This window comes from Halorussus vallis, assembly GCF_024138165.1.
Lineage (GTDB): Archaea > Halobacteriota > Halobacteria > Halobacteriales > Haladaptataceae > Halorussus > Halorussus vallis.
In genome coordinates, this window is the sequence record NZ_CP100000.1 from 2,999,808 (window position 1) to 3,107,162 (window position 107,355).

118 protein-coding genes (2 of these 118 running past the window's edge) are annotated in these 107,355 nt (G+C 67.9%); 57 read left to right on the forward strand and 61 right to left on the reverse strand.

Translation table 11 applies throughout. The annotated features are described in order from the left end of the window. Positions 1-311: the 5' portion of an AI-2E family transporter gene (locus NGM07_RS15170; protein ID WP_253513053.1), read on the reverse strand. It extends 709 nt beyond the left edge of the window; the window shows 311 of its 1,020 coding nt (coding positions 1-311); its start codon is at positions 309-311; its stop codon lies off the left edge, out of view. Positions 312-454: 143 nt separating this feature from the next. After that, positions 455-1,207 carry an Lrp/AsnC family transcriptional regulator gene (locus NGM07_RS15175; protein WP_253513054.1) on the reverse strand — a complete coding sequence of 251 codons (753 nt, stop codon included), beginning with the start codon at positions 1,205-1,207 and terminating at the stop codon, positions 455-457. Positions 1,208-1,404: 197 nt separating this feature from the next. Here NGM07_RS15175 and NGM07_RS15180 point away from each other — a divergent pair, with 197 nt between their 5' ends. Further along, positions 1,405-1,656 carry an HVO_0649 family zinc finger protein gene (locus tag NGM07_RS15180; RefSeq protein WP_253513056.1) on the forward strand — a complete coding sequence of 84 codons (252 nt, stop codon included), beginning with the start codon at positions 1,405-1,407 and terminating at the stop codon, positions 1,654-1,656. 25 nt (positions 1,657-1,681) lie between these two features. Here NGM07_RS15180 and NGM07_RS15185 read toward each other — a convergent pair whose 3' ends face one another. Beyond that, positions 1,682-2,080: a hypothetical protein gene (locus tag NGM07_RS15185; RefSeq protein WP_253513058.1), complete on the reverse strand. Its 399-nt coding sequence runs from the start codon at positions 2,078-2,080 to the stop codon at positions 1,682-1,684. Between the two features lie 83 nt (positions 2,081-2,163). Between NGM07_RS15185 and NGM07_RS15190 the strand changes: the two genes are divergently transcribed. From NGM07_RS15190 to NGM07_RS15210, 5 genes are all read left to right on the forward strand, one after another. Next, positions 2,164-2,847 carry a potassium channel family protein gene (locus tag NGM07_RS15190; protein ID WP_253513060.1) on the forward strand — a complete coding sequence of 228 codons (684 nt, stop codon included), beginning with the start codon at positions 2,164-2,166 and terminating at the stop codon, positions 2,845-2,847. Between the two features lie 137 nt (positions 2,848-2,984). Next, positions 2,985-5,930 carry an excinuclease ABC subunit UvrA gene (uvrA, locus tag NGM07_RS15195; protein WP_253513062.1) on the forward strand — a complete coding sequence of 982 codons (2,946 nt, stop codon included), beginning with the start codon at positions 2,985-2,987 and terminating at the stop codon, positions 5,928-5,930. Between the two features lie 190 nt (positions 5,931-6,120). Continuing rightward, positions 6,121-6,693 carry a DUF7344 domain-containing protein gene (locus tag NGM07_RS15200; RefSeq protein WP_253513063.1) on the forward strand — a complete coding sequence of 191 codons (573 nt, stop codon included), beginning with the start codon at positions 6,121-6,123 and terminating at the stop codon, positions 6,691-6,693. A 192-nt stretch (positions 6,694-6,885) separates the two neighbouring features. After that, on the forward strand, positions 6,886-7,977 hold the full coding sequence (locus NGM07_RS15205; protein WP_253513065.1) for a geranylgeranyl reductase family protein: 1,092 nt from the start codon (positions 6,886-6,888) through the stop codon (positions 7,975-7,977). 119 nt (positions 7,978-8,096) lie between these two features. Continuing rightward, positions 8,097-8,405 (forward strand): hypothetical protein, encoded by a 309-nt coding sequence (locus NGM07_RS15210; protein WP_253513067.1) that lies wholly within the window; start codon positions 8,097-8,099, stop codon positions 8,403-8,405. 15 nt (positions 8,406-8,420) lie between these two features. On the opposite strand, the gene NGM07_RS15215 is transcribed toward NGM07_RS15210, so the two are convergent. After that, positions 8,421-9,161, reverse strand: coding sequence for an SDR family NAD(P)-dependent oxidoreductase (locus NGM07_RS15215; RefSeq protein WP_253513069.1), 741 nt, complete (start codon positions 9,159-9,161; stop codon positions 8,421-8,423). Positions 9,162-9,266: 105 nt separating this feature from the next. On the opposite strand from NGM07_RS15215, the gene NGM07_RS15220 reads away from it, so the two are divergent. From NGM07_RS15220 to NGM07_RS15235, 4 genes are all read left to right on the forward strand, one after another. Further along, complete coding sequence (locus NGM07_RS15220; RefSeq protein WP_253513070.1) at positions 9,267-9,716, forward strand: universal stress protein; 450 nt, start codon at positions 9,267-9,269, stop codon at positions 9,714-9,716. 140 nt (positions 9,717-9,856) lie between these two features. Then, positions 9,857-10,834 carry an ROK family protein gene (locus NGM07_RS15225; protein ID WP_253513072.1) on the forward strand — a complete coding sequence of 326 codons (978 nt, stop codon included), beginning with the start codon at positions 9,857-9,859 and terminating at the stop codon, positions 10,832-10,834. Between the two features lie 123 nt (positions 10,835-10,957). Further along, on the forward strand, positions 10,958-12,436 hold the full coding sequence (locus tag NGM07_RS15230) for an LVIVD repeat-containing protein (RefSeq protein ID WP_253513074.1): 1,479 nt from the start codon (positions 10,958-10,960) through the stop codon (positions 12,434-12,436). A 394-nt stretch (positions 12,437-12,830) separates the two neighbouring features. Continuing rightward, on the forward strand, positions 12,831-13,193 hold the full coding sequence (locus NGM07_RS15235; protein ID WP_253513076.1) for a NifU family protein: 363 nt from the start codon (positions 12,831-12,833) through the stop codon (positions 13,191-13,193). 443 nt (positions 13,194-13,636) lie between these two features. Here NGM07_RS15235 and NGM07_RS15240 read toward each other — a convergent pair whose 3' ends face one another. The 3 genes from NGM07_RS15240 to NGM07_RS15250 form a co-directional block, all read right to left on the reverse strand. Next, positions 13,637-15,073, reverse strand: a complete 1,437-nt coding sequence (locus NGM07_RS15240; RefSeq protein WP_253513078.1) for a ribonuclease FAU-1 family protein — start codon at positions 15,071-15,073, stop codon at positions 13,637-13,639. Continuing rightward, a complete protein-coding gene (locus NGM07_RS15245) occupies positions 15,070-15,444 on the reverse strand; it encodes a DUF7532 family protein (RefSeq protein ID WP_253513080.1) in 375 nt (124 codons plus the stop codon). The genes NGM07_RS15240 and NGM07_RS15245 overlap by 4 nt, the downstream gene beginning before the upstream one ends. Before the next feature lie 158 nt (positions 15,445-15,602). Further along, positions 15,603-15,785 (reverse strand): hypothetical protein, encoded by a 183-nt coding sequence (locus NGM07_RS15250; protein ID WP_253513082.1) that lies wholly within the window; start codon positions 15,783-15,785, stop codon positions 15,603-15,605. 135 nt (positions 15,786-15,920) lie between these two features. On the opposite strand from NGM07_RS15250, the gene NGM07_RS15255 reads away from it, so the two are divergent. Beyond that, complete coding sequence (locus NGM07_RS15255; protein WP_253513084.1) at positions 15,921-17,087, forward strand: PrsW family intramembrane metalloprotease; 1,167 nt, start codon at positions 15,921-15,923, stop codon at positions 17,085-17,087. Positions 17,088-17,149: 62 nt separating this feature from the next. Here NGM07_RS15255 and NGM07_RS15260 read toward each other — a convergent pair whose 3' ends face one another. Further along, positions 17,150-17,752 carry a riboflavin synthase gene (locus NGM07_RS15260; protein ID WP_253513086.1) on the reverse strand — a complete coding sequence of 201 codons (603 nt, stop codon included), beginning with the start codon at positions 17,750-17,752 and terminating at the stop codon, positions 17,150-17,152. 124 nt (positions 17,753-17,876) lie between these two features. On the opposite strand from NGM07_RS15260, the gene NGM07_RS15265 reads away from it, so the two are divergent. Further along, positions 17,877-18,122, forward strand: coding sequence for a DUF7533 family protein (locus NGM07_RS15265; RefSeq protein WP_253513088.1), 246 nt, complete (start codon positions 17,877-17,879; stop codon positions 18,120-18,122). Positions 18,123-18,176: 54 nt separating this feature from the next. Here NGM07_RS15265 and NGM07_RS15270 read toward each other — a convergent pair whose 3' ends face one another. From NGM07_RS15270 to NGM07_RS15280, 3 genes are all read right to left on the reverse strand, one after another. After that, positions 18,177-18,899 (reverse strand): hypothetical protein, encoded by a 723-nt coding sequence (locus NGM07_RS15270; protein WP_368410305.1) that lies wholly within the window; start codon positions 18,897-18,899, stop codon positions 18,177-18,179. Positions 18,900-19,124: 225 nt separating this feature from the next. Continuing rightward, positions 19,125-20,963, reverse strand: a complete 1,839-nt coding sequence (locus tag NGM07_RS15275) for a UvrD-helicase domain-containing protein (protein ID WP_253513092.1) — start codon at positions 20,961-20,963, stop codon at positions 19,125-19,127. A gap of 154 nt (positions 20,964-21,117) precedes the next feature. Continuing rightward, positions 21,118-21,279 carry a DUF7563 family protein gene (locus tag NGM07_RS15280; RefSeq protein ID WP_253513094.1) on the reverse strand — a complete coding sequence of 54 codons (162 nt, stop codon included), beginning with the start codon at positions 21,277-21,279 and terminating at the stop codon, positions 21,118-21,120. Positions 21,280-21,584: 305 nt separating this feature from the next. Here NGM07_RS15280 and NGM07_RS15285 point away from each other — a divergent pair, with 305 nt between their 5' ends. After that, the gene (locus NGM07_RS15285) at positions 21,585-22,538 is read left to right on the forward strand and encodes a DMT family transporter (protein ID WP_253513096.1); all 954 of its coding nucleotides are present in this window, start codon (positions 21,585-21,587) and stop codon (positions 22,536-22,538) included. Positions 22,539-22,556: 18 nt separating this feature from the next. Here the strand turns inward: NGM07_RS15285 and NGM07_RS15290 are convergent, their stop codons facing one another. Together NGM07_RS15290 and NGM07_RS15295 are read right to left on the reverse strand one after the other, a co-directional pair. Then, positions 22,557-22,739 (reverse strand): HVO_0416 family zinc finger protein, encoded by a 183-nt coding sequence (locus tag NGM07_RS15290; protein WP_253513098.1) that lies wholly within the window; start codon positions 22,737-22,739, stop codon positions 22,557-22,559. 271 nt (positions 22,740-23,010) lie between these two features. After that, positions 23,011-23,724 (reverse strand): YqjF family protein, encoded by a 714-nt coding sequence (locus NGM07_RS15295; protein ID WP_253513100.1) that lies wholly within the window; start codon positions 23,722-23,724, stop codon positions 23,011-23,013. A 136-nt stretch (positions 23,725-23,860) separates the two neighbouring features. On the opposite strand from NGM07_RS15295, the gene NGM07_RS15300 reads away from it, so the two are divergent. After that, positions 23,861-24,292, forward strand: coding sequence for an RDD family protein (locus NGM07_RS15300; protein WP_253513101.1), 432 nt, complete (start codon positions 23,861-23,863; stop codon positions 24,290-24,292). Positions 24,293-24,333: 41 nt separating this feature from the next. Here NGM07_RS15300 and NGM07_RS15305 read toward each other — a convergent pair whose 3' ends face one another. Continuing rightward, positions 24,334-25,584 carry an outer membrane protein assembly factor BamB family protein gene (locus NGM07_RS15305; protein WP_253513103.1) on the reverse strand — a complete coding sequence of 417 codons (1,251 nt, stop codon included), beginning with the start codon at positions 25,582-25,584 and terminating at the stop codon, positions 24,334-24,336. A gap of 347 nt (positions 25,585-25,931) precedes the next feature. After that, positions 25,932-27,416: a carboxypeptidase M32 gene (locus tag NGM07_RS15310; protein WP_253513105.1), complete on the reverse strand. Its 1,485-nt coding sequence runs from the start codon at positions 27,414-27,416 to the stop codon at positions 25,932-25,934. Between the two features lie 117 nt (positions 27,417-27,533). Here NGM07_RS15310 and NGM07_RS15315 point away from each other — a divergent pair, with 117 nt between their 5' ends. Next, on the forward strand, positions 27,534-28,070 hold the full coding sequence (locus NGM07_RS15315; RefSeq protein ID WP_253513107.1) for a preprotein translocase subunit SecD family protein: 537 nt from the start codon (positions 27,534-27,536) through the stop codon (positions 28,068-28,070). A 107-nt stretch (positions 28,071-28,177) separates the two neighbouring features. On the opposite strand, the gene NGM07_RS15320 is transcribed toward NGM07_RS15315, so the two are convergent. The 4 genes from NGM07_RS15320 to NGM07_RS15335 all read right to left on the reverse strand — a co-directional run bounded on the left by NGM07_RS15320 (position 28,178) and on the right by NGM07_RS15335 (position 33,331). Beyond that, entirely contained in the window at positions 28,178-29,377 is a 1,200-nt protein-coding gene (locus NGM07_RS15320) for a glycoside hydrolase 5 family protein (RefSeq protein WP_253513109.1), read from the reverse strand. A gap of 175 nt (positions 29,378-29,552) precedes the next feature. Beyond that, on the reverse strand, positions 29,553-31,085 hold the full coding sequence (locus NGM07_RS15325; RefSeq protein WP_253513111.1) for a carboxypeptidase M32: 1,533 nt from the start codon (positions 31,083-31,085) through the stop codon (positions 29,553-29,555). 141 nt (positions 31,086-31,226) lie between these two features. Then, positions 31,227-32,441, reverse strand: a complete 1,215-nt coding sequence (locus tag NGM07_RS15330; protein WP_253513113.1) for a M20 family metallopeptidase — start codon at positions 32,439-32,441, stop codon at positions 31,227-31,229. Between the two features lie 632 nt (positions 32,442-33,073). Further along, the gene (locus NGM07_RS15335) at positions 33,074-33,331 is read right to left on the reverse strand and encodes a DUF7553 family protein (RefSeq protein WP_253513115.1); all 258 of its coding nucleotides are present in this window, start codon (positions 33,329-33,331) and stop codon (positions 33,074-33,076) included. A gap of 176 nt (positions 33,332-33,507) precedes the next feature. On the opposite strand from NGM07_RS15335, the gene NGM07_RS15340 reads away from it, so the two are divergent. Both NGM07_RS15340 and NGM07_RS15345 read left to right on the forward strand, forming a co-directional pair. Then, positions 33,508-34,560, forward strand: coding sequence for a pentapeptide repeat-containing protein (locus tag NGM07_RS15340; RefSeq protein WP_253513117.1), 1,053 nt, complete (start codon positions 33,508-33,510; stop codon positions 34,558-34,560). A 128-nt stretch (positions 34,561-34,688) separates the two neighbouring features. After that, positions 34,689-34,901 (forward strand): ester cyclase, encoded by a 213-nt coding sequence (locus NGM07_RS15345; RefSeq protein ID WP_253513119.1) that lies wholly within the window; start codon positions 34,689-34,691, stop codon positions 34,899-34,901. On the opposite strand, the gene NGM07_RS15350 is transcribed toward NGM07_RS15345, so the two are convergent. The 3 genes from NGM07_RS15350 to NGM07_RS15360 are packed head-to-tail and all read right to left on the reverse strand — an operon-like array spanning position 34,894 to position 36,595. After that, the gene (locus NGM07_RS15350) at positions 34,894-35,259 is read right to left on the reverse strand and encodes a hypothetical protein (RefSeq protein WP_253513120.1); all 366 of its coding nucleotides are present in this window, start codon (positions 35,257-35,259) and stop codon (positions 34,894-34,896) included. The genes NGM07_RS15345 and NGM07_RS15350 overlap by 8 nt on opposite strands. Before the next feature lie 47 nt (positions 35,260-35,306). Further along, positions 35,307-36,002, reverse strand: coding sequence for a DUF2238 domain-containing protein (locus NGM07_RS15355; RefSeq protein ID WP_253513122.1), 696 nt, complete (start codon positions 36,000-36,002; stop codon positions 35,307-35,309). Further along, positions 35,999-36,595 (reverse strand): hypothetical protein, encoded by a 597-nt coding sequence (locus tag NGM07_RS15360; protein ID WP_253513124.1) that lies wholly within the window; start codon positions 36,593-36,595, stop codon positions 35,999-36,001. Before NGM07_RS15360 ends, NGM07_RS15355 begins: the two co-directional genes overlap by 4 nt. Before the next feature lie 543 nt (positions 36,596-37,138). Here NGM07_RS15360 and NGM07_RS15365 point away from each other — a divergent pair. Continuing rightward, entirely contained in the window at positions 37,139-38,989 is a 1,851-nt protein-coding gene (locus NGM07_RS15365; protein ID WP_253513126.1) for a PINc/VapC family ATPase, read from the forward strand. Between the two features lie 27 nt (positions 38,990-39,016). Here NGM07_RS15365 and NGM07_RS15370 read toward each other — a convergent pair whose 3' ends face one another. Next, on the reverse strand, positions 39,017-39,988 hold the full coding sequence (locus NGM07_RS15370) for an ABC transporter permease (protein WP_253513127.1): 972 nt from the start codon (positions 39,986-39,988) through the stop codon (positions 39,017-39,019). A gap of 135 nt (positions 39,989-40,123) precedes the next feature. On the opposite strand from NGM07_RS15370, the gene NGM07_RS15375 reads away from it, so the two are divergent. The 3 genes from NGM07_RS15375 to NGM07_RS15385 are packed head-to-tail and all read left to right on the forward strand — an operon-like array spanning position 40,124 to position 43,784. Continuing rightward, the gene (locus tag NGM07_RS15375; protein WP_253513129.1) at positions 40,124-41,323 is read left to right on the forward strand and encodes an ABC transporter permease; all 1,200 of its coding nucleotides are present in this window, start codon (positions 40,124-40,126) and stop codon (positions 41,321-41,323) included. Continuing rightward, positions 41,320-42,420 carry an ABC transporter ATP-binding protein gene (locus NGM07_RS15380; protein WP_368410307.1) on the forward strand — a complete coding sequence of 367 codons (1,101 nt, stop codon included), beginning with the start codon at positions 41,320-41,322 and terminating at the stop codon, positions 42,418-42,420. Before NGM07_RS15375 ends, NGM07_RS15380 begins: the two co-directional genes overlap by 4 nt. Continuing rightward, positions 42,417-43,784 (forward strand): ABC transporter ATP-binding protein, encoded by a 1,368-nt coding sequence (locus tag NGM07_RS15385; RefSeq protein WP_253513133.1) that lies wholly within the window; start codon positions 42,417-42,419, stop codon positions 43,782-43,784. Before NGM07_RS15380 ends, NGM07_RS15385 begins: the two co-directional genes overlap by 4 nt. Before the next feature lie 192 nt (positions 43,785-43,976). Here NGM07_RS15385 and NGM07_RS15390 read toward each other — a convergent pair whose 3' ends face one another. Then, positions 43,977-44,255: a MarR family transcriptional regulator gene (locus NGM07_RS15390; protein ID WP_253520217.1), complete on the reverse strand. Its 279-nt coding sequence runs from the start codon at positions 44,253-44,255 to the stop codon at positions 43,977-43,979. Positions 44,256-44,823: 568 nt separating this feature from the next. Here NGM07_RS15390 and NGM07_RS15395 point away from each other — a divergent pair. The 4 genes from NGM07_RS15395 (at position 44,824) to NGM07_RS15410 (ending at position 49,713) form a co-directional block, all read left to right on the forward strand. Then, positions 44,824-45,132 carry an EMC6-like membrane protein gene (locus NGM07_RS15395; protein WP_253513134.1) on the forward strand — a complete coding sequence of 103 codons (309 nt, stop codon included), beginning with the start codon at positions 44,824-44,826 and terminating at the stop codon, positions 45,130-45,132. A 2-nt stretch (positions 45,133-45,134) separates the two neighbouring features. After that, a complete protein-coding gene (locus NGM07_RS15400) occupies positions 45,135-46,949 on the forward strand; it encodes a ribosome biogenesis/translation initiation ATPase RLI (protein ID WP_253513136.1) in 1,815 nt (604 codons plus the stop codon). A gap of 230 nt (positions 46,950-47,179) precedes the next feature. Next, positions 47,180-48,310, forward strand: coding sequence for a PGF-CTERM sorting domain-containing protein (locus NGM07_RS15405; RefSeq protein ID WP_253513138.1), 1,131 nt, complete (start codon positions 47,180-47,182; stop codon positions 48,308-48,310). Between the two features lie 104 nt (positions 48,311-48,414). Further along, the gene (locus tag NGM07_RS15410; RefSeq protein ID WP_253513140.1) at positions 48,415-49,713 is read left to right on the forward strand and encodes a hypothetical protein; all 1,299 of its coding nucleotides are present in this window, start codon (positions 48,415-48,417) and stop codon (positions 49,711-49,713) included. Positions 49,714-49,795: 82 nt separating this feature from the next. On the opposite strand, the gene NGM07_RS15415 is transcribed toward NGM07_RS15410, so the two are convergent. Beyond that, the gene (locus tag NGM07_RS15415) at positions 49,796-50,317 is read right to left on the reverse strand and encodes an archaemetzincin family Zn-dependent metalloprotease (protein ID WP_253513142.1); all 522 of its coding nucleotides are present in this window, start codon (positions 50,315-50,317) and stop codon (positions 49,796-49,798) included. Between the two features lie 39 nt (positions 50,318-50,356). Between NGM07_RS15415 and NGM07_RS15420 the strand changes: the two genes are divergently transcribed. Continuing rightward, the gene (locus NGM07_RS15420) at positions 50,357-50,746 is read left to right on the forward strand and encodes a UPF0146 family protein (RefSeq protein WP_253513144.1); all 390 of its coding nucleotides are present in this window, start codon (positions 50,357-50,359) and stop codon (positions 50,744-50,746) included. 24 nt (positions 50,747-50,770) lie between these two features. Here NGM07_RS15420 and NGM07_RS15425 read toward each other — a convergent pair whose 3' ends face one another. Continuing rightward, positions 50,771-50,959, reverse strand: a complete 189-nt coding sequence (locus tag NGM07_RS15425) for a hypothetical protein (RefSeq protein ID WP_253513146.1) — start codon at positions 50,957-50,959, stop codon at positions 50,771-50,773. 61 nt (positions 50,960-51,020) lie between these two features. Next, positions 51,021-51,659, reverse strand: coding sequence for a class I SAM-dependent methyltransferase (locus tag NGM07_RS15430; protein ID WP_253513148.1), 639 nt, complete (start codon positions 51,657-51,659; stop codon positions 51,021-51,023). Between the two features lie 142 nt (positions 51,660-51,801). Between NGM07_RS15430 and NGM07_RS15435 the strand changes: the two genes are divergently transcribed. Beyond that, positions 51,802-52,590 carry a formate/nitrite transporter family protein gene (locus tag NGM07_RS15435; RefSeq protein ID WP_253513150.1) on the forward strand — a complete coding sequence of 263 codons (789 nt, stop codon included), beginning with the start codon at positions 51,802-51,804 and terminating at the stop codon, positions 52,588-52,590. Positions 52,591-52,610: 20 nt separating this feature from the next. Here the strand turns inward: NGM07_RS15435 and NGM07_RS15440 are convergent, their stop codons facing one another. Further along, complete coding sequence (locus NGM07_RS15440) at positions 52,611-53,249, reverse strand: class I SAM-dependent methyltransferase (RefSeq protein WP_253513152.1); 639 nt, start codon at positions 53,247-53,249, stop codon at positions 52,611-52,613. Positions 53,250-53,344: 95 nt separating this feature from the next. Here NGM07_RS15440 and NGM07_RS15445 point away from each other — a divergent pair, with 95 nt between their 5' ends. The 8 genes from NGM07_RS15445 (at position 53,345) to NGM07_RS15480 (ending at position 58,634) form a co-directional block, all read left to right on the forward strand. After that, entirely contained in the window at positions 53,345-54,238 is an 894-nt protein-coding gene (locus NGM07_RS15445) for a TIGR01548 family HAD-type hydrolase (RefSeq protein WP_253513154.1), read from the forward strand. Between the two features lie 61 nt (positions 54,239-54,299). Further along, a complete protein-coding gene (locus NGM07_RS15450; RefSeq protein WP_253513156.1) occupies positions 54,300-54,656 on the forward strand; it encodes a DUF7344 domain-containing protein in 357 nt (118 codons plus the stop codon). Positions 54,657-54,722: 66 nt separating this feature from the next. Continuing rightward, entirely contained in the window at positions 54,723-55,088 is a 366-nt protein-coding gene (locus NGM07_RS15455; protein WP_253513158.1) for a hypothetical protein, read from the forward strand. Beyond that, positions 55,085-55,480 carry a hypothetical protein gene (locus NGM07_RS15460; RefSeq protein WP_253513160.1) on the forward strand — a complete coding sequence of 132 codons (396 nt, stop codon included), beginning with the start codon at positions 55,085-55,087 and terminating at the stop codon, positions 55,478-55,480. Before NGM07_RS15455 ends, NGM07_RS15460 begins: the two co-directional genes overlap by 4 nt. Before the next feature lie 454 nt (positions 55,481-55,934). Beyond that, entirely contained in the window at positions 55,935-56,603 is a 669-nt protein-coding gene (gene npdG / locus NGM07_RS15465) for an NADPH-dependent F420 reductase (RefSeq protein WP_253513161.1), read from the forward strand. A gap of 110 nt (positions 56,604-56,713) precedes the next feature. After that, positions 56,714-57,079, forward strand: coding sequence for a DUF5518 domain-containing protein (locus NGM07_RS15470; protein ID WP_253513163.1), 366 nt, complete (start codon positions 56,714-56,716; stop codon positions 57,077-57,079). 86 nt (positions 57,080-57,165) lie between these two features. Next, positions 57,166-58,314 carry a M48 family metalloprotease gene (locus tag NGM07_RS15475; RefSeq protein WP_253513164.1) on the forward strand — a complete coding sequence of 383 codons (1,149 nt, stop codon included), beginning with the start codon at positions 57,166-57,168 and terminating at the stop codon, positions 58,312-58,314. A gap of 5 nt (positions 58,315-58,319) precedes the next feature. Then, the gene (locus NGM07_RS15480) at positions 58,320-58,634 is read left to right on the forward strand and encodes an ASCH domain-containing protein (protein WP_253513166.1); all 315 of its coding nucleotides are present in this window, start codon (positions 58,320-58,322) and stop codon (positions 58,632-58,634) included. Between the two features lie 547 nt (positions 58,635-59,181). Here the strand turns inward: NGM07_RS15480 and hisE are convergent. From hisE to NGM07_RS15505, 5 genes are all read right to left on the reverse strand, one after another. Further along, on the reverse strand, positions 59,182-59,520 hold the full coding sequence (gene hisE / locus NGM07_RS15485) for a phosphoribosyl-ATP diphosphatase (protein ID WP_253513168.1): 339 nt from the start codon (positions 59,518-59,520) through the stop codon (positions 59,182-59,184). After that, complete coding sequence (locus NGM07_RS15490) at positions 59,517-59,969, reverse strand: bifunctional nuclease family protein (protein WP_253513170.1); 453 nt, start codon at positions 59,967-59,969, stop codon at positions 59,517-59,519. The genes hisE and NGM07_RS15490 overlap by 4 nt, the downstream gene beginning before the upstream one ends. A gap of 69 nt (positions 59,970-60,038) precedes the next feature. Then, positions 60,039-60,665, reverse strand: coding sequence for a pyridoxal 5'-phosphate synthase glutaminase subunit PdxT (gene pdxT, locus NGM07_RS15495; RefSeq protein ID WP_253513172.1), 627 nt, complete (start codon positions 60,663-60,665; stop codon positions 60,039-60,041). Between the two features lie 106 nt (positions 60,666-60,771). After that, entirely contained in the window at positions 60,772-61,377 is a 606-nt protein-coding gene (locus NGM07_RS15500; protein WP_253513174.1) for a hypothetical protein, read from the reverse strand. A gap of 170 nt (positions 61,378-61,547) precedes the next feature. Next, entirely contained in the window at positions 61,548-61,709 is a 162-nt protein-coding gene (locus NGM07_RS15505) for a preprotein translocase subunit Sec61beta (protein WP_253513175.1), read from the reverse strand. Positions 61,710-61,855: 146 nt separating this feature from the next. On the opposite strand from NGM07_RS15505, the gene trxA reads away from it, so the two are divergent. Both trxA and NGM07_RS15515 read left to right on the forward strand, forming a co-directional pair. Next, a complete protein-coding gene (trxA, locus tag NGM07_RS25540) occupies positions 61,856-62,122 on the forward strand; it encodes a thioredoxin (protein WP_253513177.1) in 267 nt (88 codons plus the stop codon). Between the two features lie 104 nt (positions 62,123-62,226). Beyond that, the gene (locus NGM07_RS15515; RefSeq protein ID WP_253513178.1) at positions 62,227-62,664 is read left to right on the forward strand and encodes a hypothetical protein; all 438 of its coding nucleotides are present in this window, start codon (positions 62,227-62,229) and stop codon (positions 62,662-62,664) included. A 57-nt stretch (positions 62,665-62,721) separates the two neighbouring features. On the opposite strand, the gene NGM07_RS15520 is transcribed toward NGM07_RS15515, so the two are convergent. Beyond that, positions 62,722-63,741 (reverse strand): AIR synthase family protein, encoded by a 1,020-nt coding sequence (locus tag NGM07_RS15520; RefSeq protein ID WP_253513180.1) that lies wholly within the window; start codon positions 63,739-63,741, stop codon positions 62,722-62,724. A 185-nt stretch (positions 63,742-63,926) separates the two neighbouring features. On the opposite strand from NGM07_RS15520, the gene NGM07_RS15525 reads away from it, so the two are divergent. Then, on the forward strand, positions 63,927-64,325 hold the full coding sequence (locus NGM07_RS15525; RefSeq protein ID WP_253513182.1) for a winged helix-turn-helix transcriptional regulator: 399 nt from the start codon (positions 63,927-63,929) through the stop codon (positions 64,323-64,325). Between the two features lie 109 nt (positions 64,326-64,434). On the opposite strand, the gene NGM07_RS15530 is transcribed toward NGM07_RS15525, so the two are convergent. Further along, on the reverse strand, positions 64,435-64,878 hold the full coding sequence (locus NGM07_RS15530; RefSeq protein WP_253513183.1) for a DUF6653 family protein: 444 nt from the start codon (positions 64,876-64,878) through the stop codon (positions 64,435-64,437). Between the two features lie 467 nt (positions 64,879-65,345). On the opposite strand from NGM07_RS15530, the gene NGM07_RS15535 reads away from it, so the two are divergent. After that, entirely contained in the window at positions 65,346-65,867 is a 522-nt protein-coding gene (locus NGM07_RS15535) for a DUF6735 family protein (protein WP_253513185.1), read from the forward strand. Between the two features lie 93 nt (positions 65,868-65,960). After that, the gene (nucS, locus tag NGM07_RS15540; protein WP_256523973.1) at positions 65,961-66,695 is read left to right on the forward strand and encodes an endonuclease NucS; all 735 of its coding nucleotides are present in this window, start codon (positions 65,961-65,963) and stop codon (positions 66,693-66,695) included. A gap of 4 nt (positions 66,696-66,699) precedes the next feature. Here the strand turns inward: nucS and NGM07_RS15545 are convergent, their stop codons facing one another. After that, entirely contained in the window at positions 66,700-66,936 is a 237-nt protein-coding gene (locus NGM07_RS15545) for a hypothetical protein (protein ID WP_253513187.1), read from the reverse strand. Between the two features lie 69 nt (positions 66,937-67,005). Further along, positions 67,006-67,572, reverse strand: a complete 567-nt coding sequence (locus NGM07_RS15550) for a DUF8102 family protein (protein WP_253513189.1) — start codon at positions 67,570-67,572, stop codon at positions 67,006-67,008. Between the two features lie 120 nt (positions 67,573-67,692). Between NGM07_RS15550 and NGM07_RS15555 the strand changes: the two genes are divergently transcribed. Further along, entirely contained in the window at positions 67,693-68,490 is a 798-nt protein-coding gene (locus NGM07_RS15555) for a DNA polymerase sliding clamp (protein WP_253513191.1), read from the forward strand. Between the two features lie 73 nt (positions 68,491-68,563). Here NGM07_RS15555 and mutS read toward each other — a convergent pair whose 3' ends face one another. Beyond that, complete coding sequence (gene mutS, locus NGM07_RS15560) at positions 68,564-71,236, reverse strand: DNA mismatch repair protein MutS (protein ID WP_253513193.1); 2,673 nt, start codon at positions 71,234-71,236, stop codon at positions 68,564-68,566. Between the two features lie 208 nt (positions 71,237-71,444). Between mutS and NGM07_RS15565 the strand changes: the two genes are divergently transcribed. Together NGM07_RS15565 and NGM07_RS15570 are read left to right on the forward strand one after the other, a co-directional pair. Further along, positions 71,445-71,627 carry a hypothetical protein gene (locus NGM07_RS15565; RefSeq protein ID WP_253513195.1) on the forward strand — a complete coding sequence of 61 codons (183 nt, stop codon included), beginning with the start codon at positions 71,445-71,447 and terminating at the stop codon, positions 71,625-71,627. A gap of 67 nt (positions 71,628-71,694) precedes the next feature. After that, positions 71,695-72,081, forward strand: coding sequence for a thioredoxin family protein (locus NGM07_RS15570; protein ID WP_253513196.1), 387 nt, complete (start codon positions 71,695-71,697; stop codon positions 72,079-72,081). A 145-nt stretch (positions 72,082-72,226) separates the two neighbouring features. On the opposite strand, the gene NGM07_RS15575 is transcribed toward NGM07_RS15570, so the two are convergent. The 4 genes from NGM07_RS15575 to NGM07_RS15590 form a co-directional block, all read right to left on the reverse strand. Continuing rightward, positions 72,227-72,871, reverse strand: a complete 645-nt coding sequence (locus tag NGM07_RS15575; RefSeq protein WP_253513198.1) for a nitroreductase/quinone reductase family protein — start codon at positions 72,869-72,871, stop codon at positions 72,227-72,229. A gap of 59 nt (positions 72,872-72,930) precedes the next feature. Beyond that, positions 72,931-73,311: a HalOD1 output domain-containing protein gene (locus NGM07_RS15580; protein WP_253513200.1), complete on the reverse strand. Its 381-nt coding sequence runs from the start codon at positions 73,309-73,311 to the stop codon at positions 72,931-72,933. After that, positions 73,304-73,768 carry a DUF7344 domain-containing protein gene (locus NGM07_RS15585; protein WP_253513202.1) on the reverse strand — a complete coding sequence of 155 codons (465 nt, stop codon included), beginning with the start codon at positions 73,766-73,768 and terminating at the stop codon, positions 73,304-73,306. Before NGM07_RS15585 ends, NGM07_RS15580 begins: the two co-directional genes overlap by 8 nt. Positions 73,769-73,927: 159 nt before the next feature. Further along, entirely contained in the window at positions 73,928-74,560 is a 633-nt protein-coding gene (locus tag NGM07_RS15590) for a DsbA family oxidoreductase (RefSeq protein WP_253513204.1), read from the reverse strand. Between the two features lie 270 nt (positions 74,561-74,830). Between NGM07_RS15590 and gfo6 the strand changes: the two genes are divergently transcribed. Continuing rightward, positions 74,831-75,916, forward strand: a complete 1,086-nt coding sequence (gfo6, locus tag NGM07_RS15595; protein WP_253513206.1) for a D-xylose 1-dehydrogenase Gfo6 — start codon at positions 74,831-74,833, stop codon at positions 75,914-75,916. Between the two features lie 10 nt (positions 75,917-75,926). Here the strand turns inward: gfo6 and ubaA are convergent, their stop codons facing one another. Beyond that, positions 75,927-76,742 carry an SAMP-activating enzyme E1 gene (gene ubaA / locus NGM07_RS15600; RefSeq protein WP_253513208.1) on the reverse strand — a complete coding sequence of 272 codons (816 nt, stop codon included), beginning with the start codon at positions 76,740-76,742 and terminating at the stop codon, positions 75,927-75,929. Positions 76,743-77,134: 392 nt separating this feature from the next. Between ubaA and NGM07_RS15605 the strand changes: the two genes are divergently transcribed. Then, a complete protein-coding gene (locus tag NGM07_RS15605) occupies positions 77,135-77,983 on the forward strand; it encodes a CPBP family intramembrane glutamic endopeptidase (protein WP_253513210.1) in 849 nt (282 codons plus the stop codon). Positions 77,984-78,014: 31 nt separating this feature from the next. Here the strand turns inward: NGM07_RS15605 and NGM07_RS15610 are convergent, their stop codons facing one another. Both NGM07_RS15610 and NGM07_RS15615 read right to left on the reverse strand, forming a co-directional pair. Beyond that, a complete protein-coding gene (locus NGM07_RS15610; protein ID WP_253513212.1) occupies positions 78,015-78,386 on the reverse strand; it encodes a DUF7522 family protein in 372 nt (123 codons plus the stop codon). 177 nt (positions 78,387-78,563) lie between these two features. Continuing rightward, complete coding sequence (locus NGM07_RS15615; protein ID WP_253513214.1) at positions 78,564-79,154, reverse strand: 50S ribosomal protein L15e; 591 nt, start codon at positions 79,152-79,154, stop codon at positions 78,564-78,566. 594 nt (positions 79,155-79,748) lie between these two features. Here NGM07_RS15615 and NGM07_RS15620 point away from each other — a divergent pair. Further along, positions 79,749-79,895 (forward strand): DUF1328 family protein, encoded by a 147-nt coding sequence (locus NGM07_RS15620; protein WP_368410308.1) that lies wholly within the window; start codon positions 79,749-79,751, stop codon positions 79,893-79,895. Here the strand turns inward: NGM07_RS15620 and NGM07_RS15625 are convergent. Beyond that, positions 79,881-80,798 carry a serine/threonine-protein kinase RIO2 gene (locus tag NGM07_RS15625; protein ID WP_253513218.1) on the reverse strand — a complete coding sequence of 306 codons (918 nt, stop codon included), beginning with the start codon at positions 80,796-80,798 and terminating at the stop codon, positions 79,881-79,883. The genes NGM07_RS15620 and NGM07_RS15625 overlap by 15 nt on opposite strands. Before the next feature lie 400 nt (positions 80,799-81,198). Between NGM07_RS15625 and NGM07_RS15630 the strand changes: the two genes are divergently transcribed. The 3 genes from NGM07_RS15630 to NGM07_RS15640 all read left to right on the forward strand — a co-directional run bounded on the left by NGM07_RS15630 (position 81,199) and on the right by NGM07_RS15640 (position 87,506). Then, positions 81,199-82,137: an NAD(P)/FAD-dependent oxidoreductase gene (locus tag NGM07_RS15630; protein WP_253513220.1), complete on the forward strand. Its 939-nt coding sequence runs from the start codon at positions 81,199-81,201 to the stop codon at positions 82,135-82,137. Positions 82,138-82,275: 138 nt separating this feature from the next. Continuing rightward, positions 82,276-85,494, forward strand: coding sequence for a PAS domain S-box protein (locus tag NGM07_RS15635; RefSeq protein WP_253513222.1), 3,219 nt, complete (start codon positions 82,276-82,278; stop codon positions 85,492-85,494). Positions 85,495-85,673: 179 nt separating this feature from the next. After that, positions 85,674-87,506 carry an ABC transporter substrate-binding protein gene (locus NGM07_RS15640; protein ID WP_253513224.1) on the forward strand — a complete coding sequence of 611 codons (1,833 nt, stop codon included), beginning with the start codon at positions 85,674-85,676 and terminating at the stop codon, positions 87,504-87,506. 627 nt (positions 87,507-88,133) lie between these two features. Here the strand turns inward: NGM07_RS15640 and NGM07_RS15645 are convergent. Together NGM07_RS15645 and NGM07_RS15650 are read right to left on the reverse strand one after the other, a co-directional pair. Beyond that, positions 88,134-89,081, reverse strand: a complete 948-nt coding sequence (locus tag NGM07_RS15645; RefSeq protein ID WP_253513226.1) for a DMT family transporter — start codon at positions 89,079-89,081, stop codon at positions 88,134-88,136. A gap of 99 nt (positions 89,082-89,180) precedes the next feature. After that, complete coding sequence (locus NGM07_RS15650) at positions 89,181-89,648, reverse strand: YbhB/YbcL family Raf kinase inhibitor-like protein (RefSeq protein WP_253513228.1); 468 nt, start codon at positions 89,646-89,648, stop codon at positions 89,181-89,183. Positions 89,649-90,220: 572 nt separating this feature from the next. On the opposite strand from NGM07_RS15650, the gene NGM07_RS15655 reads away from it, so the two are divergent. Then, complete coding sequence (locus NGM07_RS15655) at positions 90,221-91,036, forward strand: lipoate--protein ligase family protein (protein ID WP_253513229.1); 816 nt, start codon at positions 90,221-90,223, stop codon at positions 91,034-91,036. Between the two features lie 41 nt (positions 91,037-91,077). On the opposite strand, the gene NGM07_RS15660 is transcribed toward NGM07_RS15655, so the two are convergent. After that, a complete protein-coding gene (locus NGM07_RS15660; protein ID WP_253513231.1) occupies positions 91,078-91,569 on the reverse strand; it encodes a cupin domain-containing protein in 492 nt (163 codons plus the stop codon). 162 nt (positions 91,570-91,731) lie between these two features. Here NGM07_RS15660 and NGM07_RS15665 point away from each other — a divergent pair, with 162 nt between their 5' ends. After that, complete coding sequence (locus NGM07_RS15665; RefSeq protein ID WP_253513233.1) at positions 91,732-92,559, forward strand: deoxyribonuclease IV; 828 nt, start codon at positions 91,732-91,734, stop codon at positions 92,557-92,559. A 176-nt stretch (positions 92,560-92,735) separates the two neighbouring features. Here NGM07_RS15665 and NGM07_RS15670 read toward each other — a convergent pair whose 3' ends face one another. Beyond that, positions 92,736-93,491 (reverse strand): SRPBCC family protein, encoded by a 756-nt coding sequence (locus tag NGM07_RS15670; RefSeq protein WP_253513235.1) that lies wholly within the window; start codon positions 93,489-93,491, stop codon positions 92,736-92,738. A gap of 152 nt (positions 93,492-93,643) precedes the next feature. Between NGM07_RS15670 and NGM07_RS15675 the strand changes: the two genes are divergently transcribed. Further along, on the forward strand, positions 93,644-93,823 hold the full coding sequence (locus NGM07_RS15675; protein ID WP_253513236.1) for a hypothetical protein: 180 nt from the start codon (positions 93,644-93,646) through the stop codon (positions 93,821-93,823). A gap of 7 nt (positions 93,824-93,830) precedes the next feature. Here NGM07_RS15675 and NGM07_RS15680 read toward each other — a convergent pair whose 3' ends face one another. Next, positions 93,831-94,175, reverse strand: coding sequence for an AzlD domain-containing protein (locus NGM07_RS15680; RefSeq protein ID WP_253513238.1), 345 nt, complete (start codon positions 94,173-94,175; stop codon positions 93,831-93,833). Further along, a complete protein-coding gene (locus NGM07_RS15685; protein WP_253513239.1) occupies positions 94,176-94,892 on the reverse strand; it encodes an AzlC family ABC transporter permease in 717 nt (238 codons plus the stop codon). Between the two features lie 110 nt (positions 94,893-95,002). On the opposite strand from NGM07_RS15685, the gene NGM07_RS15690 reads away from it, so the two are divergent. Together NGM07_RS15690 and NGM07_RS15695 are read left to right on the forward strand one after the other, a co-directional pair. Continuing rightward, the gene (locus NGM07_RS15690) at positions 95,003-95,803 is read left to right on the forward strand and encodes a class I SAM-dependent methyltransferase (protein ID WP_253513241.1); all 801 of its coding nucleotides are present in this window, start codon (positions 95,003-95,005) and stop codon (positions 95,801-95,803) included. 36 nt (positions 95,804-95,839) lie between these two features. After that, a complete protein-coding gene (locus NGM07_RS15695; protein WP_253513243.1) occupies positions 95,840-96,931 on the forward strand; it encodes an aminopeptidase in 1,092 nt (363 codons plus the stop codon). A gap of 428 nt (positions 96,932-97,359) precedes the next feature. Here NGM07_RS15695 and NGM07_RS15700 read toward each other — a convergent pair whose 3' ends face one another. Together NGM07_RS15700 and NGM07_RS15705 are read right to left on the reverse strand one after the other, a co-directional pair. Next, the gene (locus tag NGM07_RS15700; RefSeq protein ID WP_253520220.1) at positions 97,360-98,004 is read right to left on the reverse strand and encodes a DUF7095 family protein; all 645 of its coding nucleotides are present in this window, start codon (positions 98,002-98,004) and stop codon (positions 97,360-97,362) included. 64 nt (positions 98,005-98,068) lie between these two features. Beyond that, positions 98,069-99,211: an MBL fold metallo-hydrolase gene (locus tag NGM07_RS15705; RefSeq protein WP_253513245.1), complete on the reverse strand. Its 1,143-nt coding sequence runs from the start codon at positions 99,209-99,211 to the stop codon at positions 98,069-98,071. A gap of 222 nt (positions 99,212-99,433) precedes the next feature. Here NGM07_RS15705 and NGM07_RS15710 point away from each other — a divergent pair, with 222 nt between their 5' ends. Next, positions 99,434-99,829 (forward strand): helix-turn-helix domain-containing protein, encoded by a 396-nt coding sequence (locus NGM07_RS15710; protein ID WP_253513247.1) that lies wholly within the window; start codon positions 99,434-99,436, stop codon positions 99,827-99,829. 84 nt (positions 99,830-99,913) lie between these two features. Here the strand turns inward: NGM07_RS15710 and NGM07_RS15715 are convergent, their stop codons facing one another. Further along, positions 99,914-101,038, reverse strand: a complete 1,125-nt coding sequence (locus NGM07_RS15715) for a glycosyltransferase family 4 protein (protein WP_253513249.1) — start codon at positions 101,036-101,038, stop codon at positions 99,914-99,916. 6 nt (positions 101,039-101,044) lie between these two features. Continuing rightward, positions 101,045-101,422 carry a 6-pyruvoyl trahydropterin synthase family protein gene (locus NGM07_RS15720; protein ID WP_253513251.1) on the reverse strand — a complete coding sequence of 126 codons (378 nt, stop codon included), beginning with the start codon at positions 101,420-101,422 and terminating at the stop codon, positions 101,045-101,047. A gap of 102 nt (positions 101,423-101,524) precedes the next feature. Between NGM07_RS15720 and NGM07_RS15725 the strand changes: the two genes are divergently transcribed. Next, on the forward strand, positions 101,525-102,355 hold the full coding sequence (locus tag NGM07_RS15725; protein WP_253513253.1) for a class I SAM-dependent methyltransferase: 831 nt from the start codon (positions 101,525-101,527) through the stop codon (positions 102,353-102,355). 37 nt (positions 102,356-102,392) lie between these two features. Here the strand turns inward: NGM07_RS15725 and NGM07_RS15730 are convergent, their stop codons facing one another. After that, positions 102,393-103,412, reverse strand: a complete 1,020-nt coding sequence (locus tag NGM07_RS15730) for a zinc-binding dehydrogenase (protein ID WP_253513255.1) — start codon at positions 103,410-103,412, stop codon at positions 102,393-102,395. Between the two features lie 201 nt (positions 103,413-103,613). Then, the gene (locus NGM07_RS15735) at positions 103,614-103,811 is read right to left on the reverse strand and encodes a DUF8027 family protein (protein ID WP_253513256.1); all 198 of its coding nucleotides are present in this window, start codon (positions 103,809-103,811) and stop codon (positions 103,614-103,616) included. Between the two features lie 263 nt (positions 103,812-104,074). On the opposite strand from NGM07_RS15735, the gene ncsA reads away from it, so the two are divergent. After that, positions 104,075-105,085, forward strand: a complete 1,011-nt coding sequence (gene ncsA / locus NGM07_RS15740) for a tRNA 2-thiolation protein NcsA (protein ID WP_253513258.1) — start codon at positions 104,075-104,077, stop codon at positions 105,083-105,085. 74 nt (positions 105,086-105,159) lie between these two features. On the opposite strand, the gene ftsZ is transcribed toward ncsA, so the two are convergent. The 3 genes from ftsZ to NGM07_RS15755 form a co-directional block, all read right to left on the reverse strand. After that, entirely contained in the window at positions 105,160-106,398 is a 1,239-nt protein-coding gene (ftsZ, locus tag NGM07_RS15745) for a cell division protein FtsZ (RefSeq protein ID WP_253513260.1), read from the reverse strand. 3 nt (positions 106,399-106,401) lie between these two features. Continuing rightward, on the reverse strand, positions 106,402-106,581 hold the full coding sequence (gene cdrS, locus NGM07_RS15750) for a transcriptional regulator CdrS (protein ID WP_253513262.1): 180 nt from the start codon (positions 106,579-106,581) through the stop codon (positions 106,402-106,404). Between the two features lie 184 nt (positions 106,582-106,765). Then, a protein-coding gene (locus tag NGM07_RS15755) for a double zinc ribbon domain-containing protein (protein WP_253513264.1) crosses the window boundary here: on the reverse strand, positions 106,766-107,355 show its 3' portion. It continues 109 nt past the right edge of the window; only the last 590 of its 699 coding nucleotides appear in the window; the start codon falls outside the window, past its right edge; its stop codon occupies positions 106,766-106,768.

Below are 107,355 nucleotides of genomic sequence, written 5' to 3' on the forward strand. Positions count from 1 at the left end.
CGGCGCAGCGACTCCAGCTCCGCGCCGAGTTCGTCGACTTCGAGGCTCTCTATCGCGGCGAGCGCCTGCGTGACTACCACCCGGAGCAGCAGCGCCAGCGGCAGCACGAACAGGACCGTGGCCGCGACCATCAGGAACACGGCCGACTTCCGTCGGCCGATTCGCGGCGCGAGCCGACGCTGGGCGGGGTAGAGCGCGTACGCGATCAGCACCGCGAGCGCGACGTAGGTGAAGAAGGGCCGGACGACGAGCCACGACACGAACAGCGCGACCCCCACGAGGACGGCGAGAAACGCCCGCTCGTCGTTCATGGCGACTGGTACGACGACTGGGCGGAAAAGCGGTACGGCGGAAAGTGACGGGCCGGAGGGTGGCGAATCGGAAAGGCGGGTCGGCGGGACGCGGCCGGCCGCGTCCCGCCGACCTACCCTGGCCGCGGTTCACCGAGTACGGTTCACTCGGGCGCGCCGGTTTCGAAGGCGGTGACGGTCGCATCCGACAGCGCCTCCGGCGAGAACAGGGTGATGACGTCGCCCGCCTCGACGAGCGTGTCGCCCTTCGGCGTGAGTATCTCGTCGCCGCGCTCGATGCTGATGACCAGCGTCTCGTCGTCGAGGATGCCCGAGTCGTTGGCCTCCTTGAGGGTCTTGCCGGTGATGGCGGCCTCCTCGGAGACGGTGAACTCGATGACCTCCGCGCCGCCCGCGAGGCTCTGGACGTCGGCCAGCGACGGGCGCGGCCGGTCTTTGTCGGGGCTGAACGGATGGTAGGGGTGGAACAGTTCGTCCCGGACGATGTCCTCGCGTTCGAGTTCCAGACCGCGGCTCGACAGCTCCTGGGTGACCCGCGTGATGTCGTCGGTGTCGGTTCCGACCGCCGTGACGATGACGTTCTCGCGGCCGGACATCAGTTCCCGGACGTTCACCACGCCCGAAATCTCGAGTACCTCCTGGGCGAGTCGGTGGCGGTCTGCCACCGGCGCGGTGCAGGTGAACTGGTTGACGACGCGGCTGTCGGTCTGCTCGTAGTCGATGTCGGCGTGGTACCCCTCGATGATGCCCTCCTCCTCCATCTGGCGGATTCGGTGCCGAATCGTGGCCGGGGTGACGTCGACCTCCTCGGCGATGGTCGGGGCCGTCGTGTTCCGCGCGTCGGCGACGAGATGATACAGAATTCGCTTGTCGATCTCGTCGATGCGATAGCTCATACTCGGCTCTTAGCTCGGTATTCATAAAAATCCAGGCAGTCGGGACCGCACGTCGTCCCCGAGAAATCGCCCGACGCCCACCGATATAGTCAGTAAAACGATTGGATTTTCGAAAGGGGAAAATCGTCTGGGGTAGATTCACTATACGTAAATATATAGCGGCATATTTATAATCTCCCGCGAATTCACGTGTTGATATGTCGCACGACGACGGCGGTTCGACCCCGTTCGAGCGGTTGACCTCGCACTTCGACGACGAGGACCTAGTCTGTCCCGACTGCGGGTACGAAGACGAGGGCGGCCACTGGAAGGCGGCGACGAGCGGCGACCACGTCCTGTATCGCCACCTCTGTCCGAGCTGCGGCACCGTCAGAAAGCGGACCTTCGAACTCGACGCCGACGTCCCGGAGCGGTCGAGCGACGGACGGTCGAGAAACGACGCGAAGTGACAGACGCGAAGTGATCGCCTCTCGGTCAGCTCTCGGAAGCCTCGCCGCCGGCGTCGTTCGTGTACACGCGGCCGAGAAACTCCCAGTGAAGCGACGACGAATCCACCCCGTCGAAGAGCGGCCGAATCCACACTTCGTGGAGGTACGGGCCGTGGGGACACTCCGGACAGCCCTCTGCGCACGGCTGGCGCTTGACGACCTCGGTGAAGCCGTCGCGTTCGCGTATCTCGACGATCTCCTCGCCCGGGCGCGCCTCGACCAATTCGGCCGGCGTCGGGGGCGACGGGAGCGACGACCGGGCGTAGTCGGCGACGGCTTCGAGCTGGGACGCGTCGAGTTCGTCGAGTCGGTCGGCGAGGTCGGCCGGAAGATTTGGCGGGCGAGTCCCGGCCGACCGGTCCGCGTCGTCGAAGTCGGTCGGCATGCCCGTCCTTTTGTCCCCGAACCACATATGATTTCGGATTCGAAAATACTATACTTGAATGCGTTTTCCATGCCTACATAGGTATGTATCTCATCATCGTCGGCGCGGGTGACATCGGTTCGCAGCTCCTCGAACTCACGACCCGGGAGCAACACGACGTCGTCGTCATCGAGCGCGACGAAACCGTGGCCGGCCAGACGGCCCGGGAGTTCGACTGCATGGTGTTGAACGCCGACGCGACGACGATGGACACGCTCGAAGAGGCCGGCGCTCGCCGCGCCGACGCCATCATCAGCACCACCGACTCCGACGCGACCAACGTGATGGTGATGTTGCTGGCCCAGGAACTGGAGATTCCCTCGCAGGTGTCGGTCGTCCACGACCCCGAACACATGGGCCTGTTCCGGCAACTGGGCGTCAACGTCTTGGAAAACCCCGAGAGCCTCATCGCCGAGTACCTCTACCGGGCGGTCCAGCGGCCCTCCATCAAGGACTTCATGCACCTCGCCGACGGCGCCGAGATATTCGAGATAACGGTCGCCGAGTCGGGGACGGTCGCGGGCCGGACGCTCGCGACCGCCAACGAAGAGGGCGTGCTCCCGGACGACGTGCTCGTCGTCGCCATCGAACGCGACCGGTCGGTGTTGCTCCCGCAGGGCGACACGGCCATCGAAGCCGGCGACCTCGTGACGCTGTTCTCCAAGCGCGGGTTCGCCCCCGACATCATCGAGGTGTTCGCCGGCGAACAAGTGGCGGCCGAGGCCTGAGTTCGGTCGCCGGGGGACGCCGGCGTCCCCCGGCGACCGGCATCCCGTCCGGCGTGCTGTGAGGCGCCCTTCACTTTCACTTCGGTTTCGGACCGAACCGACAGCGTTTCACACCCCAGGTCCCTACCACCGTCAGAATGAGCAAGGACTACATCGACGTCCGGGGGGCCGAAGAACACAATCTGAAGGACCTCGACATCTCCATCCCACGCGAGCAGTTCAACGTGGTGACGGGGCTGTCGGGGTCGGGGAAGTCCTCGCTCGCGTTCGACACCGTCTACGCCGAAGGCCAGCGCCGCTACATCGAGAGCCTGTCGGCCTACGCCCGCAACTTCCTCGGGCAGATGGACAAGCCGAAGGTCGAGAACGTCGAGGGCCTCTCGCCGGCCATCTCCATCGACCAGAAGAACGCGGCCAACAACCCCCGTTCGACGGTCGGTACCGTCACCGAACTCCACGACTACTTCCGCCTGCTGTACGCGCGCATCGGGACGCCCCACTGTCCCGAGTGCGGCCAGGAGGTCGGCGAGCAGAGCGCCCAGAACATGGTTCGCCGGGTGCTCGAACTCCCGGAGGGTACCCGGGCGAAGATCGCCGCGCCGGTCGTGCGCGACCAGAAGGGCGCGTTCGAGGACCTCTTCGACGACCTCGTCTCCGACGGCTACGGCCGGGTCGAGGTCGACGGCGAGGAGTTCGACCTCACGATGGACCGCCCCGAACTCGACAAGAACTACGACCACGACGTCGACGTCATCGTCGACCGGGTGAAGGTTTCGCCCGAGGCCCGCTCGCGCATCACCGACAGCGTCGAGACGGCTTTGGAGGAGGCCGACGGCGCGCTGAAGGTGATCCTGCCCGACCCGCCCGCCGACGCCGACATCGGCGGCGCGACCGCGCGTTCGACCGGCGACCTCGCCGGCGAGGACGACGACCGCCTCGTGGTGGAGTTCTCCGAGGACCTCGCCTGCACCCACTGTGGTATCGACTTCCGGGAGATAGAAACCCGGAGTTTCTCGTTCAACAGTCCCCACGGCGCCTGCCCGGAGTGTGAGGGTATCGGCGAAACCAAGGAGGTCGACGAGGACCTCGTGGTCGTCGACGAGAGCAAGCCGCTCAAGCACGTCTTCGAGCCCTGGAGCTACAACCGCACGTACTACCAGCGCCAGATAGACAACGTGGCGGACCACTTCGGCGTCAGCGTCGACACGCCGTTCGAGGACCTCGACGACGACGTCAAGGAGGCGTTCGTCTGGGGCACCGACAAGAAAGTGCACTTCGAGTGGCGGACCCGCAACGGCATCCGCGAGAAGGACGAGCGCTTCGAGGGCGTCGTCCCGAACCTCGAACGGCGCTACCTCGAAACCGACTCCGACAGCACCCGCGAGCACATCGAGGACTTCATGGCGGTGACCGAGTGTCCGGTCTGCGAGGGCACCCGGCTGAACGCCCAGAGCCGGTCGGTGTACGTCGACGGCACCTCCATCGCCGAGGTCAACGAACTGTCCATCGGCGACGCCCTGGAGCACTTCGAGGGACTTGAGGCGACGCTGAACGAGCGCGAAACCCACATCGCCGAGGAGATTTTCAAGGAGATTCGCGCCAGGCTGGGCTTCATGAAGGAAGTGGGCCTGGAGTACCTCACCCTCGACCGCGAGGCGTCGACGCTCTCGGGCGGCGAGAGCCAGCGCATCCGACTCGCCACGCAGATCGGGTCGGGCCTCGTCGGCGTGCTCTACGTGCTCGACGAACCGTCCATCGGCCTCCACCAGCGCGACAACGACCGCCTGCTCAACACGCTCAAGGAACTCCGCGACCTGGGGAACACGCTCCTCGTGGTAGAACACGACGAGGAGACGATGCGGCAGGCCGACAACGTCATCGACATGGGTCCCGGGCCGGGCAAGCGCGGCGGCGAGGTCGTCGTCCAGGGGACCACCGAGGAGATAAAGGACTGCGAGGAGTCGCTGACGGGCGACTACCTCGCGGGTCGCAAGGAGATTCCCGTCCCCGAGGAGCGCCGCGACAGCGACGAGCACATCACCGTGAAGGGCGCCCGCCAGCACAACCTGAATGACCTCGACGTCGACATCCCGGTCGGCCAGTTCACCGCCATCACGGGCGTCTCGGGGTCGGGCAAGTCGACCCTGATGCACGACGTGCTCTACAAGGGACTCGCCCGGGAGATGAACGACAACACCAGCGTCGACCCCGGCGACCACGATTCCATCGAGGGCATCGAGAACGTCGAGAAGGTCAGGCTCATCGACCAGTCGCCCATCGGCCGCACCCCGCGGTCGAACCCCGCGACCTACACCGGCGTCTTCGACTACATCCGCGAACTGTTCGCCGAGACCAAACTCGCCAAACAGCGGGGCTACGAGCGGGGTCGGTTCTCGTTCAACGTCAAGGGCGGTCGCTGCGAGGAGTGCGGCGGGCAGGGCACCGTGAAGATCGAGATGAACTTCCTCTCGGACGTCTACGTCCCCTGCGAAGAGTGCGGCGGGGCGCGCTACAACGACGAGACGCTGGACGTGACCTACAAGGACGCGACCATCGCCGACGTGCTCGACATGTCGGTCGAGGAAGCCTACGACTTCTTCGAGCACGACCAGCGCATCGCCCGCCGGCTGAAACTCCTGAAGGACGTCGGCCTCGACTACATGAACCTCGGCCAGCCCTCCACGACGCTGTCGGGCGGGGAGGCCCAGCGGGTGAAACTCGCCGAGGAACTCGGCAAGAAGGACACCGGCGACACGCTCTACCTGCTCGACGAACCGACGACCGGCCTCCACAGCGCCGACGAGCGAAAGCTCATCGAGGTGCTCCAGCGGCTCACCGACCAGGGCAACACCGTCGTCGTCATCGAACACGAACTCGACCTCGTGAAGAACGCCGACAACGTCCTCGACCTCGGACCCGAAGGCGGCGAGAACGGCGGCGAGGTCGTCGCTCAGGGTACGCCTGAGGAGGTCGCCCGCAACGAGGAGTCCCACACGGGACGGTACCTCCGCGACATGCTCCCGGCGGTCGACCTCGAGGGGCCGCGAGCCGACAGGAAGGTCGCGCCGGCGACGGACGATTAAAATTCCGAGCTTTTCGCCGGTCGGAATTCTAGTACGTTCGGACTAACTCCGGTAATTGTTCCATTACCTCAAATAATTGTAGAATTCATTACAATTGTCGCCGGCTAAGTACTGGATAACAAAGTGTGGTCCGGGAGAAATTGGCTTACCGTGTCGAGACGGGTGGCGGCGGCGTTAGAACGACAAGTGATTGAGCGATTTCGGTAGTATGAGCTCGGCTGACAACACACCGGAGCAGGAAACACTGTCCGAAGATCTAATCTTCGACGTGCTTAAAAACCGGCGACGACGGTACACGCTGCATTACCTCAAGCAGCAGGACCGGCCGGTCGAGCTGAGCGAACTCGCAGAGCAGGTGGCGGCGTGGGAGAACGACACGACGGTGGAGGGGCTGTCGGCCAACGAGCGCAAATCGGTCTACACCTCGTTGTACCAGACGCACCTTCCGAAGCTCGCCGATGCGGGAATCGTCGAGTACAACCAGAATCGGGGGGTCGTCGAGCTTTCGGGAAACGCGGCCCAGCTCGAGGGGTACTTACGTCCGCAGAACGATTTTCCGTGGATACGGTACTACCTCGCGTTGGCGGTCGTGAGTGCGGTTCTCGTGCTCGGAGACTTCCTCGACCTACCGCCGTTTACGGCGATTCCGGACGAAATCTGGGGCGTCCTCATCGTGGCGGCCTTCGCGCTCTCCGCGCTTGCGCACTACCTGCAACGACGGCGAGGCACTCGGCGGGAACGTCCGCCCACGGTCGAGGAGTGACCGCTCGGGCGAGGAAGTAATGGGGAGCTAACCGAATCGAAAGGCCGAATTTATCGGGCGTGCGGGTCGTCGCGATAGCGACGATCGGCTCGCGACCGGGCGACCGCTTCTGACGACCGGACGGCGGCGTCCGGCGTAATCGACCGCCCGAGAGCGGTGCATACTTGGGCGCCAGGGTCATACGACCCATCGATGTACGATTTCGTCGTGGTGGGTGCGGGTCCGGCGGGGTCGCGTTTCTCGCGGCGCGCCGCGGCGGCGGGCTACGACGTGCTCGCGCTCGAACGGGGCGAGGTCGGCAGACCCCTCGCGTGTTCGGGCCACGTCAGCACCGACCTCTGGCAGTTCACGCCCGCGGGCGCTCGCGAGGACCTCCTCCAGAACGAGGTGTACGGCGCGCGCTTCCACGTCGGCGGTCCGGGGAGCGACGACTACCCCTTCTACAAGCGCGAGGTCGTCTCGAACGTCATCGACCGGGTCGGCCTCGACAGATGCCTCGCCGAGGCCGCCCGCGAGGCGGGCGCCGACCTCCGGGAGAACCACAGCGTCTCCGCGGTCGAGGAGTACCCCGACTGGGTCGAGGTCACCGCGACCGGCCCCGACGGCACCGAGACGTTCGAGGCGAGGATGGTCGCGGGTTGCGACGGTCCCGTATCCCGCGTCCGGTCCGAACTCGGCCTGCCCGAACCGGGCGAGAAACTCCAGGGCGTGCTGGCGTTCTCCGAGGAGGACGACCCCGGCGACTTCGTCGACGTCCACCTCACGGCGCCGCGCTTCTTCGCCTGGCGCATCCCCCGGGGCGACTCGGGCGTCGAGTACGGCCTCGCCGCGCCGCCGGGGTCGGACCCCTCCGCGAAGGACCTCTTCGACGAGTTCACCGCGGGTTACGACGTCGAAACCAGCCACTTCTGCGCCGGGATGATTCCGGTCGGACCCGCCGACTCGGTGACGAGTCGGCGGGGGTTCCTGCTGGGCGACGCGGCCGCCCAGACCAAGCCGTTCACCGGCGGCGGCATCCTCTACGGGATGACCGCCGCCGACCACGCCGCCCGCGAGATAGACCCCGACGACCCCGCGACCTTGGGAGACTACGAACGGGCGTGGCGCGACGACCTGCGCACCGAGATCGAACTCGGTCACTGGATTCGGAAGGCCTACTCGCTACCCGAACCGGTTCAGAAGGTCGGCCTCGGGGCGTTCTCGGGCGAGATCGGCGTCCACATGGACAAGCCGACCTCGTTCTTCTCGGTCGAGCATCTGAAGAAGATGCTGAAGGGGTCGTGACTCGACGCCGCGGTGGCGTCCCTCGCTCCAACGCGTCCGAACGACCACCGGAATTCGAGTCCGTCAGCGGACAGGTACATCCGGAGAACTTTTAACTACTTCGTCAGAACAGCGGTCGCATGGACGTCTCCGACGTGTCGTCGACGCAGCGTTTCGCCGCCGGAATCGTACTGGTCGTGGTCGCACCGATGCTCGGACAGCCGAATCTCGGACTCCTCACCCGAATCGCGGGAATCGGAACCTTCCTCGGCATCGGACTGCTCGGCGCCGCGCTGGAACCGCCGATGACGAGGGCGCTCGGTGCCGACGAGTGGAGCGACCTCTCGACGGCCAAACAGGTCCCCGTGTTGTTCGTCCTCGCGATAGCCGCGCTCGTGCTCTGGTTCGGCGTCGGAGTTCTCGAAGGCGTCGTCGCGAGCGCGATGTAGCGTCGGCTCCTGCGCTCACACCGTCTCGGGAAGCCACCCGCCGTCTATCTCGATGTTCTCGCCGCTGATGTAGCCGCTTTCGTCGTCCAGGAAGAACAGCATCGCCTGCTCGACGTCGCCGAAGCCGGCCGGTCGACCCCGCGGAAGGTCGTCGGGGAACTCGTCTGAGTTCTCCACCACGTAGGGCGAGACGGCGTTCACGGTGATTCCGTCGTGCTGGGTGTCGTTGGCCAGCATCCGGGTGAACATCAGCACGCCCGCCTTCGCGATGAAGTACGGCGCGTTCTTCGGGTTGACGAGGCCCTTCTCGGAACTGGCGTAGCCGACGTTGACGATGCGGCCCCACTCCTGGTCGCGCATCCCCGGCAGGGCGCGCTTGCAACAGAGGTAGGTGCCGTTGACGTTCGCCTGGATGACGGTGTTCCACTGCTCGTAGGGAATCTCCTCCCAGTGGCGGGGCGCGAACGGGCCGACGTTGTTCACCAGCACGTCGACGGTGCCCAGTTCGTCCTCCACCGCGTCGAACATCGCGTCCACGTCGTCGGGGTCGGTCACGTCCCCCTGCACGGTCGCGGCCGCAGGCGCGCCGCGCTCGCGAGCCGCCTCGGCGACCGATTTGGCGGCGTCGGCGCTCGACCGGTAGTGGACCGCCACGCTCGCGCCGCGCTCGGCGAGCGAGAACAGCAACTCGCGGCCGACGCCCTTCGCGCTCCCGGTCACCAGCGCCACTCGTTCGTCGAGGTCGGGTCGTATCACGTCCGGACGTTCGACCCGCGGGCACAAGGCTGTTGATGACGGCGTTTCTTCGGCGGAGAGTAAACGGCCCCACACGCTTAATATCCCGGCCGAAAACCTTCCTGTATGGCTCTGGATACGATACTGCTCGCGGTCGGGCCCGGCGACGCCGAGCGCACGGACGCGCTCGCGAAGGCCGCCATCGACGTGGCCGGACCGTCGGGGGCGACGGTCGTACTGGCCCACGTGTTCACGCAGGACGAGTTCGACGACGTGGTCGACCGCCTCGCGTACGACCCGACCGGCGAGATTGACCCAGACGAGGTGGCCGCCCGCCACGCCACCATCAAGGAACTGACCAACGCGCTCTCGTCGGCGGGCGTCGACTACCGAGTCCGCGGCGCGGTCGGCCCCCACGGCCAGAGCATCGTCGACATCGCCAACGACGTTTCGGCCGACCGCGTGCTCGTCGGCGGACGCACACGCTCGCCCACCGGCAAGGCCGTCTTCGGTAGCACCGCCCAGGAAGTGATGCTATCGGCGCCCTGCCCGGTGACGTTCGTCCGGAGCGACTGAGTCGCGGGCCGCCGACCGTCGATTTCCGACGACGACCGCGACTCCTCTTTCGACCGTCATCTCCGTGCCTTTCGGTACCATACTCGTCGCCGAGTAAATGCTTGTAGTTAAGTGCGCAGGGAGCATCATCCCCGGCGTGAATGGCGTACTACGCGGGCGTTGACCTCGGCGCGACGAACGTGCGAGCGGCGGTCGCCGACGACCAGGGGGACGTCGTGAGCGTCCACCGGATGAACACGCCGCAGGGGCCGACCGGCATCGCGGTCACGGAGGCCGTGCTGGAGTGCCTCCGCGAGGCGAGCGCCGACGCCGACGTCGACCCCACGCGAATTCGAGCGGCCGGCATCGGCTCCATCGGCCCGCTCGACCTGGCGGCGGGTGCAATCGACAACCCGGCGAACCTCCCCGACACCGTGGACCGCATCCCGCTGACGGGGCCCGTCGGCGAACTCATCGACTCCGACCGCGTCTACCTCCACAACGACACGGTCGCCGGCGTCATCGGCGAGCGCTTCAACAGCGACCGTAACCCCGACGACATGGTGTATCTCACCATCTCGTCGGGCATCGGCGCGGGCGTCTGCGTCGATGGCGAGGTGCTGGCGGGGTGGGACGGCAACGCGGGCGAGGTCGGCCACATGGTCGTCGACCCACACGGCCGGCGCACCTGCGGGTGCGGCCGCGAGGGCCACTGGGAGGCGTACTGCTCGGGCAACAACATCCCGAAGTACGCGAAACTCCTCGCCGAGGACGACCCGGGCCTCGACACCGAACTCCCGCTCGACGACCCCGACTTCGACGCGGTGGACGTCTTCTCCCACGCGGGCGAGGACGAGTTCGCCGACCACGTGGTCGAACAACTGGTCCACTGGAACACCCTCGGCGTGACCAACATCGTCCAGGCCTACGCGCCGCTGGTCATCTACATCGGCGGCGCGGTCGCGCTGAACAACGAGGAACTCGTCGTCGACCCCGTCCGCGAACGCCTCCAACAGCAGGTGTTCAACAACGTCCCGGACGTCCAACTGACGACGCTCGGCGACGACGTGGTGCTGGAGGGCGCCATCGCCAGCGCGCTGACCGAGGGGACCGGCGACCGCTCGCGCCTCGCCAGATAGTGCTCGGCGACCCGGGACCGCCTCTCGCCGGGGCCGGACCTGCGCCTTCGGCGACAGCTTCCGAACCGTTCGCATCCTGCCGACGCCAACCCATTTATCAGTCTCCGAACCGTCGTAGCGTCCATGCACCGGCGCGAGTTTCTAGGGGGTGTCGCCGGAGCGACCGTGGTCGCTTCCGCCGGAATCGAAACCGCCGCGGGCCACGCCGGCCCGTACCGACCGCTCGGAAGCGTCGACATCGCCAACGCCAAGGAGGCGGTCCCCGACCCGAAGGGCGGCTACGCCTACGTCGCCACGACCGACGGGTTCGCCGTCGTCGACCTCGCGATTCCGAGCGAACCGCAGGTCGTCGCCGAGCGGACCGGCATCATGGGCGAGCGCGAAACCGGCCCGCTCCGGGACATCTACGACGTGAAGGTCGAGGGCGACCGCCTCGTGGCGGCCGGCCCGGCGAACCCGATTCAGGGCGACGTTCTGCAGGGGTTCGCACTGTTCGACGTGAGCGACCCGAAGAACCCGAAGCGGGTCGGCTTCCACGAGACGACCTACCCCATCCACAACTGCTTCATCCGGGACAAGAAGGTCTACCTCACCGGCAACCACGCCAGTTCGCGCCCCAACGGCGGGACGAAGAACGCGAACCCGCTGGTCATCGTCGACGTGAGCGGCGACGACCCGACCGAGATCGCGCGCTGGTCGCTGCTCAGCCGCGACAAACGGTGGGGGAAGGTACCCTCGGGCATCCGAACCATCCACGACGTGTGGGTCGGCGGCGGCCGGGCCTACCTCGCCCACTGGGACGCCGGGACGTACATCCTCGACGTGAGCGACCCGAAGAACCCGACGTACGTCACTCGCCTCGGGGGCCGACCCATCGACGAACTGCTCTCGGTACCCAAGGACGCGGTCCGGGCCCACGTCCTCCGGCCGCCGGGCAACGCCCACTACGCGATGCCCAACGACGACGGAAGCCTGGTGGGGGTCAACAAGGAGGCTTGGGAGGCCGAGGGGAAGGGCGGCCCAGGCGGGCTGGACCTCTGGGACGTCTCGAACCCGAAGAACCCGAAGAAGCTCTCGACCATCGACGCGCCGCCGTCGCCCGACCCCCAGATAGGCGGAACCTGGACCACCTCGCACAACTTCGACATCGTCGGCGAGCGCCTGTTCACCTCGTGGTACCAGGGCGGCGTGAAGGTACACGACATCAGCGACCCGGCGAATCCGAAGCGGTTGACGTGGTGGCGCCAGCCCCAGGAGGCGTCGTTCTGGACGGCCAAGCGGGTCAAGCCGCGGTTCTTCATCGCCAGTAGCTACGGCCGGCGGAACAACGGCCGGGGCGGCCTCTACGTCTTTCCGAACCACGCCGGCCAGCAGAAGGACGCTCCGCCGCTGACGACGACGGGAACCGGGAACGGAACCGGCACCGGGTCGAACGCCTCGAGCGGGTCGGCCACGACGAAGGTGGCGCTCTCGGACGACCAGACCACGACCCGGGCTACTACCGAGAGTTCCGGCGGTTCGGGCGGCGTTCCCGGGTTCGGGATTCCGGCGACGCTCGCGGCGCTTCTGGGCGCGGGCGCGTGGCGGAAGTTCCGGAAGTGACGCTTCGGCGGACTTGAACCGGGTTTCGGCAGACCGTCCTACCGATTGGCGCGCGCTGGCGCGACCTCGTGTCGCGCCTTCTCCGTGCGAGGGATGACCGAAGGAGCGAAGCGACTGAGGGAATCGGCTGGGGAGGCGTGTGGCGGTGGCGGTGCTGTTTCACTTGGTTCGTGCGAGTGGCGGTCTGCGGTGCGGTTGGCGGCCGCGGTCGCGGTGCAGTCTCTTTCAGCCATCGTGCAAGTCGTCGAACACGAGCCCGTTCACGGAACCACAGCGTTCGCGCTCGTCCGTAATGAGGAATCGTGCAGAAAACCCCGACGATACACGCTCACGCCTCCGTCTCGGCCGAGAAAAACCCAAAGTCCTACCATCCCGAGGCCCCTAGCCACTCCCAATGAGCGAATCCGACGACTCCCTGCAGGCCCGGGTCGAGCGCTGGCTCACCGGCCAGATGCCCATCATCAGCATGCACGGCGGCGAGAGCGCCGTCCAGAAGGCCGACCCCGACACCGGCGAGGTCGTCGTGGAACTCGGCGGGGCGTGCTCCGGTTGCGCCATCAGCCCCCGGACCGCCCAGAACATCAAACTCGACCTCGTGAAGGACTTCGAGGAGGTCGAGGACGTGACGGTGCGAGTCGCCGACGACGGCACGGGCGACTGGGACATCGACCAACCCGAGAGCGTCATGGGCATCGACCGCAACGAGGGCGGCCGCGGGGGCCGCGGCGAGGGGTCGCCGAACAGCGATTTCTTCTAGCCCACCTTTTTACTGCGTCGGGTCGCCGAGCAGGCCTCTGGCCTGCTCGGCGACCGCTCCTTGCAAAAAGCTGGACCAAAAAGGGACACGCGAGAGAGCCGAGTCGCCGCGGCGACTCGGCTCTCTTGCATCTTCGGACTGCTGGTGCGCGCGCCTTCGGCGCGCTGATGTGCTCCTTGCTTGATTATCGCAATTGGGGACAACGCAACCGGCGAAAAATCGGGGGAGTCGGCCTCGGTGTCGTGACACTCGGCCGAGACGGTCGTTCGCGGCGCGGCGGACCCGTCACCGCGGTACGTCTCAAACGTGTTCGAGGAGCCACGGTGCTCCGGCCGCGAGGAGCGCACCGAGGAGCATATATCGGTACGCGCTGTCGGGGAGGAGTTTCTCTCCCACGTCTCGAGGGCTGTTCGACCGCCGGCATAAGCTTTCGGGCACTCGCGCTACTGTAGAGCGTTCTCGACGCTCGCGGCGACGCTCCGGGCCTGCTCTGCCAGCGGTTCGGAGACGTCGCCGGTCGCCACCGCGTCGTCGAGTTCGTCGTCGTCGACCCGCTCGACGGTGCCGTCGGGGTGGCGCACCACGTCGACGTGGAGGTCGACGTAGCGCGCCGCGTCGGGGAACAACTCGACGGGCGTGCAGACGTTGACGTAGGTCCCCTTCGACTCGCCGTCGGCGCTCCGGTAGGCCGTGGGGTACCACCACCGGCCCTCGCGGAACTTCGTGATCGCCACGTCGCCCGACTCGCGTCGGGTGCCGAGCGCGTCGTAGGTGCCGCCGCCGCTCATCTCGCGGCGGACCGTCGCCTTCCCCGCCTCGGGGTCGAAGGCGGTGACCTCGCCGCGGCCGAGCGCGAAGCACCGGCCGTCGGGCTTGCCGTGGACGATCTTCAGCTTCCGGCCCTCCTCGGGGCCGAACTGCCGGAGCACCGCGCCGGTCGGGAAGTCGCCGCTCAGGTCGCAGAGGTCCTCGACGAAGTCGACGGCCGTGCTCGCGGAACTCCGGGCGGCCTTCACGCGGTGGTGGCCGGGCATGGTCGTCGTCAATTCCCGGCGGAGCGCGTCGAGTTCGAACCTCGACTCGCGGCCGAACCAGCACCAGTCGGTCGCTTCGGGCGCGACGAGGCGGCGGGGCAGGTCGCCCGAAGACGCGTCTTCGGGCGACGCCGGCGCGTCCGCCAGCGCGGCGTCGATTTCGGCGGCCGTCTCGGCGGCCCGCGAGAGCGCGCCGTCCATCGCGTCGACGCTCGCCTCCGCGGCGGCACGCTCCCAGCGGATGCCCCACCCGTCGGGCGCCTTGGTCGGGAGCATCTCGGTGGTCCGGGCCAGTTCCGTGCGGGTCGCGTCGTCGCCGGCGGCGACGACGCGGTCGATGCCCTTCGAGAGGCTGACGACCCCGCCGAACGCCTGGACGTCGGTGCCGAGCGAGGGCCGCCCGCTCACCCACGGCGGCGCGGGGTCGTGGACCTGCACGCGCACGCGGTCGCCCTCGTGGACCCGCCGGTCGACCTTTCCGAACGAGAGGTAGCCTTCGCGGTCGCCGAGGTCGACCACCGCGCCGCCGCCCAGCGTCTCGGTTATCTCGGCGTCGAACACCGCGCCGCGCGGGGCCGGGTCGGCCCATCGGAAGGTGTCCCGGCCGATGTCGGCCAGTTCGTCGGCGACGCGCTCGACCGCCTCGGTCGCCCCGGAGATCCCGACGCCCTGTCTGTCGTCGGTCGTCTCGACGGTCGCGTCGTACTCCCGTTCGGGGAACTCGGCGTCGAAGCGCCGTCGGATGGGCGGCGAGGCCTGTACCACCCGGAAATCTTCGCAGAATCGCTCGGTCAAGGCGGTGGTGTAGATGCCCCGAACGCGGACGCGGGGACCGGCGTCGCTCATAGCTCCTCGCGGGCGCTCGCGAAGCGCACCCGGTCGTGGACGGTCGGACCGAGGGTGAGTTCGACCGTCCCGTCGTCCAACGGTCGGCCGCCCTCGACGTAGACGCCCCAGGTGTCGAAGCGGAGCCACCCCCGGACGTCCTCGCTGTGGGTGAACAGGTCGGCGTACTCGACGGCGTGTTCGGGATACTCGTCGGCGCTGTGCGTCAAATCCATGTCGGAGTAGACGACGTCGTGCTCCTCGAAGAACGACTCGAGTCGGTCGGCGTCGCGGTCGGCCGCGTCGGCGGCCGCGTCGAGGGCCTCCCGCAGGGTTTCCTCGTCGACGCCCGCCTCGCGGAGCGCACGTCGGGTGCGAGGGTCGAGACTCATGTCCGAACGCTCGGCGACTGTCACCTTCGGTCTGGCGGTTCGGGGTCGCGGGGTCGGGCGGGTCCGTCGCGGGACGCGGGCGCGGCTACCGGTCCGGGCGACGCGCGAAAAAGCGGGGCGGGGCGTCCGTCTCGTTCGGTTCGGGCGACGAGTCCGGGTCAGTCGTCGGCGGGGACCTGGCCGGTCCAGTTGGCGTCGGTCGTGCCGAGCAGTTCCGGTTCGGCCGTCTCGTCGGCCTCGTCGGCTTCGGCTGTCGCTTCGTTCGGTGTTCGTTTCTCCTCTCGGTCGCCTGTCGGCGGCGCCGAGTACAGCATCCCCCTGCTCTGGCTTCGGTACTGCATCGTTATCCCAATCTGAGGCAGTTTCTCGTTGATAAAGTCGCCCCTACGAGTGTTTATGGTATATAATCACGATTAAGGTGTCATAGGTCCCGCCGGGGGTCAGATAATTATCGGAGCGGTCCTTACTGGTACCTGATGGAACGGGAACGCGACCCGGTCGAGGAAGGAGCGACGGACTCGGCCGACCTCTACGATATCGCGACGTGGGAGCGCAGAAGTCGGCTGGACGGATTCGCGAGCCGCGTCTACCGGGGCGTCCAGATCTCCGCGCGGGCCATCGTCATCGTGCTCGCGGTCCTCATCCTCCTCGCCCAGGTCGCGCTGACCGGCCTGGCTGTCGCGTTCAGTCGCCCGATAATCGGAGCGTTCGTCCTCCTGTCGGTCGTCCCGGCGTTCGCGCTGGCCGCCTACATCTGGTACGCCGACGTGACGACGAACGAACCGCTCACGCTGTTGGTCGGGACGTTCGTCCTCGGCGTGCTGTTCGCCGGGTTCGCGGCGATCATCAACACCCTCGCCGGCGCGGTGACGGCGATTCCGCTGGTCGGGATGGCGCTGTTCTTCTACTTCGTCGTGGCGCCGGTCGAGGAGACGGTCAAGTGGCTCGCGGTTCGACTCTACGCCTTCCGGAGCGACCGCTTCGACGCGGTCATCGACGGCGCGGTGTACGGCGCGATGGCGGGGCTGGGCTTCGCCACCATCGAGAACGCCATCTACATCACCCAGGGGCTGAGCGACACCGCCACCGTCGGCTCGCAGGCGGTCATCACCGCGGGCCAGACCGCCGCCGTGCGCCTGCTGGCCGGCCCGGGTCACGTCATCTACTCGGCGTTCGCGGGCTACTACCTCGGACTGGCGAAGTTCAACCGCGAGAACGCCGGTCCCATCGCGGTGAAGGGCCTGCTCATCGCGGCGTTCATCCACGCGACGTACAACACCGCGGTCACCTACCTCACCCCGGCGCTGGCCGTCCTGGAGGCCGCCTTCGACGTCGCGGTCGCGCCCGGCGTGGCGTTCATCGCCTTCATCCTCGTCTACGACGGCGTGTTCGGCTACCTGCTCTACCGCAAGATTTCGAAGTACAAGAAGGCCTACAAGCAGGTCAACATGAGCGAGAGCGTCACGTTCGAGGACTCCGAGCGGTTCCCCGACGCCGACGACTCTGCGACCGAGCGGGTCGACGCGCCCCACGGCTTCGAGTCGGCCGAGTCACCCGAGAACGCCCGGACCGTCGACGACTCCGAGGCGTCCGACGACCGCGCGACCGAATCCCGCCGCGACCGGTTCGACGACTGGGACTGAGTCGGTCCGACGCTACGTTTTCGTCTTCCACCGTCCGTTTCCTACACGCCTCCGTCCGTTTCCTACACCCCGGCGCCCGACTCCTCCAGCAGTCGCTCCGCGTACTTGGCTATCGCGTCGACTTCGAGGTGGACCGGGTCGCCCGGTTCCTTCTCCGAGAAGTTCGTCACCGCGCGCGTCTCCGGGATGATGGCGACCGTGAAGGTGTCTTCGCCTCGCTCGGCGACCGTGAGGCTGATGCCGTCGAGCGCGACCGACCCCTTGTTGACGACGTACTGGCCGTAGCCCTCGGGGATGGCGAACTCGTAGGTCCAGTCCTCGCCGACCTCCCGGACATCCACGACCTCGGTGGTCGTGTCGACGTGACCCTGGACGAGGTGGCCGTCGAAGCGGCCGTCGGCGGCCATCGCGCGTTCGAGGTTCACCTCGTCGCCCGCCTCGATTCCGCCGAGGTAGGTCTTCGCGACCGTCTCGCTCGCGAGGAACACCTCGAACCAGCCCGGACCGTGCTCCTCGACGGTGAGACAGACGCCGCTGACGCTGACGCTCTGCCCGCGTTCGAGGTCGGCCGCGACCTCATCGCCGGCGACGGTCACCCGCCGCCCGTCCTCGGCGTCGGCGACCTCGCGCACCTCGCCGACCTCCTCAACGATTCCGGTAAACATATCATATCTGTGGGTCCGGTCGACTGAAAAGGGTTGCGGACTCCGGTTTCGGGGGTGTCCGTCTGGGCTCGCCGCTCGCGTTCGCTCGCCGGGTTTTTGGTCCGGGGGCGGATAGAGGGAGTCGATGAGCAAACCGGGCATCATCGGCACGATTCAACTGGCGGCGACGCTCGTGTTCGCCCTCCCGGTGGGGCTACTGGGCGTGAACAAACTGCTGGCGGGCGAGACGGTCGTCGGCGGCGCGTTCCTCGGGGTCGCGGTCCTGATGGTCGCCCTGGAGGAGTATCTGACGACGCCGACCGACGTTCCGGCCAGCCTGGCCGAGAAGACGGTCGGCAAGGTGGCCAAGACCCCCGACGACGAGGAGTGACGAGCGCGGTCGCCGTCGGGTCGTAATTCCGCGGAAAGTCGTCTCTTCCTGCTCTCAGAACGGGAATCCGCCGTAGCGCAGGTACACCATGTCCAGAATCAGGACCAACTGGAGGACTCCCTGGACGCCTCCGAGCATGGCGTTCTGGCGCCCGATGGCCGCGATGACCGACGCGTCGGGTCGCGGAGAGCGCATCTCGCGGTACATCCGAATCTCGCCGGGCATGAGGAAGCCGAACCCTTGGACCGACAGCAGCGTGACGATGCCCAGCGCGACGGCCACCGTCGGCTCGGTCATCCGGAACTCCCCGATAGTGAGCGCGACCCAGGCCAGCGACCCGACCGTCGCCAGGACGAAGGGGACCTGCCAGCGCCGGTCGCGCCACGCGTCAAGTCGCCAACCCAGCAGCAGCAACACGGGAATCAGGTTCGCGGCGGTGAACAGCGCCAGCCACGGTTCGGCGTGCGGGAATAGGCCGAGTCGCTGGGCGAGCGTGATGCCGCCGCCGATGGTGACCACCGCGAGCGAGGGCAGGAGGAACGCCGTCTTGGGCGTGAGTCGCCGGAACACCGCGGCGCTCTCCTCATCGTCGAGGCCGCCGATGACCGGACCGAGCACCGCGCCCATGAACAGGTCGATGCCCGTCCAGAGGACGCCCGCCATCACGTGGACGTAGGTGTGTTGCTGTACCGATGCGACCGTCACCGCGTAGCCGAGCGCGGCCAGCGGGATGCAGACGACCGCCGCCGCGAAGGCCGGGTTCGCCTGCCGGCCCATCCCCGCGACCGTGCCGCGAATACTCGCCGTTGACATACGTCGCCCCCGCTCTTCGTGACAGGTTAACGATGCGTATTCCGGCAATATGGGTCGGCGCGCCCCGATGGTCGGCGACGGCGGCGGGTCGCGCCCGTGTGGGCGCGACCCGCCGCGCCGTGGTTCGATGTTGACGGTCGGATGCGGTTCGACCCGCCGGCCGCTGGGCTGCCGAAAAAGTTCGGTGGTCTACTGGGCCGGCTTACCCTCGACCGTCTCCAGCACGTCCTCGACGCCCTTGCCGTTCTGCTCGTTGTAGAGCAGCACGTCGATGGGGAGCGTCGGCGCGCCGCTCACGAGGTCCTCCATGATGACGAGGCGCTCGCGGGCCCGCGACATCCCGACGTAGAACACCCGGCGCTCGTTGTCGGTCAGCGTCGGCACGGGGTCGGTCTTGGAGGTGAATTCGATGTCGTCGGGCACCTCGTCGGGGTCGACCGTCGCGGCCATCTGCTCGACCACTTTCTCGGTGAGGTCGGTGGCGACGAACACGTGGTCGGCCTCACGACCCTTCGCGGAGTGGATGGTGCCGATGCGGACCCGGTCGACGGGCATGCCGTGGTACTGCTCGTTCTGGAAGTACGCCCGCATCGAGTTCTTCTGGAAACTGGTGACCTTCCGGACCATGTCGGCGGCCGAGGCCGGGCCGGGCATGAACGGCGCGTGGTCGGTGACGAACTCGGGTTCGACCTCGATCTCGGCGAGGTCGTCGACGCCCGCCTCCTCCTTGCGCTCGTCGATGGCGTCGAAGAGTTCGTCGCGGTCGTTCGTGCCGAACGCCGACTCCTGGAGCATGTCGGCGAGGCGGCGGGCCTGCAGGCCCGTGATGGGTTCGTCTTCGTCCATCTGCTCGACCGCCCGGACGTACTGTTCGAGGCGGTCGGTCCACATCCGCTGGTCGGTCAGACACCGGAAGGGGATGCCCTCGTCGATGAACTCGTCGATGAACCGGAACATCTGGTAGCGTGCCCGGAACAGGATCATCAGCGTGCCGTCGTGCTCCTCGACGGTGTAGCGGACGTTCCGGACCAGGTCGAGCATCGAGGGACCGTCGACCTGTTCGACGGACCCGCCCTCCTTGCGGGGCGAGAGGTTCTTCTCCTGGCGCTTGTCGATGTGGCGGACCTCGTGCTGGACAACCTTCAGAATCTCCGACGGGAGACGGTGGGAGGTGTCGAGGATGACGTCGTCGCCGCCCTCCTCAAGCAGGAGTTCGGGGTCGGCGCCCTGCCAGGCGTAGACGACCTGGTCGTCGTCGCCCGCGATGAGGACCTTCTTCATGTGGGGCTTCCACTCCTCGTAGACGTCGTACTGGAGGCCGGTGATGTCCTGGAACTCGTCGATGACGAGGTAGTCGACGTTCGGCAGCAGCGATCGCTGCTTGACCCGTTCGAGCATGTCGGCGAAGCCCACGAGGTCGTTGTCGCCCTTGTACTTGCGCCAGGCCCGGATGGCCTCGGGCACGTCGAAGCGGTCGTCGGAACTCGGCCACGTCGGGGTGTACTTGTTGCCCTCCTGGGCGTTCTCGTCGATGTCCGGCGGCAGGCGGACCTCCTCGTCGTTCCACTGGAAGGGGACGTCGTACCAGTCGGCGACGTCGCGGCGGGTCCGCTGGAGCCACTGGCTGGTGGCGATTATCTTGTTGCCGAGCGTGGTCGAGCGGGCGGTCCGGCGGCCCGCGCCGCTGTACTCGTCCTCGAACTCGAGGCCGAAGTCCTCACAAAACTCCTTCTTGTCGGACTCGCCCACCACGTCGTTTCGCGAGAGGTCGAGCAGTTCGTAGGCCTTCGCGTGCATCGTACAGACCGACCCCTGGAGCGACCGGGGGTTCAGCCCTCGTCGCTCGGCGAGTCGCTCGCGGACCTCGTTGGCGGCCGCACGGGTGTACGAAACCAGCAGAATGTCGTTGACGCCGACGCCCTCCTGGTCGAGGAGGGCTTCGACGCGGTCCAGAAGTTCGGTCGTCTTCCCGCTCCCGGGACCACCGAAGAGGCGGGTGACTTGTTCGTCCGTCGCGTCTTGGCTCATTACAGCAATGCCATGGGCCCGGCCCCCATAAAGGGATGTGAATTCGTCTCGGGACCGAGCGCGGGATTTTCGGGGCGCAAGCCGCCGGACGGCGGGCCGACGGTCGCCGATTCTCGGGTGACCGAATCGGGGAGAAAACGCCTCGCGGAGCGTACTACGAGTTGTTGCGCGGCGACCGGGCCTTGCGGATGTCGCTCCCGTCCCGTATCTTGTCCTCGCACTCGGGACACACTCGCGGGTTCTCGATGCCTCTCGGGGTGAACACTCGCGCGTACGCACGGGTCACGAAGGAGCCGCAGTTCTGACACTCTGGCATTTCTCTCGTGGAGATACTGGAATCTTACACTATATTTCTGTCGACACGCCACGAACGTCTCGACGACCGGACCGGAACGAAGTCGACTGAGGGAGACGGTTTCGAGAGAAGGTATCTGATAGCTGAAAATGACGACGGCGAGCAAGGCTGTCGGGTCCGCCTGAAATACGAGGCATCTGCGGGCGACGCGGTCGCGTCGCCCGCAAGTGCCGTGTGCAACTGCGTCGCCCCCAATTGCCGCGCGGAACCCGACGCGCTTGCCCCGGCCGCGCGACTGAAACGTCCGGAGGTCCCGAGTACGGACGATGGCCCTCTCGCTCGCGCTCTCGCCGCTCGCGTTCGGGACCCGCCTCGGTTTCGCTCCGCAATCCTCGGTTCCGCTCGACGTCCTCGCGCTGGCGCTGATTCCGGCGGTGCTCTGGGGGGCGAGTCCCATCGTCTCCAAGCGCGGCATGGCCGCCGGCGGTTCGTCACTCCAGGCGTCGCTGGTGGTCGTCGTGGTCGACAGCACGCTCTACTGGGTCGCGCTGTTCGCGCTCCACGGCGCGAACCCGCTCGCCGGACTGTCGCCGTCGACGCTCGGTCTGTTCGCGTTCGCGGGGCTGGTCGGCACGTCGCTCGGCCGCCTCGCGACGTTCACCGGCGTCGACAGGGTCGGCGCGAGCGTCAACAGCGCGGGCGTCAGCACCCGGCCGCTGTTCGCCACCGCGCTCGCGGCGGTCTTGCTGGGCGAGTCGGTGACGACCGCGACGGTGGTCGGCGTGCTCGTGCTGGTCGGCGGCCTGGTCGTGCTGGCGCTGGCGAAGGGCGGCGACGTCTCGGGGTGGGAACCCCGAGAACTGCTCTTCCCGCTCGCGGCCGCCTGCGCGTTCGCGGTGGGCAACGTCGTCCGGCGGTTCGGGCTGACCACCACCGACGCCTCCACGCTCCAGGCTGTGACGGTCAACGAGACGGCGGCGCTGGTCGGCCTGGTCGGCTACGCGCTGGCGAAGAACCGCCGAGACGTTCTCGACGCGCCGAAACGGACCTACGGCTTCTTCGCGCTCAGCGGGACGCTGACCGCGTTCGCGCTCCTCTCGCTGTTCGAGGCGCTGGACCGGGGGTCGGTCGCGCTGGTCGACCCGCTGGCGGGGACCGCGCCGCTGTTCACGACGGTGTTCGCGGCGGCGTTCCTCCGGGGCTTGGAGCGGGTCACGCGCGGGGTCGTCGCGGGCGCGGCGCTGGTCGTCGTCGGCGCGGGCGTCATCACCGCGCTATAAAAGAGGGGACCGTTCGGGCTACGCTTCCGGTTGCCAGCCGCAGACTGTGCATTCGGTCGCGGACGTATCGTGGAGTCCGCTGCACTCCGGACACCGCTTCTTGTTGTAGTCCTGCTCCCAACCTACGACTTCGGTTTCGTGGCCGCGGTCGGACAGGAACTCGTCGAAGAGGTCGTCGTCTCCGGTTGGTGCGGTCGCCATACATGGTATGCTAATGCAAACCACTCATATAACCGTGTCGGTCGAACATCCCGCCTGTAGACCTCTCGAAACGGCTGATTTCTCGGAAACCACTACCTATCGAGTCGAGTAGGTGCGGCCTAACCGCTGTTCTGACTATCCGCGGGGACGCCGGGCACGGGTGGGCCGACGGCCCCGGAAAGCCGTCGGCCCACCTCGCCGGACCCACTCGCGGAACTCGTCGGTCGGGGGAGTCGACCTGTCGACTCCCCCGGCCACCCCGACCCGAGGTTCACTCCGCGCGCCGATTCCGGGAGACGACCGTCTCGACGCCCGGACTGTAGTAACAGACCGGGTCGGCGTCGGGCGTCTCGAACGCGTTCGCCCGGAAGAGGGTGTTCTCCTCGACGGAGACCGCCGCGGGGTGGAGCGGCCAGCGCCTATGGTGGGCGTCGGCGTACCGGAGCGTCCCGTCGGGCGACTCGGTGTAGAGGCGGTGGCGTTCCGTGAGGAACGCCGCCAGCGAACCGCGTTCGGCCAGAAACCGCTCGCCGTCGGGGCCGTACGTCGCGGCGAAATGGGCGGGCCGGTCGCCGGGGTGGCGACGCCTGCTCTCGAAGCGAACTTGGTCGCCGTCGGCGCCATCATTGTCAGTTTCGGCGTCGACGTCCATCTCGGCGAAGTAGTACGGTAGGAAGTGGGTCAGCCGCGCCCCGAGCACGGTGAACGGGTCGCCCGCATCGAGGTTGAAGAAGTAGATGGCCGGCCGTCCCTCGACGGTGACGTAGGTCCGGAGGTTCACCTCCGGCACCCTGACGCCGTTCCCGGCCGGGAGCCAGTACGGGCGCACGTCGACGTTGACGAACGGGAGTACCGACAGCCACGCCCGACCGTCGTAGGTGTCGAGGGTCACAGCGTCCGGCACGTGCGGAGCGACGATGCTCGGGTCCATCGACCAGTTGGCGAACAGGACGTGACGCCAGCCCATGTGGAGCGGAACGACCATCGGTATCGGTCATCGAGGAACGTCGGTTTCGGTTCCGGCGCGATGCGTCGATTCGGTACGGGCGACGCTCCGTCGGGGGAAAGCCGTTGTGGCCTCGGCGAGTAGATACATCCGTCCGGCCCGCGTCGGCCCGACGATGAGACGGTCGACACGCTCGGACGACATCGAACTCGCGACCGTCCGCCGGCGCGTCGGCGCGTACCTCCTCGACGTGCTCGTCGTCGGCGGTGGCGTGGTCGCCGCCGCGCCCCGCCTCGGACGCACGCGGCGCGAGCGGTCGCTACTCGTCGGCGTCCTCGGACTCGTCGTCGCCAACCTCTACCACGTCCTGCTCGAAGGAGTCCTCGGTCGGACCGTCGGCAAGGCGGCCGTCGGCGTCCGCGTCGCGACGACCGACGGCGGTCGTTGCACCGTCCGCGCCGCGACGATTCGGACGCTGTTCCGGTTCGTCGACTGGCTCCCGGCGGGCTATCTCGCCGGCTTCGTCAGCATCGCGCTCACGGAGCGCCGGCGGCGACTGGGCGACCTCGCGGCGGGCACCGTGGTCCTCAGAACCGAGGACGACTGAATCGCGGGCCGTCGGCGAGGTCCGCTTGGCGGTCGCTCGACTCACTCCAGTGCGAAGAGGTGATAGGCCGACTCGCCGGTCTGGGCGACCACGTAGAGAGTGCCGTCGTCCAGCACCGGACCGGGACCGACCCGGCCGTGGAAGGACTTCTCGAACCGCTTGGCAGGTCCGGGCGTCAGCGGATTCGACCCCGGCGTCGGGTCGAAGGCGTACAGTTTGTCGCCGCCGACGAACAGCGTGTCCCGGCCGAGCGCCGGCGCGGTCAGGTTCCAGTCGCCGACGTCCTGCTTCCAGACGCGCTCGCCCTTCCGGGGGTCGATGGCGTGCAGACCGCTGGTCCCCGCCGCGTAGACGTACTTCTGGACCGCGAGTCCCCCGTCGGCCCAGCCGATTTGGACCTGCCAGTCCGTCTTCCCGTTCGATTCGTTCCTCGGGAGGAAGCCGTAGATGTTCCCGTCGAGGCAACTGACGTAGACGCGGTCGGCGTCGACGGTCGGCGGCACTCGCGGCGTTGAGTCGAGGTTCCACTCGGCCGCGCCGGTGCCGTCCGGGCCGAGCAGGTAGAGCTTACCGGCCTTCGTCGCGAGTGCGACGTAGTGACCCATGAAAATTGCGGGCGAACCGAGGAGTTCGCCGAACAGCCGGCGCGACCAGTCGGTTTCGCCCGTCTTGGGGTCGATCCGGTGTACCGTCTCGTCGACCGGAACGTAGAGCCAGTCGCCGCCGTACGTCGACGGCGACTTCACCGACGCGTTCCGGCCGAAGGTCCGCTCCCACTTCGCCTCGCCGGTCTTCGGGTCGAGCGCGAGCAGGCGATTCCTCACGCCGACGTACGCCGTCTCGCCGCGGACGAGCGGGGGTTCGTGCACCTGCTCCTTCGACCACAGTTTCGTCCCGTCGGCGGCGGCGTACACGTCCAGTCGGTCGCCCACCGGCTGGTACACCCGACCGCCGGAGACGACCGGCTCTCGCCGGGTGAACCCCGAAACCTCGGCGCGCCAGCGCTCGGTCACGCCGTCGACCGGCGCTTTCCCGTCGGCGACGGTGCGGGTGTTGCTGGCGTTACAGCCGAAACTCGACCACTCGCCGTCGGCGCCGTAGACGTGCTCGCCGGGCTCTGGAAGGTCGTCGACGCCGGGCTTGGGCGGGTCGTCGGGGCCGGATACCGACACGTCGTCGGCTATCGCCGAACATCCCGAGAGCGCGGTGGTCGCCGCGCCGAGCGCGGCGACCACCGCGCGCCGGGAGACTGCGGAGTCAGAAGCAAAGGGGGAGGAGCGTCTGGAGGGCATACGTCCCGAGTCGAACGCCGACGAAATAATTCTCACGCTTACAAGTCGGTCGTCGGAAGACGCTCGGCGAACCCTTCACGGAAAACGTACGGTGACGCGTTCCACCGCAAAACGGTCGGTGCACCTTCCACGAGAAGCGCCCGCCCGACTAACCGGCGGGCGGGACTGAAAGGGGCCGCCTTCTCGACGAACCCCGGCGATGTCAAGCACCACAGGGAACGAACGTAGTGAGTGACCGAGGCGCGCAGCGAGCCGCGGGAGTCGAGAAGGCGGGGGCTTTCGAGGCAGTCATCGTCACGTCGTAACCGATAGAAGGGTAACCTCCAATAATTCCCCTCACTCGCCGCCTACAGCCCGTATATCTCCCCGAACTTCTCCTCGGCGTAGTCGAGGAAGTAGTCGGCGGTGAGGTCCTCGCCGGTCGCCCGCCGAATCAGTTCGTCGGTTTCGTACCGCCGGCCCGGCCGGTGGACGTGCTCGGTCAGCCACTCCCGAATGGGCGCGAAGTCGCCGTCCCGAATCAGCCCCCGCGGGTCGTCGAGTTCCTCCTCGATGGTCGCCCAGAGCTGTGCGGCCAGCACGCTGCCGACCGTGTAGTTCTGGAAGCGCGCGAAACCGCTGGTCCAGTGGATGTCCTGGAGACAGCCCGCGCTGTCGGTGTCGGGGCGGACTCCGAGGTACCGCTCCATCTTGTCGTTCCACGCGCTCGGTATCTCCGAAATCGCGAGGTCGCCCGAGACGAACTCCCGCTCTATCTCCGAGCGCAGGATGATGTGCATGTGGTAGGTGAGTTCGTCGGCCTCGACCCGAATCAGGTTGTCGTCGCGCACCCGGTTGGCGGCCCGGTAGGCCTCCTCGGGGGTGACGCCTTCCAGTTTCTCGGGGAAGTGCTCGCGGAACGTCGGCAGGAACAGCTCCCAGAACTCCCGGGTCCGACCGACGTGGTTCTCCCAGAAGCGCGACTGGGACTCGTGGACGCCCGACGACCGGGGTTTGCCGAGTGGCGATCCGTAAGTGTCCCGTCGGAGGCCGAGCCCGTAGGCCGCGTGGCCGAACTCGTGGATGGTCGCGGTCAGCGCGTCGACGGGGTCGTCCTCGTTGAACCGCGTCGTGATGCGGGCGTCGAACTGGGTGCCCGACATGAACGGGTGGGGCGCGGTGTCGAGGCGGCCGCGGTCCCAGTCGTAGCCCAGCAGGTCCAGGGCGTCCTCCGAGAGATCGCGCTGGCGCTCGGCGTCGAAGCGCCCCGAGAAGACTTCCGGAATCTCGTCGGCCGCCGAGATCTCCTCGATGAGCGGGACCAGTCCCTCCTTCAACTCCTCGAAGATGCGCTCGACCGTCGAGAGTTCGAGGGACGGCTCGCTGTCCTCGAACATCACCTCGTAGGGGTCCCGGGAGTCGTCGATGTGTTCGACGCGCTCGACGTGGAGGTCGACCAGCCGTTCGAGGGTCGGTTCGAACGCCCCGAAGTCGTCGTTGGCCTTCGCCTCCCGCCAGTCGTCCTGGGCTTCCGACTGGAGGCGCGCGAGTTCCGCGACCAGGTCGCCCGGCACGTCGGTCGCGCGGTCGTACTCGCGGCGGATCTCCCGGAGGACCGCCGCCCGCTCGTCGTCCGGGTCCTCGGCCTCGGCGGCGTCGAGCAGGCGGCCGGTTTCGTCGTCGGTCAACTGCTCGTGGCCGAGGCTCGACAGCGTGGCCAACTGCTCGGACCGGGCGGGCGTGCCGCCCTCGGGCATCGCCACCTGCTGATCCCAGTAGAGGACGCCGGCGCCGTCCTGCAGGTAGCTGAGTCGCTCGTAGCGGTCGAGGAGGTCGTCGTAGGCGTCTGCCATACCGTCGCGTTACCTCGCCGGCGTATCAACGTGCGGGTCGCGGCGAGGGCCGCGGGGTTCCCGGCGTCCCGCGCGCACCTCCGAACGCTTAAGATGGTGGTAATTCAACACTTTCGCATGCCCTCCAGAAGACGAGTCCTCGCGGTCGGCTGTCTCGCGCTGACCGGCGGCGCGGGTTGCGTCCGGATGCGGAGCGCGGTCGCCGCCGAGAACGCGAACGACGGAACCGACGAGACGACCGACGAAACCACCACCGAGACGACCGGCGCCACCGCAACGACGAGCGCCACCGGCGAGTTCCGAATCGTGATTACCGACGGCGACGGCGGGGAAGTCGAACTCGCGACCGGCGCGGACGTCGCCACGGTCGGCGACGTCCGGCAGTCGAGACAGGGCGACTATCACGTACCGATGACGCTGACCGACGAGGGGACCGCCAAGTTCCGGTCGGGCCTCGAATCGGTCGGCGCGCTCGAAAACCGGGACGACCACGAGATTCGGACGTACTTCGACGGCAACCTGGTCCACTCGGCGCACCTCGGCCCGAGTCTGGCCGCGGCCATCCGCGAGGGCGACTGGAATGGGGAGTTCGTCCTCGCGACCGCCGACCGCGAGACGGCCCGTCGGGTCAGGGTCGCGCTCGAAGGCAGATAGGCCGGTCCGACGCTCGGTCGGCGCTCGTCTCTCCTCGCTTCGGTCGGCGGGCGGCGACGCCGCCCGCCGACCGGGAAATCCAGTAACGTCCTGCGTTCGGCGACCGCTCAGGTTCTGTTCTTGACCCCCGACGCCCACTGGGGCCACTGCTGGCGCTCTTCGAGGCCGCTGACGTCGACCTCGCCCGACATCGCCATGATGGCCTTGGCGTCGCGCAGACTCCACACCGCGCCGTCCTCGTGGAAAAGGCCGTTCAGGATACCGAACTTGCGCTGGGCGGGCACGAACGCCGGCTGGAGCATCAGCGACCAGAAGAAGTTGCCGAACCCGGCCTGGTGTATCAGCGGCGCGACCGACGCGTAGTTGGGCACCTTCTGGTGCCCGGGGGGTTCGGAGTTGAACCCGGTCGCAGACCGGATGCGCTGCCACTCCGAGAGGTACACCGGAACGTCGAGTTCGTCGGCGACGTTCTTGTTGGATTGGAGCATCTCCCGGTAGACCTCGCGGTTCTCCGCGAAGTTGTAGTGGAACTGGAGCGCGTCGCAACCCCAGTCGAGGTAGTCGGCGTTGTTGGCCATGCTGGTCGACCCCACCGTCAGCGGCACCGACCCCTTCATCTGCTTCATCGTCCGGAACATGCTCTTGGCGAAGTTCATCACGTAGCCCCGCCATCCGGGTTCGTTCATCGCCTCGATGGCCAGCAGGCGGTCGTCGTCGCCGTACCGCTCCATGAACCACTTCACGTACTTCCGGGGTTCGCCCCACCGCGACTTCCGTCGCATGACCTTCGAGGAGGGCGACCGGACCCCCGTCGCCGTCTGCGGGTTCGTGTTGTGCAGGCGCTTCTTCGTCGGTTCGGCGCCCGCGAAGTCGAACAGACCCATCAGCACCTTCAGCCCGCGCTCCTCGGCGGCCGAGAGGAAGTGGTCGAGGCGCTTTTCGAGCTTCTGGGGGTCCTCGTGCCAGAGTTCGAAGCTAGACCACGTCCGGATGGCGTTGAGGTTCACCTTCGTCGCGTAGCCGAGGTCGCGCTCTATCACCTTGCGGTCGTAGTTCGCCCACTGCTGGTAGAAGTTGAACGCCCGCGCGGGTAGGTAGATGGCGCCCCGGACGTCGACGACGCCGAGGTTCTGTGCGTAGTCGGCGGAGCCGAGGTCGTACTGGACGGTCGTTCCCGCCGGCGACGTCGGTTCGCTCGAACTGGTCGTCTGCGAGTTCGGCGCGATGGCGGAACACCCGGCTATCGACGCGAGACTCCCCGCGACGCCCGCGGTGAGGAACCGGCGCCGGGTAGAGGGCTTGACCATAGGCGATGCACTACATCCTTCTCAATAACGGTTATTGCGAGAAGACAGAATCGAGACAGGTACGGTAGCTGTCTCCCGGAGGAAGATAGCCGGACGAGAGAGCTTCTCCCCGCCGAAAAACGATAGAAAAACCGCGAGTCGATCGAGCACGGTCGGCTCGGCGGAATTACTCTGCTTACTGGTACTCGTCGAGTTCGTACAGGTCGCCGTACTTGGCCTTCGCGTAGTCGAGGAAGTGGTCGGCGGTGTACTCCTCGCCGGTCGCCCGCTCGATGAGGTCGTCGGTGGTGTACCGACTGCCGTGCCGGTGGACGTTCTCGGTCAGCCAGTCGTGGAGCGGTTCGAAGTCGCCCTCGGCGATCTTCTCGTCGATGTCCTCGACGTCGTCCTGGATGCTGTCGTAGAGCTGTGCGGCCAGCACGCTCCCCAGCGAGTAGGTCGGGAAGTAGCCGAAGTCGCCGTGGCTCCAGTGGATGTCCTGCAGACAGCCGTCGGCGTCGGTGTCGGGGCGCACGCCGAGGTACTCTTCGTACTTGTCGTTCCAGACCTCCGGCACGTCCTCGACGTCGAGGTCGCCCCGGATGAGGTCGCGCTCGATTTCGAACCGGACCACGATGTGCATGTGGTAGGTGAGTTCGTCCGCCTCGACCCGAATCAGATTGTCCTCGTACACCTGGTTGGCGGCCTCGTAGACGTCCTCGACCGAGGCGTCCTCGAGCTTTTCGGGGAACCGCTCGCGCATCGTCGGCAGGAACCGCTCCCAGAATGGCGCCGAGCGCCCGACGTGGTTCTCCCAGAGGCGCGACTGGGACTCGTGGACGGTCATGTCGCGGGACTCGCCCAGCGGCGTGCCGTAGTCCTCGCGGGGCAGGCCGAGCGTGTAGGTCGCGTGGCCGAACTCGTGGATGGTGCTCATCAGCGCGCCCAGCGGGTCCTCCTCGTTGAACCGCGTGGTGACCCGGGCGTCGAACTGGTTGCCAGTCGAGAACGGGTGGGGCGCAGTGTCGAGGCGGCCGTGGTCCCAGTCGTAGCCCAGCGTGTCGAGCACGTCGCGGGCCAGTTCCTCCTGGGTGTCGACGTCGTACTCGCCTTCGAAGGTGTCGGTGGCGAGGTCGGCGTCCGACTCCCGGACCGCCTCGACCAGCGGGACGAGTTCGTCGCGGAGCCGTTGGAGCACTTCCTCGGCCTTCTCGATGCCGAGGTACGGCTCGTAGTCCTCGAACAGCACCTCGTAGGGGTCGCGGTCGGGGTCGATGTGCTCGGCGTACTCGCGCTTGAGTTCGACCAACTTCTCGAGCGTGGGCGCGAACGTCTCGAAGTCGTCCTCCTCGCGGGCCTCCTTCCAGACCGGCATCGCCTCCGAGGAGACCTCCGAGATTTCCTTCACGAGCTCCTCGGGCACCTTCGCCGCCCGGTCGTGCTTGCGGCGAATCTCGCGGACGACCGCCTCGCGCTCGGCGTCCAGGTCCTCGGCTTCGAGTTCGTCGAGCAGGTCGGCCATCTCGTCGGACGTGAGCAGTTCGTGGCTCAGCGTCGAGAGCGTCGAGCGCTGTTGGGACCGGGCGGGCGTGCCGCCCTCGGGCATCATGACCTCCTGGTCCCACCCGAGCACGCCCCCGGCCTGGGCGATGTTCGAGAGTCGCTGCACCTTCTGCACGAACGCCTCGTACGCGTCTGACGCCTCGTCCGCGGCGGCTTCGCTTGCCATCGAGGCCAGCTAAGGTGTCAACCGTTATCAAAGCGAGGGTTTCGGAACGAAATACGCGCATCGACCGGCGGTCGCTCGCGTCCGGTGGTCGTCCGCGCACGGCGACCGCTCGCGCTCGGCGACCGCTCGGAACGGCGACGTTCAGTCCTGGACGAACCGCTCCGCGGTCCCGCGGTATATCTCGTAGCACCGCTCCAGCACGTCGAGGCTCACGCTCTCGTCCTTGGTGTGCGCTTCGCCCGGTTCGGAGGCCCCGCAGACGACGCAGGTCGTCCCGGCCTGCGCCAACCACCCGGCGTCGGTCGCGTGGGGTTTCGTGACGAGTTCGGGCATCGGCGACCCGGACGCCGACTCGGCGTCCGGGTCCGCACCCGCCGCCCGCTCCGCATGGGCGTCCCTCGCGGCCGCCAGCACCGTCTCGGCGAACGCCTCGTCGTCGCAGCGCATCGGCGGGAGGTCCTGGTCGACGGCCCACTCGACGCCCGCTATCTCCTCGACGCGCTCCAGCGCGGCGCGCTCGCCGGGGACGGTCCGCTCGTCGACGGTCACCTCGCAGGTTTCGGGGATCACGTTCCAGGCGCTCCCGCCGTCGATTTCGGTCGCGGCGACGCTCCCCCGGAGTCGCTCGCCGAACACCTTGACCGCGGGGAACTCTAGGTCCCGAATCAAATCGACGGCGTCGCAGGCCCGGTAGATGGCGTTGTCGCCCGACTCTGGTTCGCTGGCGTGGGCCGCGGCCCCGCGAGCGGTGACGGTGCTCCCCCGGCGGCCCTTGTGGGCGACCACCACGTCGGTCACGCCCGGCTTCGAGTAGTTCGTCGACCCCTCGGCGACCACGGCATGGTCGGGCGCGAACCCCTCGTCGATGGCGGCCCGGGCGCCCACGCCGCCGATTTCCTCGCCGACGAAACTGGCGAAGACGAGTTCGCACTCCGAACCGGCGAGGTCGGCGTCGTCGGACTGCGTCCGACTTCCCGAGGTCCGGTGGACCTCGCTGTCCCGAAACGCCAGCATCGCCGCCGCCACGGAGCCTTTCATGTCGGCGGTGCCCCGGCCGTAGAGCCGGCCGTCGCGCTCCTCGACGACGTAGCCGCCGTCGTCGGTCGTCTGGGACGCCGCGGGCGGCACCACGTCGTGGTGGCCCACGAGCGCGAGCGAGCGACGGGCGGGACGGTCGACTTCGCCCGCTCCGCCTCCCCGTCGCGCGATGACGTTCCCGGCGTCGTCGCGGGTCACCTCGGCGTCGGTTTCGGCCCGGAGCCACGACTCGATGCGGTCGCCCGCCGCGGTTTCGTCCTCGTGGCTCGGTATCGAGACGAGTTCGCGGGTGAGGTCCTCGACCTCGCGTGCGCTCATGTCTCTGTTGAGGGCGTGCGGAGATTTCAAATCGATGGTGGCTAGGGTGGGTGTTCGTCGACGCTGGAGCCGGTCGATTCGACGATGCGACGAGTGTTGTCAACTTTGCACGAGCCAAAGCACGTCGAATGGAAGACGAGACGCTAGCTACTCGCGATGCAAATGAGTACCTGCACCGCAACCGCATTGCGACAGCCACACGCCTCCCCAGCCGACTCCCTCGTTCGCTCCTAACAGTCGCTCACTCGGTCATCCCTCGCGCGGAATGGTCGCGCCACGAGGGCGCGACCGCGCGCGCCACGTCGGACGTAGAGATTCACGAACTACCATCTCTGGTCACGGCGCGCGCTGGCGCGACTTCGCGGTCACGCGAGCGAAGCGAGGGTGACCTCGGAAGACGCGGGTTGTCTTCCGGCAGTTTGGAGTCGCGCCTTCGTTGCGCGAGGGATGACCGAGTGCCCCGTAGGGGCACGAAAGAATCGGTTGGGGAGGCGTGTGGTCTGCGGTGGCGGTTGCGGTGAGGTTACTCACTGGAGTCGTGCTAGTCCTCGCTACCGTTACTTCGACCTCATTCGACGAAGTTCTGTTACGTTCGCTGTAACTCACTACTCATACTCCGAAACCGTTTGCGTTCAGGCCTCTTCTCGCTGGTAGTCCCGGACCGCCTCGCGCACCCGGCTCAAGCGCGCCGAGGTTTCGCCGGTGGTTTCGCTCTCCAGCCTGTCGAGTTCGGCCCGGACCTCTTCGAGTCGGTCGGCCTTCGGCGGGGCGTCGTCGGCCTGCATCTCCGAGAGCACCCGCTCGATGGACACCAGCGGCTCGCGAACGTCGCGTTCTGCTTCCTCCCGAATCTCCCGAATCTCCTCGTGGACGGCTTCGAGGTCGGTCACGTCACACCGCACGCCGCGCGGGTGAAAAGGTGTATTGGCTGTACTGACTGTCGGTTCGCGGCCCGTTCCGTCCGTCGGCGGTCGTCACCGGCCGCGACGGCTGTCGGTCGTTGGCTCCCGCCACACCCGGACCACTCCGCCCCAAGCGGCAAGCCCTTCGACGTCCTAAGCGGGCTATGTTCGACGAGCGGTGCGGATACACCTACGAGGCGGCGACCCTGTCGGACCTCGGAGGCGTCTGCTGTTGGCGGCCGACCTGGGAGGATACCGAGCGGTGCATCTGGCACGCCAACGTACCGCAGAAACCGACCGCGGCGCTGGAGGCGGCCACGCCGACGCTCGGCCAGCGCCTGGACGGCCTCACGCTGACCGACGTGGAACTGTCTGACACGACGTGGTTCGCGGGCCGAACGCTCGTCGACGCCCAGTTCGTCGACTGCAACTTCCAGGACGTCGACTTCAGTGGCTCCGACCTCCGACACGCGCGATTCGAGGGCGTCGACGCCCAGCGCGCCCGGTTCACCGGCGCGAACCTCGAACACGCCGAGTTCGACCGCACCGACCTCCGGGCCTCGAACCTGGAGGACGCGCGGTTGCACTACGCCGTCTTCGCCAACGTCCGAGTCGACGAGTCGACGCTGTTCGGGAAACGCGTGGTCTACGAGGCCGAACTCGGCGAGCGAACCGACTCCGAGGAGCGAATCGAGCGCTTCGAGGCCGCCCGCTGGACCTACCGAACGCTCCAGCAACTCGCGGAGGACAACGGCCTGACGCGGGTCGCCCAGCGGTACTACCTCCGCCAGAAGGACCTGCGTCGGCGCCTCGCCTGGGAGTCGGGGTCGTACGTCCGTGCGGTCGGCGAGGAGGGCTGGCGGTGGACCACGGGCTACGGGAGCAGTCCGTGGCAGGTCGTCACCACCTCCGCGATGGTCATCCTCGTCTGTGCGGTGCTGTACCCGCTGACCGGCGGCATCCAGGAGGCGGCCGACCAGCGGGTCATCACCTACACCATCGAGAATCCCGACACGGCGCCCGGCTGGTACCTGGGACTCGTCCTCTTCAAGAGTCTCTACTTCAGCACCGTCACCTTCGCGACGCTGGGCTACGGCGACATTCAACCGGTTGGGACGGTCGCGCGGGCCATCGCGGGAGTCGAGGCCCTTACGGGGCAACTGCTGGTGGCACTCTTGGTGTTCGTGCTTACCCGGAACGTGACGTGGTCGGAGTAGTTCGGGGAGGTAGAGACGACGGTCGTCGCGGGGGCGAGTCTACAAGAGAGTTGGGAGCGTGTTTCTCCGTCGGGCCGAACTCCGGACGCGCCACCGCGACGTCCGGACTCGACCTCGGAGGAGAACGCATGACCGACGCCACGACGGAGAACGAACGCATTGCCCGCCGAGTCCCCGAGGAGATAGTCACCGGCCGGTCCTTCGAGGCGAACGACGCGGTCTTCACCCGAGTCGAGGACGGGAAGACCGTCGAGCGGTGGCTGCAACCGGACACGTTCGGTCTGCTCCGCCAAATCGGACTCGTCTCCGCGCACGGGGAACTGCCCGACGAACTCAGATAGAACAGTCGTCGACGTACTGGAACCCCTCGTCGTAGTCGTCGTCGCCGTAGCCGTCGTTTCCGTCGCCGTAATCGTCGAACCCGTCGGTTCCGCCGTCGCGGGAGGTCCGTCCGTCGACCCACCGCTCGCCGTCGTCGGACCGTCGGCGCTCGTCCCGCTCTTCGCGGTCGGTCCGGTCGGTTCGGTCTACGGCCTCCGTCTCCCCCGCTGCGTTCTCCTCCTCGCGCTCCGCGGCGTCGAGTTTGGTTTCTATCGCGTCGGCGATCCACGCCTCGACCGTCTCGCCGCCGTCGAGGTCGGCTTCGATGTCGGCCTTGGTGTCGGCCTCGACCGTGACCAGGAGGTGCTCGTGACGCATGGACCGCCGTACGGGACGGGCGCGGATAAATCGGTCGTCCGTCGCGGTCACCTCTCCATCGCCTCGGTCGCCTCGTCGGCCGCCTCCTCGGGTCGGGCCGAGTCCCACCCCGCGACCAGCAGACCGCCGGCGAGGTCGAACACGAGGTCGTGGACCGTGTCGTCGAGGCCGTACTGGATCAGCACGCCCTTCATGCCGAGTAAGCTCGGGACGAACTCGAGTATCTCCCAGAACACGCCGAACGCCAGCACGAAGACGACGACGAACGCCGATTCGGCCGCCGGAGGCAGGTTGGTGCGGTCGGAGTTGCGGTCGACCGCCTTCACGGTGGCGTAGCCCGCGCCGGCGACGATGGCCGCCGAGAGCGCGTGGGTGACGGAGTCGTACCACGGAATGTGCTGGTACGGCCCGAGCACGCCGACCGCGTGGAGGAACACCGCGACCGAGAGCCACAGCAGGTGGTCGACCGCCAGCGAGACGCCGAAGTCCCGCCGGAGCACCGCCGGAATCAGCGTCACTCCCAACCCGACGAGGCCGTTGACCACGACGCCGGTCCGGCCCCGGTAGAGGCCGTAGGCCGCGATGGCGAGCAGGCCCAGTTGGAACAGGCGGACGAGCCACCGCTCGCGGTCCTCGCTCAGGAGTCCGCCGTCGTCCTCGCGTTCGTCGTCGACTCTACGTTCGTCGTCGTCCCCGCGTTCGTCGCCGTCGGCCCGCCGCCCGTCGGCGCTCGCGGGGGTCACGCGCCGTCACCTCCGTCGCCGAGCACCTCCGGCCCCGTCTTCCCGGCCGGCGCGCGGTAGTAGAAGTACACCTCGAAGAACCCGGCCGCGACGACGCCGGCGACGGTCGCCCGGATGAACTCCCACATCACCGCGTTCAGCGACCCGATGAGGTTCGTCCCGAGGTACCGGTCGGAGTAGAACTGGAGGATGGCCCAGACGCCGATGGCCGCCATCGTGGTCAACACGACCGTCACGTCGGCGAACCACGGCGCCATCTCGACCTCGGTGAACAGCGAGAGGTCGACGACGGCGGCCAGCGACACCGCGGCTACCGCGACGTAGAGCGCCCAGTCGGTCGTCCACGCCGGGCCGAACGACCGCGTCAGCGCCGGGAGCACCGCCAGCGCGACCACGACCGGCGGGAGCGTCATCGAGGCGTCCCGCGAGACGACCGCCGGCAGGACGAGTATCGCGAGGTCGGCCAGCAGGAACGCGGTCCAGATGAGGTCGCCGTAGGCGGCGTTCGCGGGAATCGACAGTGCGAGCAGGCCTACCAGCACCCAACTCGCGACGGTCCCGTAGTCGTCCGCCAGCGACGTGAGGACACCCATACTCGAGATAGGTCGCCGAACCGATTGAACCTTGTTGCCGGGAGGGCGGGCGAGTCGGGGTCGGACCGTTCTTCTCGCTTCGACTTTGTGGCCGCCGTTCGTGCGGTTCGGCTCCGGTGGTGGGGCGAATGTGACGGCGACGGATGCTGTTTGTTCGATGTCGGTACTCGTTCGTGGATGTAAGTAGACGACCGACGGCCAGATTTCCCCGTCGGAGCGTGAGAGTCGTCAAAGACGCTATTATCGGGGACTAACACGACTCAAATGAGTACCCGCACCGCAACCGCGACGGCCACACGCCTCCCCAACCGATTCGCTCGTTCGCTCCGCTCACTCGCTCATCCCTCGCGCGAATTGGCGAGACACGAGGTCACGCCAGCGCGCGCCGAATACGCAAGGACGAATTGAGCGTTCGCAGCGGACGACCGCCGATTCGAGCCTACGAAAACCGCCGGACGAGAACGAGTCCCACAGCCCGCTTCTCCGGCGCGAACCCGCGGCTCGAAGCGTAGCCTTATCAACGCGCCGCCCGAATAAATGGCCATGAACGTGTTACCGGACACGAGCGTCGTCGTCGACGGTCGCGTATCCGAGCGCGTCCGAGACGGCGAGTTCGAGGGCGCGACGGTGTACATTCCGGAGGCCGTCGTCGCCGAACTCGAAGGACAGGCCAACCGCGGCCAGGAGAGCGGCTGGAACGGCCTCTCCGAACTCCAGCGGCTCGCCGACCTGGCCGACGAGGGGACCATCGACCTGGAGTACGTCGGCGAGCGCCCTGCACCCGAGCAGACCGGCGCGGCCCACGAGGGCGAGATAGACGCGCTCATCCGCGAACTCGCCGACGAGCACGACGCCACCTTCGTCACCAGCGACAGCGTCCAGGCCGAGGTGGCTCAGGCCAAGGGCCTCGACGTCGAGTACATCGCGCCCAAGACCCGCGAACAGGAGGACGAGCGCCTCGCCATCGAGGACTTCTTCGACGAGACGACGATGAGCGTCCACCTCCGGGTCGGCGTCGAGCCGATGGCCAAGCGCGGCGAGATAGGCGAGATGCACTACGAGAAGATTCGCGACGAAATATCGACCGAGGAGGACCTCAAGGAGTACGCCCAGGAGATCATCCAGGTCGCCAAGCGGAGCAACGAGGGGTTCGTCGAACTCTCCGAGGAGGGGATGACCATCGTCCAGTACCGCGACTACCGCATCGCGGTCGCCGAACCGCCGTTCGCCGACGCCTGGGAGATCACCGCGGTCCGGCCCATCGTCAAGACCGACATCGAGGACTACGAGTTCGCCGACGAACTCAAGGACCGACTGCTCGAACACCAGCGCGGCGTCCTCATCGCCGGGTCGCCCGGCGCGGGGAAGTCGACCTTCGCGCAGGCGGTCGCGGAGTTCCTCAGCGACAACGACTTCGCGGTCAAGACGATGGAGAAGCCCCGCGACCTCCAGGTCGGTCCCAACATCACCCAGTACACCGAACTCGGCGGCCAGATGGAGAAGACCGCCGACTCGCTGCTGATGGTCCGGCCCGACTACACCATCTACGACGAGGTCCGCAAGACCGACGACTTCGAGGTGTTCGCCGACATGCGCCTGGCGGGCGTCGGCATGGTCGGGGTCGTCCACGCCACCCGTGCCATCGACGCGCTCCAGCGACTCATCGGCCGGGTCGAACTCGGCATGATCCCCCAGATCGTCGACACCGTCGTCTACATCGAGGCCGGGAAGGTCGAGAAGGTCTACGACGTCTCGACCCAGGTCAAGGTGCCCGAGGGGCTGATGGAGGAGGACCTCGCCCGCCCGGTCATCATGATCGAGGACTTCGAGACGGGCAAACCGGAGTACGAGATCTACACCTTCAACCGCCAGGTCGTCACCGTCCCGCTCACGGAGGGCGAACAGGAGGAGAGCGGCGTCTCGCGACTCGCCCGCCAGGAGATAGAGCGCGAGATTCAGTCGGTCGCCCGCGGTCCCGTCGACGTCGACGTCCAGGGCCAGAACCGCGCAACGGTGTACGTCAGCGACGACGACATCTCCTACGTCATCGGGAAGGGCGGCGGCCGCATCGACGACATTGAGAGCCGCCTCGGCATCGACATCGACGTCCGGACCCAGAGCGAGAAGCCCCAGTCGATGTCCGCGACCGGCGCGAGCGGCGGCGGGACCCAGCAGGGCAACGTCGTGACGCCCGAGGTCACCTCCCGGCACATCGTCATCCCCACCGAGGGCCACGCCGGCGAGACGGTCGAGGTGCAGGCCGACGGCGAGTACCTGTTCACCGCGACGGTGGGACGGGGCGGCGACATCCAGGTTTCGCGAGGGAGCGCCATCGCCGAGGAACTGGAGCGGGCCATCGACCGCGAGCGCGCCATCACCGTGGTCGGGACCTGAGAGATCTCCTTCCCGCCGTCGGTTTCTTCACTCCGACCCGACCCGCGGGTCGACCGCGAGGTACGCGAGGTCCTGGACGAGGTTCCCCACGATGCCCGCGAACGCGACGACCATCGTCACGCCGAGGATGAGCGGGACGTCGCGCTGTTCGATGGCCGCGAGTCCGACCGTGCCGATGCCGGGAATCGAAAAGACGTGTTCGAGGATGAAGACGCTCACCACGAGCACGCCGAGCAGGTCGGCGAAGAACAGCGAGAGGAGCGGGAGCGCGGCGTTCTTGACGACGTGGCGGCCCACCACCCAGTTCGACGCGCCCTTCGCGCGCACCAGTTTGAGGAACTCGGTGTTGACGTACTCGCGGGACTCGGCCCGGGCGTACCGGAGTTGGCCGGCGAGGAGGCTGACGCCGAGGATGACGGCCGGGAGGACGACGTGCGAAACCGTCCCTTCGCCGAAGAAACCCTCGCCGAACGCGCCGAGACCGAACAGGAGGGCGACCTTCGCGAGCCAGTAGTTCGGAATCCCGTAGCCGAGGTAGGCCCCGCCGCTCGCGACCCGTTCGAAGGCGCTTCCGGGGTTCAGCGCCGCGTACACCCCGAGTCCGACCCCGCCGACCAGCGCGAACACCATCGCGGGGACGAGGTACGCCAGCGTGGCGGGAAGCGCCCGACCGAGGACGGCCGTGACCGGAGCGTTCTGGCTGTACGACCGGCCCCAGTCGAGCGTCGTGATGTCGACCAGCCACCGGAGGTACCGTTCGGTGACCGGTTCGTCGAGGTTCCGTTTCTCCTTGTATGCGCTGATGGCGTTCTGCACGATTTCGGCGCGTTCGGACGCGTTGGCCCGCTGAGCCTCCGGGGAGTGGCCCGCCTGATAGGCGACCAGCCCCACGTTCGGGTCGGCGGTCAGCGCGACGAACGCGAACGTGACCGATATCACGAGGTAGACGGCGAACACCGCGAACAGTACTCGCTTGGTGACGTGCTTCCACAGCGCCATCGTCTGGAGTCTCTCCTCGGTGGAAAAGTGAACGAACTGATACAAAGAGTTTATGAACGAGAGTAGTAATGTATCTGCCATATCGCCGTCGTCGCGCTCGGCGACCGCCCGCTCCGAAACGGGGTGTCCGAACGAATGGCCGCAGATGCCGACCCGTCTCCCGACCGGGAACCCATCGAGTGGGTCGACTGGGACCGACTCGACACCGGCCGGTCGGTTCCCCGACGGCTCGTCGGTCTCTTCGGCGCGCTGGCCGTCGTGGCCGCGCTCTACCGGTACTCGCAGGTCCACGGGACCGACCTCTTCCTGCCGTGGTCGCCGTCGCTGTTGACGTGGGCGTTCCGGGTGAGCCTCGTCGTGCTCGCGTTCCTCGGCCTTCCGCCGCTGGTCGCGAACCCCGAGCGCGCCCGCCGCTACTGGCGACGGTTCCGGCGGAATCGGCTCGCCGTCGCGAGTCTCGGCTACCTGGTCGCGTTCGTCGTCCTCGCGCTGGTCGGGCCGGTCGTCTTCGGCCGCCCGAAGGTGAACCCCGGCGTCGGATTTCAGCCGCCGGCGTTCTTCACCGTTTCGTACGGCACCATCGCCATCAACTGCGTCGGTCCCGTCACCGGCACCGGGATAAACCCGATCTGCGTCGGCACGCTGCGGTATCCGCTCGGGACGACCAAACTCGGCGAGAACGTGCTCGTCCTGCTGATTGCGGGGATGCGCGTGAGCCTGCAGGTCGCGGTCGTCGCCACCGCGTTCATGATTCCGGTCGCGACGACCGTCGGCATCGTCTCGGGATACGTCGGCGGACGCCTCGACACCGCGCTGATGCGCTACGTCGACGTCCAGCAGGCGGTCCCGGCGTTCGTCGTCTACCTCGTCCTCGTCTTCGTCTTCGGCAAGAGCCTCTTCCTGCTCGTCGCGGTGTTCGGCCTGCTGAACTGGGGGAGCGTCGCCCGCCTGGTCCGGAGCGAGGTGCTCCGACGCCGCGAGGAGCAGTACGTCGAGGTGGCCGAGAGCGCGGGCGTGAGTCGGACGACCGTCCTCCGGCGACACCTGCTCCCGAACGTCTCGAACGCGGTGCTCGTGGGCGCGACGCAGAAGATACCCCAGTTGGTGCTCATCGAGACGGGGGTCACGTTCCTCGGCCTCGGCGACGTCGGCCGCCGGTACCAGTCGTTCGGCGAAACCATCGCCGACGGCTTCGACGGCGCGTTCGGGAACCCCGCGCTGGAGGTCTGGTGGATATGGGTGCTCCCGGTCGTCGTACTGGCGGTTACGATCATCGCGTTCGCCGTCGTCGGCGACGCGCTTCGGGACGCCTTCGACCCGCGGGGTGAGGTCTGATGTCGGCGCTCCTCTCGGTTTCGGACCTCCGAGTGCGGTTCCGCACCGACCGCGGTGTCGTCCGGGCGCTGGACGGCGTGGACTTCCGGGTCGACCCGGGCGAGACGCTCTGTCTGGTCGGCGAGAGCGGGTCGGGCAAGACCGTCGCCTGCGAGTCGCTCACCCGCCTCGTGCCGACGCCGCCGGCCGAACTCGACGGCGAGGTCCGGTTCGACGGCCGGGACCTGCTGTCGGCGTTCGACCGGCGACTCCGTGCGGTCCGAGGCGACCGCATCGCCTACGTCTTTCAGAACCCGCAGGGCGCGCTCGACCCGGTGTACACCGTCGGCGAGCAGTTGATGGAGGCGATTCTGATACACCGCGACGTCTCGAAGTCGGCGGCCCGGAGTCGGTCGATTCGACTGCTTGACCGCGTCGGGATTCCCGACCCCGCCGAGCGCGTCGACGAGTACCCCCACGAGTTCTCGGGCGGGATGAAACAGCGGGTCGTCATCGCCGCGGCGCTGGCGGCCGACCCGAACCTGCTGGTCGCGGACGAACCCACGACCGCCCTCGACGTGACCACCCAGGCCGAGATTCTCCGCCTCCTCGGGGAGATACAGCGAGAGCGCGAGATGGCCGTCGTGTTCGTCACCCACGACCTCGGCGTGGTCGCGCAGGTCGCCGACCGAGTGGTGGTCCTCTACGCGGGGAAGGTGATGGAACGGGGCGGCGTCGAGGCGATCTTCGACGACCCGGCCCACCCCTACACTCGCGCACTGCTCGACTGCCTCCCGCGACGCGACCGTGCCCCCCGACCGATACCGGGGTCGTTCCCCGACCCGACCGACCCGCCCGCAGGCTGTCGGTTCCACCCGCGGTGCCCCCACGCGGTCGCCGACTGTCGGTCGGGCGACCAACCTCCGGAAGCGTCGGTGCCGGGGGACGACGCGGAACCCGTCACGTCAGCCGAAGCCGAGACCTCGGCTTCGGCCGACCACGTCGCGGCGTGCGTCTACTACGACGGTGACCGCGACCCCGCCGCGCTGGATCGCGGAGCGGACGCCGTCTCAGCACCGCCGGACGACTCGACGCCCGACGAGGAGGAACGAGGATGAGCGACGCGACCCGCTCGCCCGAGGAAACCCGCGCGGGCGAGGACGCGCTGCTGTCGGTCCGCGGCCTGAAGAAGCACTTCCCCCTCACGAAGGGACTGCTCCGCCGCGAGGTCGGCCGCGTCCGCGCCGTCGACGGTATCGACTTCGACCTGCGCCCCGGCGAGACGCTCGGCCTGGTCGGCGAGTCAGGCTGTGGCAAGTCGACGGTGGCCCGGACGGTGGTTTCGCTCGAATCGCCGACCGCGGGGACGGTCGAGTTCGACGGCCGCGACGCGACCGACCTCCCGAGCGACGAGCGAAAGCGGTTCCGCAGGCGGGTCCAGATGGTGTTCCAGGACCCCACCTCCAGTTTCGACCCGCGGATGACGGTCGGCGAGTCGGTCGCCGAACCGATGGTCGCCCACGGCCTCACCGACGACGAGCGCCTGTCGGCCCGCGTCGACTCGCTACTGGGACTGGTCGGACTCTCGACCGACGACGCCGACAGCTACCCCCATCAACTCTCCGGCGGACAGAAACAGCGGGCCGCCCTCGCCCGAGCGCTGTCGCTGAACCCGGACGTGCTCGTGCTGGACGAACCCGTGTCGGCGCTCGACGTGTCGGTCCAGGCCGAAATCCTGGCGCTCGTCGGGGAACTCCAGGACGCGTTCGACCTCGCCATCCTGCTCATCAGCCACGACATGAGCGTCGTTCGACAGCTCTGCGACCGCGTGGCGGTGATGTATCTGGGCGAAATCGTCGAACGCGGGCCGACGACCGCCCTCTTCGACGACCCCGGACACCCCTACACCCGCGGCCTCCTCGCGGCGATTCCGGAACCCGACCCTCGCGACGGATGGGAGACTTCGGGGCTGTCCGGCGAGGTTCCCGACCCGGCCGACCCGCCCGCGGGATGTCGATTCCACACCCGGTGTCCGGCGGTGATTCCGCCGGCCGACCTCGACGTCTCCCGGTCGGAGTGGCGGTCGATATTCGCGTTCCGCGTGGCGCTCGAGGACGGGACCTTCGGTCTCGAATCGGTGCGCGAGCGACTGGTCGACGGTGCGCCGGGGGACGACGTTTCTGTAGACGGCGAAGTCTCGCCGGCGCGACTCCGAGAGGCCGTCCGCGACGCCTACGACCTGCCCGAGGACCTCGACGCCGCCGCCGCCGACCGCGCGCTCGCCGACGCCGTCGTGGCGGCCGTCGACGGTGAGACGGAGTCGGCGGTCGCGCGACTGCGCGAGGCGTTTCCGACGGTCTGCGTGCAGGAACGTCCGGAAACACACGAATCGGGGGCGAAAACCGTCGCGTGTCACCTGTCTCGGGACGGAGAGTCGAAAGCGGAGACGGTCGACGGCGAGGACTCAGCGAACGGTCGATAGACGGGGCGCAGGTTGAAGTCGAAGCACCTCCGGGGCGTCGCGCACTGGGTCCAGGCGTACTATCCGGCGCCCGCGCCGTTGCAGACCAGCACGACGTCGACGAGCCAGTCGAACGGGTAGAGCGTGGGATACCGTCCTGCACGCCGCTGTCACCTTCCGGTTCGAGCGGTCATCGGAGAAGAATCGGACCGCTCACTCGGCGCACTTCTGCGCGTCGGCGCACTCGGCGTCCGCGTCTATCGGGACGTCTATCTCGTAGAGATTCTGGCGGGCGTCGGCGAAGTAGACGTCCTCCTCGACCACGCCGAGGTCCTCCAACCGTTCGAGGGCGTACCGAACGGTCCGGGCCGACAGCATCGACTCCTCGACTATCTGTTTCTGGGTGAGCGAGCCGTTGTATTCGAGTACCTTGAAAACGAGTTTCGCACTCGGCGGCAGGTCGTCCAAATCCTCTCGCTCAGACTGAGACACCATCATTACGTTTCGAAACATCCCATCGCTATAAAACCACCTTTTCCTGCGGTCGAACTCGCGGCAGGGCCGCGAGTTCTCCCTGGGAAAATCTGGACCAAAACCGCGGTACTCCTTCTACGGAGCCTCCGGCTCCGCATCAGTCCGTGCCGCGTCCGCTCGCTCGAACACGCGGCCGTCACCGGCCGCGCATCGCTCGTTCGCGGCGCTACCGCTATACTCACCGCCGGGGGAAGTATCGTTTGCCGAAACTGGAGGCTGTTTCAAGTATCCTCGTTCGTAACCCGAATCGTTTGCCCGTCTCCATCTCCCGTTTCGCTCGACCGACCTCGTGCGGTGGCACTCCGTCTCTTTCCGCGAGCGAACGGAGTGAGCGAGCGGCCCAAGGAACCACCGACGGAGCGGCGAGGCGGCGAAGCCGCCTCGGCCGCGACGGTAGGTGGTGACGCCGCGGTTTTGGTCCAGATTTTCCCAGGGAGAACTCGCGGCCCTGCCGCGAGTTCGACCGCAGGAAAAGGTGGAGGTTGAGGTCGGGGCATTTTTGAAGTAGGGTCCCTGAGCAGTACCCATGGCTACGAAATCGGTGTCCGAGCGACGGAAGTCCCACATGCGGGGCGTGACGGTCACGGCCGTCGCGACGCTGGCGGGGGTCGCCGCGGCGCTCGCCTCGTCCGCGCTCGTCGGGCTGGCGGCGAAAGACCAGCTCGCACTGGGCGTGGTGGGTGGGTTCACCCTCGCGCAACTGCCCGTGATGCAGGTGCTCGGAATCGACGTGAACGACTTCTCGACCAAGGATTACCTCTACGTCCTCTTCATGACGTTCTCCATGTGGTTCGTCACGTGGACCATCCTGCTGACCAACGGCGTCACCCTGTAATCATGGCAGAAGACAGTATCGCCGTCGTGGACCTCGAGCGGTGCCAGCCCGAGCGCTGCAGCTACGAGTGCAAGAACTACTGCCCGCCCAACCGGACGGGCAAGGAGTGCATCACGCTCCGGGGCGAGGACGCCGACGACGGCAAACCCGACCAGATACAGATCAGCGAGGAGATCTGCCTGGGCGAAACCTGCGGCATCTGCGTCGAGAAGTGTCCGTTCGACGCCATCGAGATCATCAACCTCCCCCAGGAACTCCAGGACGAACCGGCCCACCGCTACGGCGAGAACGCCTTCTCGCTGTACGGCCTGCCGGTCCCGCTGGAGGGCCAGGTCACCGGCATCCTCGGACCGAACGGCATCGGGAAGACCACCGCGGTCAAGGTGCTGGCCGGCGAACTCGCGCCGAACCTCGGCCGCTACGAGGACCCGCCGGGATGGGAGGAGGTGCTCGACACTTACCGCGGAACTGAACTCCAGGACTACCTCGCGGCGGTGAAGGACGGCGACGTGAGCGTCGCCCGCAAGCCCCAGTACGTCGACAAGATTCCCGACCAGTTCGGCGGGTCGACCGCCCAACTGCTGGAGAACACAGACGAGCGGGGCGTGCTCGACGACCTGCTCGAACGCCTCGAAATCGAGCACGTGATGGACCAGGACATCGACAGCCTCTCGGGCGGCGAACTCCAGCGCGTGGCGCTGGTGGCGTGTCTCGCCCGCGACGCCGAGTTCTACTTCGTCGACGAGATCACGCCGTACCTCGACATCAGCCAGCGGGTCGCGGCCGCCCGCCTCATCCAGGAGATGGCCGAGGAGCACGGCAAGTCGATGCTGGTGGTCGAACACGACCTGGCCATCCTCGACCTCGTCGCCGACAACCTCCACGTCGCGTACGGTGAACCCGGCGCGTACGGCGTCATCACGTCGCCGAAGTCGGTGCGCAACGGCATCAACGAGTACCTCGAAGGTTACCTGAACAACGAGAACATGCGCATCCGGCCCCAGGCCATCGAATTCGAGGAGCACGCCCCGCGGGAGGTCACCCGTGCCGACACCCTGGTCGAGTACCCCGACATCGCCAAGTCCTACGGCGAGGGCGAGTTCAGCCTCGAAGTCGAGGGCGGCCAGATCCGCGAGAACGAGGTGCTGGGCATCGTCGGCCCGAACGGCATCGGGAAGTCGACATTCGCGAAACTGCTCGCCGGCCGACTCGAACCCGACGAGGGGGAACTCGACTTCCGCCTCGACATCGCTTACAAGCCCCAGTACATCGAGATCGACCAGCCGATGCGGACCGACGTGTTCCTCCAGTCCATCACCGACAAGGTCGGCTCGTCGTACTGGGACACCGAGATCGCCCAACCGCTCCAACTCGAACGCATCATGGAGCAGAACCTCACCGACCTCTCGGGCGGCGAGCGCCAGCGGGTCGCCATCGCGGCCTGCCTGTCGAAGACCGCCGACCTCTACCTGCTCGACGAACCCTCGGCGTACCTCGACGTCGAACAGCGGGTCCGGGCGACCCGCGCCATCCGCCGGTTCGCCGAACAGCGCGACGCCACCGTGCTGGTCATCGACCACGACATCTACATGATCGACCTGCTGGCCGACCGCCTGATGGTCTTCGACGGCGAACCCGCGGTCAGCGGTCACGCGACCAAGCCGAAGGGGATGCGCGAGGGGATGAACGACTTCCTGTCGAACCTCGACATCACCTTCCGGCGCGACGAGAACGTCGGCCGGCCCCGCATCAACAAGCCCGGCAGTCAACTCGACCGCCAGCAGAAGAAGGAAGGCGAGTACTACTACGCGCCCTGAGCCGTCCCGTCGGCCGTAACTCGGTGAGGACTCTCACAATCTCCTCCGGGCGCGCACCCACCGTCTTCTGCGCCACCCTTCCGGTCACTTTTCTGCGTCGCGCTTCGAATACCCACGGCCGACGGGACGATTTAGGGCCTCTCTAGGCCTCGAAACCGACGTTCCTCCGGACCCCGCCGAGCGCTTAGACCGTTCATAGTAATGGAATTTCGGCGGCTACTCCGGGGTAGATGAAACGAACACTCGTCCGACTCCACGCGCTGTTGCTCGTCGCGGTGCTGGTCGCGTCGGCGGTCGTCCCGTTCGTCGGCGCCGGCGCGCTCGCGGGCGCCGCGGCGCCCGCGAGCGCGAGCGTCTCAGCCCTCGCCCTGCGTGCGCCGAACGATGCGGAGGCCGTCGCGAGTCCGAGCAGTCCGAACGCCACGGCGACCCACCGGTTCGCCGTCCCCGTCTCGACGAACGTCTCGTTCACGGGCGTCGAACTCGCCTACGAGGCGAACGTCGGCCTCGGCGGCGTCTCGGCCGCCGACGTTCGCGTCGGCGTCGACCGGCACGGCGACGGCGACGGGTTTGGCACCGACGCCGAGTTCACCGACTCGGTGACGAACGTCGACGCGAGCGGGTCGACGCTGACCGTCGAGGCGAGCGGGAAGTACGACCTCTCGGCCGGCGACGAACTGGTCGTCGCGGTCGAAGGCGTCCGGAACCCGCCGAAAGCCGGCGACCACGCGGTCACCGTCGCGGTCGCACCCGACAAGTCGGGCGCGACCGCGACCGCCGAACTGGCGATTCGGGACCACGTCCCCCGAATCGCGATGGTCGTGACCGGTAACACGCCCGGAACCGTCTCGGTCCAGCACTACCTGCCGGCCGACGAAACCGGCTTCCTCGTGGTGCGAAACGAGACGGGCGCCGTCCTGGGCGTCTCGGACCCCATCGAGGGTGAACCGCCCTACGAGAGCGAGTGGCACCGTGTCTCGCTCTCGCGAACCGACGCCGCCCAGAACGCCACGATTACCTTCTACGACGACGCGAACGGCGACGGCGCGTTCGACGCCGCGACGGACGAACCGTTCGTCGTGGCGGGTCGGAACGTCACGAAGACCGTGCGACTCTCGGCGGCCGGGCCAGTGACGACGACCGAGACGGCGACGGCGACTCCGACCCCGACCGCGTCGACCGACTCCGGGGCGGGCGCGACGACCGCCGCGACCGAGACGACGGCGAACGCGTCGGACGAGACGACCCCGAGCGAGACGTCCGCGGACGCCGACGGAACCACCAGTTTCGTCCCCGGGTTCGGCGTCGGCGCGACCGCAGTTGCACTCGTCGCGGCGGCGCTGTTGGCGACACGGCGATGAGGTCGCGCTCGGGGATTCGCCCCCGAGCGCGTGGAGTCCGGATGGCCGAGGGTCGCCGGTCCGGAACCGAACCACTTTCTTCCGAGCGGTCTTACCCGCCACCAGTGACATCGGACCTCCCCTCCTGGTTCGGCACCGGCCACGAGCGCCGGGCGAAGGCGTTCGCCTGCCTGGCGCTGCTCTCGCTCGCGGTGGCGTCGGTCGGCGTGCTCGCCGCGCCCTCCCATCCCCGCGTGACCGTCTCGACCGACGCCCCAGAGTCGAACACGCTCGTCGCCCTCCAGGGCTACCACCACGAGGGACGGGCCGTCGAGGTCACCCCCGACGGTGAGATCGCCTGGGAGTACGCGAAACCCGACGACGTCTTCGACGCCGAGGCGCTCGCCCCCGACCGCATCCAGTTGTCGACCGCCAACGAGATTCCCGACCGGAAGTGTCCCGCCCGCTTCCGGAACGATGGGTTCGAGAACTGCGTGCGAAACAGCCTGCGAATCGTCGACAAGTCCAGCAAGGAAACCGTCTGGGAGTACGCGTGGTACGACGTGAAACTCCACGAACACGAACTCCACGACGCCGACCACTACACGGTAAACGGCGAAGACCGCTGGGTGATGGTCGACATGGGAAACGACCGCGTGTTCGCGGTGAACCGCCAGAAGGAGGTCGTCTGGGAGTGGAACGCCACGGACGCCTACGAGCGTCCGGCGAAACTGGGTCCGGAGGGCGACTGGACCCACGTCAACGACGTGGACCGAATCCGGCCGGGGGTCTTCCAGATCAGCCTCCGGAACTTCGACACCGTGGCCGAACTCCGGGTCCGGAACGGGTTCGTCTCGGTTCGTCCGGTGGTCGGCCCGAACAGTTACGCCGAGCGCGGCGACGTCCTCCACGAACAGCACAACCCCGACCGACTCGCCGACGGCCACCTCCTCGTGGCCGACAGCGAGAACGACCGCGTGGTCGAACTGAACCGCTCGGGCGACATCGTCTGGGAGTTCGGCGGCAGCGCCACTCTCGACTGGCCCAGAGACGCGGACCGCCTGCCCAACGGCCACACGCTCGTCGCCGACTCGTACAACGACCGCGTGGTCGAGGTGAACGAGCGCGGCGAGGTCGTCTGGGCGGTCGAAACTGGCGGCCTCCCCTACGAGGCCGACCGACTCCCGGCCGAGTGGAGCGCCGACGCCCGCGCGGAGGGCAGCAGCGACCGACCGACCGCGCCCGAAGCGAACCTCTCCGACGGCGTCGAGGAGGGGTCGGTAGTCGAAGGCTACGCCGAGTACGCCGTCTCGATGGCGAAGTACGTCCTCCCCGTCGGTTTCGGCGAACAACTGTTCCCGCTCACGTTCGGCCTCCTCTCGCTGTTCGGTGCCGCGATAGAAGGCGTGCTATGGCGGCGGTAGTCCGTCGCCCGGGTCGACGCGCCGCTGGCGTCGAAGCGTCAAGCGTCGAGTTCGGAATCCGCGTTCGAGAGAAGGTGACCGACTACAGCACCGTGCGCTGGCAGGACCCGCAGAGGTTCTCTTCTTTCACGTCGACTTCTCGGACGGTCGGCGAGAAGTTCATCACGCACCGCTTGTTGTCGCAGTGTTCCAGCCCCATCGTGTGGCCGATCTCGTGGACGACCTCCTTGCGGACGCGGTCGGAGAAGATGTCGCTTGCACTCCGGTTCGAGAAGCCGCCGTCGCTGGAGGTCTGGAGCCGGTAGGTCGAGATGACGCTGCCGTTGCCGTCGAGGTAGGCGAGGCCGAACACGTAGTTTCGGCGGCGGTAGAACAGGTCCTTGGGAGTGATGGCGATGTTCTTCTCGCCGGAGCCGAGCCGACTGGCGAGTTCGATGAACTCTTCGGCCCGGTACTGGTCGCGCTTTTCGTCGTGCGCCCCCGCGGGGACCGGCTGGGACTCGTGGATAGAAACATCGCAGTCGTAGACCGCACGGAGTGCGGCCGAGGCCTGGCGCTTGACCTGCGCCGTAACGTCCCCCACGGGGACAACGTCGACGAGCATGGGAAACACTATGAGTGACCCACCCATAAACTTCCCGCCGTGAGACCGCCAACCCGCGACGCCCTCGCCGACCGCCTCTCGGCGTTCGAAACCCTCGTCGAGGTGGGAATCGGTAACCGGACCGACGTGGCGGCCGCGCTTGCGGACGCCGGGCAGTCGGTGACTGCGACCGACGTCCACCCCCGGGAAGTCCCCGCGGGCGTCGCGTTCGTCGCGGACGACGTGACCGACCCCGACCCCGAGGTGTACGCCGACGCCGACGCCGTCTACGCGCTCAACCTGCCCCCCGAACTCCACCGCCCGGCGCGCGACTGCGCGCGCCGGGCGGACGCGGCCCTGCTGTTCACGACGCTGGGCGGCGACCAGCCGGTGATTCCGGTCGAACGCGAGACGCTCCCCGGCGAAACCCTCTACCGGGTTCGGGAGTAGGTCGGATTCGGCTCGTCCGCGCGCTCACTCCTCGTGCGGAACCATCTCGGTGCCCCCGCACTCGAGGCACTCCTCGCGGTCGGTCCGGTACCGCTCGCCGCAGTTCCGACACTCGTAGTCGGAGTCTTCGCTCGTCGCCGACTCGGCCGCCGCCTTCTCGGCGGCCTGCTTGAACTTCTCGACGTTCCGGCCAAGGTCGCTGAACAGTCCCATGGGTTCGGTTACCGAGAGGGGTCCTGCGGGGATAAGTGCTAGCAGGCGAGCGTCAGTGGAATCAGTCCCGTTCGGGCCGAAACGCCCGGAGCGTGTCGCGGTCGCCCGCCTCGGCGTGCACCTCCGCGAAACCTCGCTCGGTGAACACCCGGTTCCAGTCGCGGTAGTACAGCGGGAACTCGTCGTTGACGTAGTTCACCGCGGGGTCGTCCCCGTCGGCCGAAGCCGCTTCGCCTTCTCCGCTTTCGCCCTCGTTCTCGACCGTCACGAGTAGGCTCTCGGTGATGCGAGCCAGTTCGTCGAACACCCACGCATCGTCGGGGTGGAGGTGCTGGAGCGTCTCGACCGAGAACACCGCGTCGAACCGGTCGTCGGCGAACTCGCCGACCACGTCCTCGATGGCGGCGGCGTAGAACGTGCCCGTCTCGGCGAGGTCGGGGTACTCCTCGGCCATCACCTCGAACGCCTCGTCGTTGATCTCGATGCCGTGGAGGTCGTCGTAGCCGCGCTCTCGGAGGTGCGCCAGGTGGCGTCCCGAACTGCACCCCAGTTCGAGGACCGCGGCGTCCCGCTCCACCGCGTCGTCGATTCGCGCGCCGACCGACTCGCTCGTCTCGTCCGGCCCGTAGTAGGCGTAGTAGTCGGGCGAGTACTCGCCCGACCGCTCTGCCCACCGTCGACGGACCTCGTTGGAATTCACTCGAGTCGATACGTCGCCCGGCCGTAAAACCCCCCGGACGTCGTCGGTTCCCGACAGCTTCGGTCCGTCTTGCCGCGACGAGGCCCTGCGGGGCCTCAGCACCCGCCACGACGCTTAACAGCGACGAGAGTGACTATCCAACGTGTCCGTCGCTCCAGACCCGTCAGAGATCTTTCAGCGTGCGGTCGAGGAAGGCGAGCGCCGCCTCGACCAGTCGATGCTCGAACTCGTCTCGACCAGTTTCATCGCGGGGTTCACCGTCGTGTTCGGGATGATCGCCCTCGGCATCGTCGAGGGCGCGTTCGAACCGCGGTTCGGCGAAATCGCCAAGGTCGCCGGCGCGCTCGCGTTCGGCGTCGCGCTCGTGTTCCTCGTCGTCGGTCGGACGGAACTGTTCAACGAGAACTTCTTCGACCCGACGGCGAAGGCGGTCGACGCCGACGACACCTGGATGGTCGGTTCGCTGATTCGCCTGTGGGTCGTCACGTTCGCGCTCAACCTCGTCGGCGGTGGCCTCTTCGTCTACCTGCTGTCCGTGGAGGGCGCGCTCACCCCCGGCGCGGTCCACGTGCTGACCCGGACCGCCGAGGAGATCGTCCACCGGCGGGCGCTCCCCGAGTTCGTGAAGGGAATCACCGGCGGCGCGCTCGTCTCCCTGCTCTCGTTCATGCTGGAGGCCGTCGACAGCGTCGGAAGCCGAATCACCGTCTCGTACGTCGTCGGCGTCCTGCTGACGCTCGGCCCCTTCGACCACGTCATCGTCACGATACTCCACGTCCTCTTCGGCCTCTTCCTCGGCGCCAACATCGGCCTCGGCGCGCTGGCCGTCACGACCGCCGTCGTCACGGCGGGCAACCTCGTCGGCGGACTCGGTCTGGTCACGCTCAGCCACGTCGCGCAGGTGAAGGGCGCCCGCCAGTCCGGCGAATAGCCGGGGAACGAGTTCGACCGTCAGGGCTTCCGCGCGACGACGACCTCCGCGGCGTGGCGGTGGGGTTCGCCGTTGGAGTCGTCGTCGAACACGAAGGCGTCTTCCTCCAGAATATCCCAGTCATCGTAGTAGCCCCGCAGTTCGCCCTGTGCGTAGAAGTGTTCGTTGTCTCCCCAGTCGGGCGCGGTCGCCACCTCGGGGTGGTCGACGAACGCGAAGACGGCGTGCACGCGGTCTTCGCGGGTCGCCTCGCGGAACCGGCGGAACTGCGCCTCGCGGTTCTCGGGGCGGAGGTACTGGAGCGTCCCGATGGAGTAGAACAGGTCGACGCGCTCGGGGAGTTCGAGGTCGTTGACGTCGCCGCGGCGCGTCTCGACTTCGACCCCGCGCTCGTCGGCCAGGCGTTCGGCCTTCTCCAGGCCCGCGGGAACCGGGTCGACGGCGTAGGTCCGGAACCCCTCTTCGGCCAAGTAGACGGCGTCCCGGCCTTCGCCCGCACCCACGTCCACGGCGACCGGCGCGTCGGACGCGCCGGTCGCCGTGGACGCTTCGCGGGTCGCTTCGACGTACTCGACCGCCGTCGCCGCGAGGTCGTTCGGTTCGGTGCCCCAGTAGTACTCCTCGGCGCTGTAGCGTTCCTGCAACTCGGCGCGGTCCATGTCGGGGCCAACGGTGCCGGGGGTTACCGGGGTTTCGGTTCCGTTTCGTCTCCGATGACGGAAGACCCTTACTCCCCGATTGACTACTCCCGCGCATGCACGCAGACGCGGTCGTGTTGGACATCGACGGCGTGGTCGTCGACGTAGCCGACTCCTACCGGCGGGCCATCGTCGAAACCGTCGAGCGGGTCCACGGCGACACCATCGAGAAGCCGGCGATACAGCGGTTCAAGGACGCCGGCGGCTTCAACAACGACTGGGAGTTGACCGACGCCGTCGCGCTGTTCGTCCTCGCGAAACGCGAGGGATTCGACGCCGACGTCGCGGAGTTCGCCGACCGAATCGCCGAGCGCCGCCGGCAGACCGGCGCTGAGAGCGCCGACGGTCTCGACGCCGCCGAGGCGGTCGTCGAGGACGCCGTCTCCGCCGAGGCGAACGACCGAATCCGAGAGGAGTGGGACCCCGAACGCCACCGGGCGGTGTTCCAGCAGTTGTACCTCGGGGCCGACCTCTACGCCGAACTAGAGGGCGAGGAGGCCGACATCGACGCGCCGGGGTTCGTCCACGACGAACCGGTGCTCCTCGACCCCGCGACCCTCGACGCACTGGCCGACTACCCCCTCGGCGTGGTCACCGGCCGCCCCGCTGCGGAGGCCGACATCGCCCAACGCCGGGCCGACCTCGACGTGCCCGAAGACCGGCGGTTCACGATGGACGACTGGGAGGAGGGCAAGCCCCATCCCCACGCACTGACGACACTCGCCGAGCGGTTCGACGCCGACTCGGTGGTGTTCGTCGGCGACACGCTCGACGACGTGCGCACCGCCACGAACGCTGCCGCCGAGGACCCCGACCGCGACTACTACGGCGTTGGCGTGCTGACGGGCGGGTTGACCGGCGAGGAAGGCCGCCGGAAGTACGAGGAGGCGGGCGCCGCCGCGGTCGTCGACTCCGTCAACGACCTCCCGGACCTCCTCGACGGCGCCTAAAAATGGCCTGTCTCGACAAGCGAACCGCCGTTCCGTCCTTAACTCTTACGCCCGATAGAGAATGGTTCACACCGCTCGGTCCGAACTCGCTCTCGACGATCTCTTCGAATTGCTCGCCAACGAGCGTCGCCGTCGGGTCCTCGAACACGTTCGAGGTGCCGACGGACCGACCGGGTTGCCCCAACTGGCGGCCGACATCGCCAAGCGCGAGTCCGACGGGATCGTCGACTCGGCGTCACCAAGTGAGGTCGAGCGCGTCCAGGCGTCGCTCCACCACCAGCACGTCCCGAAGCTCGCGGAGTCCGACGTTGTCGACCGCGGTCCCGACGGCGAGACGGTTTCCTCGGGTGCGAACGTCGCCGACGCCGCGCGCCTCCTCGACGCGGTCGACCGCGTCCCGTCGGTCGCGTCGAACTGAACGGCCGGACTCGTCTCCCCCGACGCGACCGTTCGGTTTTTAGCCCAGTAGTGTGAGTCCATCGACATGGATTGGTCCAGACTCCCCTCCGCGGTCATCGCGGCGCTGTTCGTCGGGTTCCTCCTCGGCACGCATCTTTCGCCGCCCGACGCCTTCACCCAGTTGTTCTACTCCGCCCCATTGGTCGTCGTCGCGCTCCCGTTCGCCTACCGGTTCGAACCCGAACTCTCGCGGGCGACGGTCGGCCAGCACGCTATCTTCGTCGTCTGTCTAATAGGTGCGCTGGCGAGAGGGAACCGACTCGTTCCCGTCCCGGACGGGGCCGCGCTCGCGTTCGCCCGCGCCGCGTTCGCGCTCGCGGGCCTCGCGCTCGGCGGTTGGCTGGCGTATCTCGGCGGCCTCGGCCGACTCCGCGATGGGGCAGGAGCGTGAGCACCAACTGGCGCGCGGTCGAACGCGTCGGATGGACCCTCGCCCTCGGAGGCTTCCTCGCGGTCATGCTCGGGTCCGTCCTCGCGCCGAATCCGACGCGATTCTGGCCCGCCGCCGCGGCGTCGCTGGTCGTCGCGCTCCCGGTCGCCTACTGGTTCGTCGCCCGCCACCAGCGAGCAGACGACGGCCCGGTCGCGGGCCGATTCACGCTGTTCGTGATGGTGGCCGTCGCCGCGGCGACGGCCACCATCTCGCTGGTCGAGTCGGCGACCGCACCGGGGACGACCGCGGCGGCCGCGGGGCGGACCGCCGCGGTCGTGGCCGCACTGCTGGTCGGCAACTGGGTCGGCTACGGCGGCGGGTACGAGGCGATTCGTCGCCGCGTCGTGTGAGCGAACGTCGGTTTTCGAGTCCGGAAGCGCCAGACGACACCGACCACCGGAGGCGCAGGGTGACACAGGTTTCCGGAAGCGCTCTGTGAACCAACCGCCGTGGGTGGGACTGAAAGGGGCCGCCCGCTCGCGTTTACATGGTCGCCTGTGGGACCCCTATTCGGCGAGCGGCGAAGCCGCGAGTCGAATATGTCTCACAGCGACCGCGAGCGGGCGGGGGCTTTCGAAGTGGTCCTGTTAGCTGTCGTTGCGGTCGTCGTTGGAGAGCGGGCGGGGGCTTTCGAAGCGGTTGCTGTCTCGATTGCGGTTGCTCGTGATGAACGAGTAGCGACTTTCGAGGCGGTCACAGGAACCCTACCTCGTCTCTAAATGCTGGCTGCGAAGCCGATTTCGAACACCCGAAGGCGTTGCCGGAGTGAGGAACGTTTAATCCGGCCCCGGCCGCAGGTGGAGTATGCGAATCGCACTGCTCGGCGGGACGGGCGACATCGGCCAGGGGCTGGCGCTGCGGTGGGCACGCGACACCGACCACGAGATTCTCGTCGGGTCGCGCGACCCCGAGAAGGCCCGCGGGAAGGCCGAGGAGTACGAGACCGAACTGGACAGCGTCGGCGTCGAGACGACGGTCAAGGGGTTCGCCAACGAGATGGCGGCCGACCGGGCCGATATCGTGGTGCTGGCGGTGCCGGCCTACCACGTCCGGGACACCGTCGAGGCAGTCGCCGACCGAATCGGGGATTGCGACGCGCTGGTGACCCCCGCGGTCGGGATGAAGCGTGACGACGAGGGGTTCCACTACAAGCCGCCGAAGGTCGGGAGCGTCACCGAACTGGTCGCGGACACCGCGCCCGACGGTGTGCCGGTCGTCGGGGCGTTCCACAACCTCGCGGCCGACCGACTCGCGAACCTCGACGTGGAACTCGACCTGGACACCCTCGTGGTGGGCGACGACGAGGACGCGGTCGGCCACGTGGTCGCGATCGCCGAGGAGATAGAGGGCCTCCGGGCGCTCCCGGCCGGCGGCGCGGCCAACGCCGCCGAGGTCGAGAGCCTCACGCCGCTACTCATCAACATCGCGATGGCGAACGAGGGGATGCACGACGTGGGCGTGAAGTTCGAGTGAGGCGACGGCAGAGCGAAGTCGGAGAGCGAATAGCGAGGAGACGGCGCGAGGACGGACCGGACTCCTCGTCCCCCAGACGCTTTAACTCCGTCGCCGCCGTATACCGGTGTATGACAAACTGGTACGCCGTGATGGTGGGGTTCGTCGTCTCGGTCGTCGCCGGCGTCATCGGACTCGTGATTCCCGGCCTCGGCCAGTTAACCGCCGGACTGCTCGGCGGCTTCATCGCGGGGTACATGGCCGCTGGCGGGGCCGGCCGGGGCGCCTGGCACGGCCTGCTGGCCGGCTCCATCGGCGGTGTCGTCCTCGCCGTCGTCGTGGGCGTCGCGATCAGCGCCATCGGCGCGGTCGGAATGGGGCCGCTGGGGCCGCTGCTCGGCGGGGGTATCTTCGTCTTCGGCGCCGTACTCGCGCTGATCCTCGGCCTCGAGAGCGCACTCGCCGGCGCGATCGGCGGCTGGATCGCCGAGGAGTAGCGCTTCGAGGGCTTCGAGCACTTCGGACGTCACGCCGGGCGGCGCCTCCCGAACATTCTTATCGAATCGGTAACCATTCGTGGACGATGCAGTGGGAGACCGACTGGGAACTCCGCGCGCGGATGGCCGCGGTGTTGTTCGCGCTCGCGGCGCTCCTGGGCGCATTCGCCGTCGCCATGCACTGGGTGCTGACCGACGCGTTCGTCGCGTTCTCGGCGTTCCTGCTCGGCGGCGACGCGCCCGTGGTCGTCGGCGACCGACTCGGTGCCGGACTCCTCGCGGTACTGTTCGTCGCCGCGGTGGTTTCGGAACTCCTGGTGAGCGAGAAACTCACCGGCGAGGACACCGACCTCCGGTCGTCCGACGACGCGCCCGCCGAACTCCGAACGCGGCTCGCCCGCCTCGCCCAGACCGCCGACCTCCCGTCGCCGAAACTCCGGACGGTCGAAACCGAGACGCCGAAGGCGTACACGACCGGCGTCCTGCCGGGCAACGCGACCGTCGTCGTTTCGACCGGGCTCGTCGACGCGCTCGACGACGAACAGCTCGACGCGGTGCTGGCCCACGAACTCGCCCACGTCAGAAATCGCGACGCGGCGGTCGTGACCGCCGCGTCGCTGGTCGAAATCGTCGGCCGGTGGCTGCTGGAGACGTTCGAGCGGCCGGCGTCGGACGACCCCGAGACGGCTCCCCGGCGACGGGAATCCCCGGCGAAACGGTTCCTCTACGGAAATCCTATTTCGTCGTTCCTCTGGCTGTTCTACGCGGTCGCGGTGCGGCCCGTCGCGTGGGGGTTCTGGTGGGTCGGTCGCGGGCTGTCCCGACTCCTCTCCCAGCACCGCGAGTACGCCGCAGACCGCGGTGCGGCCGCCATCACCGGTTCGCCGGCCGCGGTCGCCTCGGCGCTCGCGACGCTCGACCGCGCGGCCCGCGAACACCCCGAGACCGACCGCCGGGCGCGCGAGGCGGTTCGGGCGGGCTTCTACGTCGTGCCGGTTCCGGAGTCCGACGACGACTTCGACCCGAGCGAGTACACCGGCTTCGCCGTCGCCGCCGAACACCGCGAGCCAACCGCCCTGGAGCAGTTCGACGCGGCCGCGACCGACGCCACCGCCGCCGCCATCGAGGAGGCCAACGACGCGACCGACTTCCCGACCCACCCGCCGACGGGCGACCGCATCGCCCGCCTGCGGGAACTCGAAGCCGAATCCCTTTCCGGGTCGCCCGCGAACTGATTCGCATGGCAGACCCAGACGCCGAGACGCTCCTGCCGAACGAGCGCATGCGAGACGGTGCCAGCGCGGGCGACGTGACCCAGATTCACCGCGGCCGGCAGTACGCCGAGGCTGGCGACCGCTTCGAGGTGGATGGCGAGGAGTTCGAGGTCGTCGAGGTCCAAGAGCGGACGCTGGGCGACCTGACCGACGAGGACGCCCGCGCAGAGGGGATGCGCGACCTGGCCCAGTACCGCGAGATGCTGGACCGCGCCCACGAGGACTTCGAGTGGAACGACGAGAGCGAGGTCGTTCTGCACCGCTTCGAGAAGGTCGAGTAGTCGGTCGGTGCGGGAACACCTGAAGCCATACCAGAAAAGGGCGACCAGTCGAAGGGAGCCACCCACTCGTACCCATCGGAGTAATTTTTCGACCGAGGCGTCCTGCTCGCACGATACAACTGAGTGACCGCACCGCGACGACCACACGCCTCCCCAGCCGACTCCTTCGTTCACGCCTACGGCGTTCTCTCAGTCGTCCCTCGCGCGAGATTGTCGCACCCGCAAGGGGTGCGACCGCGCGCGCCACGCCGAAGGTCGGTATCGCGCACCGTCACAGCCGCCGCGGCGCGCGCTGGCGTGAGTTCAACTCACGCCAACGTCGCGCGAGGTCTGCGCGAGCGAAGCGAGTGCAGGCTCGGAGGACGCGGTTTGTCCTCCGGTGGATGACCGAGCGCCGGCAGGCGCGACCGAGTCGGCTGGGGAGGGCTGTGGATTGCGGTCGCGGTGCGGTCACTCATCGTCATCGTGCGAGTAGCGGTCTGCGGTTGCAGTTCGTCGCACTGCGGCTACATCAGACGAAAGTAGAAACCGGGCGAAAACCGACGACTCACCGACGTTCCCGGAGTTCCGCGCGCAGGTCCCCCATGTCCATCCCCTTCATCGACAGCAGCACCAGCAGGTGGTAGACGATGTCGGCGCCCTCGTGGGCGATCTCCTCGCGGTCGTCGTCCTTCGCCGCCAGAATCAGCTCCGTGGTTTCCTCGCCCAACTTCTCCAGGACGGCGTTCTCGCCCTTCTCGTGGGTGAACAGCGAGGCGGTGTACGAATCCTCCGGGAGGGTCTCCTTGCGGTCCTCGACGACCGCGAACAGTTCGTCCAGAATCTCGCCGGTCGATTCGCCGCCCTCACTCGACTCCGCGGCCCCCTCGGCCTGGTCCCCGCTCATGGTCCCAGTTCGGCGACTTCGCGGATGTCCTGGAGTTCGTCGAACTCCTCGCGGTCGCGGCCGCCGGACTCGAACACCTCGGCTTCGACCTCGATGGGTGCGTTCGTCCGGGCCGCCATCGCCAGCGAGTCGCTCGGTCGGGCGTCGACGACCGTGTCGCCGCGGGCCGTGTCGAGGTGGAGGTCGGCGATGTAGGTGTTGTCCTCCAGCGCGGAGACGACCACGCGCGTGATTCGCCCGCCGAGTTCCTCCATGATGTCGAGGGCGAGGTCGTGGGTCAGCGGGCGACCGATGTCCTCGGCTTCCATCCCCCGGGCGATGCTGATCGCCTCCTCGAAGCCGATGAAGATGGGGAGCACGTCCTCCTCGTCGTCCGATGCGAGTACGACCACCGGGACCGGTCCGTCGCCGGTCATGGCCACGCGCACCGCGTCGATTTCGGCGTCCATGCCCGGACCGAGGGGTGCCAGAAAGAAAAATCTGCCCTACCGAGAATCGTCCGCCCGCGCGAAACCGACCTACTCCGACGCCGCGAGGTCGCCGGCCGGTTCGCCGGCCGACTCGTTCTCGAAGAACGCCAGGCCGTGGATTCGCGAGTCGGCGGTCAGTTCGGGGTGGAAGGAGGTGCCGACGACCGGGCCGTCCCGGACCGCGACCGGGTTGCCGTCCCACGACGCCAGCACCTCGGCGTCCCCGCCGGCGTCTGCGATGAGCGGCGCGCGGATGAACACCGCCGGGAACGGCGCGTCGAGGCCCTCGACGTCGAGCGGCGCCTCGAAACTGTCCTTCTGGCGGCCGAAGGCGTTGCGCTCGACGGTCACGTCCGCCACCCCGAGGTTCTCGACGCGGTCGTCGCCCGCATCGTCGGCGGCGACGATGAGGCCCGCGCAGGTCGCCAGCACGGGCTTGCCGGCCTCGACGTGGGCGACGATCTCCTCGGCGATGCCCTCCGAGCGGAGGAGCCGCGAGATGGCGGTCGATTCGCCGCCCGGCAGCGACAGCAGGTCGCAGTCGGGGACGGTTCCGGCGGTCCGGATCTCGGCGACCTCGACCTCCCGGCCGTGGCGGTCGGCGGCCCGGCGAATCGCGTCGGCGTGTTCGCTCACGTCGCCCTGGACGGCGACGACACCCGCTTGTAGGGTCATTGCCGGGAGTTGTGGTCGGGGCGAGAAAAAGGGCGCGTCTCGGCACGAGGGGTTCCACGTCGTCTCGGTCGACGTTACTCCACGCCGCACTCGGCGAAGACCGCATCTACCGGTCGTCCACGCGCGAACCCATCCACGTTCCGAGCGTCAGGCCGTAGATGGCGTGGCCGACGTGGAAGACCAGTCGGTCGTCGGCGTCGAGGCTCATTCCGAGGACGCGTTCGAGCACGACGCGCTCGCCGAACACCGAGAGGACGAGTCCGTAGACGGTGCCCGCGAGCAGGCCGGCCGCCTCCCGGCGGGCCTCGCGGTCGTCCTCGTCCGCCTCCGCGGCCGACGAGGACAACTGCGGCGTCGACGCCGTCGAACCGGAACCGGTCGGAACGAGCGCGCCGAAGGCGACGCCGGCGCCGAGTCCGTAGAGTAGATGGAGGACGATGGCGGCCACCGGGTGGTCGTTCGGGTCGCCGCCGGCGACGAACTTCGACCAGAACACCGCGGTCGGTGGGAGCGCGTGCGAGATGGGAAGCCGATAGGCGGTCATCACCAGCGTCGCGACGAGGCCGCCCTTCGCGCCTTCGACGACGCGGGCCGAGCGCCGTCGACGGCGCTCGGCCCGCGTCGTGCGCTCGTCGGCCCGGTCCCGGTCGGTCGCGCGACCGCGGTCGGTTGCGGCGGTGTCGGTCGAATCACCGAGGAGCGGGAGTCGCATGGCGATACGCCGACCCGGACGCCGAAAGTGCTGGCGGCCGCGGTCGAGCGACCGGGAGGTGAAAGACGGTTCTCGTCGGAGGCGTAGAGGACGTTCCTCGTCGGAGATGTAGAAGGTGCTCCCGACCGAAACCGGAGATCGTCGAAACCCGTCCGTCGGTGGCCGACGAACTACAGCGCGAGGATGTTCAGCACTTTGATGAACACGCCGAAGAGGACGCCGAACGCGACGATGGTCTTGGGGTCGAGTCGAATCGCGTTGCGGTCCTCTGCGTCGAAGTACCGGACGAGTCCGGCGCTGGACATCAGTCCGCCGGAGTCACTGCTGCTCATGTTCCGTTGGTCCGACCGCCCCTCGCCTAAACCTTTCGGAGCGTCTCGCGGCCGAGACGGCCGGCCGGTCCGGGTTCCGATTCCGGCAACGTAACGGGAGTGGGAAACCCTTATGCGAACGGCGGCGGAACGTTCGAAGAGAACGCATGACTGTCACGCTGAAGGACTTCTACGCGGATTGGTGTGGACCGTGCAAGACCCAGGACCCCATCCTCGAAGAGATGGAGGAGGACTGGGGCGAGGTCGACTTCGAGAAGGTGGACGTGGACGAGCACCAGGACGTGGCCAACGAGTACCAGGTCCGCTCGATTCCGACCATCGTGGTCGAGAACGACGACGGCGTGGTCGAGCGGTTCGTCGGCGTCACCCAGCGCGACGAACTCGAAGACGCCCTCGAGAAGGCGGGCGCGTAATCGGACCCCTGTTTTGATGGCCGCGCGACGTTCCCTTGCCGCCGCACCGCGTGCCGGCGAACTCCACCGATAGACGTATCAAAACTCCAACCGTCGGGGGCGATATGGCATCTCTCCGGAGGCGACTCCGACCGTCGGCGCGGAGTCGGCGGTCGCTGGCGGTCGGTGCCGGTTTCAGCGTCCTCTACACCTGCGTCACGTTGGGTTACGCCGCCCATCCCGCGACCGACGTCACCGTCTCCGGGACGCTCTGGCACGCGCTCGTGCTCTACTCGTTCCTGGCGTTCGGCACCGTCGGGGTGCCGGTGTCGCTCTGGTTACGGTACGAACTTCGAAGCCCGGGCGTCCTCCTCGCGGGCGTCCTGCTGTTCTGGCACGCGCTCGTCTACGTCCCGCCGTTCGGGAGCGGGGAGGGCGACGCTCCCGGCTTCCTCTTCGTGTTCGTCTTCGTGCCGGTCTACCTCGTCGCGTACGGCCTGCTCGCCGCGGTCGAGTTCTGGCTCAAAGGCCGGGATATCGCCGCCTCCCTGCCGAGCACCTGACCGACGGTCGAGTCCGACTCTCGCATCGCCGACCCCGCCGAGCGACAGATTGCTCGGTCACTCCAGACCGACCTTCTCGGCGTACTCCTCGAAGACCGCCCACGAGGGGTCGACTTCGGGATGCGCGACCTCTTCGCCGTCGACGAACGCGCCCTCGCCCGCCGACACCTCGCCGACTTCCGCGGCGGGGATGCCCTCATCGTCGAGCGCCGCGAGCACGTCGTCGGCGCCTTCGGGCCGGACCGTCACCAGCAGGGTCCCCTCGCTGGTCGACATCCAGGGGTCGATGTCGAAGAACTCGCAGGCCTCCCGGACGCCGGGGAGGAACGGCACCGCCGACGAGTCGACGTCGATTCTGACGCCGCCCGCCTGGGCGAGTTCGACCAGCGCGCCCCGTACGCCGCCCTCGGTGGCGTCGTGCATCGCGGTGACCGGCCCGGCGGCCGCCGCGGTCAGGGCGTCCCGGACCGGACTCATGTCGTAGAAGCGCTCCTTGGCCGCCGCGATGGTACCCTCGGGTAAGTCGACGGCCTCCTCGAACAGCGTCACCATGAACCCCGCGGCCTCGATGGCCGGTCCCTTCGTCACGAGCAGTCGGTCGCCCGGGCGCGCGCCGTCCGGACGCACGAGGTCGTCGGGGTCGCCAACCGCGAGCGTCGTCGCGCCCCCGACCCACGGGTACGAACACCCGCCGTAGCGGGCGGTGTGGCCCGTCACGATGCTCACGCCGAACTCGCGGGCCTCGCGGTCGAACGTCTCCCAGACCGTCCGGAACTGCTCGTCGGTCATCTCCGGCGGGAGGGTGAACGAGACGGTCAGGTGCGAGGGCGGGATGCCCGACACCGCGGCGTCCGAGAGCGCGACGTGGAAGGCGAACCACGCCGCGCGCTCGAAACCCAGCGCCGGGGTGAGCGAGAGCGGGTCGCTGGCGAGGACGACCGTTCGACCGCCGACCTCGACCGCGCCGAAGTCGACGCCGTGGCGCGGTCCGAGCGTCACGTCGTCGCGGTCGGCGCCGAGGTTGGGGTAGATGTGTTCGTCGAAGAACGCCCGGTCGACTTTGCCGAGGTCGGTCATTGCCGGCAGTATTACCGGGCGAAACAAATCGGTGGTGATTCCGCGCGCTTCTGACGACCGCCACGTGCCAGTCGTCGGAAGCGCGAGAGCGTTGCGAGCGTCGACTCCGCTCGCGCCACCGCCTTACCGACGGTAACCCGATTTCAAGAGGTAACTATATCCGACTCGCCCCCGTGGTCCCGCCCATGAGCGAGACGAACGAGGAATCCGAGAGCGACGCGGACGACCCGCTCGCGGTGTGGTGCGCCGGCGAGGACTGGTGTCCGGTCACCGCGACCGCGACGGTCATCGGCAAGAAGTGGCACCCGGTCGTCGTCCACCGCCTGCTCGACGGCGGGCCGATGGGGTTCAACGAACTCGAAGCCGACGTCGACGGCATCTCCAGCAAGGTCCTCTCGGACAGTTTGGAGGACCTGGAGGAGAAGGGGTTGGTCAACCGCGACATCGTGAGCGAGAAACCGGTCCGGGTGTCGTACTCGCTGACCGAACGGGGGGAGTCGCTCGAATCGGTCATCGCCGAGATGGCCGAGTGGGGGTCGGCGTACCTCGCCGCCCCGGCGGGCGACGGCGATTCGTTCTCGTGAGTTCGGCTACGGACGGACCTCGGTCGACGATTCGACGCGACGTCTTGGACCGGCGATAGATGGTCTGAGCGCTCGAACGTGCGACCTGTCATAACCGGCGCGGCGGTGTTCAGTTCGAATCGATCTCCTCGTAGTGTTCGACGATTTCCTTCATGCACCACTGGTTCAGCCCCTGCGAAGCGAGCGCGAGAGACACCGACGAAATCGGTTTTCGCTCGTAGGCGGCGTACAGCGCCCACAGCATCACCGGAATACTCAGCGTGTTCACGACCTGCGGGTATCCGAGGCCGACGAGGCGATTACCGTCGGCGGTCCACCGCTCTTCTGCCTTCACGACCTTGTACATCCAGTCGTCCAACTCCTCGTCGGGTTCGGGGAACAGCACCGGATTGACCAGCACGAACAGCGCGGTGAGAATCACCAGCGACCACTTGCGGTAACACAGCGCGAGGACGAGCACCGGCCCCGCAAAGAATCGACTCCATCCGCTCTTCGGGTTTGAGTGGCGACCCCATACTTCGTCGTCCATCACATCCGTAATTTTCCCTGGCACGCGTTTCGTGTCGTCGTTCGGCCGGAAAAGCGTTGTCGGGACCCGTCCCCGACCAACCGGACAGAGTTCCTCTCCGCGCTGCATCCCGAAATTGGGAAAATAGTACAATTCCGCAGGAGTTCTCGAACGACTCGTTCGTGTCTCGTTCTCCGATTCTGCGCTCGATCACGTCGACCCTGTCTGACACAAAAGCGGGGCCGAGCGCGTACCGTCCTCCGGAACCGCGAGCGGTCGCCGATCCCGCATTTAATATCGCAACAGTTCATTTATCACGGTAGAGTAGTCGGCCGCGAGGGAGTCGCGCCAACCGACGCCGAAGGCCTTCTTCGTGACCTCGAGCACCGGCGCGACCTGCCAGCGCTCGAACTCCGGGCCGTGGAATCGACCGCGAGCGCCGGACGCGATAGCCCCGACGGCGTTCGATGGTCCGAACGTTTTTCTCCGAAGACGGGACCAACTCGTCGCGGATGGCACACCGCGCACTCCTCGCCTACGAGCGCGACGACGGCACGTACGACCTCCACCGCTCGCGCTGGGGCGGTGCCGACTTCTCGCTCGCGCGCCGCATCACGGCCGAGACGCCCTTCGCCGGCGACGCGGCGGCCGCCGTGGACCCGGAGCCCGTCGCGTCGGGCCTCTCGCTCGACGAAATCGTCGCCGAACACGTCGACTTCCTCCACCACGAAGCGTTCTTCCGCGTCGACCGCGAGTTCGCCGCGACGCCGTTCCACGTCCTGTGGTTCGGGTTCGAACTCGACGCCGAAACCGTCGAGCGGAGCGAGACGGTCGGTCACGGCGCGCTGGTCGCCGCACACGTCCGGAATCCCGGCGGCGTCGACGACTACCTCCGGGGCTGGGTCCGCGGGACGAAAGCGGTCGTCGGCGACGCCGTCGACCGTGGGTGGCTCTCCCGGGCGGATGCAGTCGAGTACCTCGCCGAACGGGTCGCGGCGTGGGACGACGACCGGGAGGTGATACGGCCGGAGTGACCGCCGAATTCAGACCGCCTCGCGTGCCGACGCGCCGTGGCGCGTCGGCACGCGAGTGACGGATTTTAGTGCGCTCGCCGTCTACGTCCGGCAGTGACAACCGCAGACGGCACGACGGTCGCCCTCCGCGACCCGACGCCCGAGCAGGCGCGCGAGCGGGTGGCCGCGGCCATCGACCGCGGCGACCTGATAACCGTCTTCGGCCGATGTTCGGTCGACTACGAGGGCCGGGCGTCGAGCACGCTCGGTCCCGGCGACCGCCTGGTCGTGCTCAAACCCGATGGGACGGTGCTGGTCCACACCGACGAGGGCCAACAGCCGGTGAACTGGCAGCCGCCGGGGTCGACCCGGAGCGCCGCGGTCGCCGAGGGCGACCTCGTCGTCGAGAGCACTCGTTCCGCGCCCGAAGAGCGACTGGTGGTGTCCTTCGAGTCGGTCCGGCAGGTGTCGACCTACGACGTGAGCGACCCCGAGGACCTCGCGCTCTCGGGGACCGAGGAGGACCTCCGCCGGCGACTGCTGGACGACCCCGACCTGGTGGAGGCGGGGTTCAAGCCGCTCGCCACCGAGCGCGAGACGCCCGCGGGCGCGGTCGACATCTACGGCCGCGACCACAACGGCGCGACCGTCGTCGTCGAACTCAAGCGCAAGCGGGTCGGCCCGGACGCGGTCGGCCAGCTTTCGCGATACGTCGAAGCGCTGGCCCGCGACCTCCACGCCGACGCCGAGATTCGGGGCATCCTGGTCGCGCCGTCGGTCACCGACCGGGCGCGCGACCTGCTCACCGAGAAGGGACTTGAGTTCGTCGCGCTCTCGCCGCCGGAGTAGTCGTTCAGGACTGGGCGCGGCGGACGACCAGCACGAGGCCGACGGTCATCGTCAGCGCGACGACCAGGAACGTGAGGCTGAAATCCTGGGGGAACGCGGCGTCGACCTGCGAGGCTTCGATGCCGGCGGTCGGCGTCGGCGTCGACGTTTGCTGGACCGCCAGCGCCGGGGTCGCGGCCAGCGACAGCACCGCGACCGCCGCGAACAGCAACCGACGTGTGGGAGAGAGGTCAGCGGACATCGTACCGGTCGTCTCCGAGGTGCGATAAATCTCTTGCGAACGACGCCGCACGCCGGTCCCGTCTCCGGTTCAGAAGTTGGTCACCTTCGACTGGATTCTGCCGTCGTCGATCTCCGCCGACGACTCGTCGTCCCGGAAATACCGGGCGAGTTCGTCGGCTCGGACCTCGTCGCTCTCGTGCAGGTACGCGATCTCGGTGAGCGACAGCGTCTCGCCGCGCTCCAGTTTCGACACGAGTTGCTCGGCGGTGAGCGACTGGAACGTCAGGTCGAGTCGGACGGTCGCGGCCCGTTCCTCGCTCGCCTCGGCCACGTTGACGCCCTCCGCCAGCACAGTCTCGAAGTCGAGTCCGGTGTCGTCGACCGCCCGGTAGAGGAAGGCGACGGCCGACACGAGCGCGTCGAACGCCTCGACGCCGTCGACGCGCTCGAACCGCTTGCCGAAGACGAGTTCGCGGTCCCGCTCCGAGAGGTGTTCGACGAGCAGTTCGAAGTCGAACATCGACTCGTAGATGCGGTCGCGGATCCGCGCGCGGGCGTTTCGCTCCGACTGGACCGACGCGAAGTCGGTTTCGCCGCGGAGGTACGTTCTGTCTGCTCGACTCAGGATGCCGCGTTCTCGGTCTTCCCCGGACATAATCGGATTCTGATTATGGTACGAATTAGAGGGTTATATAGATACTCGAATTCCGATTATCTTCTCTAATTTCGACGGAACGCTTATAGGACATCTTTCCGATACGACTAGCGAGCATCCATGGCCAAACTCGACTCAAACTCCGGAACCGACGACTCACCGAACTGCCCGCTCCGCACCATCGTGGACGCCGAGACGATTCAGACGACCGTCGAACTCGCCCACGCGCTGTTCGAGGAGTGTCACGTTCGCTTCGACGAGGGCGGACTCCGACTGTCGGCCATGGACGCCGCGACGGTGGCGTCGGTCGAAATCGCGCTCGACGCCGCCGCGTTCGACTCGTTCGAAGCCGTCGACGGGCACGTCGGCGTGAACCTCTCGCGACTCCGCGACGTCGTGCGGATGGCCGACCGGGGACGCCCCGTCCGGTTCGCCCTGGACGCAGAGACGCGAACGCTCGACGTCCGCATGGACGAACTCGAATACACGCTCGGGGTGCTGGACCCCGAAACTATCCGGTCGCCGCCAGACCGCCCCGACGGGGGCTTCGAGTTCACCGGCGAGGTGCGCGTGGCCGCCGGCGACTTCGAACGCGCGGTGAAGGCGGCCGACATGGTGTCGGGCCACCTCGCGCTCGGCATCGACGCCGACGAGGAGGTGTTCTACGTCGAGGCCGAAGGTGACACCGACGACGTCTCGCTCGCGCTGTCGGCCGACGAACTCCTCGAATTCGCGCCGGGACCGGCCCACTCGCTGTACTCGCTCGACTACCTGGCGGCCATCAACCGGGCGATGCCCCGGGACGGCGAGCTAGACCTCCGACTCGGCACCGAACAGCCGGTCGAAGTCGGCTACGAATTCGCCGACGGCGCGGGTTCGGCGGAGTACCTGGTCGCGCCCCGCATCGCGAGAAGCTGAGCGTCGCGGCCGTTTCGAGAGGACCGCGACCGACCCGCCGGCTACGAAGTCGAGTGACCCGACTGTCGTCGGGTCACTCGACTTCGCGCTTGAGCTCGGCGAGTTCGTTCATCGCCTCCAGCGGCGTCATCGTCGCCACGTCCACCTCACGGAGGCGGTCGGCGAGCGCCGACGCCGCGGCGTCGGCGCTCGCCCGGGGCGTGGAGCCGGACGACGGTTCCTCGCCGTCACTCGGTCCCTCACCGTCGGCCGTCAGTCGCGGGGCCGAGTCGGCCTCGGCGCTCGCGCCGGCGGCGTCGGCGGCGTTCTCGGCCGCCTCGTCGTCGCGTTCCGCGCGCTCGGCGGCCAGCAGTTCCTTCGAGCGCTCTACCACCTCGTCGGGGACGCCCGCCTCCCGGGCGACCTGGACGCCGTAGGAGGCGGTGGCCGCGCCGGGGCGCACGTCGTGGTCGAAGACGACCTCCTCGTCGGTCTGGTCGGCCGCGAAGTGGAGGTTGAACGCACGCGGCAGGTCGGCGGCCGTCTCGGTGAGTTCGTGGTGGTGGGTCGCGAACAGCGTCATGGCGCCGATCTCGTCGTGGACGTGTTCGGTGACGGCCCGCGCGATGGCCAACCCGTCGGTGGTGCTGGTGCCCCGACCCACCTCGTCGAGCAAGACCAGCGAGTCCTCGGTGGCGCTCCGGAGGATGGAAGCCAGTTCGGTCATCTCGACCATGAACGTCGAGCGCCCGCCGGCGATGTCGTCGCTCGCGCCCACCCGGGTGAACACCCGGTCGACCGGGGTGACGCTCGCGCTGGCCGCCGGGACGAAGCTCCCGGTCTGGGCGAGCACGGTTATCAGGGCGACCTGGCGCATGTACGTCGACTTGCCCGACATGTTCGGGCCGGTGATGACCGCGAAGCGGTCGTCGGAACCGAGCGTGACGTCGTTGGGGACGAACGACTCCTCGGTGCGCTCGACCACGGGGTGGCGGCCGCGCTCGACGCTGATGCCCTCGCCGCCGATGTCGGGGCGACCGTAATCGTGCTTGGCCGCCACCTCGCCGAGCGCGGCGAGGACGTCGAGTTCCGCCAGCGCGTCGGCCAGCGCCTGGACGCGCTCGGACTCGGCGGCGACCGTCGAGCGAACCTCCCGGAACAGTTCGTGTTCGAGGTCGTCGGCCCGATTCTCGGCCCGGAGAATCTCGTCCTCGCGCTCCTTGAGTTCGGGCGTGTAGAACCGCTCGGAGTTCTTGAGCGTCTGGCGGCGCTCGTAGTCGTCCGGCACCGAGTCGAGGTTCGGGTTCGTCACCTCGATGTAGTAGCCGTGGACCGCGTTGTGGCCGACCTTCAGCGAGCCGACGCCAGTGCGCTCGCGCTCTTTGGCCTGGAGGTCGTCGATCCACGCCTTCCCCTCGCGCTCGGTCGCCCGGAGCGCGTCGAGTTCGTCGTCGTAGCCTTCGGCGATGACACCGCCCTCGGTTATCTCGCGGTCGGGGTTCTCCTGGATAGCGCGGTCGATCAGGTCCCGGACGTCGGCGAGTTCGTCCAGGCCGTCCCGGAGCGCCGACAGTTTCTCGGAGTCGAGGTCGGCCATCGCGGCCTTGAGTTCGGGCACCACGTCGAGGGTGTCTTTGAGCGACCGCAGGTCGCGGGCGTTGGCCCGGCCGCGCGAGATGCGGGCGATGAGTCGCTCGATGTCGTAGACGTCTCGCAGGAGCGTCCGGGCCTCCTCGCGGGCCCGGACGCTCTCGGTCCACTCCTCGACGGCGTCGAGGCGGGCCTCGATGCGGGCCTCGTCCAGCAGGGGTCGCCGGAGCCAGTCCTTGAGCTTCCGACTCCCGAGCGCGCAGGACGTCTCGTCGAGCACGCCCAGCAGGGTCGCGTCGGGGTCGCCGCGGACGCCCCGGCGCTCGAACAGTTCGAGGCTGTCGAGCGCCACCGCGTCCAGCAGCATGTACTCGCGGGGTTCGTAGCGGGTGAGGTGGTTGAGGTAGTCGAGTTCGTCGTCCTTGCCGCCGCGGGTGTACTCGGCGTACGCCAGCAGGGCGCCGCAGGCCCGAATCTCGCAATCCTCCGCGAGCAGGCTCTCGGGCGGCCCGAAGTACGACTCGACGCGCTCGCGGGCCGACTCGGCCTCGAACGCGCCCGGGTCGTAGGGCGAAACCATGCAGTCGGCCGCGAAGAAGTCGGTCGAGACGCCCGGTTCGACGACGGCCTCTGCGGGCGCGAACCGACTGATCTCGTCCTCGACGGCGTCCTCGCGCCGGGCGCTGGTTGCGTAGAAATCGCCGGTCGAGACGTCCAGGAGCGCGAGGCCGTAGCGTTCGCCCGAGGTGAGACACGCCACGAAGTTGTTGTCGTCGGTGTCGAGCAGTTCGTCCTCGGTGAGCGTGCCGGGCGTGACGATGCGCGTCACGGCGCGTTCGACCACGCCGGTCGCCTCCTCGGGGTCCTGGACCTGGTCGGCGACCGCGACCCGGTAGCCGGCGTCCAGTAGCGTCTCGATGTACGACTCGGCGTTGTCGACGGGGATGCCCGCCATCGGGTAGGTGCCGGTCGAGTCCTCGCGCTTGGTCAGCGTGATTTCGAGCAGGCGGGCGGTGGCCTCGGCCGCCTCGCAGAAGGTTTCGTAGAAGTCCCCCACCTGGAAGAGGACGAGCGAGTCGTCGTACCGCGAGCAGAGGTCGAAGTACTGACTCAGCATCGGCGTCAGTTCGTCGTCGCTCTCGGCCATCTTCTCGGGTGGCCCCAGCGCCGCGTCCATGCGAGGGAGTCAGGGGACGGGGACCGATATACCCCTCGGTAGCGTGGCGAAAGTGATGACGGGGTCGGCGCCGACTCCGTCCCCCGAATTTCGAGGGGCGAACGTGGACGTGACGCGATGCTCGAACGCGACGCGACCGCTCGTTCGACTCGGAGGGGCGGTCCGGAACGTCCCAAAACTTATCGCCTCTCCGTTGGGCGTTCGTTTCATGGGAATCTTCGAGGAAATCGCGGTTCTCGACCTGAAGTTCAGGGTCGTCGTCGCACTCGTGTTGACGTTCGTCGGCGTCTCGTTTCCGATGGCGCTCCTCCTCGAATCGAAGGTCGGATTCGCCGTCGGGGCCGCGGCCGCAGTCGTCGTGGCGTCTCTCACCGCACGAAAGCTCCGGTGACGTGGGCCGGATTGCTCGGCGGATTGCCGCCGAGACGCCTAAACCGCTCGCGCGACTACCTCCGACCGTGACCGACCCAGCTACGACGGAGACGGCCGAGGCTGTCGAGGCGGCCGAGACGCCCGAGAAACCGGTCGACCTCGCCGACGCCGACGAACTCGACGAGTTCATCGCCGCTCACGACCGCGCGCTCGTAGAGTTCCACACTCAGGGCTGTTCGCTCTGCCAGGCCATCCAACCCGTCCTGGGCAACGTCGCCCGCGCGACCGACGTCGCCGTCGGGACGATGAACCCCCGCGACGACCCGCCGCTGGTCGAGGCGTACGACGTCCGGAGCGTCCCGACCCTCCTGCTGTTCGAGGACGGCGAACTCGTCGACCGACTCGCCGAGGGGTTCCAGGGGACCGAAGCGGTCGTGGCGTTCGTCGAGGGCCGCGGCCGGAGCGGCGACTGATACGACGCGGCCGGCGGGACGACGACCGACGAACGCGAATCTCCTCGGCCGGTCGGCGTCGGCGTGCCGACGCCGACCGGCCGTCGCGGTTCGGCCCGTTTCGGTTCGGCCCGTTTCGGCTCGGACCGTCACGATTCGAATCGTCTCACGCCCGCCGGACGGCTTCTCCCTCCAGTTCGACTTCGATGGCGACGGTCCCGGCAAGCGCGTCTTCGAGCGCCGGCCTGTCCGGCATCCCCTCGCCCTCGATTCGCAGGCCGAGTCGGCGGGCGTTCCCCACGCCCTCGCGTTCGAGGTAGCGCTCGACGTGGTCGGCCACCTCCGCGGGGTCGTTGGTCGGTTCGGCGACTCCCTCGCGCTCCTCGCCCCGGATGCGGAGTCGGACCGGCCGACCGCCCCGGAGGTTCTTCCACCAGTCGCTGTGGGTGAACACGACGACTCGGCCGTCCTCTTCGAGGTAGCCGACCGGCGTGGTGTACTCTGCGCCGGTCTTTCGGCCGGTGAAGGTGATGAGCGCGACCGAGTCGCTGACGAGACCGTGGAGCGGCGACCGGAGCAGTCGCTCCATCACCGGGTTGAGTACGTCGTAGGCCCAATCGGGCGCCGGCGGTTCGGCGGCCTCGACGGTGGGTTCGTCGCTTCGAGCCGCCGACCCCGCGGGCGCGCCCGCCGGGTCAGTGGCCTGTCGGTCGGTTCGTTCTCGAAGCGTCCGTCGAACGGCGAGGAGGCCGACCCCCGCGAGTCCGACGAGCGCGATTCGCTCCTTCCACCCCGTCGACAGTCGTGGCATGGGACTCCGTACGGCGTCGTCGGTGAAGTGTCTCGGGGCGGTGCTTTGGGTTCGCTGGTCTACTCGGAGTTGTCCGCGGAGTCCGCCCTGCCATCGAACCCGGCGGGTTCGTAGATGCGTATCCACCCGTCGCTGTAGACTGCGACCTTGTGATCGTCGAAGTGGAACGATACGGTGCCCTCCTCCTCGCGCTCCGTGTCCGCTCCCGACGGGCCGAAGAACATCTCTTCGACCGACTCAACGTCGATGGAGTCGTAGAGCGGCGGCATCGCCCCGTAGTCGAGGGGGTCCACGTCCTTGGCCTCCGCGATGGCGAAGACCAGCACCGTGCTCAGTTCGTGGTCGCTCTCGCGGCCGTAGTGGATCTGGTTCACCTGTCGCCACTCCGACTCGTCGACGTTGATTTTCTCGTCGGTCGGGTCGCCGTTCGCTTTACTCATCCTGCCTCCTGTTTCGCGCGTGGTCTTCCTGCCGGGCGTCGACTTCTGCCCCCGCACCGTCGAGGACGGCCTGCACCTGGGCGGTGTTCTCCGCGCGTACGATGATGTCGTCACTTCGTTCGTAGGTGAGTATACCGAGGTCTGCGAGTTTCGGCACGTGCGAGTGATAGAGCGACACCTGGACGTCCCTGCGGTCCTCGTCCGACACGTCGGCGAGCGGTTCGTCTCGTTCCCACGCGGCTATCTTGGTCGCCAGTTCGGCGAGCGTCTCATCGCAACTCCCGTTGATGAGCGTGTACAGCAGATAGCGACGGCGCGGGTGACTGATCGCTGCGAACACCTCGTTCAGTTCCAGGATGGTTTCCGCCGGGTCGTCCGAGCGGAGCGTCCCCGAGCGACTCTCCGTCGCCCGACTCGCGTCGCAGGTGTTTCTGTCCTTTGACGGGTCTTCGTCCATTGAAAATACAGACGGAGGGGGACTTGATATGTATCGGTGCTTTAAAAGGGGGCGCCCGGAGGATTGAATTAAAATCGGTGGCGATTTCCGCCACGAATCCTGTCGAATAGCCGACTCGACCTGGTCGCCTCGGAACTCGCCCGTCGTCCGCCGACTCCGCTACGTGCCCTCGACGAGTCGCTCGAACTGGTGAGGCGGAATCGCGCCGCGAGCGGCGTGGCCGTCGTAGGCGAACGTCGGGATGCCCGAGACGCCCATCTCCTGGGCCTCCTCGAAGCGCCGTTTCAGTTCGGCTTCGAGTCCGTCGTCGTCGATGGCGTCGCGGACCTCCTCTTCGGGGACGCCGACGGATTCTGCGATGTCCGCGATGACGTCGGGGTCGCCGATGTCCCGTCCGTCCCGCCAGAGCGCCTTGAAGGTCCGCTCGTGGAACTCCTCGAACGTCTCCTCGTCGTAGGCCTGTTTGACGTACAGCGAAACCTTCTGGGCGTCCCAGGAGTCGACCTCGAGCGAGTAGTCCAGGGTCATCTCGACGTCGTACTCGTCTTTGAGGCGTTCGACGTTGTCGCGGACCTGCGCGAAGTAGTCGTCGTCCTTGCCGTCCTCGACGTCGTGGTCGATGCTCCCGTCGGGGTGGCGCTTGTACCCCCGGAGGTCGAAGACGTGCCACTCGACCTCCGGCGGGTCCTCGGCTTCTTCGAGGTACTCCTCCATGGCCGCTTTCCCGAGGTAGCAGAACGGGCAGACGTAGTCCGAGAAGACGGTGAGTTCGTCTTCGCTGATCGTGCTCATATCTCTTCGTTAGGTCCTGAGAGGGAAAAACCCGTCATTCAAAGCGAGGTCTTCCGGTTTCGAACGGGGCGGTACCGGTCGGACGGCGACGCCGGCCACGACCGCGACCGTCGTCAGGATACCGTCGTTCGCGCCGCAGACCAATTCGGCGATGTACGCGCCCGGTCGCTCCACCTCGTCACCGAGCAGACGTCCAGCATGGACTGTCGGTGGCCCGCCGGGTGACCGTCCCGCCGAAAGCTACGTTCGACTCGGCGTCGACCGCCCGGTATGGACCTCGACCTCGACGGCGCGCTCGCCGACTTCGACCGCCGCGACTGGCGGACCGAGACCGACCTCGAACCGCTCCGGGTCGCGATGGTCGGCCTCGGGTGGTGGACCCGAGAGCGAGCCATCCCCGCGGTCGCCGACTCCGAGTTCTGCGAGACGACGGTCGTGGTCAGCGGCGACGCCGAGAAAGCCGAGGACGTCGCCGACGAAACCGAGTCGGTCGAGCGCGCGCTCACCTACGACCAGCTCCGCGGCGGCACCGCGACCGACGCCTACGACGCGGTCTACGTCTGCACGCCGAACGCGAGACACCTCCCGTTCGCCGAGTCGGCCGCCGAGTTCGGCAAGGCGGTCCTCTGCGAGAAGCCGATGGAGGCGACCGCCGAGCGTGCCCACCGGATGGTCGACGCCTGTGCGGACGCCGGCGTCCCGCTGATGGTCGCCTACCGGATGCAGACCGAACCCGCGGTCCGCCGGGCGCGCGAACTGGTCCGGGCCGGCGCCGTCGGCGACCCGGTCGTCGTCCACGGTCACATGTCCCAGCGCCTGCTGGAGATGATGCCGAACCCCGACCAGTGGCGCCTCGACCCCGACCTCGCGGGCGGCGGAACTTCGGTCACGGACCTCGGAGTCTACCCGCTCAACACCGCCCGGTTCGTCCTCAATTCGGAGCCCGCGGCGGTGTCGGCGTTCGCCGAGTCGCCGTCGGCGGGCTTCGAGTCGGTGCCCGACGAGCGCGCGACGTTCCAGGTCCGGTTCGAGGACGGCACGCTGGCGGCGTTCTCGGCCAGCCAGAACGCCGCCCACTCGGGGCACCTCCAGGTGGTCGGTACCGACGGCGAGGTGTCGGTCGACCCCGCGTTCATGGGCGGGGCCCACCACGGATTCGAACTCGCGGTCGGAGGACGGCAGGTCGAAATCGACTATCCGGAGCGCGACCAGATGCGCGAGGAGTTCGACTACTTCGCCCACCAGGTCCGGACCGGCGGGGAAATCTACCCGGACGGCGAACACGGACTCATAGACGTCGAAGCCATCGAGGCGGTGTACGAGAGCGTCGAGACTGGGTCGGCGGTGTCGCTGTAGAGGCGCGGCCTCAGTCGGCCCGCACCGGACAGGACTCCTCGGCGTACTCGACGTCGGCCAGCGACTCGATGGGTTCGTCGCCGCACACCGGACAGTCGGGGTTGGGCCTGTACTCCAGTTCCTCGAAGCTCATGTCCATCGCGTCGTAGAACAGCATCCGGCCGTCGAGCAGTTCGCCCGCGTCGAGCAGGTACTTCACCGTCTCGGTCGCCTGGATGCACCCGACGGTGCCCGGCAGGACGCCGAGGACACCCGTGCTCGCACAGTCGGGGACCATCCCCTGGGGCGGCGCCTCGGGGAACAGACACCGGTAGCACGGCCCTTCGGTCGTGAACGTCGTTACTTGCCCCTCGAACTTGTAGATGGCGCCGTGGGAGAACGGCGTCCCCGACAGCGTGCAGGCGTCGTTTATCAGGTACCTGGTCCGGAAGTTGTCGGTGGCGTCGACCACGAAGTCGTAGTCGGCGATGAGGTCCTCGACGTTCTCGGGGTCGACTCGGACCTCGTGGGTCCGGACTTCGAGGTCGGGGTTGAGGTCGGCGACGAAGTCGGCGGCCGACTCGACCTTCGGGCGTCCCACGTCGTCGTCGCCGTGGATGACCTGGCGCTGGAGGTTGCTCAACTCCACGTCGTCGTCGTCGGCGACGCCCAGCGTGCCGACGCCCGCCGCCGCCAGGTACTCGATTACGGGCGCGCCCAGTCCGCCGGCGCCGACCACGAGCACCGCGGCGTCGAGCAGTGCCGACTGGCCCTCGGGTCCCACCTCGTCCATGATGATGTGACGCGAGTACCGGTCGAGTTGCGTCGCGTCGAGCGAGAGACTCATGCTCGTGGGTTGGGCGCTTTCGGGTATAAATCCGCGGCCTCGAAAATTCACGTTTGGTCGTCCGAATCGCAGTGACCGTGACGTTCCCGGAACCCACTGCCCACTCGCACGGAAAGTCGACATCTAGATGACGACTGCATCGAAAGCCCCCGCCCGCTACACTCCCGCGGCTCGCTGCGCGCTTCAGTCGCTCACTGCGTTCGCTTCTTCCAGTGCTTGCTTCGCCGGGGTTCGCGTAGCGGCCGGCCCCTTTCAGTCCCGCCCGCCGGTCGATTCACCGAGCGCTTCCGGTTGTTCGACTCACCGAGCGTTTCCGGCGGTTGGTCGGTCTGGTTTCGCCCCCTCGATCGACCGACGCAGTTTTCAGGGCTCGAACCCTCGGACGAAACCGTATGCATCAGACCGACGACACTGCGACGACCGCCGAGACGGCGGGCGACGCCTCGTTCGTCAAGCGGTTCGCCGCGCTGTTCGCGCTCGGGATGCTCGGCGTCCTCGCGGTCGGAATCTCGACCGCGACGGGCGAGGGCGGCGTCCCCGGCCTGCCGGAGGTGTCCGGCCCCGCGCTCGCCGCGCTCGTGATGATTCAACCCGCGATTCTGCTCGCGATTTCGGTCGGCGTCGGCCTCGCGCTCGCGCCGCGGGTCGGCCTGCGCTCGCACGTCGACGAGCGAGTTCGGGGTGGGCCGCCGGTACTCGGAGCGCTCCGGCCGGAGGTGACGACCGCCGCGGCCGTCGGCGCCGCGGCCTACCTCGCCGTCGTCGCCCTCGACGTCGCGTTCGCACCGCTGGTCGCCGAGGACCTCGCGGCGGTCACGCCCACGCCCCAGACGACCACGCTCGCCGGCCTGCTGTCCAGTCTCTCGGTTCGACTCCTCTACGGCGGCATCACCGAGGAGTTGCTCCTCCGCTGGGGGCTGTTGACCCTCTTCGCGTGGGTCGTCCACTCGGTGCGGTCGCGGGTCGCGGGCGAGCGTCGCGCGACGCTGGCGTCCTCGACCGCGTGGGTCGCCATCGTCGCTTCGGCGGTCCTGTTCGGGGTCGGTCACCTGCCCGCGCTGGCGACCGTCGTCGAACCGACGCCGGCGCTCGTGGTCCGCACCGTCGGCCTCAACGCGGTCGCGGGCGTCGGCTTCGGCTGGCTCTACTGGCGAAGGAGTTTGGAGGCCGCGATGGTCGCCCACATGGCGTTTCACGTCGCGCTGGTCGGCGTCTCGGCCGTCGCGCTGGCGGTGGCCTGACCGCCGCTCCGGACCAGAGCGTGTCGTCAGTTCACTCGCCGTCCGTCCACGTCTCGACGGCGTCGGCCACGTCGAACAGTTTCGACCGCGCGTCCGCGTCGATGCTGACGAAAACGCCGTCGTGGCCGTCGAACGGGACCTGCACCGCGAACGCGTCTTCGGTTTCGTAGACGATTCGACGGAGCGGCCCGGCGCTCGTCACGTCCTCGACCTTCTCCCGCCCGAGCGCGAGCACGATTATCTCTCGCCGGAGCGTATCGAGGTCGGCTGGCTCGTAGCGGTCGGCGAGTTCGTCGCGGAGGTAGAGGTGGTCGAAGTCGTGCTCGGAGTAGACGCCCACCATGCGGAGGTCGTCGCCGACCGACGTTCGCAGCGTCTCGGTCAGTTCGCTCGGGTCGACCATCGTCTCGGCTACGTCCCGTACCCCCGTTAATGTGGGCCGCGGTCACGGACTCTCGACCGATTAGGTTTACCACTCTTTCGCGTTGTACGACCCGCCGAACGGGTCTAATTGCGCCGCTGTCGGCTCGTATCCATCGCGTCGAAAAATCGAATCGGAATCGCGGCGTCGGCCGGTCGGTTACTTCGCGCGACCCTGGCCGCCGTTGTTGCTCGGTCGGACGTGTTCGGCGCCCGTGCCCCTGTTGCGGAGGCCGCGGTTGTCCTTGCCCGCGCCCGTCAGTCCGCGGAACGCGCGACCCTGGTGGGCGTCGTCGCAGATCCAGTTGAGGTCGTCGTCGTTCTGGATGGCGGGGTGCTCGGGGTCGAGCAGAATCACTTCGAACCACTTCTGGCTACCGTCCTCGCCGACCCAGTAGGAGTTGAGCACGCGCAGGTTGCGGAACTTCCGGCTGACGCGCTCCTCGGCGATGCGCTGGACGTTCTTGCGCCGGTAGACGCGGTTGACGCCGGTCCGCTTCGAGCGCCGGCCGGCCTTGAACCGCTGCTTGCGGGCCGAGCCCTTGCGGACGCTCGCGCGGGCCACGACGACGCCCTGCTTGGCCTTGTAGCCGAGTTCGCGGGCCTTGTCGAGGCGGGTCGGTCGCTCGATGCGCTCGATGGCGCCCTGCTTGCGCCACTCTTGCTTTCGCTGCCACTGAAGTTCGGCGAGGTCGCCGTCCTTCGGGTTCTTCCACGCGTCCTTGATGTGGGAATAGAAGCTTTTTGCCATGGTGTATCACCACGGGCGTTGGGTGGTTCAGCCTGCCTCCGCGGGTGACCCCGCGACGTTTCGAGGCGCGAAGCACCTCACAGGCCACATTCCGTCCTGCGGCCCCGGGGGCGGTCGTCGACCGCTCCCGGGGCGCGCAGGTGCCCGCTGGTGCCCGTTCGCCAGCGAGTTACCCGAATTTCTCGTCGTTCGCCTTTAAGGGCTTCGTCTTCGGTCCGTCCTCGATTCGGCCATCGCGTCGCGACCGTGTTCCCGTCGGCCGTCGCCGCTCGATTCTACGACCGTCGCCGAACCGTCCTCACCGCTCTCTGCGTCTTCGTCGTCTGCCTCGGCGCGCTCTCGCGATGGGGACCGATACCCGGCGTGAAACGGTCTGCAACGGTCCGCTCGCGCGTTCCGCGGAACCGGCCGGAAAACGTAACCGTCGGCGGCGAAACTAAGGTCACGTTATTCCAGCGCGGGGTCCGTTACCCCCCGAATAGTAAAGAATCGGGACGCCGTGTATCTGAACTATGCCGTACGCCAAGTCAGACCGGCCGGCAGTCAGTCAGCGCGAAACCGACTCGCGGTTCGCGGGAGGGCGATAGCATGGCGATCCTCGAACTCGCCATCGCGTTCTTCGTCCTCGCCATCATCGCGGGCGCGCTCGGGGCCGGTGGCGTCGCCGGCCTGTCGATGGACATCGCCAAGTGGCTGGTGATCGCGTTCCTGGTGCTCGCGGTGGTTTCACTCGTGCTGTGAGTGCTCGCGGACGGTCGTGAACGACCCGTCCGCGAGCGCGGCCGCCAGTGACGCGCAGTCCGGGTCGTCCGGAACCAGCCGCGGGTACTTCCGCCGGAAGTAGCTCACCACGTTTTCGACGTCGCGTTCGAGTAACTCCTCGCTATTTTCGTGGTCGGTCGGCACCGCCTGGGGCCAGTCGAAGATGGTGATGCCTTCGCTGTTGACGAAGACGTTGTACTCGCTCATGTCGGCGTGGACGAAGCCTGCCTCGTAGGCGTCGCCCATCTCCGAGAGGATCAGGTCGAGGACGCCGACGACCTGCCCCTCTTCGAGCCTGGTCCGCGAGAGTTCGACGCCGTCTATCTTCTCCATCACGATGGCGTGGCGGTTGTGGTCGACCGGCCGGGGCACCCGGACGTCGGGGTACAGCGTCTCCAGGGCGTCGTACTCGCGCTCGGCGGCCTTCCGGGCGGTGTAGAGCCACGAGACGTGCTCGCGGTCGGAGGTGTAGTCGCGTTCGCGCATGACCTCACGGAAGTTGGTGTAACCCTCGCGGTGGTACTTCAGCGCCAGCGGCTTGTACGACTGGACCTCGTAGACGTCGCTCTCCTTGCCGACGCCCAGCGGCGCGCCGAACCCCTCCAGGGTGCCCCGCTCGGCGAAGGTGTGGAGCGCCAGCGCGTCGTAGCCCTCGAACTTCAGCTGGTAGCCCTCGTACTGGATGGTGTTGCGCTCGATCAGTTCGCGGTCGAGACACCGGTCGATGCGGTAGTCGACCTCCTCGGCGGTCAGCCGCGAGAACTCCGGAATCTTCTCGCGGGCGACCCACTCGCTGAAGCGCATCCCCTGCTCGACGCCCGAGAGGAGGTGGAAATCCTCGGGCTCCAGCTCGGCCAGCAGGCCCGCGACGTTCTGAACCATCGCGTGGCCGTAGTCGGCCCGCGGGTAAAAGCCCCGCGTCACGTCCGACCGCGGCTCTCGGTCACCTCCGAGCGCTTCGAACCGGACGGCCGAGCGTCGTCGGTGACCCGTCCGCCACCCCGATAAATCAAATGACGATATACGAAAACGCACATTGACAGGTCAGCGGACGACGACGAGAGCCGGCGAACGAGCGACGAGTTCGCCTGTAACTCGACTCGTCGCGGGGTTACGGCGCAATCTCGTCCGGCTCAACAATCGAAACGGTTTTATCTTTTTAGGCGAGCCTAAAACCCATGAGTGGCGAACTGCGACGGTACGAACCGCCGACGAGAGTGGACGAACAACGCTCCGGCCGTCGGCGAATCGGTGCGACCGCAACCGACGGAGCGGTCCGCCGATGAGCGCCGCCGACGCGACCGGTGAGAGCGGCGAGTTTGACTACGACGTCGTCGTCGTCGGGGGCGGCCCCGCGGGTTGTTCTGCGGGCGTGTTCACCGCGCGGTACGGCCTCGACACCGTCGTCTTCGACCGCGGCAACTCCTCGCTCCGGCGCTGTGCGTATCTCGAGAACTACCTCGGCTTCCCCGCGGGCATCGATATCGAGACGCTGTACGGCCTGATGCACGACCACGCCGAGGAGGCCGGGTGCGAACTCGTCGCGGACATGGTCGAGGCGGTCGACCGCGAGGACGGCGGCTTCCGCGTCGAAACCCAGGACGGCGAGTCGGTCACGGCCGAACGCGTCGTCGCGGCCGCGCGGTACGACGCCGACTTCCTCCGGCCGCTGGGCGACGAGGACGCGATGTTCGTGACCCACGACCACGGCGGCGAGGAACACGAGCACTTCGACCGCGAGTTCCCGAACGAGGACGGGACGACGCCCATAGACGGGGTGTACGTCGCGGCGCCGGTCGGCGACGCGGAGGCCCAGGCGATCATGTCCGCCGGTCAGGGCGCGCGCGTCGCCCGGACGATCATCGCCGACGTGCGACGGGACCGGGGGTTCCCCGACGCGCTCGCCGACCACTGGGACTGGGTCCGGAGCGATGCCGAACTGACCGGCGAGTGGGCCGACCCCGACCGGTGGCGAGAGTGGTTCGACGCCCAGATTCCCGACGACTGCGACGTCGACGAGGACCGCCTCGTCGAACTCCGCGAACGGGAACTCGACCGGAAGTTCGAGACGTACGTCTCCGAGGAGGAGGTCGAACGCCGGGCCGAGCGGGGCCAGGAACGACTCCTCGACCACGTCGACGACGACCGCATCCTCGCCCGCGCCGAAGCGCTCCGGGAGAACCGGGCCGACGACGAGGAGCGGGCGACCGGGGACGACTGACCAATCAGTTCGCACCGGTACCCCGTCGGCGCACCGCCGGCGCGTCGACGTTCCGAAGGTCGGTCCGCGCGAGAACTATCCGTCATTCACGTTTCACACCGCGGATTTATCTCGGCCGGGCGACTCTAACTGTGTAACATGGACACCGGAGGCACCCCCGAAGCGGAGGGCGGGTCGGCGCTCGCGGGCGCCGGGTGGTCGGGCGCGCTGGCGCGGGCGACCGGCGACGGCGTCCTCGAACTCGACCCCGTCGGCACGGTCGTCGCGGCCGACGACGACGCGGCGCGCGTCGTCGGCCGCCCGCGCACCGCGCTGGTCGGCGAGGCGCTGGAGGGACTGCTCGCGCCCGCCGACCGCGAGGCGGTCAGCGACCGCTTCGCCGAACTCTCGGCCGACGCGGACGGCGGCGCGCTCGCGCCGCCGCCCGCGGAACCCGGAGACGGCGGTTCGGCGCCCTCCTCCTCGCTCTCGCCCTCACCCTCACCCTCGCCTTCGCTCTCGGTCGCGGTCGAGACGCCCGCGGGCGAGCGCCGCGACTGTGCACTCCGACTCGCCCCGGTCCGAACCGACGCCGAACTCGCGGGCTTCGTCGCCGCGATTCGGGGAGAACCCGGCGACGGAACCCGGACCGGCACCCCGCTCGACGACCACGAGCGGGAACTCGCCCGCCAGCGCGACGACCTGCGGGCCGAACTCGGCGAGGTGCTGGGCAGGGTTTCGGACGCCATGTTCGCGCTCGACGACGAGTGGCGGTTCACCTACGTCAACGACCGAGCCGAGGACCTCATCCGGCGGTCGGAGTCGGAACTGCTCGGCCGGAACTTTTGGGAGGCGTTCCCCGCGGCCCGCGAGTCGGACTCCCACGACCGACTCCACGAGGCTCTCCGGACCCAGGAGTCGGTCGCCTACGAGGTGTACGCCGCCGACCCCGAGCGGTGGTTCCGAGTCAACGCCTACCCCTCGGAGTCGGGGATTTCGGTCTACTTCCAGGACGTGACCGAGCGCCGCCGGCGCGAGCGCAGACTCCAGGAGAACGAGCGGCGCTACCGGGCGCTGGTCCGCAACGTCCCCGGCGTGGTCTACCGCGGCGCCCCCGAGAGTCCGTGGCCGATGGAGTTCCTCAGCGAGGACGTCGAGGCGCTCACGGGCTACACGGCGGCCGAACTGACCGACGGCGAGGTCCAGTGGGAGGACCTGATGCACCCCGACGACCGCGAACCCGTCCGTCGGGCGGTCGCCGACCAACTCGAGTTCGACGGCGTCTATCGCGGCACCTACCGCATCCGCACCCGCGACGGCGAACGCCGGTGGATTCGCTCGCAGTGTCGCGCGGTGACCGACGAGTCCGGCAATGCGAGGGCCATCGAGGGCGTCTTCACCGACGTGACCGCGCGCAAGGAGCGCGAGCGACGCCTCGAACGCTACGAGACGATACTGGAGACGATAGACGACGGCGTCTACGTGGTCGACGACGACCAGGAGTTCGTCACGGTCAACGACGCCTACTGCGAAATCACGGGCTACGACCGCGAGGAACTGCTGGGCGCGCACGTCTCGCTCGTGGTCGACGATCGGACCGTCGCGGCCGCCCGCGACGGCGAACGCGAGATGCGGGCCGGCGGGGAACGAACGACGATGGAGGCCGACCTCCGCCGGGCCGACGGCGAGACCATCACGGCCGAGGCGACGTTCTCGCTCCTGCCGACCGAGGACGGGACCGACGAGGTCCGCGTCGGCGTCGTCAGGGACGTGACCGCGCGAAAGGAGCGCGAGCGACACCTCGAACGCTACGAAACCATCGTGGAGTCGAGTTGGGACGGCGTCTACGCGCTCGACCCGGACGGCGACTTCGCGATGGCGAACGACGCCTTCCTGGAGATGGTCGGCTGGGAGCGCGAGGAACTGCTGGGCCGGCCCGCGGCGGTCGTCCACGACGCCGACGTCTCGTCGGCCGCGGGCCGACTCGCCGCCGACGTATGGGAGGGCGACCGCGAGGGGGCGCGACTGGAGTTCGACCTGCGGGCGAGGGACGGAAGCGCCGTCCCCGTCGAGAGCCGATTCGGCCCCTATCCCTACGACGGCGAGCGGTGGGGCCGGTGCGGCATCGTCCGAGACATCACCGAGCGCAAGCGCCGCGAGCGCGAACTGAAGCGCCAGCGCGAGCAGTTGGCCGCGCTCGACGACCTCAACTCGCTCGTTCAGGACATCACCCACGCGGTCCTCCAGCAGTCCAGTCGCGACGAGATCGAGTCGCTGGTCTGCGAGCGACTGGCGGCCGCCGAGTCCTACGAGTTCGCCTGGGTGGGCGCGGCCGACCTGGAGCGCGAGCGGGTGACCCTCCGGACGGAGTCGGGCGTCGAGGGGTATCTGGAGGACATCTCGATTCCTCTCGACGACGGCGTCGAGGAACTCGGACCGACCGGACGGGCGGTGCTCACCCAGCGAGCGCAGGTCACCCGCGACGCCTTCGAGGACCCGAACTACGCGGAGTGGCGCGACCACGCCCGCGAGCACGGCTTCCGCGCCTCGGTCGCGGTTCCCATCACCTACGAGGGGACGCTATACGGCGTCCTGAACGTCTACTCGGCCAGGCGCGGCGCGTTCGACGACGACGAGCGGACGATCCTCTCGCGCCTCGGCGACGTGGTCGGCCACGCCATCAACGCGCTCGAACGCAAACAGGCGCTGTTGAGCGACGAACGGGTCGAACTCGATTTCCGCCTCCGCGACGTCCTCGGGGACGAGACACCGACCGACGGCGAGATTCGGTTCGAGCGGACGGTGCCGGTCGACGGCGACACCTACTTGGAGTACGGAACCGTGACTGACGACGGCGTCGAGACGTTACGGGCGGTCGTCAAGGCGTTCCCGCACTTCGAGTCGCTCGCGTTCCTCGACGAGGCGGGCGACGAGCGCCGGTTCGAACTCCGACTGTCGGAACCGCCGGCCATCTCGGTGCTGGCGAACCACGGCGGCCGGGTCGCGGAGGCGGTCATCGCCGACGGCGACTACCGGATGACGGTGACGGTGCCGCCCCGGGTGGAGGTCCGGACGATACTGGACGCGATAGAGGACGCCTACCCCGACATCGACTTCGTCGCCCAGCGACAGACGAGTCGGTCCTCGGGCGATGACCGCCGGGAGACGCTGGTGGACAGACTGACCGAGCGCCAGCGAGCGACGATGGAGGCGGCGTTCTTCGGCGGGTACTTCGACTGGCCGCGGACCAGCACCGCCGAGGACCTCGCCGATTCGATGGAGGTGTCGCCGCCGACGTTCCACCACCACCTCCGGAAGGCCCAGAAGAAGGTGGTCGACGGCGCGCTGGTCGGCGGTGCGAGCGTCTCGAAGTCGTGACCGGAACTGGGGCGCGTTCGATTCGCACCCGGACTGTTCGCGAGCCGCCACGTTCGGCGTATCCCCTTTCGTACCTTTTCCTCCGGAAAAACTGTAGGCTCGACGGATTGGACTAAACCGCTTGTTTCCGTTCACCGACACGGAGATAAATGTGGTGTGCTACCGTGGTTCGGCGCGCAATGGCGGAATCTGACACGACTCGTCGGTCGTTTCTGAAAGCGACCGGGAACACGGCATCGGCTGTCGCATTGGGTGGCCTCGCCGGGACGGCGGGCGCACAGGACGGCGGGGGCGGCAACCAGGGTACGGGAACCGGCCAAAGCGGGCAGGGTGGCCAGGGCGGCACCTTCTCGCTCATCAACTCCACGATGAGCACGCTCGACCCCATCAAGGCGACCGACACCGCCTCGGGTGAGGTCATCCAGCAGGTGTTCGACGCGCTGATGAACTATCCGAACGGCGAAACCGCCGTCGAGAAACTGCTGGCGAAGAACTACAAGGTCTCGAAGGACTACAAGACCTACACGTTCGACCTCAAACAGGGCGTGAAGTTCCACAACGGCAAGGAACTCACCGCCCAGGACTTCGTCTACTCCTTCGAGCGCCTCGCCCAGTCGAAGAACTCGCGTCGGTCGTACTTCATCCTCGACTCCATCGGGGTGAAACACTCGACCGACGCCAAGGGCAACTACCAGCCCAACTCGCTCGCGGTCCGCGCGCCGGACAAGTACACCCTGGAGATGGAACTGTCCAAGCCGTTCCACGCCACGCTGGAGATGCTGGCGTACACGTCGTTCGCGGCGGTCCCGAAGAACATCGTCGGCGACATCAAAGGCGCGAGCGGTCAGCTCAGCTACCAGGAGTTCTCCACCAGCGCGCCCGTCGGGGCCGGCCCGTTCGAGTTCGAGAAGTGGGAGTCGAGCACCGAGGCGGTGGTGACGCGGTTCGACGACTACCACGGTCGGAAGGCGAACGTCGAGCAGGTCCACTGGCAGATAATGTCGGACTCGAACGCGCGGTACAACTACGCGATGAACAAGAACGCCGACGCGTTCTCCCTCCCGACCTCGAAGTACAACCAGAGCAAACTCAACGTCAAGAAGACCGACAAACTAGGGCGACAGGTCGGCACGTACGGGCCGCTGCGGAACGGCGAGACGGTCAACTACCTCGGCGTCTCGACCATCGACACCTACTACGTCGGGTTCAACACCAACGCCGTCGAGGAACCCGCCCGGAAGGCGATGGCGTACGCGATGAACAAGCCCCAGTTGGTCGAGCAGGTGTTCAAGGGCCGCGGCCGACCGGCGTACCACTTCACACCGCCGGCCATCTTCCCGGGCGGGCCGGACGCCTACAAGAAGCACGCCAAGCAGAACTACCCCTACAGCTACGGGGAAACCGACCTCCAGAAGGCCCGCCAGGTGATGAAGGAGGCCGGCTACGGGCCGAACAACCGCTATAAGTTCACGTTCACGGTCTACCAGGCCTCCAGCACCTGGCCCGACGTCGGGAAACTCCTGCGCGACAAACTCGCCAGCGCCTACATCGACATGACGGTCGAGACGGCGCCGTTCTCGACGCTGCTCAAGCGCGGCCGGAACGGCAACCTCGAAGCCTTCTCGCTCGGCTGGGTGATGGACTGGCCCGCGCCGGACAACTTCCTGCAACTGCTGTACCCGCCGAACACCGACACCTCCCAGCCCGCGCCGCTCGTCTACCTCAACTGGTCGGGGACGAAACCGGCCAAGCAGGCCAAGCAGGCGTGGCAGACGGTCAAGAACAACACCGCGCCGACCGAGCAGGCCAAAAAGAAGCGAAACCAGGCCTACCTCAAGATGGAGATGGCCAACTGGGCCGACGTGGCGCTGCTCAACGTCTACCACCAGCTCGAACAGCGGTTCTGGTACGACTACGCCCAGATTCCGAAGTTCGGCGCGGCCGGCACGAGCAGGCAGATGTTCAACGAGGTGACGGTGAACAAGGGGCAGAACCAGGGCGGGTCGAACTGACGCCGGCGGTTCAGAAATCGTCTTTTTCACCGAAAACCGCGGCGAGACGCCCAGTCGGTACGACGAACGACGAGTGCCGCCGGTTCTTTGAGGGCGGCGGTGACTCTTGGATGGATTCTATTTCGCGATACTAAATGAGGGGTGGATGGCCGGACCACAGTTTCGAAGGATGGCACGCCGAGGATATTTCGGACGGTTAGTCAGACGGCACGTGTGCTGCCACAGTGAGCGGATTCCGCTGAAGCGGAAGAGGGCGCCTTGTGCAGAACGATAAACCCCGCCATCCTCTGCGGATTCGACGAAGCTGTTCGAGAAGGGAGGTCTACTGGTCAGATACTATCGCTTGGACTCCTCGCGCGAGCGTATAAAGAATCATAATCGAAATGGCGTATAAGCCTCCTTGATAAATTCCTAAACCGAGTGCTTCGGTCGGTGAAGAGTCCAGAAATACGAAACGAGCGATCGCTACGAACGCCATGAGTGCCAGCATAAACGCTCCCCAATCGGGACCAGAACGCGGGACGCGAATAAAACGGCTCACGAGAGGTAAGACGGAATACAAGTACATAAACGGTACCGACCACCTTTGTCTTAGTCGTCAGTAGCATTTCTTCTCTCGTCGTTCGGTCACGATTCGAATCCGTGCCCGTCGACGTCCGCGTCATCCGGCGACGCCGATGCGTCGCTGTCGACGACGTAGACGCCGACCGCCAGGACGAGTCCGCCAAGGAGAAAGCCCGGTCCGAGCGCCTCGCCCAGCAGTGCGGCCCCGAGCGCCGACCCGACCAGCGGTTGGGCGAAGAACGCCACCGCGACCGCGCTCGCGTCGGCGCGCTCGACGCCGCTGTACCAGAGGTACCACGCCAGCGCGGTGCTGGCGACGCCCAGATACAGCACCGTGGCGACTGCCAGCGGGCCGAGACTCCGGACCATCGCCGCGACCGACGTTCCTGCCCGACCGAGTTCGAGCGGGACCAGGACGCCGACCATCGGCACCGAGAGCGCCGTCGAGTAGGTGGCGACTTCGAGCGCGGAGTAGCGCCTGACCAGCGGCGTCCCGACGACGGTGTATGCCGCCCACCCGGCGCTGGCAACGACCAGCAGGGCCACGCCGGCGGCGTTCTCCCGGCCGAGCGACCCGAGTTCGTACCGGCTCCCGAGGACGACCATCGTCCCCGCGGCCGCCAGCGCCATGCCGCCGAGTCGCCGCCGGGTCAACCGCTCGCCGAGGAACGAAGCGCCGAACGCGAGCGTGAACACGGGCGTCAGCACGGTCAACAGCGACCCCTGACTCGCGGTAGTGTAGTCGGTCCCCAGAAACTGGGTCACCATCGTGAGTCCGACCAGCAGGCCGAGGGTCCCCAGCCGTCGCCACTCCCTCCGCGAGAACGACCGCTCCGGCCGGGTGAGTCTAACCGCCAGGAGCAGCGTCCCCGCACCGAGCACCACGCGGAGGAAAGCGAGCGTGACCGGCGGAATCAGTCCGAAGCCCCACTTGGAGGCGACGTACATGCCGCCCCATATCGTCGCCGCCAGGAGGGGCGCGAAGATAGCGGGCGTGCGAGACTCGCTCATATTACGTTCTTCGAGAACCGCGCCGTAAGTCGGTCGGTCGACGCCGCCGCGGCGGCGTCGACCGACCGACGAGACGCCTCGGCCGGTTCGGGTCGGCGCTCACCGACCGAACGTCGCGGTGAACTGGTCGGTTTCGCGCGTCGCGGCGTCGAGTTCGTCCTGAAGTTCCGTCCGAGGGACGCCCGCGTCGACGTCCAGTTCCTCGTCCAGCACGTGGAGCGTGAACCGGAACTCGTGGGGGTCGTCGCCCTCCGGCGGGCACGGGCCGCGATAGCCCACGTCGCCGAAGTCGTTCTCTCCCTGCCTGGCCCCGCCGAGGTCCGGCACCTCCTCCATCCGCGGGACGCCCTCGCCGATTTCCACGGTGTCGGCCGGGACGTTCCACAGCAACCAGTGGGTGAACGTCCCGGCGGGCGCGTCGGGGTCGTCGACGACCACCGCCAGCGCCGCGGCGTCGTCGGGCACGTCGGCGACGGTCAACTCCGGCGAGACGTCCTCGCCCTCGCAGGTGTACTTCTCGGTGATCGATTCGCCGTGCGTGAACGCGGAAGTCCGGATAGAAGCCATCGTTTTCCCCGGGCCGTGTGACGGCGTGCGAAGTCAAATCCGTGGTGGCTCCGGCGGCCGGGAGAAGCGATCGGGCTGCGGTTTTCGGTGCCGCCGGTTCGCGCTCGTTACTTCGAGAGTCGGGCGTGTGCAGGTTCTCGTCCGACTCTCGCCGCTCGGCTTTGCTCACGGCTCTCGCGTTCGATTAGCGAGACTCCTTCGGAGTATCGTTCTGCTCGCGGCTACCGCCGCTCGCTCTCCGAGACGCGTGAACCGACAGGTTAGCGCGTCTCGCTCCTCGCGGGTCGTCGTTTCACTCCTCCCCGCTCGCTGGTCGAGAGCCGGACTCGGTCTGCGCCCTCGTCCGGTTCTCACTACTCGCGGCTACCACCGCTCGTTCTACGAGACTCCTCCGGAGTCTCGCTCTCCCCGAACAACCCACAACAGACGTACGCCCACGTCTCGCTCCGCCTGGTGCGCTTTCCGGTGAATGGGTTCCGGCTCATCTACTAGGTTTAGGTGGGCCTAAAGCACTTAACCCTTTCCCGATTCGCTCCGCAACCCACAAGGTCGCTTCGCGCGAATCGCCTCGCATGGCGCTGGCCGACCGCGAGTGGCGGGTCGTGCGCGAGGAGTCGTGGGACGGACCGCTCAACATGGCGCTGGACGAGATCGCCGCCGAAACCGCCGCCGGGGGCGGCCCGCGGACAGTCCGGGTCTACCGGTGGGACCCGAGCACGCTCTCGCTGGGCTACCGGCAGGACCCCGACTCGGTCGCGTGGGACTTCTGCGAGCGCGAGGGCATCACCGTCACCCGGCGACCGACGGGCGGCGGCGGCATCTACCACGATAACTACGGCGACATCTCCTACTCCATCGTGGCGCCCGCCGACGAACTGCCGGGCGATCTGATGGACACCTACGAACTGCTCTGTGCGCCCGTCTTCGACGCCTTCGAACGACTGGGAATCGACGCCCGATTCACCGCGGAGAAACAGCCCGCGATCCACCAGCCGGCGTGCTACCTCCGGGAGTTACACCCGGCCCACGACGTGGTCGCGGGCGAGGACGGACGGAAGATAAGCGGCAACGCCCAGTACCGCCGGAAGGACGCGGTCATCCAGCACGGCTCGCTGAAGTTCGACCTCGACGCCGACCGCCACCTCGGGGTGTTCGCCGACCCCAACACCGCGCCCGCCGAGTTCCGCGAGCGCGTGACGACCATCGCCGAGGAGTCGGGCGCGACCCGCGAGGAGGCGGTCGAAGCCGTCGAGGCGGCCCTGCGCGAGTGGGCCAACGCCGACGAGGGCGGGTGGACCGACGAGGAACTGTCGCGCGCACGCGAGCGCGCAGAACGGAAATACGAGAGTGAATCGTGGGTCCGGGACCGCGAAGACCCGACGGCCTGAACCGGTACGGGCCACGAACGCTTTCTTCTCGATTAGCCGACTCACTCCGTGAAGCGGCCGGTCTGAGTACCACAGTCGGCGCAGGTCGCCACTATCGCGTCGTCGTCGCTCCCCATCCGCTGGGGCGTCTCGTCTTCGCACTCGGGGCACTTCCGCCGGAGGTCGACTCGCTCGTCCTCGACGCGCGGTGCGCCGAGTGCCAACACGACCGCGCGCTCGCCGGCTTCTTCGCCGCTCTCCGGGTCGCTACGGTTCGTCCCGCGCTGGAACTCTCCGGGACCGAACCGGACGAGTTCGCCCGCTTCGACGGCGACGTCGCCGTTCTCCGTCCGGAACGTCACGTTCCCCGACTGGACGTAGAACACCTCCTCCTGCTCGTGGTGGCGGTGGTAGCAGAATCCGAGGCCGTCGCCCGGGTCGAGTTCGTAGTAGTTGACGGCGACGTCGGTCGTCCCGAGCGCGTCCGAGAGCGGCCGGAACGCGTCGGCCGCGCTGACGAACGACTCGGCGTCCGTGACGGAGACTGTTCGCATCCTCGGATGTCGCATCCCGGACGCGATAAGGACTGCTACTCGAAGGCGAACGTCTCCCTGTCGACGGGTTTCGGGAGTCGAACGCCGCGTAGCGGGCGAGGTTCGGGTCGGCCCGCGCCGGTTCGAAGTACCTTTGAGGGGGCGATAACTACCTCCCGTTACATGAGAGTCGGCGCACACGAATCCATCGCTGGCGGCGTCTACAACGCCGTGACGAGCCAGGTCGAGGACGGCGGCAACTGCGGACAGATCTTCACCCACTCCCCACAGGTCTGGCAGGACCCCAACATCGACGACGACGAGGCCGAGCAGTTCCGGTCGCTCTCGGCCGAGCACGACGTCGGGCCGTGGGTCATCCACTCGTCGTACCTCGTGAACCTCTGTACGCCCAAGGACGACCTCCGCGAGAAGTCCATCGACAGCATGCAGAAGGAGGTCGACGCCGCCGACAAACTCGGCGTCCCCTACGTCAACGTCCACCTCGGCGCGCACACCGGCGCGGGCCTCGACAACGGCCTCGACAACGCCGCGAGCGCGCTCGACGAACTCGACGTTCCCGACGGCGTCACCGTGCTCATCGAGAGCGACGCCGGGTCGGGCACGAAACTCGGCGGTGACTTCGAGCACCTCGCCGAGGTGCTGGCCCGCTCCGAGCAGGACCTCGACGTCTGTCTCGACACCGCCCACGCCTTCGCCGCGGGCTACGACCTCTCCACCGAGGAGGGCGTCGAGGAAACCGTCGCGGAGTTCGACGACGTGGTCGGACTGGAACACCTCCAGTACGTCCACCTCAACGACTCCAAGCACGACTGCGGCACGAACAAGGACGAGCACGCCCACATCGGCGAGGGCCTCATCGGCGAGGAGGGCATGCGGGCGTTCATCAACCACCCCGACCTCGCCGACGTCCCGCTGGCGCTCGAAACGCCCAACGAGGACGGCCGCGGGTTCGCCTGGAACATCCAGCGCGTGAAGGAACTGCGAGAGTAGCGAGACACGCCGAGCGCGAGCGAGGCGGGGCTCGAAGAAACGAGCGGCGTAAGCCGCGAGTAGCGAGATTCGTCGCGACGGCTCGCCGTCGCGACGAATCTCGCAACGGCGGGCGGACTACTTCCGAACGAACGATTGTCCCATGGAGACGGTCGTCTCGCGTCCGCCGAGCGCGCTCATATCACGTCGCCATTCCCGCGGGCCGACGGGTTGCGCTCGGTCGTCGGGTACTCGCCCGTCTCGGCGAGGCTCTTGAACCGCTGGAGCGCGGTGCCCACGACCGCGCTGGAGACGACGCCGAGTCGCTCCGCGACCGCGTGGCCGACCGACCCGCCGGGCGGGTCGAAGCGCACGCGGAGCGTGACCTCGGTTCCGCGGTTGCCCGGCGCCGGGCGGAACGCCACCGACCCCTCGGCGGAGAGCCTGGCGTCCGGCGCCGACTCCCAGCGCAGGAACTCGCCGGATCGGTCCTCGACGATTCGAGTCTCCCACGTCGCGGTGCGCCCGAACGGCAACTCGGCGCGCCAGCGCTGGCGGTCCTCGCCGACCGAGGTCACCTCCGCGAAGTGACCCCAGACGTCGGCCGCGTTCTCGGGGTCGCGCCAGAACTCGTAGAGTTCGTCGGCCGACTCGCCGACGGTGACCGTCCGCTCGACCGTCGTCGCGCCCGTCGTGGCGCCGGACCCGCCTCGTTCGTCGGCGCCAGAGTCGCCTCCGGCGAGCGACCGGTAGACCAGCCATCCCCCGGCGACCGACGCCGCGATTCCGCCGAGCGTGCGCCGCCTGAGTCCGAGCACCGCGAGCGTTGCGCCGAGTGCGGCGGTCGCGACCCGCCCTTTGCGGCCTGCGTTCCGCCCGGCGGTTGAGCGGCTGGCTTCCCTCGCCACGTTCGGCGACTCGGCGGTCGCGGTGTTCCCCGATTCCGCGGTCATCGTCGGCGTCCCCCGTTCGCGGTACCTCGAGTGCGCGCGGCGTTTCGTGTCATGGTGTCCGTCCTTACGGGCGAGTCGGCGGGGCCGTGCTTGGACTTTGGGGCCGGAGGCCCCGACCGAACGGTTTTGCGGGTGTGAGGAGAAGTACCTGCATGCGATTCGAATCGAACGTCGTCCGAGCCGTCGGCGTCCTCGCGTTCGTCGTCGGACTGGTCGGCTACGTCGCCTTCGGCTGGCGATTCGGAGACGGGACGAGCAGTCCGGTCGCGCTCGCGTTCGCACTGCTCGCAGTTGCCGTCGCGGTCGGCACGACCCTGCGAAACCGCCGCTGAGGCCGACTCACCCGAGCGCGGCGCTCAGAAGCAGCATCGCGCCCATCCCGACGACCAGCGTCGCCAGGATGTTCTCGGTTCGCCACGCGACCGCCGCCGCGAGCGCGCCGGCGAGGAGCCGCGGGTTCGTCGGCGAGAGCGACACCGCGCCGTCGGCGACGACCAACTGGGGGACGACGAGCGCCGACAGCACCGCCGCGGGGACGAACCGGAGCGCGCGCTCGACGCTCTCGGGCACGTCGTCGAGGCGGCCGAACAGTGCGATAAACGACAGCCGAAGTGCGTAGGTTACGACCCCCGCGGCGAGGATGACCACCCACAGCGTCGCGTCGTCGAAGGTCGTCGGGGCCATCTACTCGGCCTCCCCGGCCGCCCCGTCGGTCGAGACGCCCGTCGCTCGTTCGACGGCGAGTCCGGCCCCGATGCCGACGACCGCCGCGACGATCAGTCCGAGATTGTACGGCAGTCCGGCGGCGACGACCGCGACCGCACCCCCGACCAGCGCGGCCGCGGCGGTCGCGCGGTCGGTGACCGCCGGAACGAGCACCGCGAGGAAGACCAGCGGGACCGCGAATTCGAGGTGCCAGCCCTCGGGCGTCCTCGCTCCGAAGATGATGCCGACGACGGTCGCCGTCTGCCAGGTGAGCCACAGCGGCGTCGCCACGCCGAGGTAGTACCACCGACGGCTCGTCTCCTCGTCGTTCTCGAACTCCAGTATCGAGAGCGCGTACACTTGGTCGACCAGCAGGTACGCCAACAGCCCCTTCCAGCGGGCCGACTGGCGCCGGAAGTGCGGTGCGAGGGAGGCGCTGTACATCACGTGCCGGAGGTTGATGACCAGCACCGTCAGCACGACCACCGCGGCGGGGGCGTTCCGGCCGATGAGCTCTATGGCGGCGAGTTGGGAGGCCCCTGCGAAGATGACGACCGACATCGCGAGCGTCTGGACCGCCGGGATGCCGACGCCGACCGCGGCGACGCCCGCGATCATTCCGAACGGGAAGACGCCGAGCGTTATCGGCGCGGCGACGCGAACCCCCGAGAGAAAGTCGGAACGTGGAGACGACACTGTGTACTGGTAGGTCGGCCCCGGCGTATGAGTGTTGGTTTTCCGGCGAGACGGCCGCCCGAACCGTCCCACTTTTCCGGCCGGTCTTCGTAGCGTCGGACGACTCAGCCGTGCGAACGTTCTCCAGCGACTACCTCCGCGACACCAGACGCGGGATGTGGGAGGACCGCGAGGCGCTCGCGGACCTCGAACTCGGCTCGCGAGAGCGCGTCCTCGACGTGGGCTGTGGCACCGGCGAACTCGCCCGGGTGCTGGCCGACGAGACCCCCGGCGAGGTGGTGGGGGTCGACGCCGACCTCGAACTGCTCGCGGTCGCCCGCGAAGCGGCGGGGGTCGAGGCCGTCGCGGGCGACGCCAACCGCCTGCCGTTCCCCGACGACAGCTTCGACCTCGTGGTCTGTCAGGCGCTGCTCATCAATCTCCCCGACCCCGCGCGAGCGGTTCGGGAGTTCCGGCGAGTCTCCTCGGACCTCGTCGCGGCCGTCGAACCCGACAACTCCGCGGTGGCGGTCGAGTCGACCGTCTCGGCCGAGAGCGACCTCGCGGCCCGCGCTCGGCGAGCGTACCTGCGGGGCGTCGAAACCGACGTGACCCTCGGCGGCGAGGGCGTCCGGTCGGCGTTCGAGGAGGCCGGCCTCTCGGACCTCTCGACCCGCCGGCACTACCACACCCGGACGGTCGAACCGCCCTACGACCCCCGGGACTTCGAGGCGGTCCGCCGGAAGGCCAGCGGCGAGGGGCTGGCGGCCGACCGCGCGACGATGCTCGACGGCAACCTGACGACCGAGGAGTACGACCGCCTCCGGAGCGAGTGGCGCGAGATGGGTCGGTCGGCGGTCGAGCAGATGCGCGAGGACGACTACCGCCGGGCCGAGGTCGTCCCCTTCTACGTGACGGTCGGGTCGGTCTGAGAAGAGCTATCCGGTCCGCCGGCCAACACGGCGGGTATGGACCCTCGAATCCGAACGCACGCAGAGGTCATCGTCGACCACTCCGCGAAGATCGAACCCGGCGACAACGTCCTCGTCCAGGCCCCGCCGGTCGCCGAGGACCTCGCGGCCGCGGTGGCCGAGCGCATCGGCGAGGTCGGCGCGAACCCCGCGGTGTCGCTGAGGAGTACCCGCGCCAACCGGGCGTACCTCCGCGCGAGCGACCCAGAGGACCTCGAACTCCACGACCACTCCCTCGCCCAGATGGAGGAGACCGACGCGGTCGTCATCGTCAAGGGTTCGGTGAACACCGCCGAACCGAGCGACGTGCCGCCCGAAACCATGGTCGCCTACCAGCGGGCGCAGGAGCCGGTCCTCAAAGAGCGCATGGGGAAGCGGTGGGTCGGGACGCAGTTCCCCGCGCCCGGCGACGCCCAGAAGGCCGAGATGAGCACCGCCGAGTACGAGGAGTTCGTCTACGACGCGGTGAACAAGGACTGGCAGGCCCAGAAGGAGTTCCAGGCCCAGATGGTCGACGTCCTCGACCCGGCCGACGAGGTCCGCATCGTCTCGGGCGACGACACCGACCTCCGGATGAGCGTCGCCGGCATGAAGACGGTCAACGATTACGGCGAGAAGAACCTACCCGGCGGCGAGGTGTTCACCGCGCCGGTGCCCGACTCCGTGGAGGGGACCGTGCTGTTCGACAAACCGCTGGTCCACCAGGGTCGCGAGGTCGAAGGTGCGTCCCTCGAATTCGAGGGCGGCGAGGTGGTCGCGTTCTCGGCAGAGAAGAACGAGGACGTCCTCGAATCGGTGCTCGACACCGACGATGGCGCGCGCCGACTCGGCGAACTCGGCATCGGGATGAACCGCGACATCGACCGGTTCACGTACAACATGCTGTTCGACGAGAAGATGGGCGACACCGTCCACCTCGCCGTGGGCGACGCCATCCGCGAGACGGTGCCCGAGGGCCGACCGTACAACGAGAGCGCGGCGCACCTCGACATGATCGTCGACATGAGCGAGGAGTCGTTCATCGAGGTCGACGGCGAGGTCGTCCAGCGCGACGGGACGTTCCGGTTCGAGGATGGTTTCGAGGGCTAGCGTCATTCGCCGGACGCATCACGTCCGGCGAATGACGAAGTAGCGAGCGGCGAAGCCGCGAGCAGTGAGATTTGGAGCGAACGTAGTGAGCGAGAATCTCGTACAGACGAGCGGGGAGGAGCACAGCGACGACCCGCGAGGAATAGCGTGGTCTTCTGACGGCTTTGTCCGTCGGAAAACCACGAGAAAGCAAGCGGCGAAGCCGCGAGCAACCAAATTCGAAGCGACCGTCCGTCGGTAGTTTCTCCGAACGTTCAAGTAGGAAGCCGCGGCCAACGAGCGGCGTGACCTGAACGTCGCCGCGCGGGCGGTCGAGGCGGGTGCACTGCGCTCCCCCGCGCGGAACCGAAAACACGCAGTCTGTTCGCCAGCGTCGAGTCGGGGGCGTTCAGGCAGTCCCCGTTGGGGGACTGCCTGAGCATCGCCCTCTACACCACGTCGCCGCGGACCGTCGCGCCCTCCTGGCGCTTCCGGTAGGATTCGACCCTCTCGGCGGCCTCCTCGGCGTTCTCCTCCATGCCGAGCATCTCCAGGGCGTCGGGGAGCGTCGGGAACGCCAGTTCGCTCTCGCGGAGCTTTCGCATCGCCTCGTCGCTCCGCTGGCCCTCGGCCCAGAGGCAGACGCCACGGGGGTCGAGGATCTGCTCGTAGGCCTTGCGCGCCATCGCGCCCTTGAGTCGCTGGGTCACGTTGTCCTCGAAACTGGAGTTGCAGACTTCCAGGTGAATCGGTTCGCCGTCGTTCAGGAGGTGTGCGGCCAGACACTTCTCCGGGGCGACGTGGCCGTTGTCGTTCGCTCGGATGAATTCGGGGTGCTCGTCGGCCCACTCGGCACGGACGGTCTTGCCCACGCCCTTGACGCCGTGGGTCCGCTCGAACTCCTCGGCGCGGTCGGCGTCGTCGCCCCGGAGGAGGATGTCCTTCGTGACGTAGACGTTGAGGCGTTCGACCGGGTCGAGTCCGAGCGCCGCGTCGCCGTACACCCACACCTCGCGGACCGGCACGGGCATCGTCTCCGTCTCGACGGTTTCGACGACCTCGACCGCGCGCTCGACGGCCTCGTCCCGACTCATCCCCTGTGTTGAACTCATTGGCGGCGTTTGGTCGCGCGCGGGGAAAACGATGTTGTCACCGGTTTCAGGCCGAACAGCGGTTCGGCCCCATCTCCATCTCGGTCGCCTCCTGGGCCTCCACCTCCGCTTCTCCGCGGTTCACGGCGATGACTTGCTCGTAGTTGGGCGGTTTCTCGTGGTCGCCGCGGGTGAGTCGGTCGACGAACGCCTCCTCGTCGGCTTGGAGCAGGTCCACTTCGGTTCGGGAGTGGCCGATGGTCGTCGTGACGGGTTCGCCCGGCGCGCCGTGTTCGAACTCCCCCTCGCTGGTGACGTTGACGTGGCCGGGCAGGACGACCACGCTGTCGGGTTCGGCCAGCAGGGTGCGGTGGAGCGATTCGTACTGCTGGCGCGCACCCTCCTCGGCGTCCTCGTCGCCGAACTCCAATTCCGTCCGGCCGACCGAGTCGACGTGGAGGGTGTCGGCGGTCAGCATCGCCTCGTCGTCGACGAGGTAGTTGACCGACTCGGTGGTGTGGCCGGGCGCGAACACGGCCTTGAGGGCGACGTCGCCGACTTCGACCACTTCGTTCCGCGCGAGCGGCGCGTACTCGTAGGTCACCTCGCGTTCCTCGGCGGCCTCGCCCAAGTGGTACGGGACGCCGAGTCGCTCGGCCAACTTCCGCCCGCCCGAGACGTGGTCGGCGTGGATGTGCGTGTCGAGGACGCGGGTTATCTCCCAGTCGCGCTCGTCGGCGGCGGCTTCGAACTCCGCGACGTGGCGCGTCGGGTCGACGACCGCGGCCTCCCCGGTTTCGGGGTCGGCGACCACGTAACCCAGACAGCCCTTCGCGCGGCGCTGGATCTGGAGGATCTCGGCGTCTCCATCGGTCGGAACCTCGACCGTCTCGTACACCTGGTTCCAGGCTTCCATCCCGCCGGTGACGACCGCCACGTCGTAGCCCGCTTTCTCCAATTCCTCCGCGAAGTGGTTCGAGGAGATTCCCTTCGCGCAGACGGTGACGATTCGTTCGTGACCGTCGACGAGTTCGTCGAGTTCGGCCTTCCGGTCGTCGGTCAGCGTGTCGTCGGTACTGAACTCGAACTGCTTCGCGCCGCGGATGTGCCACGCGTCGAAGCTCTCGTCGCCGCGAGTGTCGAGCAACAGGACGTCCTCGCCGGCGTCGAGCATGTCGGCGAGTCGCTCGGGAGTCACTTTGGCTGGCATCGTTTCGTCGGAGTCTATCGACGCCGACGTCCTTAATCCTGATTCTTCGTGGAAGAACAGTGCAATACTGTACGCCGAACGCGAGCGCGACCGTGAGCGCGGCCGCCTCGGCGAGCGACGGACCCGTTCGCTGCCGATGTGCCGTCGAGTCGCCGCTCGGCAGTGTTGTGCGAGGTATGCAAAACATTTTACGTGCGTGGTACCTAACGAGCGGTAGATACAATGTCCGAATCGATGGCGGAGTACCTTCAGAAGGACATGGAGTGCGAGGGGCTCTTGGAGTGCATCCACGGCCTGAAGGAACTCGACCGACAGTGCTTCCAGGTGCTGGTCGAGAGCGCGGAGCCGCTGACGATAGACGAGGTGGCGGACCGCGTCGACCGCGAGCGCTCGACGGCCTACCGGTCGATTCAGCGACTCCTCCAGGCGGGATTCGTCCAGAAGGAACAGGTCAACTACGAGCAGGGCGGCTACTACCACGTCTACCGGCCGACCGACCCCGATGAGGTCGCAGACGACATGCAGCGGATGCTCAACGACTGGTACGCCAAGATGGGCCAACTCCTCCAGGAGTTCCGAGAGAAGTACGACCAGCAGCAGGTCGCCGTCGAGAACTGACGGCGCTCTTCGACTCTCTTCTGTCGCAGTTCGACCTGACGCCTCGTCTTCGCGTGCCGCGGCAAGAGACGCGAGCGACGACGCTCACCGCGCGACCGCCTCGGGCGCCGACTTGCCCTCGACGATTTCCAGCAGGAATGCCCGGACGCTCGCCATCGACTCGGCCCAGGTCGGGTGGGCCTCGTAGCGCCGCCTGGCGGCCCGCCGCATCTCGCGCAAGCGCTCGGAGTTCGCGCGGACTTCCTCGACCGCCGCCGCGATGGCGGCGGGGTCGCCGGGCGGGACCAGGAAGCCGTTCTCGCCGTCGGTGACTATCTCGCTCGCGCCGCCTGCGGTCGTCGCCAGCGCCGGCAGACCGAAGCTCATTCCCTCCAGGTAGACGATGCCGTAGCCCTCGTAGCGGGAGGGCACCGCCAGCAGGTGACTCGCGGAAAGCCGGTCGGCGAGCGCCGCGTCCGGGAGTCGACCCGACAACGTCACCGACTCCTTGACGCCGAGTTCCCGAATCAGGTCGAGAATCCGCCGGGCGTACGCGGCGTCGGGCGTCGCGCCGACGACCGTCAGGTGCCAGTCGCCCGTGACGTCGGCGAGTCCGACGAGCAGGTCGTGCAGGCCCTTCCGCGGGACGACGTTGCCGACGAAGACGACTTCGAGCGGTTCGCCCTCGCCCGGCGGTTCCGCGGAGACGCGTTCGGCGGGCGGGTCGAAGCGGTCGCCGGCGGGCCGGGTGACGACCGACGGCCACGGCCGTCGGTCGTCGCCCGCTTCAGTTCTCTTCGTGCTTCCGGCGAGTAGCTCGGCGGCCCGACGCGTCGTTTCGCTGGCGTATACCGCGGCGTCGACGCCCCGGAGGTAGCGCCGCTCGACCGCGCGGGCCAGCCTGCCTCGAATCGGAGACTGGCGTTCGCTCGCCCGGAGGTGGTGGACGACCGAGACGACCGGCGTCTCGACCCGGCGGTTGTGTCCGACCAGCGAGGCGTGACAGAGTTCGTCCTCCACCAGCACGTCGAAGTCGCCGCGAAGCTTCGCGGCGATTCGCGGGTCGAGGTTGTCGGCGAGCGCGCGCGGTCCCGTGCGCGCTCGCCACGGCAGTTCGACGACGGTCACGTCGTCGCCCGCCGCCCGGAGGTGGGCGACCAGCTTTCGGTCGTAGAGGAAGCCGCCGCTGGTCGTCCGGAGGTCGCCGTAGACGACGAAGCCGACGTTCACGGTCGCTCAGACCGCCCGCTCGTGGGACGCCCACGCCGCCTCGTCCTCGCGGAGTTTCACGGCGAGCGACTCGACCGCCGGAGCGTCGAGGCCGTCGGCGAGTCGGTCGCCGAACAGCCGCGCGAAGTGCTCCAGGCTGGGATTACGTCCCTCGAACTCCGGCAGGTCGTTGAGCGTCGCGTCGCGGTAGCGGTCGACCGTCGACTCCAGCAGCGCCGTCGCGTCGTCGATGTCCACGAGGTAGCCGTACTCGTTCAGCTCCTCGCCCGAGAACTGGACCTTCGCGGTGTAGGCGTGGGAGTGCAACTCGCCCTCCGGACCGGGGTCCGGCACCGTCAGATAGTGCTGTGCGACGAACGCGCGTTCGACCGTGACGGCGTACATCCCCTAGAGGAGCGACGGCCACGTCCTTGAAGCTAGGTCGGCGTTCCGTAGAAAGTATATCAGTCCGGTTCCGGTACTGTGGGTCGTCAGAGGTGTCCACGCGTGACCGACCGCCGAGAGCGTGCGTCCGAACCGAACGAGAGCGAGAGTGGCGAAATCGAGAGCGAGAACGCCGGAACCGAACCGCCGGTAGACGCACCGGCAGACGCGTCCGCGGGGGCGTCTGCGGGCTACGACGCGCTGGCCGAATCCGCCGACGAACTCGGCCCCGACGCGAGTCCGTGGGGCGACAGCCACTTCCAGCGACACTATTCCTGGCCGGCGGCCCGCGACGTACTCCCGGCGGTCGACGACCGGCGCGTCTTGCTCGCCGGGTGCGGACGGGGCGACCACGTCGGGTGGTTCCTCGACCGGGGCGCGTCGGTCGTCGGACTCGACGCGAGCGAGGCGGCGATTCGAACCGCCCGCGACCGGTTCGACGAGGAGGCGAACGCGACGTTCCGCCGCGCCGACCTGACCGACTCGCTCGACTTCGACGACGGGGCGTTCGATCTGGTCTTCAGCCACCTCGTGCTCGGTCACGTCGAGGACTGGAAGCCCGTCTTTGCGGAGTTCCGGCGCGTGCTGGGCGAACGTGGAACGTTCGCGTTCGCCGTCGTCCACCCGAAGTACCTCCGGCGGAAGGACGCCGTCGAGAACTACTACGACGTCCAGCGAATCGACGTGGCGTGGCCGGGCGCGGTGATTCCGACCTACTACCGACCGATGCGGGCCGTCGTTTCGCCGCTCGTCGCGGTCGGGTTTCGACTCGAAGCGTTCGAGGAGCCGAAGCCTCGCGACTCCTTCCGGGAGTACGCGCCCGAACGACACGAGCACGCCTCGCGGTCGCCCCAGGTGCTTTGCGTCCGGGCGCGGACGGCATCGCGCCCGTAATGCGAACCGGTGGTCGCTCTCACGTGCCGCCCCGGATTCAGTAGGTCAACAGCACGCCGAGTGTCTCCTCGGGTCGCTCGTCCAGCGCGCGGTACGCCTCCTCGGCCTCCCCGAGGTCGAACTCGTGGGTGACGAACCGCTCGGGGCGAATCTCTCGGAGACGACGCCAGGCGGCGTCGAGGCGGCGCGCTTTCGTCCACCGGCCCCGGCGCTCAGGGGCGACGGTGCTTACCTGCGTACTCTCGACGGACACGCGACTCCGGTGGAATCGTCCGCCGAGGTGGAGTTCCGCGAGTTTGGAGCCGTACCACGACCCGACGAGCACCCGACCATCGTAGCCCGTCGCGTCGATGGCGGCGTCGAGCGCGGCCGGACTCCCCGACAGTTCGTAGGTGAGGTCGGCGCCCTCTGCCTCCTCGCCGTCGGCCCACTCGCGGAGTCTGTCGGCCACGCCCTCGCCGGGTTCGAACGTCGCGTCGGCGCCCAGAGTGGCCGACCGTTCGCGCCGCGAATCGTAGCGGTCGACGGTCGCCAGTCCGTCCAGCGGACACCGCGAGAGCAGCGCGGTCGTCAGCAGGCCGACGACGCCCTGGCCGAAGACGACGGCGCGCTCGCCGAGGACGGGCGCGCCGTCGTGGAGGAAGTTGACCGCCGTCTCGACGTTCGGGAGGAACGCGGCGGCCTCGCTCGGACAGTCCTCGGGCACGGGCTGAAGTTCCTCGACGGGCGCGCAAAAGCGGCTCTCGTGGGGGTGGAACGCGAGCACCCGACGGTCCTCCCACGACGGGTCGACGCCGGGTCCGGTCGCGGTCACCCGGCCGACGACCGCGTAGCCGTACCGGAGCGGAAACGACAGAGACCCCGACAGCGAGTCGAGTTGGCTGTCGGCCGCCAGGTCGTCGGACGCCTCCCCGCGGTAGACCAGCAGTTCGGTCCCGGGGCTGACCATCGAGCACTCCGCGCGCACGCGGACCTCGCCCTCGCCCGGTTCGGACACCTCGCGCTCGCGGACCTCGAGTTCGCCCGGTCCCGTGAAGTACAGCGCTCGCGCTCGCATCGGTTCACCGTCCCCTGCGGCGGTAGTTTCCGCGAAGCGACGCCTCGCTCCGCGCGAACCGCCCGGGGACCGCTCGGTCGCCGGGCGGTTCGCGTTCGGCGTCGACGCACCCCGCTCGAAACTGCGTCGTCCACACGGCTACGCCGCCGTCACGTATCGTTCTTTGGCCCAATTCTCGCTCACCGAACACCCATCGGCCGGTCAGTTGCTCGTCGCGTCACCGTCGTTCCGCTCGAGGAGTTCGTGGATGTCGGTTTCGTCCAGCAGGTCCAGGAGGCTCGCGCCCTCCTCATACTCGCGCAGTTCCTCGTCGGTCAGCCAGTTCGAGGGGTCGCGGTTTCCCATTCGTTCGGCCAGCATCTCGTCCAGGTCGTCCGGGTCGTAGCCTGAGACGGGCATGGCGCCGAGTACGTCCCGTGCTACCTTATGGCGTTCGGCGGGTCGGTTCGAGCGCGACGCCGGACCGCCGAGTTTCCGCGCCGAAAGTCGGCGGATTTCCGGTTTCCGTCGCTTCCACGCGCTTCCGCAGCCGACCAGACGGCGAGTGACAAGTCTCGATTCAGATAATTTCCTATCGCAGTATCTGGTTTACGAGTGCAGCGTCGGCGACCCGCTCCCCCGAGGCGAAACCGTCAAACACCCGGAAACGAAACCTTCGGCCGATGGACTGCGATAAGTGCGACCGCGAGGCGGTCATGCACGCCGCGTACTCGGGGCTGCACCTCTGCGAGGACCACTTCACGGCTTCCGTGGACAAGCGCGTTCGCCGCCGGGTCCGCGAAGACGGCCTGGTTCCCGACGACGCGACGCCCGAGGACCCCGAGACGTGGGTCGTGGGGCTGTCGGGTGGCAAGGACAGCGTCGTCCTCACCGACATCCTCCACCGGACCTTCGAGCAGGACCCCCGCATCGAACTCGTCGCGCTCACGATCCACGAGGGTATCGAGGGTTACCGCGACAAGAGTGTCGACGCCTGCGAGGAACTGGCCGAGGAGTTGAGCATCCGCCACGAGATCGTCACCTACGAGGAGGAGTTCGACGTTCGGATGGACGACGTCGTGGAGAAGGACCCCGAGAACATGGCCGCCTGCGCCTACTGCGGGGTGTTCCGCCGGGACCTGCTCTCGCGGTACGCCGAGGAGTTCGGCGCCGACAAACTGTTGACCGGCCACAATCTCGACGACGAGGCCGAAACCGCCCTGATGAACTTCCTCGAGGGTGACGTCGCCCAGATCGCCAAGCACTTCGACGCCAGCCTCGGCCGGTTCGGCGACGACCGCGACGACTCGGAGTCGTCGCGGTCGTCGCCCGCCCGCGAGGAGCAGGAGGACTTCGTCCCGCGCGCGAAACCGCTCCGGGACGTGCCCGAAAAGGAGGTCGCGCTGTACGCCCACCTCAACGACCTTCCCGCCCACATCACCGAGTGCCCGCACGCGAGCGAGGCCTACCGCGGCGAAATCCAGTCGCTACTCTACCAACTGGAGGAGAACCACCCGGGAACGCGCCACTCCATCATGGCCGGCTACGAGGAACTCGCGGCGCTGGCCGCCGAGGAGTTCGGCGCGCGCGACGGCGGGAAGACGGAACTCGGCGAATGCGAGCGATGCGGCGCGTCGACGACTCGCGACCGGTGTCGGAAGTGCTCGCTGCTGGACTCGCTCCACGCCGCGTGAGCGACCGCTGGCGAGGAGAGATTTCGAAAACGCAAGAAGACGGCGTATTACGGAGTTCCGTCGACGTCGGCGAACTACCGGATGACGTCGAGTCCGTTGTTCTTCTCGAGTTCGTCCTGTCCGCCGTCGGACTGGGCGCCCCACGAACTGCCGCCGCGACCGGCGGCCTCGCTGGTGGAGGGGGACTGGGAGACGCCGCCGTCGTTCTGGACGTTGTGGCTGGCGTCGAACGACTTGGTGTCGACGTCGCCCATCTGTTGACGGGACTTGTCGGCCTGCTTCTGCGTGCTCGGGCCGAGGACCTGGGCGCTCTGGACGCCGGTCATGATGGCCATCACGCGAACCTTCCCCTTGTAGTTGTCCTGGATGCGCGCGCCCCAGATGACGTTGGCGCTCGCTTCGAGGCGTTCGGTGATGTTGCTCGCGATGGACTCGGCCTCCTTGAGCGTGAGGTCCGGGCCACCCGTGATGTGGACGAGGCCGCCGGACGCCCCGCGGTAGTCCACGTCCAGAAGCGGGTGGTTCATCGCGTCCCGGACGACCTCCTCGGTCTTGTTCTTGTCCTGGGTCTCGCCGACCAGCATCACCGCGACGCCGCCCTGGTTCATGATGGAAGTCATGTCGGCGTAGTCGAGGTTGATGAGCGACGGCTGGGTGATGGTCTCCGAGATGCCCTTGACGGTTTCGGCGATGATCTGGTCCATCACCGAGAACGCCTTGCCGATGGGTAGGTTCGGGACGTAGTCCAGCAGTCGGTTGTTGTCGAGGACGATGATGGAGTCGGCCTCGCCGCGAAGCTTCTCCAGTCCTTCCTCGGCCTTCACCGTGCGGGCGCGCTCGACGTTGAACGGCGTCGAGACCATGCCCACCACGATGGCACCCTGCTCTTTGGCGATTTTAGAGACGACCGGCGCGCTGCCGGTCCCCGTGCCGCCGCCCATGCCTGCGGTAACGAACACGAGGTCTGCGTCTCCCAGTACCTCTTTGATGGTTCCCTGGGCCATCTCGGTCGCGCGTTCACCCATCGAGGGGTCGCCGCCCGCGCCGAGTCCGTTGGTCAGGGACTTGCCGACCAGGATCTTCGTGTCGGCTTCGATCATCTTGAGGTGCTGCTTGTCGGTGTTGATGGCGACGGTGTCCGCGCCGTCGACGCCGATGTTGTACAGCCGGTTGACGGTGTTGTTACCCGCGCCGCCACAGCCGACGATGACGATTCGGGGGTCGCCGAACTCGTCACCGTTGGTCGCGGCCTCCTCCATCTCGCGGTTCTCTTCCTCGGCGTTCTCCAGCGCGTCCTGGACGATATCCTGCATGGTCTACACCTTCGCCCACGAGCGCTTGTTCGTCGTTTGCTCGGTCGTATCCTCCTGTTCGTTCAACATGTCGCGAACGGCGGCCCGAATCGCCTCGCTGCGATTCGGGAACTCCCCGGTCTCGACCATCTGTTCGACCTCCTCGATCTGCTGTTTCGGAATGCGTAGTGTCACACGCTCCATATTCATATTCCCCTTGTGGAGTAAGACGGTACGCGGCGACGCCGCGATGCCCGTTTTACGCCGAGTGAGTGCACGAGGCGGCGGGTCCGACCACCTCGCACCACTCGTGTAAGACGACCGTCTTACGCGAACGTATCCACATAGTCAAAACTTAAATAGTTAACGGCGGTCGTAAAACGTCGTCTTACGGCGAGTCGAGAACGTCGGCAGACGGGGTCCTCCGGCCGCAGCCCGGGCAGAATCCCCAGTCGGAGCGTATCTCGTCGCCGCATTCGCAGAACAGGCGGTTCGCGGCCTTCTCTCCGCAGTTCGGGCAGTAAACGTGGTCGTCGTCCAGCGTCTCGCCGCACTGGTTGCAGGACTTCTCCTCGCGGCCGGCGCCGCCCGCGGCGGCGCGCCGGCCGTCCGACGCACCGTCGGACACTTGTCTGTCGGACGGTGCGTCGGACGGGTTCGCCGCGCCAGTTCGGGTCGCGTCGGCGCTCGCGGTCCCGACCGGCGAGTCGGTTTCGAGCGTGACGTTGACGTTTACGTCCTGTTGACGTTCGCGCTCGCGAGGCGCGCGCGCCTCGCGAGCGGCCAGTCGTTCGGCGACCAGCGCGTCGACGCGCTCGGTGAGGAGGGCGTCGAGGCTGTCGCTTCGGGCGCGGGAGGTGCGGTCGCGGCGAATCGGTTCGTCACGGACCGCTTGTCGCTCTCCGGCGTCGAACTCCGTCCGACGCCTGCCACCGTCGCGTTCGGCCCCGCGTTCGTCGGACGCGACGCGCGAGTCGC

What these genes read in the sequence shown, in the direction of transcription:
- NGM07_RS15175 (WP_253513054.1), bottom strand. Translation starts at nt 1,207, where the DNA reads ATGAGCTATCGCATCGACGAGATCGACAAGCGAATTCTGTATCATCTC.
- NGM07_RS15180 (WP_253513056.1), top strand. Translation starts at nt 1,405, where the DNA reads ATGTCGCACGACGACGGCGGTTCGACCCCGTTCGAGCGGTTGACCTCG.
- NGM07_RS15185 (WP_253513058.1), bottom strand. Translation starts at nt 2,080, where the DNA reads ATGCCGACCGACTTCGACGACGCGGACCGGTCGGCCGGGACTCGCCCG.
- NGM07_RS15190 (WP_253513060.1), top strand. Translation starts at nt 2,164, where the DNA reads ATGTATCTCATCATCGTCGGCGCGGGTGACATCGGTTCGCAGCTCCTC.
- uvrA (WP_253513062.1), top strand. Translation starts at nt 2,985, where the DNA reads ATGAGCAAGGACTACATCGACGTCCGGGGGGCCGAAGAACACAATCTG.
- NGM07_RS15205 (WP_253513065.1), top strand. Translation starts at nt 6,886, where the DNA reads ATGTACGATTTCGTCGTGGTGGGTGCGGGTCCGGCGGGGTCGCGTTTC.
- NGM07_RS15210 (WP_253513067.1), top strand. Translation starts at nt 8,097, where the DNA reads ATGGACGTCTCCGACGTGTCGTCGACGCAGCGTTTCGCCGCCGGAATC.
- NGM07_RS15220 (WP_253513070.1), top strand. Translation starts at nt 9,267, where the DNA reads ATGGCTCTGGATACGATACTGCTCGCGGTCGGGCCCGGCGACGCCGAG.
- NGM07_RS15225 (WP_253513072.1), top strand. Translation starts at nt 9,857, where the DNA reads ATGGCGTACTACGCGGGCGTTGACCTCGGCGCGACGAACGTGCGAGCG.
- NGM07_RS15230 (WP_253513074.1), top strand. Translation starts at nt 10,958, where the DNA reads ATGCACCGGCGCGAGTTTCTAGGGGGTGTCGCCGGAGCGACCGTGGTC.
- NGM07_RS15235 (WP_253513076.1), top strand. Translation starts at nt 12,831, where the DNA reads ATGAGCGAATCCGACGACTCCCTGCAGGCCCGGGTCGAGCGCTGGCTC.
- NGM07_RS15240 (WP_253513078.1), bottom strand. Translation starts at nt 15,073, where the DNA reads ATGAGCGACGCCGGTCCCCGCGTCCGCGTTCGGGGCATCTACACCACC.
- NGM07_RS15245 (WP_253513080.1), bottom strand. Translation starts at nt 15,444, where the DNA reads ATGAGTCTCGACCCTCGCACCCGACGTGCGCTCCGCGAGGCGGGCGTC.
- NGM07_RS15250 (WP_253513082.1), bottom strand. Translation starts at nt 15,785, where the DNA reads ATGCAGTACCGAAGCCAGAGCAGGGGGATGCTGTACTCGGCGCCGCCG.
- NGM07_RS15255 (WP_253513084.1), top strand. Translation starts at nt 15,921, where the DNA reads ATGGAACGGGAACGCGACCCGGTCGAGGAAGGAGCGACGGACTCGGCC.
- NGM07_RS15260 (WP_253513086.1), bottom strand. Translation starts at nt 17,752, where the DNA reads ATGTTTACCGGAATCGTTGAGGAGGTCGGCGAGGTGCGCGAGGTCGCC.
- NGM07_RS15265 (WP_253513088.1), top strand. Translation starts at nt 17,877, where the DNA reads ATGAGCAAACCGGGCATCATCGGCACGATTCAACTGGCGGCGACGCTC.
- NGM07_RS15270 (WP_368410305.1), bottom strand. Translation starts at nt 18,899, where the DNA reads ATGGGCCGGCAGGCGAACCCGGCCTTCGCGGCGGCGGTCGTCTGCATC.
- NGM07_RS15275 (WP_253513092.1), bottom strand. Translation starts at nt 20,963, where the DNA reads ATGAGCCAAGACGCGACGGACGAACAAGTCACCCGCCTCTTCGGTGGT.
- NGM07_RS15280 (WP_253513094.1), bottom strand. Translation starts at nt 21,279, where the DNA reads ATGCCAGAGTGTCAGAACTGCGGCTCCTTCGTGACCCGTGCGTACGCG.
- NGM07_RS15285 (WP_253513096.1), top strand. Translation starts at nt 21,585, where the DNA reads ATGGCCCTCTCGCTCGCGCTCTCGCCGCTCGCGTTCGGGACCCGCCTC.
- NGM07_RS15290 (WP_253513098.1), bottom strand. Translation starts at nt 22,739, where the DNA reads ATGGCGACCGCACCAACCGGAGACGACGACCTCTTCGACGAGTTCCTG.
- NGM07_RS15295 (WP_253513100.1), bottom strand. Translation starts at nt 23,724, where the DNA reads ATGGTCGTTCCGCTCCACATGGGCTGGCGTCACGTCCTGTTCGCCAAC.
- NGM07_RS15300 (WP_253513101.1), top strand. Translation starts at nt 23,861, where the DNA reads ATGAGACGGTCGACACGCTCGGACGACATCGAACTCGCGACCGTCCGC.
- NGM07_RS15305 (WP_253513103.1), bottom strand. Translation starts at nt 25,584, where the DNA reads ATGCCCTCCAGACGCTCCTCCCCCTTTGCTTCTGACTCCGCAGTCTCC.
- NGM07_RS15310 (WP_253513105.1), bottom strand. Translation starts at nt 27,416, where the DNA reads ATGGCAGACGCCTACGACGACCTCCTCGACCGCTACGAGCGACTCAGC.
- NGM07_RS15315 (WP_253513107.1), top strand. Translation starts at nt 27,534, where the DNA reads ATGCCCTCCAGAAGACGAGTCCTCGCGGTCGGCTGTCTCGCGCTGACC.
- NGM07_RS15320 (WP_253513109.1), bottom strand. Translation starts at nt 29,377, where the DNA reads ATGGTCAAGCCCTCTACCCGGCGCCGGTTCCTCACCGCGGGCGTCGCG.
- NGM07_RS15325 (WP_253513111.1), bottom strand. Translation starts at nt 31,085, where the DNA reads ATGGCAAGCGAAGCCGCCGCGGACGAGGCGTCAGACGCGTACGAGGCG.
- NGM07_RS15330 (WP_253513113.1), bottom strand. Translation starts at nt 32,441, where the DNA reads ATGAGCGCACGCGAGGTCGAGGACCTCACCCGCGAACTCGTCTCGATA.
- NGM07_RS15340 (WP_253513117.1), top strand. Translation starts at nt 33,508, where the DNA reads ATGTTCGACGAGCGGTGCGGATACACCTACGAGGCGGCGACCCTGTCG.
- NGM07_RS15345 (WP_253513119.1), top strand. Translation starts at nt 34,689, where the DNA reads ATGACCGACGCCACGACGGAGAACGAACGCATTGCCCGCCGAGTCCCC.
- NGM07_RS15350 (WP_253513120.1), bottom strand. Translation starts at nt 35,259, where the DNA reads ATGCGTCACGAGCACCTCCTGGTCACGGTCGAGGCCGACACCAAGGCC.
- NGM07_RS15360 (WP_253513124.1), bottom strand. Translation starts at nt 36,595, where the DNA reads ATGGGTGTCCTCACGTCGCTGGCGGACGACTACGGGACCGTCGCGAGT.
- NGM07_RS15365 (WP_253513126.1), top strand. Translation starts at nt 37,139, where the DNA reads ATGAACGTGTTACCGGACACGAGCGTCGTCGTCGACGGTCGCGTATCC.
- NGM07_RS15370 (WP_253513127.1), bottom strand. Translation starts at nt 39,988, where the DNA reads ATGGCGCTGTGGAAGCACGTCACCAAGCGAGTACTGTTCGCGGTGTTC.
- NGM07_RS15375 (WP_253513129.1), top strand. Translation starts at nt 40,124, where the DNA reads ATGGCCGCAGATGCCGACCCGTCTCCCGACCGGGAACCCATCGAGTGG.
- NGM07_RS15385 (WP_253513133.1), top strand. Translation starts at nt 42,417, where the DNA reads ATGAGCGACGCGACCCGCTCGCCCGAGGAAACCCGCGCGGGCGAGGAC.
- NGM07_RS15395 (WP_253513134.1), top strand. Translation starts at nt 44,824, where the DNA reads ATGGCTACGAAATCGGTGTCCGAGCGACGGAAGTCCCACATGCGGGGC.
- NGM07_RS15400 (WP_253513136.1), top strand. Translation starts at nt 45,135, where the DNA reads ATGGCAGAAGACAGTATCGCCGTCGTGGACCTCGAGCGGTGCCAGCCC.
- NGM07_RS15405 (WP_253513138.1), top strand. Translation starts at nt 47,180, where the DNA reads ATGAAACGAACACTCGTCCGACTCCACGCGCTGTTGCTCGTCGCGGTG.
- NGM07_RS15415 (WP_253513142.1), bottom strand. Translation starts at nt 50,317, where the DNA reads ATGCTCGTCGACGTTGTCCCCGTGGGGGACGTTACGGCGCAGGTCAAG.
- NGM07_RS15425 (WP_253513146.1), bottom strand. Translation starts at nt 50,959, where the DNA reads ATGGGACTGTTCAGCGACCTTGGCCGGAACGTCGAGAAGTTCAAGCAG.
- NGM07_RS15440 (WP_253513152.1), bottom strand. Translation starts at nt 53,249, where the DNA reads ATGGACCGCGCCGAGTTGCAGGAACGCTACAGCGCCGAGGAGTACTAC.
- NGM07_RS15445 (WP_253513154.1), top strand. Translation starts at nt 53,345, where the DNA reads ATGCACGCAGACGCGGTCGTGTTGGACATCGACGGCGTGGTCGTCGAC.
- NGM07_RS15450 (WP_253513156.1), top strand. Translation starts at nt 54,300, where the DNA reads ATGGTTCACACCGCTCGGTCCGAACTCGCTCTCGACGATCTCTTCGAA.
- NGM07_RS15455 (WP_253513158.1), top strand. Translation starts at nt 54,723, where the DNA reads ATGGATTGGTCCAGACTCCCCTCCGCGGTCATCGCGGCGCTGTTCGTC.
- npdG (WP_253513161.1), top strand. Translation starts at nt 55,935, where the DNA reads ATGCGAATCGCACTGCTCGGCGGGACGGGCGACATCGGCCAGGGGCTG.
- NGM07_RS15470 (WP_253513163.1), top strand. Translation starts at nt 56,714, where the DNA reads ATGACAAACTGGTACGCCGTGATGGTGGGGTTCGTCGTCTCGGTCGTC.
- NGM07_RS15475 (WP_253513164.1), top strand. Translation starts at nt 57,166, where the DNA reads ATGCAGTGGGAGACCGACTGGGAACTCCGCGCGCGGATGGCCGCGGTG.
- NGM07_RS15480 (WP_253513166.1), top strand. Translation starts at nt 58,320, where the DNA reads ATGGCAGACCCAGACGCCGAGACGCTCCTGCCGAACGAGCGCATGCGA.
- hisE (WP_253513168.1), bottom strand. Translation starts at nt 59,520, where the DNA reads ATGAGCGGGGACCAGGCCGAGGGGGCCGCGGAGTCGAGTGAGGGCGGC.
- NGM07_RS15490 (WP_253513170.1), bottom strand. Translation starts at nt 59,969, where the DNA reads ATGGACGCCGAAATCGACGCGGTGCGCGTGGCCATGACCGGCGACGGA.
- pdxT (WP_253513172.1), bottom strand. Translation starts at nt 60,665, where the DNA reads ATGACCCTACAAGCGGGTGTCGTCGCCGTCCAGGGCGACGTGAGCGAA.
- NGM07_RS15500 (WP_253513174.1), bottom strand. Translation starts at nt 61,377, where the DNA reads ATGCGACTCCCGCTCCTCGGTGATTCGACCGACACCGCCGCAACCGAC.
- NGM07_RS15505 (WP_253513175.1), bottom strand. Translation starts at nt 61,709, where the DNA reads ATGAGCAGCAGTGACTCCGGCGGACTGATGTCCAGCGCCGGACTCGTC.
- trxA (WP_253513177.1), top strand. Translation starts at nt 61,856, where the DNA reads ATGACTGTCACGCTGAAGGACTTCTACGCGGATTGGTGTGGACCGTGC.
- NGM07_RS15515 (WP_253513178.1), top strand. Translation starts at nt 62,227, where the DNA reads ATGGCATCTCTCCGGAGGCGACTCCGACCGTCGGCGCGGAGTCGGCGG.
- NGM07_RS15520 (WP_253513180.1), bottom strand. Translation starts at nt 63,741, where the DNA reads ATGACCGACCTCGGCAAAGTCGACCGGGCGTTCTTCGACGAACACATC.
- NGM07_RS15525 (WP_253513182.1), top strand. Translation starts at nt 63,927, where the DNA reads ATGAGCGAGACGAACGAGGAATCCGAGAGCGACGCGGACGACCCGCTC.
- NGM07_RS15535 (WP_253513185.1), top strand. Translation starts at nt 65,346, where the DNA reads ATGGCACACCGCGCACTCCTCGCCTACGAGCGCGACGACGGCACGTAC.
- NGM07_RS15545 (WP_253513187.1), bottom strand. Translation starts at nt 66,936, where the DNA reads ATGTCCGCTGACCTCTCTCCCACACGTCGGTTGCTGTTCGCGGCGGTC.
- NGM07_RS15550 (WP_253513189.1), bottom strand. Translation starts at nt 67,572, where the DNA reads ATGTCCGGGGAAGACCGAGAACGCGGCATCCTGAGTCGAGCAGACAGA.
- NGM07_RS15555 (WP_253513191.1), top strand. Translation starts at nt 67,693, where the DNA reads ATGGCCAAACTCGACTCAAACTCCGGAACCGACGACTCACCGAACTGC.
- mutS (WP_253513193.1), bottom strand. Translation starts at nt 71,236, where the DNA reads ATGGACGCGGCGCTGGGGCCACCCGAGAAGATGGCCGAGAGCGACGAC.
- NGM07_RS15565 (WP_253513195.1), top strand. Translation starts at nt 71,445, where the DNA reads ATGGGAATCTTCGAGGAAATCGCGGTTCTCGACCTGAAGTTCAGGGTC.
- NGM07_RS15575 (WP_253513198.1), bottom strand. Translation starts at nt 72,871, where the DNA reads ATGCCACGACTGTCGACGGGGTGGAAGGAGCGAATCGCGCTCGTCGGA.
- NGM07_RS15580 (WP_253513200.1), bottom strand. Translation starts at nt 73,311, where the DNA reads ATGAGTAAAGCGAACGGCGACCCGACCGACGAGAAAATCAACGTCGAC.
- NGM07_RS15585 (WP_253513202.1), bottom strand. Translation starts at nt 73,768, where the DNA reads ATGGACGAAGACCCGTCAAAGGACAGAAACACCTGCGACGCGAGTCGG.
- NGM07_RS15590 (WP_253513204.1), bottom strand. Translation starts at nt 74,560, where the DNA reads ATGAGCACGATCAGCGAAGACGAACTCACCGTCTTCTCGGACTACGTC.
- gfo6 (WP_253513206.1), top strand. Translation starts at nt 74,831, where the DNA reads ATGGACCTCGACCTCGACGGCGCGCTCGCCGACTTCGACCGCCGCGAC.
- ubaA (WP_253513208.1), bottom strand. Translation starts at nt 76,742, where the DNA reads ATGAGTCTCTCGCTCGACGCGACGCAACTCGACCGGTACTCGCGTCAC.
- NGM07_RS15605 (WP_253513210.1), top strand. Translation starts at nt 77,135, where the DNA reads ATGCATCAGACCGACGACACTGCGACGACCGCCGAGACGGCGGGCGAC.
- NGM07_RS15610 (WP_253513212.1), bottom strand. Translation starts at nt 78,386, where the DNA reads ATGGTCGACCCGAGCGAACTGACCGAGACGCTGCGAACGTCGGTCGGC.
- NGM07_RS15615 (WP_253513214.1), bottom strand. Translation starts at nt 79,154, where the DNA reads ATGGCAAAAAGCTTCTATTCCCACATCAAGGACGCGTGGAAGAACCCG.
- NGM07_RS15625 (WP_253513218.1), bottom strand. Translation starts at nt 80,798, where the DNA reads ATGGTTCAGAACGTCGCGGGCCTGCTGGCCGAGCTGGAGCCCGAGGAT.
- NGM07_RS15630 (WP_253513220.1), top strand. Translation starts at nt 81,199, where the DNA reads ATGAGCGCCGCCGACGCGACCGGTGAGAGCGGCGAGTTTGACTACGAC.
- NGM07_RS15635 (WP_253513222.1), top strand. Translation starts at nt 82,276, where the DNA reads ATGGACACCGGAGGCACCCCCGAAGCGGAGGGCGGGTCGGCGCTCGCG.
- NGM07_RS15640 (WP_253513224.1), top strand. Translation starts at nt 85,674, where the DNA reads ATGGCGGAATCTGACACGACTCGTCGGTCGTTTCTGAAAGCGACCGGG.
- NGM07_RS15645 (WP_253513226.1), bottom strand. Translation starts at nt 89,081, where the DNA reads ATGAGCGAGTCTCGCACGCCCGCTATCTTCGCGCCCCTCCTGGCGGCG.
- NGM07_RS15650 (WP_253513228.1), bottom strand. Translation starts at nt 89,648, where the DNA reads ATGGCTTCTATCCGGACTTCCGCGTTCACGCACGGCGAATCGATCACC.
- NGM07_RS15655 (WP_253513229.1), top strand. Translation starts at nt 90,221, where the DNA reads ATGGCGCTGGCCGACCGCGAGTGGCGGGTCGTGCGCGAGGAGTCGTGG.
- NGM07_RS15660 (WP_253513231.1), bottom strand. Translation starts at nt 91,569, where the DNA reads ATGCGAACAGTCTCCGTCACGGACGCCGAGTCGTTCGTCAGCGCGGCC.
- NGM07_RS15665 (WP_253513233.1), top strand. Translation starts at nt 91,732, where the DNA reads ATGAGAGTCGGCGCACACGAATCCATCGCTGGCGGCGTCTACAACGCC.
- NGM07_RS15670 (WP_253513235.1), bottom strand. Translation starts at nt 93,491, where the DNA reads ATGACCGCGGAATCGGGGAACACCGCGACCGCCGAGTCGCCGAACGTG.
- NGM07_RS15675 (WP_253513236.1), top strand. Translation starts at nt 93,644, where the DNA reads ATGCGATTCGAATCGAACGTCGTCCGAGCCGTCGGCGTCCTCGCGTTC.
- NGM07_RS15680 (WP_253513238.1), bottom strand. Translation starts at nt 94,175, where the DNA reads ATGGCCCCGACGACCTTCGACGACGCGACGCTGTGGGTGGTCATCCTC.
- NGM07_RS15695 (WP_253513243.1), top strand. Translation starts at nt 95,840, where the DNA reads ATGGACCCTCGAATCCGAACGCACGCAGAGGTCATCGTCGACCACTCC.
- NGM07_RS15700 (WP_253520220.1), bottom strand. Translation starts at nt 98,004, where the DNA reads ATGAGTCGGGACGAGGCCGTCGAGCGCGCGGTCGAGGTCGTCGAAACC.
- NGM07_RS15705 (WP_253513245.1), bottom strand. Translation starts at nt 99,211, where the DNA reads ATGCCAGCCAAAGTGACTCCCGAGCGACTCGCCGACATGCTCGACGCC.
- NGM07_RS15710 (WP_253513247.1), top strand. Translation starts at nt 99,434, where the DNA reads ATGTCCGAATCGATGGCGGAGTACCTTCAGAAGGACATGGAGTGCGAG.
- NGM07_RS15720 (WP_253513251.1), bottom strand. Translation starts at nt 101,422, where the DNA reads ATGTACGCCGTCACGGTCGAACGCGCGTTCGTCGCACAGCACTATCTG.
- NGM07_RS15730 (WP_253513255.1), bottom strand. Translation starts at nt 103,412, where the DNA reads ATGCGAGCGCGAGCGCTGTACTTCACGGGACCGGGCGAACTCGAGGTC.
- NGM07_RS15735 (WP_253513256.1), bottom strand. Translation starts at nt 103,811, where the DNA reads ATGCCCGTCTCAGGCTACGACCCGGACGACCTGGACGAGATGCTGGCC.
- ncsA (WP_253513258.1), top strand. Translation starts at nt 104,075, where the DNA reads ATGGACTGCGATAAGTGCGACCGCGAGGCGGTCATGCACGCCGCGTAC.
- ftsZ (WP_253513260.1), bottom strand. Translation starts at nt 106,398, where the DNA reads ATGCAGGATATCGTCCAGGACGCGCTGGAGAACGCCGAGGAAGAGAAC.
- cdrS (WP_253513262.1), bottom strand. Translation starts at nt 106,581, where the DNA reads ATGGAGCGTGTGACACTACGCATTCCGAAACAGCAGATCGAGGAGGTC.